The following is a 109734-nucleotide window of genomic DNA, read 5'->3' as shown; positions in this document are numbered from 1 at the left end:
ACGAGCAGGAACAGACTGATCATGTTACGCCCTCCTGTTCATAAAGCAGGGCGCCGACCCCGGCGGCGACGATTGTCGCGATGATGATACTCAAACCCGATGATAGCGGAATGAACGGGGCGACACCCCAATAGAGCACGACTTGGGTCACGACGGCAAGCGCCGCGACGACGATGACCGGTTTTCGCGTAAGCGATGGGACGAGCAATCCGATGAACATGGCGTACAAGGCGATGCCCATGCTCGCCTGGACTGACTGGGGGAGGCCGAAAGCGAGAAATACGCCGATCCATGTCCCGACGTTCCAAGCGAAAAAGGCGATCAAGTTCAAACCGAGGACAAAATGGCCACGTGTCGCTTCGTTCCGAGTCGAGGCGACACTGAACGTCTCATCGGTCACCCCGAACGCGATGGCAGCCAGGAAACGGTTCGAGGTTGTCTCGATCCGTTGCGACAGCGAGGCCGACATGAGGAAATGGCGCAAGTTCAAAATGAACGTCGTCAAGACGATCTCCCAATACATCGAACCGGCCATGATCAATTGAATACCGATGAATTGGCTCGCACCGGCAAAGATGAATAACGACATGGCCAACGTGATGACGTTTGGCATGTCGAACGATTTGGCGAGGAGACCAAACGCGATCGCGATCGGAATATAACCGACCGCGACCGGGATACCGGCGCGCATCCCGGAGCGGAACGCGTCTTGGTTGGATAAGGGAGTAGCTTGCTGGATCGGAGTCGCCATCGGCTCTCCTCCTTTCAAAGTAGGTGATGTCCATTCATTCGAGACGAAGGAATGGTTTCCTGCTCACATGATTAAAAAATAGGGTATAGATAGGCGATAAGGAGAGTGAACATATGAGTCGAGCCGAAGAATTTATCGCATCGTACCATCGGATTGAAGATTATTTGAGCCGTGAGATGGGGGACGGACAACATTTCAGCTTCAGCAACATGGTCAACCGTCTCGCCAAGCATAATCCGATCATCGAACGGTATAAAGAAGATTTGCACCAAATGAGCCAGTTGCGCAACGCGATCGTCCACGAGCGGCGAGAGCCTGATTTCATTATCGCCGAACCACACGACTCGATCGTCGAGTTGATGCTCGAAGTGGAACGGGAGCTGTTGCATCCGCGTCAAGTCATCCCGCTGTTTCGTAAACTCGTGACGACGTTTGATGCCGATGACGCGTTAGTCGAGGTGCTCGGTGAGATTCGGGATAAAAACTATTCCCAGTTCCCGGTCTATAACACTGACGGCTCGTGGCGCGGTTTATTGACAAAAAAAGGAGTGACCAGCTGGCTCGCCGAGACAATCGACGGCCCGCACGTGTCACTCGAGGGCGTTCAAGTTAAAGACGTACTTCATCATGATCCGCATCTTCGTCGTTACCGTTTCGTTGCGAAGGAGACGTCTGTCATCGAGGCGCATCAACATTTCATCAACATGAAAGACGGTGTGCGCCTCGACGCGCTCTTGATCACCGAGACCGGGGAAGAGAGTGAACCGCTTCTCGGTATCATCCGACCGCAAGATATTTTATACGTGATCGGTTGAGGCCATGTGCTCGATCGCGACCTCGTATTGGGTGACGGTATTTCCGAGGACGACGGGCTTCACTTCAGACGTGCCGTCGTCCCGTTTTTTATGGGCGTGTTTATAGGCACCGCTGTCGCGCCAATTTTCAAAGCTCGCAGCGTCGCGCCACGTCGTCATGATCACGACTTGATCTTTCGTTTCGTCAGACGTATCGGTCAACACTTGCATGCGGATAAATCCGTCCATCGTCTCGATTCCTTTTGTCGTTTGGAACCGGGCTTTGACCGCATCGACTTTCCCTTTTTCAACATCTAGTTTGTTCATCACAATCCACATCGAGATGTCCTCCTCTGCAAATTCGTACACGTCTAGTATACATGGGGCACCTCGCTTCCTAGCGACTAGATGCTCGGACTTAGCGTTTGGCCCACCAGTCTTCGAACGTCCAGTTGTTTTGCTTCATCGTCGTCGCTTCCTTCACACCGACGTAGCGGAGATGCCACGGCTCATAGTTGTAGCCGGTGATCTTTTCTTTCCCTTTTGGATAGCGAACGATGTAACCATAGCGGTGCGCGTTCTGGATCATCCATTTGCCTTCAGGTGTCTGATCGAACGAGGCGTATAGTCCCATCCGCATCTGTTGACTCGTCATATCGACGGCAAGCCCGGTTTGGTGCTCACTGTGGCCGGGACGAGCGACATACATCGAGGCATAGGCCGTGCCGCGAGCGTTGACCCAATAATTGTAGAGTGATTTTTGCGTGGCGTAGGACCGGTACGCGCTCAATGCGTAAAGCGTGTGTCCTTGTTTTCGGCCGTCATAGTAGAGACGAGCGAGCGCGTGCGCCGCCTCGGCAGCCATGAGCGTCCGTTCGCTTCCTTTCGCATAGACGGTCGGGATGGTGAGCGTGACGAGTTGACGGGACCGATAGGACGCGGACAGGCCATGTTGCTTGTTGACGAGCCGCAACCGCTCCGTTGACGTGAGTTTCGGGATACCGGCCTTTAGATTGCTCGATGGTGTGAAGTAGCGGGTGCTCCCGATGTAGACGTTCGACCAGCTTCGATTGTACGTTGTGTAACGGACGGGTGTGTTGGTGAGGAGTGTCTTGGCGACCGGGGACGATTGCATGGCCCGCCAGTATAGTTTCGTCGTCTTGATCGTGTAGCCGGGCTGAGGTGACGGGGTGGCGGCATAAGTAGACGAGGCGGTGAAGACGAGTACGAGGATGAGCAGCAGGCGGATGAGTTTCATTAGGACGACCCCCTTATGCATGGATAGTTTTCCTTTCCCTTTTTTTGAAATGATGAAAAGACGAGTGATTAGGGAATACTCAAACGACAGTCTCCGTCTCGTGACCCGATAGATGTACAGCCCAAGCCCGATGTGCCGGGGGCGAAGACAAAGTAAACTGATTATATAGGGAAGAACTGTGAACTAGAAGAGAGGAGTGGACGCATATGGAACTTGTTTTTGGCTTACCGTTGTTATTGCTCGTCCTATTCTTTGCCTTTTTGTATTTCAACATCAAAGGGTTATCGAATATGTGGAAAGACTACAACCGGACGAAATCGATGATCCCGCTCGGTTTTTTCATCATCGCGATCCTCGGAATCTTTACCGGGGTTTGGACATGGCTCGTCATTTTGATCTACTACGCTGTTCGTCCGAAAGAGTGACTTGACACCTTGTGCGAAAGCGCATGGTGTTTTTGGTATACTGGGGACGAGGTGTTGTCATGGAGAAATTGATCAAGGCGTGGTTCATCATCACGCTCATCACATTTATGTTATTCAAGCTCGGTGAGACGATGACGTCCGCCTATACGGAGCCAGCGGGCGAAGGAAACCCGTACGTACTCGTCTTGCTCTCCGGCTGGCCGTTCGTCTTGTTGTTCATTTGGATCACCGTCCGGCTCGCCAGACGAACGGTCGCGTCGGTGAATGGTCTCGCGCGGGTCGGTCTCTTCGCCGGGAGCATATTGATGGCGTGGATCGGGCTATACGTGAACTTCGGGCAGGCAAGTTCGTTGCGGGACGGGATACGAGCTTCTGAAAATGCGGCGTACGCGTCGGGTTGGAACCAGTTCACGAACATTATTTACGCGAATCAACTGACGTTTTTCGTGCTGACAGTCAGCTGTATGGCGCTCGGCATCGTCGTCTCATTCGTAACTTCAACTAAAGACGAGGAACAGCTCAAGTAGCCGTTCCTCGTCTTTTTAGGTCAGTTTGCTTTGGTAGAGGCGGGCGTAACGGTCGGCGGCGATGATGGCGTCGGCCACATCTTCAGGCGACACGTCGAAACCGCTATGAATCGTTTCCCCTTCAGCGGTCGCTGCTTGACCGACTTTCAAGATATCTTCTCGTGACGCGTCTTTTAGTTTCACGTCTTCGAGTGTGACCGGCAAATCGAGCGCCATGTAAAGGGCGACGTACCGTTCGAACTCGGCTTGCGTCCGTCCTTCAAGCGCGAGCTGGACGAGTGTCCCGAACGCGACTTTCTCACCGTGCGTCAAATGATGGATCTCCCCGTCTAAGGCGGTGAAGCCATTATGGATGGCGTGGGCTGCCGCTAATCCACCGCTCTCGAAACCGAGACCGCTCAATAGCGTGTTCGCTTCAACGACATCTTCAAGCGCTGGCGTGACGACTTTTGCTTTTACCGATTCATAGGCCGGAATCCCATAATCGAACAACACTTCTTCACAGCGTTTGGCGATCGCTTCGGCGGCGATCGTCGGGACGCCGCCTGCCATCGTCTTGCCACCGAACGCGAGGACACTCCGGACCTCGACCCACGTCGCGAGCGCGTCGGCGATCCCTGAGGCGAGGAAGCGGGCCGGGGCCTCGGCGATCAGTTTCGTGTCAACGAGGACCAAATCGGGATTCTTCTTATAAAACCGGTAACTCTCAAAATTACCTTCATCCGTATAGATGACCGAGAGGGCACTCGTCGGGGCGTCAGTCGAGGCGATGGTCGGCACGATGACGATGCGGGCATTAAGCGCATCGGCGACGGCTTTGGCCGTGTCGAGCGTTTTCCCGCCGCCCATACCGATGACGAACGACGTCTCGTTCGCTTCTGCCGCCTTGGTGATCCGCTCGATTTCGTGGCGCGACGCTTCCCCGACAAAGTCGGCTTTCTCGGCGTTCACACCGCTCGACGTCAACGAGGCGGTCACCCGTTCCCCGATCAAGCGCCAGACGATATCGTCGGCGATGAGAAGTGCCTGTGAGCCGAAATGCCCGACATAATCCCCGATCCGGTCAATTGTATTCTTGCCTTGCACATACTTTGCGGGACTGATGAAAACGCGTTCTGACATATTCAACATCCTTTCTCAAATGAATGTGGCGATAGGACAACATGTGTCTGTTCCCGATTTAAGGCGTGTTTCAAACGAACAATCATGTGACATCTCAGCGAAGCGAGGTCACATGTTCGTCCACATTCCGCCGAGCAATACGAGGACGACAATTAAAGCGGCAACGGCAAGAAATCCCCATTCAAGTATCGATTTGGTCACGATGGTTCCCTCCTGATGACTGATAATCCGAGTATAACGAGTTCAGGCGCCGTTCCTGTTTCAAAAAAATGACCAGGTCAAAAAAAGAATGACGTCTCGTCGTGTCGAGCGTTCGATGGTTTGAATCGAACCACAACGGGAACATTTAATTCGTATGCTTATTTCAGAAGGAGGAAATCACATGTCTAAACACGTACTGATCGTCACGACATCTGCCAATAAACTAGAGAACGGCCACGAAACAGGGTTATGGCTCGGGGAGTTCGCTGAACCGTACCTTTTGTTCGAGAAGAAAGGCTACAAAGTAACGATTGCTAGTATCGAAGGTGGAGACGTGCCAATCGATGCGAACAGCCTAGAAGACGGATTACCGGAAGAAATCTTAAATACGAAAACCTTGTTGAAAGATACGGTCCGCCTTGATCAAGTAGCGGATGAGACATATGATGCTGTCTTCCTTCCAGGCGGACACGGGACAGTCGTCGACTTCCCAGGAAGCGAGACGTTACAGCGTGTCGTTCGAGACGTGTACGAGAGCGGCAATATCGTTGCAGCTGTCTGTCACGGCCCGATCGGCCTCGTCAACGTCAAGTTGAGCAACGGCGAACCACTCGTGAAAGGTAAGCGCGTGACTGGATTCACGGATGCTGAAGAAGTCGAGATGCAACTCGATTCAGCTGTACCGTTCTTGTTAGAGACGGCCCTTCGTGAGAAGGGCGGAGATTTTGACAAAGCAGACAATTGGGCTGTCAACGTCGCCGTCGATGATCGCCTTGTCACGGGACAAAACCCGCAGTCTTCTGAGCAAGTCGCGGAAGAAATCGTGAAAATTTTAGGATAATGATGCGAACGACCTAGGGCTTGACCTAGGTTGTTCTTTTTTTTGGACATATGTCCTTTTCAAGCATTTTATTCTCGCGTACAGTCAGACGAGGAGAATAGGAGGTAAGTATGGGAATCATTTTTGCAGTACTCTCGGGCACGTTCATCGCGCTACAAGGCATCTTTAACGCAAAGCTTGGTTACGCGGTCGGGGCCTGGTTGTCCGTCACGATCGTCCACTTTGTCGGACTCATACTCGCTTTGGGCATTTATGCGTTCAAACGTGATGCAGACATGACGGCGTTCCGGCGTGTGCCATGGTATTACAGTTTAGGTGGGTTATTTGGCGTCTTCGTCGAGAGCTGACGGCCATCCAGCGACTCGGTGTGACGTGGGCAATCTGCGTGTTGCTCGTCGCCCAATTGATCGGGGCGTTCCTTATCGATTTGAACGGTTGGTTCGGGGTGAAGAAGAAGCCTGTCAATCAAGGTCAGATCATGGGACTCGCCTTGATGGTTGTCGGTATCGGGATTTATACATTCACGTGAGGAGGGGTGACATGGGAGTTGAAGCTGCGTTAACACGCCTTAACTGGCACCATCTTTTTTCGACGGAGACACTCGCGGCGTCGTCGATCGTGACATTTCCCACCGGTGCGATGTTGTGTGCGAACGATCAAACGATTGAGTCGTTGTTCGTCGTTTTAGAGGGACGCGTCAAAATTTATACGTTGAGCGAGGAAGGGAAACTGAGACTCTTGCGGTTGAAGACGGCGCCGTCTTTGATTGGCGATATTGAGTACGCCAGCGGCCGGGACGTCCTGCATACGGTCGAAGCGGTCGGGGCGGTCACGTGTCTGCGCATCCCGTTTGAAGCGCTGCGGACGCATAACCGGACGATTGAGTTTACGGAACATCTGCTCCGCGGGGTGTCGGAAAAGTTATTTATTGAGGCGAACGCCTCCTCGAATCATCTGATGTCGACGCTTGAAGAGCGGTTAGCAGGCTATCTCGTCTCACTCAGTGCGTCAGGAAATGAGTTGTTCCAACAAGAGATGAGTCAGTTGAAACGGAAAGAAGTCGCCGAATGGCTCGGGACGAGCTATCGCCACTTGAATCGGACGCTGCAGGCGTTCGCGGACGAGGGACTCGTCGAACGGAGTCGGACGAAAGTGACAATTCTCGATGCGAAACGATTAAACGAACGTGCCAATGGCATGGTGTATGAATAAGGAGGCAGTTCATGTTAGTAGGAATCATTTGTTCAGCGGTGGCTGGCGCGTTCATCAGTGTACAAGCGGCGGTCAATGCCAAAATGAACGTGTATTTAGGAGCTTGGGCGACGACCGTGCTCGTCTTTATCGTCGGATTCGTCGGGTCGCTCGTCCCGCTCGCACTTTTCGGCGGAAACATCCGCGGCGTGTTCGACATTTCACCGATTTATGCGCTCGGTGGTTTGCTCGGTGTCGGGGTTGTATTTTGTGTGATGCGAAGCATTCAACTGCTCGGTCCGACATTATCTGTCTCGATCATTCTCGTGTCTCAGTTGATTTGGGCACTCGGCGTCGACCTCTTCGGAGTGTTCGGAATGCCGCGGTTATCACTGTCACCAGGCCAAATCATCGGGTTGATGATCTTGCTACTAGGCGTGATTGTATTCAAACAAGCTCAGGCGGCAGCCATCGAACATCAAGCGACGGAACAGGCTACTTCACAATGAAGTGGCTTTTTTCGTGAGCAAAACGGGTACAGGTGGATAATGGATGTCTGATATGATGAGATGGAGTAGTACGAAATATACGTAGAGGTGATGAAACAAGTGGATTCTTCCATAGTAATTGATTTAATGATCGTCATATTTTTGATCGTGTTGAACGGGGTGTTCGCGATGACTGAAATCGCGCTCATCTCGTCGAAACCGGCAAAACTTGAAGTCGAGGCGAATCGAGGCAAACGCAGCGCCAAGATCGCGCTCAGACATTCAAAAGACCCGACCGACCTGTTGTCGACCGTCCAAGTCGGGATCACATTGATCGGGATCATCAACGGGGCTTACGGGGGCGCGCGTTTTTCAACACCGCTCGCTGACTTATTCGCACAGCTCGGAATGAGCGCGCAGTATGCGCCGACGGTCGGTTACGTCGTCGTCGTCACGATCATCACGTATTTGTCGCTCATCATCGGAGAGCTTGTCCCGAAACGGATTGCGCTCGTGTCACCTGAACGGGTGACGATGTCGATCATTCCGGCGCTTGACCTGTTCAGCAAAGTCATGCGCCCGTTCATTTGGATCTTATCGAAATCGACACTGTTCTTGTTCAAATTGCTCGGCTTGAAAGCAGAACAGTCGAGTGGGGAGACCGAGCTCGAAATTAAACAGTTGTTGTTCGAAGGGGCGCAGCAAGGGGCGTTCGCCCATGAAGAAGTGCAACAAGTCGAGCGCGTCTTCGCTTTCCACGACCAGTTGATTTATGAACTGATGCAGCCGCGGACGATGCTCGAATGGGTCGACCTCGAGGATGACATGGACGATATTAAAAAATCGATTTATGAGAGTAAACACAACAAACTTCCAGTCGGACGCGATTCGCTCGACGAGTTCGTCGGCTACATCGATGTCCGTGATATTTTAACGCTCGCGACGTTGCGTGAGCCGTCACAAATTTTAAAACGCATTAAGCAGCCGCTCATCGTGCCAAAGCAACGCGAGGCCAGCCAAGTGCTGCAGATGATGCAAAAGAACGGTGTCGAGATTGCGTTCGTGCTCGATGAATACGGTGGCTTCCTCGGTATGGTCACGTTGTTCGACATACTAGAAGAGATTGTCGGAGAAGTGATGATTGAAGAAGAGACACCGGAAGTGGTCCGCCGCGCGGACGGGACGTACTTGGCGGATGGCTTGCTCGGGATTGAAGATTTAAAACGAACGTTCGGGATTCGAGATAATCGTTTCGATGAGGGCCGTAATTTGTACCACACGCTAGCAGGGCTCGTCATTTACTCGCTCGGTGACTTCCCGAAACGCGGAGACATCGTCGAGGCGTACGGGTTACGTTTCGAAGTCGTCGATATGGACGGGAAACGCGTCGACCAAGTTCTCGTGTCGATGTTGCCAGAAACGCCAAACGAAGACTGATGCCTCAGGGCGTCAGTCTTCGTTTTTGTGTGTGTTCCATGTCTCGAACGCCGCGCGCATGAGGACACGGGCGGTGTGGAGCATGGCCCGTTCGTCCACATCGAAGCGAGGATGGTGATGAGGGAAGAGGGCGCCGACTTCAGGATTGCCGGCCCCGGCGAAAAAGAAGCTGCCGGGAACGTGTTGCATGTAGTAGGCGAAATCTTCTCCGACCATGAGCGGAGACATCTCGATGACGCCGGCTTCACCGACGACGTGAGCTGCACTTTGGCGAACATGCTCTGTCTCGGCGTAATGATTGATGACTGGAGGGTAGCCGCGGATATATTCGAGCTCATACGTCGCCTCGCTCGCCGCGCAGACGTGGGAGATGGCGCGCTCCATCTCTGTGATGATCCGTTCTTGTGTTTCTAGCGTGAACGTTCGGACTGTCCCCGATAACTTCGCTTCGTCAGCAATCACGTTGAACGCCTGGCCCGCGGTAAACGTGCCGACGCTTAAGACGGCCGGTTCGAGCGGATCGGTGCGACGGCTGATGACTTGTTGCAACTGACCGACGACGTTCGCCCCGACCATGACGGCATCGACCGTATGTTGCGGAATCGCGCCGTGACCGCCTTTCCCTTTGATCGTCAGCTCGAAGCGGTCGGCTGCGGCCATGATCGGACCGGATTTTACCCCGATCGTGCCGTACGGGAGCGGCGTCCAGATGTGAGCGCCGAAGATGTAGTCGACACCGTCCAAGCAGCCGTCTTCGATCATCGGTTTGGCTCCTCCGGGCGCGAGTTCTTCCGCAAACTGATGGATGAGAACGACGTCTCCCGGCAGGTCGGTCTCACTCAAAGCTTTGGCGAGCACGAGCAGTGTCGCCGTATGGGCGTCATGGCCGCACGCATGCATCGAACCGTTCACTTTTGAGCGGTACGGCACGTCTTTCAAGTCTTGGATCGGCAAAGCGTCAAAGTCGGCCCGGAAAGCGATGGTTGGTCCGTTGCCGCCTCGGATGCGTCCGACGACGCCGTTGCCGCCGACGCCTTCGCGGACTTCGAGGCCGAGCTTGCGCAAATAAGTGGCGATCGTTTTTGGTGTCTCCTGTTCTTCAAACGACAGTTCGGGATATTGGTGAAAATGGCGTCGGAGCGACACCATCTCGTCGTACAGTTCCGTCAATCGTGAATCGAGGTCAGTCACAAGCATGATTTGCACTCCTGTCAGTTAATCATTTTTGTTTGAAACCAGCTCCATAGATTATACGTATCTAAGAGGTAAGAGTTTCTAATCGTCTAAGCGGTGTTTCCCACGATCACCATGAGTCATTGGTTACATTTTTCTAAGTTATGCTTATGGTATACGACGAAAGGGAATTAATACAGAAGTAAATCATGAAATGAGGTGTTGAAATGGGTTGGATTATCGCAATTGGTATCATCGCCGTCTTGGCGGTCATCTATTTTTCGATGTACAACGGGCTCATCAAATATCGAAACTGGGTCGACGAGTCGTGGGCGCAGATCGATGTTCAGCTGAAACGCCGTTACGACTTGATCCCGAACTTGGTCGAGACGGTGAAAGGATACGCGAAGCATGAACAAGAGACGCTCACGAAAGTCGTCGAGCTACGAAACCAGCTTGGCTCGAAGACGAGCCGTCAAGAACAGATGGAAGTGAACGATCAACTGAGCGGTGCGCTCAAAAACTTGTTCGCGCTGCGCGAGGCGTATCCGGACTTGAAAGCGAACGAGAACTTTATGATGCTTCAAGAAGAGCTGACGCAGACAGAGAACAAAGTCGCTTACTCGCGACAGCTGTATAACAATACGGTCATGAAATACAATACGAAAATCGAATCGGTCCCGACGAACATCATCGCTTCCGTCCATAAGTTCGAAAAACGCGACATGCTCGAGGCGCGAGAAGAAGAACGCGAGAACGTTCGCGTCTCATTCTAATGGATTGGAGTGGCGACGATGATTCTGTATGAACAAATCCGCAAGAATAAGATTAAAACCGTGTTCATCGTGGCCGGATTCGTCCTCCTCGTCTTAGCCGTCGGGGTTGTCATCTCGTATTTGAACTATGGCGATCCGCTCCCAGGGCTCATCTTTACTCCGGTGTTCTCGTTGTTTTACATCGGGATCGTCATCATGTCGAGCACGAATATCGTCATGAAGATGAATCACGCCCAAGAGATCACATCGGTTGAACAACATCGTTTCTTATGGCACACGGTCGAGAACATGGCGATGGTCGCCCGTGTCCCGATGCCACGGATCTTCATCATCAATGACGCGTCACCGAACGCGTTCGCGACCGGGCTCAAACCCGAGAAGGCCGCGGTCGCCGTGACAACCGGTTTAATGGACCAGTTGACCCGTGAAGAACTCGAAGGTGTCATCGCCCACGAAGTTGCGCATATTAAAAATTATGACGTCCGCCTGGCGACGGTGACGCTCGCCCTCGTCTCCGTCATCGCCATCATGAGTGACATCGGCTCACGGATGCTGTTTTTCCGAAGTATCGGTGGACGGCGCGACAACAACCAAAATCCGATCTTTATGATCGTCGGGCTCGTCCTGTTGATTTTAGCCCCGATCATCGCGACGCTCGTCAACCTTGCTATCTCGCGAAATCGTGAGTTTTTGGCTGATGCGAGCGGGGCCGAGTTGACGCGGAACCCGGACGCACTCGCTTCGGCGCTCGAGAAAATCGCTAACGTCAAAACGCCAGTGAAAGAGGCGTCACGGGCGTCGGCATCACTTTATTTTTCGGACCCTATGAAGAAAAAGCTGAGTGGGCTGTTCTCGACACACCCGAATCCGGCTGAACGGATTGCCAGACTGCGAAGCATGTAAAAAAAGCCACCTCGCTATGGAGGTGGCTTTCGTTCGTCATCCGGCGCGGTTGCTCCGGAGTTTTTCAATCTCTTCGAGGACGAATTGAACGTTCGTCCCGACGATGACTTGAATATGGTTCGGGCTGACGACTTTAATTCCTGGGATGCCCGCTTTCTTAATTTGCGTTTGATCGACCGTATCCATGTCTTTGACGTCGACACGGAGACGTGTGACACACGATTCGATACCGGTGACGTTTTGGTCACCACCGAGACCGTCATAAATCATGGCTGCCATCGCAGAGTACTGACCACCTGCTGCGACTGGTGCCGTTTTCGTGTCACCTTCAGGCGCTGTTTCTGTCGCGACCGCATCAACTGCTTCGTCCGACTCGCGACCTGGCGTTGCCAAGTTAAGTTTGACGATCATGAAGCGGAAGATCGTGTAGTAGATGGCACCGAAGACGAGGCCTTGGACGAGCAACATGTACGGCTGGTTCGCAAGTGGTAGCCGTGAGCTGAGGACAAAGTCGACGAGACCGGCACTGAAGCCGAACCCGGCCGTCCATTGGAACGTGGCAGCGATAAAGAGTGACACGCCTGTCAACACAGCATGGACAAGGTAAAGAACTGGTGCGAGGAACATGAACGAGAACTCGAGCGGTTCCGTGACACCTGTGAAGAATGAAGCGAACGCTGCGGCGAGAAGGAGCGAGGCTGCTTGTTTTTTACGTTTCGTTTTCGCAGTGTGATACATCGCGAGTGCTGCTGCCGGGAGACCGAACATCATGATCGGGAAGAATCCAGCTTGATAGCGTCCAGTGATCCCTTTCTCACCTTCACCGGACCAGAAGTTACCGATATCGTTGATGCCGGCAACGTCAAACCAAAATACCGAGTTGAGGGCGTGGTGAAGACCTGTCGGGATCAATAGACGGTTGAAGAATCCGTAAAGTCCGGCCCCGATCGCCCCCATTTTCGAAATCGTTTCACCGAATCCGACGAGTCCTGTGTAGACGACCGGCCAGACGAAGTAAAGTGCGACCGAGACGACAATCATGGCGAACGCCGTCATGATCGGCACGAGACGTTTGCCGCTGAAGAAGGCGAGCGCGTCCGGGAGCTTCACATGGCTGAAGCGGTTATACATTTGAGCAGCGACGATACCTGACAAGATACCGACGAACGCGTTGGCGATCCGACCGAATGCTGGGTTGACTTCAGTGACGTCGATTCCTTGGAACAGGGCGACTGTCGCGGAAGACAACAATGTCGTGACCGTGAGGAAAGCGACGAGACCACTGAGAGCGGCCGAGCCGTCACGGTTTTTCGCCATACCGAGGGCGACCCCGACAGCGAAGAGAATTGGAATGTTATCGATGATGGCTGCACCGGCTTTAATGAGGAAGGCGGCGGCGATGTTTTCAGAACCCCAGCCGACCGGGTCGATCCAGTAACCGATGCCCATGAGGATGGCCGCTGCAGGAAGTACCGCAACCGGCAACATGAGCGAACGTCCGAGACGTTGTAAAAAGTTCATCATTGTAAATGTCCTCCTTTTTGATGGTGTTGATCTTGCAGGCGTTGAATGTGGAGCGTGATGTAACCAAGCTCTGACTCGGGCAAGACGATGCCGTATAAGTTTTCCATTTCAGTTGCGACGTCAGACGCACACGCGTAAGCGGACGAGAATTTTGTTTGAATCATCCGAAGCATGTCCTCGTCGATCGTGTGATGATCGTAATGGTTGACCCGATCCATGACGAATCGTAAATGGGTTAATAAGCGTTGATAGGATAAGTCATCTTCTTCGATAGATAGGTCGAGTCGTCGTGAAATCGATTGAATCATGTCTCTTACGATCGTCGTCTGTTTGACCGTCTTGCGCAAATCACCTCCTTTCACTTTGAGTGTATGGATATGGAGCGCGATGAAAGCCGCTTCGTCTTTCGGCATCTTCAATCCGATTTTGTCCTCGATTAGTTGCAGCGCCCACAGTCCGATTTCATATTCGTTGCGATACAAGATTTTGATCTCATTCAACAGCTTGTTCCGAAGTGAGATTCCTTCTTCTTCACGCTCGATGGCGAATGAGATATGATCGGTCAAAACGACGTGGATATGCTCATTGAACGTCGTCTCGAGCCGCTTCTCCGCATGCGTGATAATTTCTTCGGAAATCGTGAAGTGCTCGACCGGGATACGGCTGAGGAGTTGTTGAAACTTATCGTTTTCCGACATGACGAATAGTTTTTCGATTTTGTGCGGGTTGACGATGTCGTTGCGCCCTTTTTTAAACGCGACGCCGGGTCCGATGGCGATCTTTTCTTCACCTTCGTCCGAGACGATGACCGCGTTGTTGTTTAAAATCTTTTTAATTTTTAACATGTGTCCTCCTATCGAGGAGTCATTGTTCCGCTTGAGCGACGACAGTCTTTCCGGAAAGCGAGGGGCCACCTGCGTGGAACGAGTAAGGATTTGGCAGCTCGCTTCCGTTCGTGACAATCATCGGGGTGACCGTGTCCTTCCCGGCTTGATGAATCTGCTTCAAGTCCGCTGTCAACAAAGGATGTCCGACGTCAACATGGTCACCGACAGTGACGTGGACTGTGAACGGGTCTCCTGAAAGTTCGACCGTGTCTAACCCGACGTGAATCAAAATCTCAGCTCCGTCTTCCGTCCGGATGCCGATGGCGTGCTTCGTCGGTGCGATTTGGACGATCGTTCCATTAGCCGGTGCGACGACTGTCCCGTTTGTCGGCTTAATGGCGATTCCGTCGCCCATCATCTTCTCGCTGAAGACGGGGTCGGCCACTTGCTCAAGTGGAATGATGTCTCCTTCCATGGGTGCATAAAGTGTCAGTGTATGTCGCTTCATCCACTTATTCAATAACATGTTCACTTCATCCTTTCCCTACGAAAATGATTGTGAAAAAACAAAACAGGCATGGAGTATAGACGGGTGGCGTGAGCCTTTCGTCTTACCCCATGCCTGATCGAATCAGTCACATGTGATCAATATTTGTTTCTTCTGTCTCAACATAGCACGCTATCTAAAAGAAGACAAGACCTAATTTGTAAGCGCTCTCTAAAAAATGTACTTATTCTGAAATTTGTTGTATAGTGAAAACGAATCTTAAGTGAAAGGTGTTGCATGTTGATGAGTGAGGTCGTATCTGCCTAACGAACTGAAAAATGTAGGATGACGCGTGTTTTTGTCATGCCTTCATGTTCTGTTACGGATACCGCCCATCATAAACTGCCAGACACCGGTCTGTCTTTTTGCGTTGGTCGTCATCGACCGACGCTTTTTGTTTGCGCGGTATCTCCACCCTATTTTAAGGAGAGATCACCATGAACGAACAAACGTTAGAAAAACTACAATATACTGAACTCATCCAACGAGTCGAACGCTACTGCATCAGCGGGTTCGGTCGCAAGTTGCTCAGAAATCAACAACCGACGAGCCATCTACAGACGGTGAAGAAACGACTGCAAGAGACGTCGGAGGCACGAGCGATCCTAGACGCCTCGTCGCACGTCCCGTTCATCGGGGTGTCCGACATGGAACCGCTCATCGGGAAAATCAGTCGTGGCATCCAGCTCGAAGCGGGTGAACTTGAAGCCGTCGCTGAATTTTTCCGCGGAGCCCGCAAACTGAAACGATTCATGGCCGAGCAGACGTTCTTTGCACCGTTGTTATCTCTGTACGCGGACGAGATGAGTGAAAGGCGCTCGATCGAAGAAGAAATCGTTCGGTCGATCCGGGCCGGACGCGTCGTCGATGAGGCGTCAAAAGAACTGAAACGGACTCGGAAGCAAATCGATATTCTCGAAGGACGGATCGAGGAGCGGTTGACTAAATTTTTGAAGAGCGCGGCCAACCGTGAAGCGATTCAAGACGCGTTTGTGACGAAGAAGCAGGACCGATTCACGATCCCAATCAAGGCGTCGTACAAACATAAAGTCGCCGGGACGATCATCGATACGTCGAACCGGGGGACGACCGTGTTCATCGAGCCGGAAGCGATCAGCAAGCTGAACGCGGAACTCGCCGTCAAACGGACCGAGGAAGCGGTTGAAATCTATCAAGTGCTCGCGACACTGACCGGTATGGTGGCCGAAGCGTTACCGGCGATTGAGACGACGCTCGACGTCATCGCCCAGTACGACATGGTATTCGCCAAAGGGAAGTATAGCCAGACGATCGAAGGAATTTCGCCACGCGTAAACGGGACCGGGAAAATTCGTTTGCGACAAGTCCGGCACCCGTTGCTTGATGGGGCGGTCCCGCTCGACTTCTCGCTCGGCGAGACGTACCGCGGACTCATCATCACCGGACCGAACGCCGGCGGGAAAACGGTCGTCTTGAAAACGATCGGCTTGCTCAGCTTGATGACGATGAGCGGACTGCACATCCCGGCTCATCCCGATACGGACATCTCGACGTTCGACGACGTGTTCGTCGATATCGGTGACAATCAAGACATGGGGTCCGCCCTCAGCACGTTCTCGGCCCATATGAACAACGTGGCAAATATCATGCAACGGGCCGGCAAGCGATCGTTGCTCTTATTTGACGAAATTGGGAGTGGGACCGAACCGAACGAAGGGGCGGCGCTCGCCATCGCGATTTTAGAAGAGGCGTACAAGCGCGGCTGTCTCGTCGTCGCCTCGACCCATTACGGGGAAATCAAAGCGTATTCCGAGGCGCATCCGGACTTCATGAACGCGGCGATGCAGTTCGACCCGGACACGCTCGAGCCGAAGTATCGGTTGTTGATCGGTCAGTCCGGTGACAGCAACGCGTTGTTCATTGCCCGGAAAATGAAGCTGCCTGAAGCGATTTTGAAACAGGCGTCACGTTATATGAAAGAAAAAGTATATGACCAGACACTCGTCGACACTTCGAAGCTGACACAAGAAGTGGTGAATGCGAAACCGGAACTGATCCAGCAATTTGAAAAAGGAGATCGCGTCCGGTTACTCGAGACGAATCAAGTCGGGCTCGTCTATGCGACGGACGATTCTGGGCGACATGTCACGGTTTATGCAGAAGGGACGTTCAGCGACCATCCGTTGCGACGCGTCCGGCTTGAAGCGCAGGCGGTTGATCTCTATCCGGCGGGTTATGACTTAGAGACGTTGTTCGTAGACTATCGAGAGCGCAAAGAGGCGCATGATTTTGAGCGTGGCTCGAAGAAAGCGTTGCGTCGTGTTGAAAAAGAGATTCGGGCACGGCAACGCGCCGAACGTGGAGACTAAAAAGTGTATGACCGCCAGCGCTCGGGTAAGGACCAAGGACTGAGAGTCATGACGAAACGTCCGGCTGTCGGGTAATGTGTCGGAGGTGGACTAGATGTTTTGGTTAAGTTTGTTGTTTGCCATCGGATTTGCCTTGATCCACTACTTTTCAGGTCAACTGATTCACGTGCGCGAGACGCCACGGAGCCGCTTCTTGTCGCTCGCCGGTGGCGTCGCTGTCGCTTACGTGTTCTTGCATCTCTTGCCTGAACTGAATGAATACCAACGCGAACTCGAAGGACATCTCGGGAGCGGCCTGTTCGCCTCGATCGAGAACCATATCCTCATCGTTAGTATGTTCGGTTTGGCCGTTTTTTACGGATTAGAGCGGCTGGCATCCCAAATGAAAAAACGAGATGAAGGAAGCGTGTTTTGGATTCATATGGCGCTGTTCATCTTTTACAACTTTAGCATCGGGTATGTGCTCGCAGAGAGTGAGTTCGACACGATATGGGCGATGACGCTCTACTTTCTCGCGTTAGGGATTCATTTCATCACGGTCGATCAAGGGTTGAGACACCACCATCAACAGTTATATGACGAGCGGGGACGGTTGTTGCTTTCACTCGCGGTGCTCGTCGGCTGGAGTGTTGGGGCGTTTTCAGCGCTTCATGAAGTCACGCTGTCGATGATTGTCGCCTTTTTGGCCGGTGGCATCATCTTGAACGTTATGAAAGAAGAGTTACCCGAAGAGCGTGACAGCAGTTTTCGTGCCTTTGCCGTCGGGCTCATCGGATACGCGTTACTTTTATTGGCCATATGAAAAGGCAACCGAGATTTGGTTGCCTTTTTGCTTACAGTGAATTTGTACTCTGATTTTCTACATTGTCATCTGTTGAAGGTGTATTGTCGTCTTGGTTTGGACCACCGAATTGGCCACCGTGATGCGACCCGTGACCGTGTCGACCTCTCCCTCCCGGTCCTTGCATGTCTAGGTCGTCATAGCTTGTCACGTCGGCGAATCGCTCCTCATGTTCAGCTAAAATCGCGTCGGCTTCCGCTTGCGTCAAATTACCGTTCTCGACCGCTGCATCAAGTTTCACTTCGTGTGAGGCGATGATCGCGTCAATGAATGCGTCGACCGTGATGCCTTTCTCTTCCGCGAGCTCAGGAAGCGACTGTCCTTCTTCACGTGCCGCTTCGACCTCGGCTTCGGTCAAACCGAGCGCCTCAAGCAACGCCGCTTGTCCGGCTGCCCGGTCTCCGAACATGCCGCGTTCACCACGTTCACCGCGTTCGCATTGCGTCGAAGCTTCCGTCGATTCTGTCGTTTCAGTTGTCGTCGTCTCGTTTGTGGCTGCGTAGACGCCTGTGCCCGAGACGGCAAGCAGACCGGCCAAAGCGAGTGCTAATTTTGATGATTTCATGTGTATCTCCTCCTTTTACTACCTCAAGTGTAAATCTTGCCCGCCGGCAAGTTGTGAGGGAGTTGCAAGGTTTTTGCAAATTGTATTTGGGAAACGATGGGATGCTTTCTTGATGCGATATAATGGGAGTGGAGGCGATACAGATGAACGTGCTCGTAGTGGAAGATGAACAGAAGCTAGCGGACGGGATGGCCCGTTTTTTGACGTACGCGGGCTTTACTGTCAGCGTGGCGGGGACACTCGCCGAGGCGAAACGACTGCTTGATCAGCCGTTCGATGCGGTCCTGCTCGACGTTCGCCTGCCGGACGGAGAAGGATGGACGCTCATTCCGAGATTACAGACACTTCAGCCGCGGCCGGCCATCGTGTTGACGACGGCACGCGGGGAAGCCGATGACCGAGTGTTCGGTCTTGAGCTCGGTGCTGACGACTATTTGGTCAAACCGATCGTCTTGAAAGAGCTCGAGATTCGATTGAAGCGTCTCGTCAAGCAGACGGATGGCATCGTGTTCGGCGATCTGAAAGTTGATGAAAAATCACGGACGGTGACGGAAGACGGGAAATCGATTCGATTGGCCAATAAGGAGTACGAACTGCTGCTCTATTTCATGAAGCATATCGGGGAAGCGCTTGACCGGAACCGATTGCTCGACGACGTGTGGGACTATACGTTCGTCGGTGACACGAGGACGGTCGACACGCACGTTAAACAGCTCCGCGACAAGTCCAAGACGATCAAACGGCAGTTGAAGACGGTGCATCGGGTCGGTTATCGATTGGAGGACGTGTGATGAACCGGTTGATGAAAAAGTTGTTGTGGACCGCCATTCTCCCGCTCGTGGTCATGGCCGTGCTCACGTTCGGACTCACGTCGCTCTTGATCGGCCGCTTTGCCGAGACGGAAAGCTACGCCCAGCTCGAGCGTGAAGCGGACATCGTCTATGACGCGTTAGCTGAAGGGCGAGGCATACCGGGACAGCTCAACGTCCTCGTGTTTCAAGACGGCGAACCGATCGATCTTGACCGAGGTGGACGGATGCGGCGACAGATGACACCGACGCTGAACCCGGACGCATTGGCGGAACGCGATCAAGTCAGCGTAAACGGGACGCGTCTCTTGACGTTTTTACGAGAAGAAGGAGACATTCAAATCGTGACGTATACGAATGCGCCGCTAGCGAATCCCCAGTTCCGTCAAATCTATATGATTCTCGGGAGTGGCTTCCTGCTCGCCCTCGTCGCGGCGATAGGCGTGACGTATTGGATGGGGCGGCGCTTGACGTCACCGCTCGTCCAATTGAAACAAGCGGCAACGGCGATCATGGCAGGAACACACACGATCAGCTTGCCGCCGGTCACAGACGATGAAATCGGTGATTTGACGGAAGCGGTCGATCAGATGAATCGTGCGCTTCAAGAACAAGAGACGCTGCAAAAGACGTTCATCTCTGGGGTCACACATGACGTGCGGACACCGCTCGCTATCGTTCGCAACGAGGCAGAGATGCTCGAGCTCGGCGTCGTCAAGCCAGAAGACGTCTCGTCGACGGGACGGAGCATGACCGAAGAAGTTGACCGGATCGATCGTCTCGTCACGCAGATGCTCGAGTACTCGAAGTTATCGTCACGAAGTCTGCCGCTTCAAATCGAGCCGATCCGATTGGACGGACTCGTTCGTGAGACGGTGGCACGAATGGAAGACTGGTTCCGGCATAAACAAGTCACCGTCCAACTCGAACTCGAAGCAGTCACGCTACAAGCCGACCAAACGGCGATGGAACGGGTGTTGTCCAACTTTCTTCATAACGCCTACCAGGTGAGTCCCGACGGTGGCGTCATCACAATCAGAATTGTCGGAAACCGACTCGAGATCGAGGATCAAGGTCCGGGGCTCGATGATAGGATGCGTGCGAGCGTATGGGATATGTACGTCAAAGGTGATCGGTCGAACGGACACGGTCTTGGACTCGCCATCAACAAGTTGTTGCTTGAAGCGCAGCAACTCAATTACGGGGTCGAATCAAACGAGGGGGCGATTTTTTGGATCGAATGGGATTGAACTTATTTTTACGAGGTGTCCGCTTAGAACGAGATCGGATCGAAACGCCAGGGTATCCGTTTTCGCTCCCGATTTTTGAAGCGTTTGACGAATTGACGTTGACGAAGCCGGTTACGTTTTTAGTCGGGGAAAACGGCAGCGGCAAGTCGACGTTGATCGAAGGGATGGCGATTGCCGCCGGATTCAATCCGGAAGGCGGGGCGACGACGTTCCGCTTTGAGACCGAGTCGACGCATAGCCCGCTGTTCGAGGCGTTGCGCCCGATTCGTAGTGCGTATCGCCCGAAGGACGGTTTTTTCCTCCGGGCCGAGACGGCGTATCAGCTATCAAGTTACGTGGACGAAATAGCGCGCTTGAGTCCAGACCCTGAGCGGTTTTATGAATCGTATGGTGGTCGCTCGCTCCATGAGCAGTCACACGGGGAAGCGTTCTTGTCGCTCATGCTTCACCGTTTCCGGGGCGCGGGCCTCTATATTTTAGACGAGCCGGAGGCCGCGTTGTCGCCGATGCGTCAATTGACGATGCTCGCCCGGATGCATGAGCTCGTGCAGGCCGGGAGTCAATTCATCATCGCGAGCCATTCACCGATTCTCATGTCGTACCCTGACGCGGCGATTTTGGAAGTCGAGGCGGGGCTCGCGCCGACGACGTTCGATGAACTCGAACACGTCCGGGTCATGCGCGACTTTTTAGCGGCACCGGAGCGGATGCAACGGATTTTATTTGAATAACAAAAGGCGGCCCCGGCCGCCTTTTGTTATGACTTCGTGATTTTCCGCAACAAAATGATCGCGACGCTGACACCGGCAGCGATCAGCATGTACGTCCCGATCGATGAGAGCGTGTCTATCCAAAAATCCATTAGGTTTCCACCTCACTTGATTCGGTTAATTGCTTCCATCATTTCACGTTACTGTGCTGAAGTACACGAAATAATGATGTAAAACAAACGTTGAAGTCTATTGGAAAATCTTTCAAGAAACTTAAAAGTTTGGTCAGTGATTGGGCGGAAACTGTCCCACGTTTGAATAATCGCTCTATAATAGACGTGTAGAGATGATTATTGACGAAATGAGGGGTAGCGATGGTATACGGTTTATTGATTGTTGGCATCGTCCTGATCACACTCGTCATCAACGTACTGCGCTTGATGACGACCCCATCTTTGAACCGTTGGCTACTCGTTGGGGCGAGTAGCCTTGTCGTGATTTGGCATGGGATTCTGTTCGACTTTTATGATTTACATTGGTCAGTGCTGCTGCTCATCGCGACCGGCCTCATCTGTTTTCAATGGACGGGCATGGTGACCGCGACTCTTGTCGGTTGGTTGCTCGTCTATAGCCAATCAGGAAACTTATCGTTTCCATTGTTGCTCAGTTATATCTTTTTCGGACTCGGTGCCGCGCTCTTGTTCGGTTATATTAAACAATTGAAACGGGAACGATCGGATCGGTTACGGATGTTGACGACAAGCTCTCGTCAATTGAACGTGTTTCGTGAAGTCAGCTTCACGATGCAAGATACGCTCGACCCGGACCGTCTCCTACAGACGATTTTGACATCGGTGACGGCAGGTCATGGGCTCGGCTTCAACCGCTCAATCATCTTTTTTGCCGACCCGGAAAAAGACAGCATTTACGGCGTCATGGGGACGGGACCGATGAATCCCGAGGAAGGGTACCAAATTTGGGAAGAAATCACACGGCAACATTATGACCTTCAAGATTTAATTGACGAGAAAGAGACGGACTCGACACAAGACGAACAATTGAACGAGCGGATTCGCAAAATGACGTTCCCATTTAATTCCAATCATGTGTTTAAACAGACACTCGACTCGGGCCGACCCCAACACGTCTATGCGAGCATCACCGATGATGCGGTCCTACGACTATTACATACAGAGTTACAGATGGATGAGTGCACGATCTTCCCGTTACATCATCAAGGTATTCCGTACGGATTGCTCGTCATCGATAACGTCGTCAACAAGAAGCCGATCACCCCTCAAAAAATCGATGGGGTTCGGCCCATCGCGGAACAAGCATCGCTTGCGTTGCATCAGACGACGCTTTATCAACGGATTGAGACGCTCGCGCTCCGTGACGGACTGACTCGTTTGAAGAACCATCGCTCGTTCGAGCAAGATTTGGCTGTATTGTTCCGCGAGTGTGATGAAGACGAACTGTCGCTCATCGTCATGGACATCGACCACTTCAAACATTATAACGATACGAACGGCCATTTGGCGGGGAACGAACTGTTGACGCGACTCGCGAGCGTCATTCGCCGAAGTGTACCCGATGAACAGATGGCGTATCGGTTCGGCGGCGAAGAGTTTGTCGTTTTGCTTCCGCAATTCGATGAGATCGGAGCGACGCACGTGGCCGAAACGATTCGTTCAGCCGTGCTCGGTACAACATTCACGCACGGGAATCAACAACCGGGCGGGCAGTTGACGCTCAGTTTTGGCGTCGCCTCGAAGCATACGCTTCGTGATCAGACGGTCGAACAGTTGATTGAATGTGCGGACCAGGCGCTTTATGCGGCCAAGTCACGCGGGAAAAATCAAGTCTGTCGCTGGGAAGGGGTGGCGCTATGAGTGAGTTTAGCGTCATGATGATGGCGGTCGCCTTTGTTGGGACCATACTGCTGTCGAGCCGGTACTGCTATCTATTCATCTTACGTCACATCGCGAAGCGTGAGGCGACTGCGTTGCACGTTTCGTTACAAGACGTCTCGTTCTCGTTTGATCAGATGGTTTATTTTATTGCCTTGCCGACGACAATCCCCGAAGTAAAGGACGCGATGAAAGACGAGCTCATCATTGAGCCGTATTACGAGTCGCACTTCTTTCCTGACGTGAACGGGATACAAGTCTCTGTTAAATCGGGACAGGAAGTGATCCCGATTACGTATTTGCCAGTCGATGATTTCAGTTTACCGATCTTAGATCGCTATCTAGAGACGCGGAAGATCGATGAGCGAACGAACCGCATCATTCGCGCCCACGTGATTGTTCATGATCGGACGCTCCAAGCCATCCGGGACGAGGTGTATCACCACCTTCATGAGGACCGCATCAGACAATAGAAAACAGGGTTTCCGTCACCAAGCAGTGATGGAAACCCTGTTTTTAGTTCGTTAAAAGGTGGAACCGGACAGCGCCGATCAAGTTGGCCTCATTGAAGTGGGCGCACGTCTCGACGTCGATCCGGAACGTGCCGAACGAATCCGTGAGCACATCGAGGTGACGCTTGATGCCGTCACGGACTTCAGGCCGCCGGCTGATGCCGCCACCGATCAAAATCCGTTCCGGGTCGAGCCCGAACTGGAGATTGTAGAGTCCAATCGCATTCCAACGATAGAAGTTTTCGAGTTCCTCATGGATACGTGAGTCCGATTGAAGGTCGAACACGTCTTTGCCGGTGAGGGGCAGTCCGAGGCGATCACTGCACCGCTTCACGAGAACGGCCGTCGCACCGACTTTACTCCACGTGCCGTCCGGGTGGGGGGCATTCGGGTCAAGAATCCAATAGCCGTACTCGCCGCCATGGAAGTGTGAACCGACCATGACTTCGTTCGAGTCGATAAAAGCACCACCGACACCCGTGCCGATGACGACTGTCGCATAACGTTTCAAAGAAGCGGCGGCCCCGGTCCATCCTTCGGCGAGCGCTGCCGCGTTCGCGTCGTTTAGGACGGTGACGGGTAAGTCGTACTGGTCTTGAAACGGCTCGAGGAAAGGCTGTTCGTGAATGTAGGGGAGGGCGGTAACGCCGTGAATCACCCCGGTCGACGAATCGACGGCGCCGGGAGCGCTAAAGGCGATTCCTTGGATCGGTCCCGCGGCTTGCGTGTTGTTCACGATTGCATCGATCTGTTCGAGAAATGCTTTCCACGTCTTAGGGGTCGGGACGTGGTCGTTCGACAGAAGTGTCCCATCAGTTTGGACGACTCCGTATTTGATACTCGTTCCACCGATATCGATGGCTAGATAATGTTGCATAGTACTTACTCCTTTACGGGGGATTTTGTTGTCAAGGCTATGTTTGGGGCATGGTATGATAGATAGACAAGAACACATGCTTATCCACATTAGCGCACCATGCCAAATGATGCAAATCGGTCGCGAGGAGGTTCACATGGATGTTCATATCGGGAACGCCGGTTTTGAGACGGAAGCGGCGAAACGACAGCTGCGCGAATCGCTTCAATCGGTAAGCAGGACGTTGTTTGAAATGGTTGAACATGTGGCCGTGCGATGACAGCTCGGTATTTATTGAAGCGACGCGTCATGGACCATGCGGCCAAGCATTGGAAAACGTGGCGGCTCAGATTGTACGTCGTGTTTCCGCTCTTTTTCTTTCTCGGTTATCAGTATATCTTGTTCTGGCAAGGTGGTCTTGATTGGGTCGGCGACGTTTCGGCGTTCGTTTGGGCGGTGCTCTTCCTGCTCCTTGTCGTCAGCGATACGTTTTTCATTTGGGTCGAACGAGCAGATGTCAGGCGAAGCACCGGCGATGCGCTCATCAAGGTGTTGAAGCGCTATTCGCTGTCCTATCATATCGTTAAGCTGCTCATTAAATATGGTGTGGTCGTTTCGTTGTTTAGGCCGGTGCTCGTCGATTGGGGATGGACACATGCTTCAATTTTGTCATTCTTCTTGTCGGTTCTCCTAATCGCTTGGCTCCATATGTGGACTCAGTATCAGTTACAGATTAGGCGAAGCCATTGGATGTTGCGGGTTAGCGTCACGATCGTCGCCATGATTTGCCTATATGCGTTCCTTGACGGCCGTCCGCTCGCGGCAGTCGTCTTCGGCAGTGGTTTCGTCGCACTGGCACTTTATGCCGGGGAAGGTTGGATGTCGCGTCAGCCGTACCTTGATCGCGAAATCGACTTGGCCGAGGCGTTGCATGATTCATTCTTCCAAAAAATCAAGAAGGGACACTTTCATGACTGAACAACAATATGAACGACTGCTACAAATCGAGACGGTGAAGCCTCAGCAAGGCTTCCCGACCTCGGTCGAATACCATCGTTATGAGCCGACCCCATATGCTGCGCTCGACTTGTTGCGCGACGCCTATCCGCTCGAGCCGACGGACACGGTCGTCGACTTTGGATCCGGGAAAGGGAGGTTGCCGTTTTATCTCGCCTACACGTTCCGTGTCCGCGCCATCGGGGTCGAGATGGATGGGGGCTATCACGAGGAGGCGCTTCAAAACTGGGTCAACTATACGAAGAAGCATCGGTCGCGTGGGAGCATCCAGTTCGAGTGCGCGTATGCCGAACGGTTTATGATCCCACCTGAGGCGAACCGATTTTATTTCTTCAACCCGTTTTCGGTTCAAGTATTCCGCAAAGTCGTTGCCAATATTCTCGACTCGGTTGAGCTCTCGCCGCGTTCGGTCGATATCATCCTCTACTATCCGTCCGACGATTATTTACACTTTTTGAATGATGAGACACCGTTCCGTTACGTCCAAGACGTCCGATTGCCGTTGAAGAATCTTCATGAACGGTTTCTCATTTATCGATTTGATATGATGGAGTCATCTTGGTAATGGGGAGTGGATTTGAGTGAAGAAAAAAGATATTTTAGAAGCGTACCGTTGGCGTCAAGCGACGAAAGAGTTCGACGCGGACCGCAAGATTGATGAAAGCGACTTTGAATTTATCCTGGAGACGGGACGATTGTCACCGAGCTCATTCGGCTTCGAGCCGTGGCAGTTCGTCGTCGTTCGCCGCGAAGATTTACTTCAAAAAATTAAAGACAACACGTGGGGCGCTCAAGGACAAGCGTTGACGGCAAGCCATTTCGTCTTGATTTTGGCCCGGACTCCTGAGGCGATGCGCTATGATTCGGACTATCTGCGCCACATCATCACTGGCGTCCAAGGACGGACCGAGGACGAATATGCGCTCCGAATCAAACGAGTGCAGGAGTTCCAAGAACAAGATTATCGTCTGTTAGACGATGAGCGAGTGTTCCAAGAGTGGATCAAGCGCCAGACGTACATCCCGCTCGGCAACATGATGACGGCAGCAGCCCAAATCGGGATCGACTCATGTCCGATCGAAGGGTTCAACCAACAACAGATTGACGAACTGTTGATTTCAGAAGGTGTCATGGAACGCGGGGCGTGGTCGCTCTCGGCCATGATCGCGTTCGGTTACCGGGCTCGCGATTTCGCGCCGAAGACGCGCCGCGACTTCAACGAGGTCGTCAAATACATCGGATGAAAAAAAGCTCAATCGCCTCGACGCGATTGAGCTTTTGCTTACTTCCAGTCTGTGATGCGGTCGATTGGGAAGCGGACCGACGGGTAACCTTCTTCTGCGGCTTTACCGATCGAGAGGAGCATGACCGGGAGGTAGCGTTCTTTCTCGAGACCGAACGCTTCGGCGATATTCTTCTTATCGTAGCCGCCGATCGGGTTCGTGTCATAGCCGTGGGCACGGGCGACGAGCATGAGCTGCATCGCGACGAGGCCTGAGTCGAGCAAGATGCTGTCTTTGATCATTTCGTTCGGTGCGTCTTTGAAGATGCCTTTGATCATGTCGACTTGGCGGTCGCGGACTTCAGGAGGCATCAGGCCGCGCTCGACGGCAGAATTGAAGATCTCTTCCGTGTAGTCGGCCATTTGGTAGTCGGCGAAGATGGCGATGACAGCCGATGACGTCTCGACTTGACGCTTATTGAAGCTCGAGAGCGGGAGGAGTGTCTCTTTTCCGGTGGCGCTGTCGATGACGACGAAGCGCCATGGCTGAAGGTTGAGCGAAGACGGTGCTGTCGTCGCTTCCTCGAGGATTTGTGTCATTTCGTCTTTCGAGATTTTGACGTTCTCGTCATAGACGCGAATCGAACGGCGTCCTTTTACAATCTCCATAAAGTCTTTCTGTGTTGTCGTGTTCATGTTAGGGTCTTCCTTTCGTGTTGAATATTGTGTTGTAACGTATTTAACAGGTCGAGCAAATGTTGTTGCTCCTCTACCTTCATGTTTACAAAAAGTCGGTCCGATAAGCACTTCTTTTGCTCGGTCCAATGTGCAATTTTGTCGCGACCGAGCTCGGTCAAGTCGACGTAGATGACACGATTGTCTTGAAGACATCGTTCACGAGCGATCAGCCCTTGCGTCTCGAGTTGTTTCAAGTGACGGGTGATGGCCGCGTGATCGACATCGACGCGCTGTTGCAGCTCGCGTTGGCGAAGCGGACCGACGTGATTCAAGTTGCTCAAAATATCGTATCGGGTCAGGCTCAGTCCATCCATTTCGGTATCGAACAGCTGGCTGAGTTCTTTTTGTACAGTGATGACGTTGTAGAGAATTTGGTCGCTAGGCGAACAAGATTCGCGCATCCATAACCCTCCTTAACTAATTGATGACTCAATCATTGATGGGTCATGTAATCTATCGTAACGCGTTTTTCGTTTGTGGGCAAATAAAAAGTTTAAAAAAACTGTTGCCAAACTGTTATATAATAGTCTATATTAAAGTCAACTGATATATAACAACAAATACGGGAGGATGTGAAGGCTTGGAACAGTATACACAAGTAGGTACTTATCGCGTACATCGGGAGCTCCTCGACTTCGTCTCGGCTCATGTATTGCCAGGAGCCGAGACGGGCCATCAGTTTTGGCAAGGAGTCGAGCGCATACTAGACGAGTTCATTCCTCGAAATGAGGCGTTGCTTCACGAACGGAAGTCGTTTGAGCGACTGTTACAGAAGTGGTACAGCGAACAGAAACCAAATTTCGACATTGTCGGCTACGAGCGCTTCCTCCAATCAATCGGCTACATCGAACCGGTCGTCCCTGATTTTAGTATCGATGTCTCGGGTGTCGATTCGGAGATCACACAGCAAGCGGGACCGCAGCTCGTCGTCCCGCTCGACAACGCACGCTATGCGCTGAACGCGGCGAACGCACGCTGGGGAAGTCTTTATGACGCGCTGTATGGAACGGACGTCATCGATGAAGCGGACGGAAAAACGAAGTCGGCCGGCTACAATCCGGTCCGGGGTAAAGCGGTCATCGCTTACGCCAAACAATACCTCGACGACACGTTCCCGCTTCTAACGGGTTCGCACCGGGACGCGGAAGGATACGCGGTTCGCGCCGATGAACCATACGTCATCATCAACGGACAAGACGTCCCGTTCAGCAATGACTGTTTCGTCGGTTACGTCGGGAATCCGGACAGTCCGACGAGCTTAGTGCTCGTCCATAACGGCCTCCATGCCGAACTGAAATTTGACCGGAACCATCCGATCGGCCGCACGGATGGGGCAGGGCTCACCGATATCGAACTCGAGTCTGCCTTATCGGCCATCGTCGACTGTGAGGACTCGGTCGCAGCCGTCAACGCTCGGGACAAGGTCCACCTGTACAAAAACTGGCTCGGGCTGATGGACGGCACGCTCGAAGCGACGTTCACGAAAGGCGGTAAGCCCCTCAAGCGCCAGCTGAATGAAGACCGCCGCTACACAGGCAGAAACGGACGAGACGTCGTGCTACCGGGACGTTCCTTACTGTTCATTCGGAACGTCGGTCACTTGATGACGACAGATTTGATGCTCGACAATCAAGGAAGGGAAGTACCGGAAGGAATCCTCGACGGCATCTTCACGTCACTGATCGCGAGCCGTCACCTCGACTCAAAACGGAACTCGCGGGAACGGTCGATCTACATCGTCAAACCGAAAATGCACGGTTCAAAAGAAGTCACGTTCACGAACGACTTGTTCGACGCGATCGAAGACGTGCTCGACTTGCCGCGCCATACGCTCAAAGTCGGTGTGATGGACGAGGAGAGACGGACGTCGCTCAACTTGAAAAACTGCATCGAACGCGTGAAGGGGCGAATCGTCTTCATCAACACCGGTTTTCTTGACCGGACCGGTGACGAGATCCATACGTCGCTCACGTTCGGGCCGATGCGCAAAAAAGGCGAGATGAAGACGTCGGCTTGGCTCGATGCCTACGAACGCTTGAACGTCTTGACCGGACTCGCGGCCGACTTCTATCAACAAGCCCAAATCGGCAAAGGGATGTGGGCGATGCCTGATAAGATGCGCGACATGATGCGGGAGAAAGTCGCCCATGCTGAGTCCGGCGCGACGACCGCCTGGGTCCCATCGCCGACGGCCGCGACGCTCCACGCGCTCCATTACCATCAAGTGGATGCGTTCCGTGTCCAACGTGAGTTGGTGCAACGGTCGTTCGATATCGACAGCGAACGGAAACGCCTGCTCGAGATTCCGCTCGCGACACGCGTCTATACAGACGATGAAGTGAGGGAGGAGCTCGAGAACAACCTGCAAGGGCTGCTCGGTTATGTCGTCCGCTGGATCGAGCAAGGCGTCGGCTGCTCGAAAGTGCCGGACATCCACCATATCGGGTTGATGGAGGACCGGGCGACGCTCCGCATCTCGAGCCAACACGTGGCCAACTGGCTCTATCATGGTGTCTGTACGCGTGAGCAAGTCGAAGCGACGATGTACCGGATGGCTGAAGTCGTCGACAAGCAGAACGCGGCCGACCCGAACTACCGGCCAATGACGCCGGACGTGACCGACTCGATCGCGTATCAAGCAGCAAAAGACTTAGTGTTCGAAGGAACGGATTCGCCAAGCGGGTACACGGAACCGATCTTGCATCGCCGCCGCCGTCAGTTTTTGACACAGTCGACACTTGAATTGAACTTAAAAGGAGGAGCATCATCATGACAACGAAAAAAATCGAAAGCGAACAGTTAATCGAACGTTGGGTCATCCGCCGCATCGTCTCTGGAGAGTCGACAGCGACGCTCGCCAATACCGCATTCGTATACGGCAACGACTTGATGCGCCTCGTGCTCGACCGGACGGACGGTTCGCTCCAAATCATGAAAGAACCGGTCGAGGAAGTCGTCGTGTTCCGCAAACCGGAAGAGCGGGACGAGGAAAACGTCTGCCGCAGTTGTGGGATGGAACATTCGACGTTCAAGTCGGCACTCGAATGCTGCGCCTACTTGGATTAAGTGCGCAACATCTGTTATATAACAAATTCATTAAAATAAAACTAATATAATACAGGAGGAATAACAATGAATGAACAACGCATGCAACTCGAGAAGATTTTTCAGTCGGAACGGTTTGACGGGGTCGAGCGTCCGTACGGAGTCGACGACGTCATGAAGCTTCGTGGATCGGTCTTGATCGAACATACACTCGCGACGAAAGGGTCGGAACGTCTGTGGGACCTGCTCCACAAACGGGATTACGTCCACGCGCTCGGGGCGCTCACCGGAAATCAGGCGATCCAACAAGTGAAGGCGGGGCTTGAGGCCATCTACTTGAGCGGCTGGCAAGTCGCTGCTGATGCGAACTTATCAGGGCATATGTATCCGGACCAAAGCCTGTACCCGGCCAACTCGGTACCGAGCGTCGTCAAGCGAATCAATCAGGCGCTGCAACGGGCCGATCAGATTCAAACGGCGGAAGGGAAAGGGGATACGCACTGGTTCGCGCCGATCGTCGCCGATATGGAAGCTGGGTTCGGCGGTGTGCTCAACGTCTTCGAGCTGACGAAAGCGATGATCGAGGCCGGCGCGGCCGGTGTCCACTTAGAAGACCAGCTGTCTTCGGAGAAAAAGTGTGGTCACCTCGGCGGTAAAGTATTGCTCCCGACGCAAACGGCTGTGAAAAACTTGATCGCGGCGCGCCTCGCAGCAGACGTCATGGGCGTATCGACGATCATCGTCGCCCGGACGGACGCGCATGCGGCCAACTTGATCACAAGTGACATCGACCCGATCGACCATCCGTTCATCGTCGGCGACCGGACGCCGGAAGGCTTCTACCGGACCGAGGCCGGCATCGAGCAGGCGATCGCCCGCGGTCTCGCCTATGCGCCTTACGCCGATCTCGTCTGGTGTGAGACGTCGGAACCGGACTTGGACGAGGCACGCCAGTTCGCGGACGCAATCCATACGAAGTATCCTGGAAAAATGCTCGCCTACAACTGTTCACCTTCGTTCAACTGGAAGAAGAAGCTGTCTGACGACGAGATCGCGACGTTCCAACAAGAGATCGGGGCGATGGGCTACAAGTTCCAATTCGTCACACTCGCCGGGTTTCATTCGCTCAACTTCGGCATGTTCGAGCTCGCCCGCGGCTATAAAGAGCGTGGGATGGCAGCATATTCTGAGTTACAACAAGCCGAATTTGCGGCCGAACAACACGGCTACACGGCGACGCGCCATCAGCGTGAAGTCGGCACCGGCTACTTCGATGAAGTCTCACTCGTCATCTCGAGCGGACAGTCGTCGACGACAGCGCTGGCTGGATCGACCGAGGCGGAACAGTTTGAAGTGAAATGAAGCAAACAAAAAAGATGATGCCGCGGCATCATCTTTTTTGTGGTTAACGAGGAATTGTGAGTACTTGACCGATGCTGATCAAATTGATGTTCGTGATGTTGTTGGCAGCAGCGATTTTGGCGACGGTCGTATTATATGTCGTCGCAATCTTATAGAGCGTGTCGCCTGACTTGACGGTATACTTCACGGTCGTCGCTGGCGGAGGAGTGACGGTTGTGCCTGGGATGATCAGTACTTGACCGACGCTGATCAGGTTGATGTTCGTGATGTTATTGGCGGCAGCGATTTTGGCGACGGTCGTTTTGTACAGTGTCGCAATCTTGTAGAGTGTATCGCCTGCTTTTACCGTATATTTGACAGTCGTCGCTGGGGGTGGTGTGACGCTTGTTCCTGGGATGACGAGCACTTGACCGACACTAATTAGGTTGATGTTCGTAATCTTGTTAGCGGCAGCGAGTGCAGCGACGGTGACGTTGTAAGCCCGGGCGATGCTATAGAGCGTGTCGCCTGATTTGACAGTATACGTTTTAGCGGTTGAAGTAGATTGGTAAGCGAGCAATTGGGAAACTGTCACGAACTTGTAGCCTTTCGCTTTCAGTTGCGAGATCATCGTCGGCAAGGCGAGCGGTGTGCCCGGTGCGCCAGCGCCAGTGTGCATGAGAACGATCGATCCTGGTTTGATGTTTGTTTGGACTTTCGTATTGATTTGGCTAGCAGTGAGCCCTTTCCAGTCAATCGTGTCGATGTTCCATTGGATCGTATAAGCGTAGCCGGCAGCGCCGACACCGCTCAAGACGGCGCTGTTCACGGCGCCAAACGGAGCCCGGAAGATCGGTTTTGTCGTTTTACCGGTCAGTGATTTAACAATTGCTTCGGTACGGTCGAGTTCGGTCTTCATTTGAGTGGCGGTCAACTGGGTGAAGTATGGGTGGCTGTACGAGTGGTTACCTAGTTGGTGACCTTTAGCTGCGATGTTTTTAATGTATTGAGGATGGTGGTTGGCGCCGGTTCCAGTCAAAAAGAAAGTGGCTTTGACGTTGTTCTTGGCAAGTATGTCCAAAATCTTGTTCGTATTCGCACCATCCGCTCCGTCATCGAACGTCAATGCCACGACTTTACTCGTCGTGTTCACGCTCGTTATGAACTTCGAAGCAGCGGCATCAGCTGATTTTGGATAGGCGACTAACGGTGCCAGCACGATCAACAAAGCCATCAATAACCGTACAAATTTGCTCTTCATTTTTCCTTTCGCCTCCATTCTTGGTGTATGTATCTTGGTGTCAAGGCTTTCCATATATTGAGCTGTGTATATATTTTATATACCCCGTTTTGGTGATAAACACGTGATAAACCTAAAAATAGGCAAAGGGATTTTTGGATAATGACTCTCAAATTTTGTGTTTAATTTATGAGCAGGAGGCGTGGTAAATATCACAAAATCCTCACACACTTCCTGAAAAAGGATGATATCATGAACAAAGTGTGAAACGTGTAAGCGATTAACTAGGGGGGTCATGATGAGACAAACAGTGAAACGAATCGGGATGGCCACAGGGTTAGCCGGTCTGTTCGTCCTCGGGGCATGCGGGACAGAAGAGGCGGACAATGCGACGGAGATGGTGCAGTCGATGGAGCCCGTCGAAGCAGAATTGAACGTACCGGCGACAGCGGAAATAGATGAAGCGGTCACGTTATCGGTTCGCGTCACGCAAGACGGCGCAGGGGTCGATGACGCGGACGAGATCAAGTTCGAAGTGTGGAAGAACGGTGCCAAGGAAGAGAGCGAGATGCTGAAAGCTTCGCTCACGGAAGACGGGGTCTATGAGACGGAAGCAACGTTTGCGGATGAAGCGGTCTATACGGTCCAAGTCCATGTGACGGCGCGGGCGATGCACACGATGCCGACGGCGAACGTGACGGTCGGCCATCCAGAAACGGATGCTGAGGCTGAATCAGACCATCACCAACACGCCGGGGCCGATATCATGCTCGATCCAAAGCAAGTGACGGCGAATGAAGCGAGCCCGTTCACAGTCAACGTTGAAATTGACCATGAGGCGCTGACAGGTGCGGACGTTCAACTTGAAGTATTCAAAGACGGTGCGGATAAGCACGATTGGGTGAAGCTTGAGGAAACGGAAAACGGGAGCTATGCGGGTGAGCATACGTTCCCGGAGACCGGTACGTACAACGTCCAAGTCCATGTGACGAAAGGACACGACATCCATGAACACGTCATGGAGACAGTCGAAGTCAAATAAAAAAATCGATCGGCGCACGCGCCGATCGATTTTTATTATGCGTTTTGGTAAAGTGATTCGACTTGTTGTTGAAGCGATTCGTTCTCGAGGAACTGGTCGTACGTCGCTTCTTTGTCGACAATCCCATTCGGCGTCACTTCGATGATGCGTGTCGCAATCGTCGAGATGAGCTGATGGTCATGTGAGCTGAAGAGGAGTACGCCTTTGAACGTCTCGAGTCCGTTGTTGAGCGCTGTGATCGATTCGAGGTCCAAGTGGTTCGTCGGATCGTCAAGGACGAGCACGTTCGAGTTCGAGAGCATCATCTTCGAGAGCATGCAACGAACTTTCTCTCCCCCTGAGAGGACAGACGCTTTCTTCATGACTTCTTCGCCAGAGAAGAGCATACGGCCGAGGAAACCACGGAGGAACGTATCTGACTCGTCAGCTGGTGAGAACTGGCGTAACCAGTCCAAGATGCTCTTATCTGAGCCTTCGAAGTATTCCGAGTTGTCTTTCGGGAAGTACGACTGGATCGTCGTCACGCCCCATTTGACCGTACCCGCGTCTGGCTCCATCTCACCCATGAGGATCTTGAAGAGCGTCGTGATGGCGACGTCGTTGCGACCGACGAAAGCGACTTTGTCCATCTTGTTCAATGAGAACGTGACGTTGTCGAGTACTTTGACACCGTCGATCGTCTTCGAGACGTTGTCGACGTACAAGACGTCATTTCCGATTTCACGTTCCATCGAGAAACCGACGAACGGATAACGGCGTGATGACGGACGGATGTCGTCCAGTGTGATCTTATCGAGCAACTTTTTACGCGACGTCGCTTGACGCGCCTTCGAGGCGTTCGAGCTGAAACGGGCGATAAAGTTTTGGAGCTCTTTGATCTTCTCTTCTTTTTTCTTGTTCTGGTCGTTGGCCATGCGCGATGCGAGTTGGCTCGACTCGTACCAGAAGTCGTAGTTCCCGACGTACAGTTGAATCTTACCGAAGTCGAGGTCAGCCATGTGCGTACAAACTTTGTTCAAGAAGTGACGGTCGTGGGAAACGACGATGACAGTGTTCTCAAAGTTGATCAAGAACTCTTCGAGCCATTGAATCGCTTTGATGTCAAGTCCGTTCGTCGGCTCATCGAGGAGCAAGATGTCTGGCTTACCGAACAACGCTTGGGCAAGGAGTACCTTGACCTTCTCGCCACCCGTGAGCTCGCTCATGAGTTTATGGTGCGACGCGTCAGTGATGCCGAGACCTTGAAGCACCGTTGCGGCTTCCGACTCGGCTTCCCAACCGTTCATCTCAGCGAATTCACCTTCGAGTTCAGCGGCACGCATGCCGTCTTCGTCAGAGAAATCTTCTTTCATATAGATTGCATCTTTTTCTTTCATGACTTGATACAAGCGCTCATGACCTTTGATGACTGTTTCAAGCACAGCCTGGTCTTCGTACGCATAATGGTCCTGTTTGAGGACGGCGAGACGTTCGCCAGGTGAGAAGCTGACGTCACCCGTTGACGTCTCTTGCTCACCGGAAAGAATTTTCAAGAATGTTGATTTACCGGCACCGTTCGCGCCGATCAAGCCGTAACAGTTGCCTGGTGTGAACTTGATGTTCACGTCTTCGAACAACTTACGGCCACCGAATTGAAGACTTACGTTATTTACTGTAATCATGTATAGAATACCTCGTTTTTCTGATTTGTTTACGACGTGTATTGTATCACGTTTTTTAAAAACGCGCAGTCGCGGGTAAATATGAAACAAATGTGGAACGGATTCGTATGAATGGATAAGGGGGAATCGTTCATGAAAACATCACTATCGATCCGCGAGGCGTGGAACGACTACTACCGCAAGGATTTCGTCCGACTGTTGCTCGTGTTCTTCGTGACAGGCGTCATCTCGTATTGGTTATTCCGCACGTTCGTCGCGGCCGAACAAGTCGACGAGATTTTAGCCCAACTCGGCGAATCGTTTGAAGCGAGCGGGCTGACGTTCGACTCGAGTCCACGTGACATGATGATTGCCTTGTTCGTGAACAATACACGTGTCACGTTGCTCGCCTTCTTGCTCGGGATGATCCCGCTCTTCATCCCATATGTGTTCGTCGTCATCAACGCTGCCGTCATCGGCCTCGTCGCCATGCTCGTCGGTTTCACGGGCGAGTCGGTCGTCAAAGTGCTCGTTCTCGGGATTTTACCGCATGGCGTCACCGAGATCTCGGCAATCCTGCTCGGGGCGGCGATGGGTCTGTCGCTCAACCGTCATGTATGGAAGAAGTTACGAGGAAAAGAAACGGACGTCACGTTCAAAGCGCTATTGCTCGTAGGGGTCAAGACGTTCTTATTTATCGCGGTCCCGCTCCTCGCTGTCTCTGCTGTCATCGAGGCGTACGTCACGCCGCTCTTGCTACAGTAAAAGTCATCGCAGGATGGCTTTTTTTTATTTTAAGTGATGTGTCGTCTCGAGACAGCGCAGCGGGGTAATGCCTTCTATGGTGACTTCGCAGTTCAACTGCCAGACTTCGAACCCGTCCGCGATCGCGTCACGGATCAGCCGGCGGATGGCCTCGTCATGTCTCCGCTTCGGATTGCCGGTGAAGACAGGCGCATCATATAAAAAGACATACAATAAAACGGCCCGGCCTGCTTGTGGCAACGTCGTGATCAGCGTTTCAAGATGACGGATGAACCGTTTCGTCTCGACAGGGGTTTGCCTTGCGTTTCCTTCAAAGCGAGGGAGCGGCGTCACGAACAGTTCCGTCAGCGGTGTTTTAACTTCCATGTAGACTGCATCGACTTTGAAATCGAGGCGTGAACCGCCTGACACGATTTCACGTTCGACACGTTCTGGAGACGGAAAGACCGGCAAAGCGTCCGCTTTCAAGAGATGTTCGACGTAGTCGTTGGCCCGCCCTTGATGGATGCCGATCCAGCGCTTGTCCCGGTCAATCGAGATGGCTTCCACCGTGAAAGAAGTGTGGCGTCGCGGATCGTTTGCCGCCGAGACGAGGCAAGGCACACCTTCGAAGATGATATCACCAATCCGTCCCGTGACCGGACAGTGGCACGCGACGATTTCGTCATCGAGCAACACGTCCATGACGAAGCGGTTGCGCCGCTTGACGATAACACCTTCTTTTAACGGTCGTTCAAACCGATACATCGTCAGTCGACGCGAGTGACCGTCGTGTCGAGCTCGAACGTCACGTTGCCGGCCAAGGCGCGTGAAATCATACAGCCGTCTTTCGCTTTCTTGGCGATCCGTTCGACGAGCGTGATATCCCGGTCGGTCGCGTCGGCCTTTACGTTGATCACCGTTTTATAGCGGATCGTCTCGTATGTGAACACGCCGTTCGTCACGTCGACGATGCCTTCGGCGTCGATCGTGATGCCTTGATGGGAAAGGTCGCTCCGTCCGAGCATGGCCGCGAGCGTGATGATATAGCACGTCGCCGCAGCTCCGAGGAGCATCTCATCGGGATTCGTCCCGATACCAGGTCCGTCCATTTCCGGGGGAATCGAAATTTGCGTCTTCAACCGTTCGGCCTCGAGCGTGCCGACGTCGTTACGTCCGCCGGTCCAGTCAAGGTTCATTTGAAACGTATGCTTCATAAAAATCGCCTCCAATGTCTCTAGTGTAGAAGAGAATGATTGGAGGCGCATGTGTTATGCTCGCGCGCGTTCGGCGAACGTGCGGAGCGTCTGGATAATGACGTGTGTCGCTTTTTCCATATTGTTGACGGAGACGTACTCGAACTTGCCGTGATAGTTCTCGCCGCCAGTGAAGATGTTTGGCGTCGGGAGACCCATATACGACAGTTGCGAGCCATCGGTCCCGCCGCGGATCGGTTCGATCACCGGTTCGATCCCGAGCTCGCGCATGACGTCGGCGACGGTGTCGACGATGTGTTTGACCGGCTCGATCTTCTCGGCCATGTTGTAGTACTGGTCGTCCATCTTCAAGTCGACGCGTGCCTCGCCGTATTTTTGTTTCCATTCGGCGACAAGTTTCTCGAGCAAGACTTTCCGGGCTTCGAACTTCGTCCGGTCGTGGTCGCGGATGATGTATTGGAGAACTGTCGTCTCGACATCACCCGAGAATCCGTTCAAGTGGAAGAATCCTTCATAATGGCTCGTATGTTCCGGTGCCTCGTCGGCCGGAAGGCGGTTATGGAACGCCATCGCCAGTTTCATCGAGTTGACCATCTTGTTCTTGGCGCTACCCGGGTGGACGTTCGTGCCGTGGAACGTGACGGTCGCTCCGGCAGCGTTGAAACTTTCATACTGAAGTTCGCCAAGCGGACCGCCGTCCATCGTGTAGGCAAAGTCGGCGTTGAAGCGGGCGACGTCGAACTTGTGGGGTCCGCGCCCGATTTCTTCGTCCGGTGTGAACGCAATCCGGACCGGTCCGTGTGGGATTTCCGGATGCGCCAGTAAGTATTCGACCGCCGTGACGATTTCCGCCATGCCGGCCTTATCATCGGCACCGAGCAGCGTCGTTCCGTCCGTCGTCATGAGCGTATGGCCGACGTAATCATCAAGTTCGGGGAAGTCACGCGGTGACAAGATAACATTGAGTGCCTCGTTCAAGACGATATCGCCACCCGCATAATGTTCAACGAGTTGCGGATTGACGTTTGTGCCGGTAAAATCGGTCGCCGTATCGACGTGAGCGAGCAGCCCGATCGTCGGCACGTCATGGTCGACGTTACTCGGCAACGTCGCGAACAAGTAGCCGTATTCGTCGGTCTCGACGTCTTCGAGCCCAATCGCCTTCAGTTCGGCCTCGAGATGGCGGATCAAATCCCATTGTTTCGCCGTCGACGGCGTCGTCTCACTCGTAAAGTCAGATTGCGTGTCAATCTTGGCATACGTCATCAAGCGTTCAATCAATTTTGCTTGCATAAAAATACCTCCCCATATCGTTTCTCATCCGTTTTAGTGTAGCACGGGAACCGTTTGGAGAAGTATCAAAATTGTTTGAAAAATGGACAGGCGACCGAAGCGCCTGTCCATCGTTTACTGGATGATGACCTCGCCGTTGATGACGAACTCGGCGCCCGTGAAGTAACTCGACTCATCTGAGGCGAGGAACAAGACGAGGTTCGAGACGTCGGCCGGCTTTCCGATGCGTTTAAGCGGCACCGCCCGTCACAAGCGCGACTCCACCTTGTACACGTTTCATTGTCCTTCCTCCTTTTCAAAAAAGAAAGCAACCGTCTTCTTTAACATCATTAAGCGAGAATTCTCCCACCTCTAAGCGTCTGGGGCGAGGCCCAACGTAGGTGGGAGATGAATCGCCCGTACATAAACCTCTTGGGCACCCCTGTGACATAATTACGAACATAAGTTCTTGATTCCGTCAGATTTCCCTTCCCCCGCCGCGGGTATCGGAATGGGAAGAGAATCATCCTGACGCCGGGTGTGAAGGAGGGACAGACATGCTGAAGGTCGGATTCATCCGCTTCACACAGCACCGAATCTTCGACGGCGAGATCCGGTCGGCGACCGTGTCGATGACGAAGACGGGCAAGTTCTTCGTGTCGCTCCTCGTCGAGCAGCCCGACGAGCCGTGGGTCCCGGCCGAGCACAAGATCGGGATCGACCTCGGCCTCGGGCACTTCGCCGTCATGACGAACGACGCGCTCGTGACGGAGAAGATCCCGAACCCGCGCAACCTGCGCGAGGCCGAGGCGCGGCTCAAACGGGCGCAGCGCGCTCTCTCCCGCAAGAAGCCCGGCAGCCGGAACCGCGAGAAGGCGCGGCTCCTGTTGGCCAAAAAGCATGAAAAGGTACGGAACCGCCGACATGACTTCCTCCACAAGCTGTCACGACGCATCGTCGACGAGAACCAAGTCGTCGTCGTCGAGACGCTGAAACCGAGGGAGATGATGCAGGACCGCCGCCTGGCAAAGTCGATCGGGGACGCCGGGTGGGGCGAGTTCGTCCGCCAGCTCGCCTACAAATGCAGGTTCCACGGCCGCACACTGATCCAGGCCGACCCGTGGTTCGCCTCGACCCAGGTCTGTTCGGCCTGTGGCGAGAACGGCGGCAAGAAGGACCTGCACGTCCGCGAGTGGACATGCGCCGTATGCGGCACGCACCATGACCGCGACGTCAACGCGAGCCTCAACCTGTTGGGTCTCGCCGACTGAAACACTCCAGGGCAGGGACTGCCCGACGAGCTTGGTCCACAACCGTGGCTAGTCAAAGCACGGTCTTCCCAAGAAGCTCCCACTTCAAGTTGCGAAGCAAATAAGTGGTGAGTAGTTCACTTATAATATGAGATGTCACATATTATGAAATATTTTGAACGATTGGCATTAGAAAAGGATAGGGAGCAACAACGGCAACAAAAACGACGTGAAGATGGCGGTCAGTCCCATTGCGGCACCACCGGTCGCGCCTGAGAGCGGATGTTCGGTCGCGGCTTGGGCTGTCCCGATGCCGTGGCTGATCGTCCCGAGGGCGAGTCCGCGCGTGAACGGGTCGGTCACGTTGAACATAGATAGAATCACTGGGCCGAGCATGGCGCCAAGGATGCCGCAGGCGACGGCGACCGAAGCGGCGAGCGCGGCGTCACCTTGTAACTGTCGTGCCAGCTCGAGCGCAATCGGCGAGGTCACCGATTTGACGGACAAGGCGAGCAAGACGTGATCCGTCAACTTGAGTGCGGTCCCGAGACCGACAGCGACGAAAATCGTTGATAACGTCCCGAACACGATGGCACCGAGTGCTCGTTTAGCCCGAGCGAGCAGGATCGGCAAGTTGCGATAGAGCGGCAAGCCGAGCGCCACTGTCGCCGGCCCGAGCAGTGTCGTGATCGCATCTTTCGCCGGCGCATACGTGTCGTACGTCTGTCCAGAGCCGAGCAATAACAAGATGAGCGTGAGCGTGCTCAAAAAGACGACGTTCGTGAACGGGGACGCCCATTTGAATGACAGCTTCCGGCTCAACATATAGACGGCAATGGTAATCAATATCCAGAAGACGGTCATGACGCCTCACCGTGTTTTCCGGAAACGAGTGCCGTCACGACGAGGCCGATCGTCATGCTAATGATCAAGGCGAGGAAGAGCGGAACGCCTTCCGCCTTTAAAAGCGAGCTATACGACATGAGCCCGACCGCGATCGGGATGAAGAAAAAGGCGAGGTGCTTCGTCAAGAAGCCGGCGCTATCTTCGATCCATTCGACGTGGATGATCCTGGTCATCAATAAGAGCAGTAACAGGACCATGCCGATGACGCTCCCTGGCACTTTTAAAGCGAGCACGGCGACGATCCAATTCCCGAGCGCGCTCAAGCCAAATAAGAGCGAAAGGCCGATAATCCATTTGATAAGACGTTGCATGTGATTCATCCTTTCGCATATACATTCAAAACGTATGAATTCTCTCAGACTTTCTTATGTCAGTCAAGATAGAGGCTGGGACAAAAAAGATAATGGGTACATACGTTCGGTGTGATAAACTACATGTATTCTAGACAAATGGGGTGTAAAGATGGAACTACACGTAGTAGAGCAGTTTATTCAAACGTATGGCCTTGAACACCGAGATGATATTTTGGCGGCGTTTTCGAAGCGTGTCAATTTAAAGCTTGTACCCCGAACGATGCGTGAAGAGGTTGCGATCGGCCACTCGAAATTTGGTGGGTATCCAGATTTACCGAGCGGGTCGGACCATCCTGGAGACAACTTGACATTTTTGGCGCAATTTCGCTTAAGCGACTTTGCCGGCTGTGAGTCGGTCGAGGCGCTTCCGAAAGAAGGGCTGCTGTCTTTCTTTTACGATCTTGAAGAACAACCGTGGGGTGACAAGGACGAACGTCATCTTTGGCGCGTCATTTATACGGAAGAGACGAGATTAGAGCGCATTCGAGTCGGTGAGGCACTCAATGAGCGGGCCGTCGCGTTCGAGGAATCCTACGCCCCGAACGTTGATCTACTATTCAATCTCATGACGGAAGACGAGTACACCGCCCTTGAAGCGTTGTTCGATGAAGGCGAGGTGCACGCGATTGGCGGACATCCGGACGAAATACAAAACGATGTGTTCGAAGAAATTGAAGACACGTACGGTGACCGCTTCAAGCGGCCGTTCCTGCTCTTCCAAATGGATTCGTCAGAAGAGCTCGATATCATGTTCGGCGATGTCGGGATTCTTTACTTTTTGATTCCGACAGAGGCGCTTCAGGCCCAACGATTCGAGGAGACCGAAATGATCATGCAATGTTACTGAACACAACAAAAAGAGATTTGACCGGCTCTCGGTCAAATCTCTTTTTGAATTATGCTTGTTGTTTCTTGCGGAATCGAGCGAAGAACTCATAGACGATTGGGACGATGAGCAACGTCAGTAACGTCGAACTTGTGAGTCCGCCGATGACGGTGACACCGAGACCTTTCGAGATGAGTGCGCCGCCTTCGAGTCCGAGGGCGAGTGGTGATAAGGCACCGATTGTCGCGAGCGCCGTCATGAGGATCGGACGGAGTCGCGTACCGGCTGCTTCAAGCAACGCTTCACGCGTCGATAGACCGGCTTCTTCTTTATGAATGACGCGGTCGATCAAGACGATCGCGTTTGTGACGACGATCCCGATCAACATGAGCGCACCGATCAAAGCAGATACGGAAATCGTTTCTCCCGTGATCAAGAGGGCGACGAGTCCGCCGATGATCGCGTAAGGGAGCGAGAACAATACGACGAACGGGGTGATGGCACCGCCGAACGTGACGACGAGCACCAAGTAGACGATGGCGATGGCTGCGAGCATCGCGAGGCCGAGCTGCGTGAACGATTCTTGAATCTGTTCTGTCACACCGCCGACGTCATACGAGACGCCAGTCGGGAGATCGATGTCAGAGACACGTTCTTCGATGGCGGCCGACGCTTCCGTCGCCTTGTCCGTGCTAAGTTCGACGCTGACGGTAGCAAGGAGCTTGCCGTCGCGCTGGACGAGTGTGTCCGGCGTCGTGCCTTCTTCGACTTCGATGAAGTCTGAGATTGGGCGCGGTCCGAACGGCGTCGTCACTTCTTGCGCTTGCAAGTCTTCAATGCTGTCATACGTGACTTGTTCCGTCGGGATGATGACGTCGAGCTGTTTGTCATCGATCGTCACACTGGCGAGCGGACTCGCTTGTGCTTGGAACTGACCGATCGTTTGAGCGAGTTGAGCGGCCGAGACGCCAGCTTCAGCTGCTGCTTGTTGATCGACGTTGAACGTGTACTGGACGTATGACTCACGAAGATCAGACGTCGCTTGGCGGACGTAGTCCGTCTCTTCTTCGATCGTCTCGATGAATGTCGGGACAATCGCTTCAAGATCTTCGAGCGAGTTAGCGTAGACGTTATACGTCACACCGCTCGTTCCGGCACCGCCGGCGAAGTTTTGTTCTTTCCATTCTCCGCCTGAGGCAAGTTCGTTCAATTGTTCGATGTCTGCCAATTTGACGTCGGCAAAGTCTTCTGTGTCCGGGTCGTACTGGACGATGAAGATCCCTTGCTTGTTATTCCCCGGGTTGAGCGGGTTTTCGCCACCGACCGTGAACTGGACGTCGGTCGCGTTCGGCTGGTCTTCCATAAAGTATGTCTCGGCGATCTCAGCAGCCGCGATCGAGTCGTCAAGCGTCTGTCCCGGTTCCGGGTCGAACGTGACGAACAGCGTCTTATCCGAACCTTGGTTCAAGAAGTTGACCCCGATGGCTGGGACGAGGGCGAAACTGCCGATCAAGAGAAGTGTCGCGAGTCCGAAGACGACGAGCTTATGGTTGAGTGACCAGTTGAGCACACCGCGGTACCATTCGGCAAGTTTACCGGGTCCTTCTTCCGGCTTCAGCTTGTCACGGTTTTTAAAGAACGAATCGGCCATCATCGGTACGACCGTGATCGCGACGAGGAGCGAAGCGAGCAAGGCGAAGACGACGGTCAAGGCGAACGGCAAGAACAGTTCGCCGACGAAGCCGGTCACGAAACCGAGCGGCAAGAAGACGGCGATCGTCACGATTGTTGATGACGCGATCGGGACGAACACTTCTTTCGTCGCGGCGATGATCAACGCTTTGCCGCGTAACGGTTCGTTCGGACGAGTGAGTCGACGATAAATGTTTTCGATGACGACAATCGAGTCATCGACGACGCGTCCAATCGCGACGGTCATCGCCCCGAGCGTCATGATGTTGAGCGTGATATCGAGTTGCTTCAAGACGATGAGCGCCATCAAGAGCGATAGCGGAATCGAGATGACAGCAATAATCGTCGAACGGAAGTTACGAAGGAACACTAAGATGATCAAAATGGCGAATAGTCCGCCGAGTAACGCCTTCGATACCATCGTCTCGACCGATGCTTCAATCGGCTGACCTTGGTCGAGTGTGATTGAGACGTTCGCCGTATCATATTCGGCCTCAAAGTCGTCTAAAATCGTTTTGACGGCGTTGACGACGTCGACGGTGTTCGCGTCTTGTGTCTTCGTCACTTGAATCCCGATCGAACGTTCTCCGTTCGACCGCGAGATCGATTCTTCGATGCCGCGGTCTTCGATTGTCGCGAGTTCGCTTAAAGCGACGGTCGGGACTGTTGTCGGCACATTCGCAGGTGGGACTGTGCCTGGGACTTCGCTTGGCAATTCAGGTGTCTCGCCAGCCGGGAATCCGCTTGGCGCCCCTGGGACAGTCGGTTCAGCAGCTGGAGCTGGTGAGTAGGGGATTTGCAGGTCACGGAACGCTTCGAGCGTCTCCGACTTCCCGTCGATGACGACGGCCTGTTCCGTATCCCCGAGCTCGTACAAGCCGAGCGCGATGCGGGCATCGTTTGCTTGAATCAACTGTTTGACCGCATCTTCTGTCAAGTTGTATTCAGCAAGTGCGGCCTCGTCGAAGCGAAGCTCGACGCGACGGACTTCTTGACCGGCGATTTGGACGAGCTGGGCACCTTCGACACCTTCAAGGGCCGGTTGGAGCTCGTCTTCGACAAGTTTTGTCAACTCAGCCAAATCGAGGCTTTCATCTGAAACGGCTGCCCCGACGACCGGGAAAGCGTCGAAGCTGAGGCGTGACACTTGCGGGTCTTGGACGGACTCTGGCAGCTCGACGTTGCTGAGTGCATCTTTGACCTGTTGTTCAGCCGCTTCCATATCCGTGCTGAAATCATAATCGATTTGAATGTTCGAAGCGTTTTGGAACGAAGACGAACGGACTTGTTCGACACCGTTCAAACTCTTCAAGCGATCTTCGAGCACGGAGCTCACTTCGTCGAGCACTTGTTCAGGGGAAGCACCGGGATAAATCGTCGTCACCGAGACGGTCGGTGTCGTGATGTCAGGCAGTGTCTCTAGTTTCATCGTCAGGCCGGCAAAGATTCCGGCGGCCGTTAAGATGATCGTCATCAACCAAACGGCAAACTTGTTGTTGACGGAGAAGGTCGTGATCTTTTGCATGGGGTTCATTTCTCCTCTAATAATTAGTCTAGTTTCCCGAATCGATGTGTCGGGCGCGCTCGATGAGTCGAGCGATAATGTCTTGTTTTAAAGCGGTAGGGGGGACGCCGACATTGAAGTGTTCGGACATCATCATCCCTTCAAGGGCGTAGCGGATGATCATCGTCTCGACGGGATCGCTCGTCTGTTGAAATCCGGCGAAGAACGTGTCGATATCGTGCTTCCAACGGTCGGCGTACGCTTGATCGACGGCGAATAACGTCAAGAAGGCGATCATCTTCTCGGCATCGATATGAATCGGTGAGCGTTCCGGATAGAGTTTCGTCTCATCGAATAAGCGGACGAACGCCTCGACCGGACCGTGGCCGTCAGCCTGAAGTGATTCGTATAAATCGTTTTGTTCGGTTTGAAGCCGTTCGACGATGGCGGTCAAAAGCGCTTCTTTCGACGGATAATGATATAACAGGCCACCTTTTGAGACACCAGCGGTCTTCGCGACTTCATCTAATGTCAATTGGTGCACACCGTGCTCCATGATGATCTCGGTTGCGGCATCTAACAGTTTTTGTTTCGTGATAGTTGATCGGTTTGTCATTGCGTCACTCCTTTCTGTACCGACCAGACGGTCTTTTCATTTCAACTATAGGCGCCCCATCATTTTGAAGTCAAGAAATGATATCGTCAAAACTGTTAAGTTATAAATACATAAGCAATGTCAACATTTTCAAAAAAAGGTTGACATGAGAATGATTATCATTGATTATAGTGATTGAGAGTAATTATCATTACCAACAAAGAGACTAAAACGTGGGGGAATTACAAATGAACAAAAAGTACATGGCACTTGGACTTTCAGCAGCACTTACGACATCACTGCTTGCGGCTTGCGCGAGCACTGAAGAGACGACTACTACGGGGGACAATGAGACGGCAGAAGAATCAAAAGTCGTCAACGTCTACTCGAGCCGTCATTACGATGTCGACAAAGAGCTCTACAAACAGTTCGAAGAAGAGACGGGCGTGAAAGTCAACGTCGTCGAAGGAAAAGGTGATGAACTTCTCGAACGTTTGAACACAGAAGGTGAGAACACGGAAGCGGATCTCTTCATTACTGCTGACGCCGGGAACTTGCACCAGGCAAAAGAAGCAGGGCATCTTCAAGCGGTCGATAGCGATGTGCTTGAGTCGAACATCCCAGAAAAATACCGTGACACGGACAAGGAATGGTTCGGTCTCACGAAGCGTGCACGTGTCATTGTCTACGCGAAAGATCGTGTGAAGCCGGAAGACTTGTCGACGTACGAAGCGCTCACGGAAGAACAGTGGAATGGGAAAGTGCTCGTTCGTCCATCTGAAAACATGTACAACATCTCGCTCCTCGCGTCATTCATCGAAGTGAACGGTGTCGACCAAGCGAAAGAATGGGCAGAAGGTCTTGTCAACAACATGGCACGTGACCCACAAGGGAACGATCGTGATCAAGCGAAAGCCGTCGTCGCCGGTGAAGGTGATGTGGCCATCATGAACACATACTACATGGGTCTCATGTTGAACTCAGAAGACGCGGAAGAGAAGAAAGTCGCTGAAGCGCTCGGTATCTTCTTCCCGAACCAAGACACGACAGGTACGCACGTCAACATCTCTGGAATCGCGATGACGAAAGCGGCAAAGAACTCTGACAACGCGAAGAAACTCATGGAGTTCATGTCTGACCCGTCAGCGCAAGAGCAGTTCGCAAGCGCCAACTACGAGTACCCGGTCAACGAATCAGTCGAGCCGAACGAGCTCCTCAAATCATGGGGTGAGTTCAAAGAACAAGATATCAACCTATCTGTTCTTGGTGAAAATCAGCAAGAAGCCATCCGCATCTTCAACGAAGCTGGTTGGAAATAAGACGACTTCGGCTTGAACGCATGTTCAGGCCGAAGGTTTTTGCGTTTCCTGACAGTCTAAAGGTATGACCGGGACGATGAAACTGATATGATGGGACAGGAAGTAAATGAAAGAAACGGGAGCTGTAAGACATGAACTGGTATGCAATCAAACGACAACTGAATGGATGGTCCATCCTGAGCTTTATCGCGTTGTCGTTTATCGTCCTGCCAGGAATCGTTGTCTTAGTAGAACTGTTCGCACCGGTCAATGACAATTGGCAACACATCCGCGAATATCTGCTGCCGACGTACGTGAGGAACACGTTGTTCATCATGCTCGTGACCGGTTTCTTGACGACCATCATCGGAACGAGCCTCGCTTGGTTCGTCACGGTGTATGACTTCCCGTTACGGCGATTCTTCAAATGGGCGCTCATCTTGCCGCTCGCAATCCCGCCGTATATCGGTGCTTACACGTATCATGGCATCTTGAACTACACCGGCGTCATCCAGACGACGCTGCGCAACGAGTTTGGCATCACCGTGGATCAGACGTACTTCAATATCATGACGATCCAAGGGACGATCTTCATCTTCACGTTGTTCTTGTATCCGTACATTTATACGATCACACGCGCGTTCCTACACAACCAGTCATCGTCGATGATCGAGAACGCCCGCATCCTCGGACGCGGGTCGTGGGATATCTTTTTCACCGTCGTCATCCCGATCTCGCGCGTCGCCATCATCGGTGGCGTCAGTCTCGTCTTGATGGAAGTGTTGAACGACTACGGCGTCGTCAAATACTTCGGGATCCAGACGTTCAGTACGGCCATCTTCAGCACGTGGTTCGGTATGAAAGACACGTCTTCAGCGTTAAAACTTGCCGGCACGCTCATGATCATCGTCATCGCCATCTTGATGGCGGAACGACTCGTCCGAGGCCGCAAGCAGTTCAGCTATGCGACGACAAAAGTGAAGCCGCTCAAGCCAAGACCGTTGAACGGCTGGCACCGCTACGCCGTGTTCGGTTACGTGGCGACGATCTTCGGTATCGCTTTTGCGATCCCGTTCATCCAACTCGTCGCTTGGACGTTCTTGACGTTCGAGCAAGTGTTCACGGCTGAATTTTTCCGCCTCGTCTGGAACACGGTGAGCGTCGCCTTTATCGCGACAATCATCATTCTCGTATTCGCACTCATCATCGCCAACTATACGCGGCTGTTCCCATCGAACATGACGCGCGTCATCTCGAAAGTGACGACGCTCGGCTACTCGATCCCGGGAGCGGCCATCGCCATCGCTGTCATCACGTTGTTCTTACTATTAGACGAATGGGTGCTAAAAGCAGCGCTCGCGCTCGATGTCGGACAGACGTTCGTGTTCCGGACGACGCTCATCATGCTCATCTTCGCCTACGTCATCCGTTTCCTCGCCATCGGTTACAACTCGATCGAGAGCGGATTCGAGAAAGTCGGGAAGTCGTTCACGGAAGCGTCACGTATGCTCGGTTGGGGCACGGTGCAGACGTTCTTCCGGGTCGATATCCCGATGATCAAAGGGGCGATCATGAGCGCGTTCATCCTCGTCTTCATCGATATTATGAAAGAGTTGCCGCTCACGCTGTTCTTGCAGCCGTTCAACTTCTCGACGCTTGCGACGCAGGCGTTCAAATATGTCAGTGATGAGAAGATTCACGAAGCGGCGCTCGCGTCGATCGTCATCGTTCTCATGAGCGGATTGTTAATCTTTGTGTTCCATAAGGTGCTTGATAAGGAGGCCGACTAATGTTTGTTCAAATCAACGATTTACACTTCAGCTATAAAGGTGCGCAAGCAGAGACGATCAAAGGGTTCTCGCTCTCGATCACGAAAGGCGAAATCGTATCCCTCCTCGGCGACAGCGGTTCGGGGAAAAGTACGATCTTGCGCCTGATCGCCGGTCTCGAGATGCCAAATCAAGGCGTCGTCGTCGTCAACGATTGCGTCTGTTGTGACGACTGCCAGTTTATGCCGCCCGAACAACGCGGCGTCGGCATGGTGTTTCAAGACTATGCGCTCTTCCCGCACATGACCGTTGAGAAGAACATCCGCTTCGGCCTCCATAAGCTCAGCCGGAAGGAGCGGAACGAACGGGTCGAGGAGATGCTCACGCTCGTGAACTTATCTGAGTTCCGACATCGCTATCCGTATGAGCTGAGCGGCGGTCAGCAGCAGCGTGTCGCGCTCGCGCGTGCGCTCGCACCGAAGCCGTCTCTCTTGATCTTAGACGAGCCGTTCAGTAACTTGGACACGTCGCTCCAACACCGGATCCGCGACGACTTGCGCCGTCTCCTCAAACAGACGGGCACGACGACGATCTTTGTCACGCACGACGAGGAAGACGCGGAAGCGCTCGCCGACCGTATCGTCTATCTCGGAGAAGGCAAAATTAAAAAGCAGGTCATGACGGAGAACAACAAGACGTTCAACCCGCAGATTCCTTGCTTTGTGTAAGTACGGCGCACTCATTGATCAAAAATGGGTGCGTCTTTTTTTGTGAAGTTCATTACTCAAAAAATCGATTGTCTAAAACGGACAGATGCTCCTGCCAATCCGACCAGTAGGACTGGAGTGATGTGATCAATCCATGCCCACCAAAGCTAATTGTACTTTCGTGGGACGCATAAATGATCCAGTTCATTTTTTGGTCAAACCAATAGCGTTCTAAATAACGACCTTCATAACAAGGATCTAATGAAGCGGTGTCGATTTGCCATAGTGTACGGTCCTCATGCAGTTCAAATATAAGCTCCGTCCCTTGGTCCCATACCCATTGGCGGATTTCTTCGATTTTTTGATCAACATCTTCAATATAATCGCTGTCGAATGCAATCACATCGAGTCGAGGAGAAGTGGAAAGAGGGTACCAATAATACGAATCGTTCACACCCCAAATGGTGCGAATTCTTCTCTTTAACTGATTTGCGAATGGTTGTGAAAGTCGAGTCCTCATGACTTGAAACTCCTTATCCTAAATCTATGTATTTTTTGCTACATTCACTATATATGGAAAACAGAAAAAATGCCCTTAGATTTTTTATCCAAGGGCGTTTCGTGTCTACTTCGCTGTCTGAGACGGCTTCGACTCATTTCCAAGCCGGTCGATCGCCGTCACGTAATACGTTGCCTGCCCGTTCGTGACTTCAACGCTCTTCCGGGCGTGTGACGGGACGCTCTCGATACGTGTCGCGTTCCCGTCGTTGACTTCATAGACACGGTAGCCGATGACGGCATCGTCACGGACCGCGTGCCATGTGAGCAAGTTACCGCTTAACGTGACGTTCGTCGGGGCGTCGAGTTCGACTGTCGACTTGATCTCGCTATCGACAAGCTCCGTGTAAACGACGAAACGTTGGTCATAACCGCCGTCCCCGAACGTACCGGAACACGTGATCAAGTTCAAGTTGCGATTCGACGTGGCGCCGAAGATCTCGTCGATCGGGGCATTTTTCGTGTCATAATTCTCTGTTTTTGTGACACGAAATAGCAGCGTGTTGCCGTTCTCGTCGATAATCGTCACGTCATCACCTGTCTTCAGTTGATCGAGTTCATAAAAGACGGCGGGCCCCGTCTTACTATCAACGTGTCCGGCGACGACGGCGTTGCCTTTACTGCCTGGTTTGACACCGGGTTCGAACCAGCCGACTTGATTCTCGTCAACGGGTACGCCCATCTGTCCGTTATCGAGCACGCCGACCTGTTCGATCGCGGTGTCGACATTGATGCTCGGGATTTGAATCTGGACAGGTGTCACGGCTTTAGTGCTTTCCTCTTCCTCGGCTAAACGAAGTTTCTTCACCTCTTCCTGTAGAAGTGAGAATTCAGCCGATAAATCTGGGCTCTCCTCTATTTGTTTTTCTTCTACAGGTGGTGATGACGATTCTTGAGCGCTCGTCCACGACCAGAAGCCAAAACAAAATAGAGAGAGCGCCAAAAACAAATGGCGCTTGTTCATTGGGCTCTCTCCTTTAGTTTATTGTTCTGATACTTTACGGTTGCGAAGCGTGACAAAGGCGAGCATGATTCCGCCAAGTATAGCAAGGCCAGCGTAAAGAGTATTCATTGATTGTGCTTGTGCACCACCGAGACCTGTTTCAGGCATCGCTTCCGGCATTGCTGTTTCAGCGAACTTGTCAGGCATTTGTGTCACGATCGCGTTACCAAGTGTTTCACCAACACCGAACATGAACGCGTATCCTTCACGGAATGACATCCAAGCTGCATCTGCGTCACCGGCTACATATTGATCAAACGTTTGGAGCACGAGTGCCTCATGTTGCATGATCGCTTCTTGACCGGCCGCTTGTGGCAAGTTGCCTTCTGTCGCTGCATCGAGGAACGTGCTGAAGTCGACAGCGAACTGATCGAGTTTCATGCGTGCTTCTTCGATTTTAGCTTCGTCGCCTTCAAGTGTTGCTGCGACGATGTCACCTTGTGCTGTGATGTGGTTCCCGTTCCATACTTTTTCAAACTGAGCCGCACCTTCGTCACCGTAGACCGAACCGATGGCTGCTTTAAAGTCGAGCGTGTTTTGATCTTCAGCCCAGCTGACGTAGTCGAAATCTTCCGCTTTGTCGTAGCCTTTTTGCATGCCGATCGCAGCGAGGGCAAAGTGTTCACCGGCGAGGCTGTTCAATGTCGAACGAAGCTCTACAGCTGGCGTGTCAGCAGGTGTCGGGAACTTGTCAGGCATTTGCGTGACGATTGCTCCTGAGAGGGCTTTACTGATGTCGAACATGAGCTTGTAGCCTTCACGGTATGTCATGTAAGCCGACTCGTAGTCACCGGCGACGTAGTTATCAAACACCGAGAGAACTTGGTCTTCGTGAAGTTCAAGGACGTCAGCGGCTGCTTCTTTCGGTAAGTTGCCTTCTGTCGCAGCATCGAGGAATGTCGAGAACTCTTCGACGAACTCATCGACTTCGGCTTCAGCCTCGGCACGAAGTTCTTTGTCGTCTGACTTGGCAGCTTCGACGAAGTCAGGCGAGTAGTCGTTATGGCCGGCGAAGATGTCTTCGAACTGAGCCGCGCCTGCATCACCGTAGATTGAGGCGATGGCTGGCGTCATGTCAAGCGCGTTTTGATCGAGTGCTTTCACTACGACTTCGGCATCAGGTGCCCCGTCGTAAGCTTTCATCATCGATGTGACGGCTAAGACATAATGCTCAGATAGTAATTGGTCGAGCGTGGCACGAAGGTCTCCAGCTGGTGTGCTCGCTGTTGGAGAGTGGTCAGCTGCCTGTGCGTTCAATGGTACGAGTAACCCCAGTGCCAGTGCCGGTGCAACAAATTTGTTCATTGTTTTTTTCTTCATGTTCAATCGCTCCTTTTTTGTGAGTGGTTGTCGTTGTTTACACCCATCTAACGGAGCGATTCAAAAAATGGATCACTTTTTGATTATTTTTTTTCGTTTTTTTGTTGAAGTGTGCGGTACACCCCTGGTGCGACGCCATATTTCCGTTTAAAAATTCGGTGGAAATAGGGATACGTTCGAAACCCGGACAGCTCGGCGATCCGTTCGAGCGAGTGTTGTGTATACCGCATTTGCTCTTCGGCGAGCTGAAGCCGGATCGTGTGCGCGTACTCGATGATCGTCATCCCGGTCACTTCCTTAAAGAGGTGCACGGTCCGCGACACGCTCAAGCCGACGGCAGCGGCGACGTCGTCAATTTTGAAGTCGGCGGTGACGTTTCCTTCTATATAACGCATCATGCGAGACACGACCGGGGGACGTACATTCGTCCGGACGTCTCGCATCGACCGATCGAGCATGAGCAGAAGCGCCTCGGTCAACTTCTCGATCAACGCTGTGCTCTGTTCATCGGTCGGTCGTCGTGCCTCTTCCGTGACGTGTTGCCAAAGCGACAGGAGGCGAGGGTCAATCGAGATCGTGGTGAGCTGTGAGCGGGTAGTCGTCGACCACCAGGCGTCGAGCGTCGGACCAGCGCAGAACAAATGATAGTCGCCACTCGCCGGGGTATCGATATTCAACTCATAGTAGTCACCCGGTTTGACGAGCAACAGATCGCCGGGGTGCGCGACGTATGTCTCCCCGTTGACGAGGATTCGGGCCGACCCTTCAGTCTGCAAGCGGATCAAGTACGTGTCCAACCGGTTGGCGAACGGAAAAGTATATGCTGCTGTGTGATACGAATAGCCACAAAAGCCGATTTCCATCGAATTACTCCTTTATAATAGCAAGATTGTGCATATCTTAATCATATCATGGATAGGCACAGGCGGCGGGACAAGGTACGATGATGACGTCAGATTTGAACCGATGATGAGGAGGAGACTTTTATGAAACAATGGTGGAAAGAAGCGGTCGTCTATCAGATTTATCCGCGCAGCTTTAACGACTCGAACGGGGACGGAATCGGGGACATCCCGGGCATCACGGAAAAGATGTCCTATTTGGCTGAACTCGGGATCGACGTCATCTGGTTGTCACCGGTGTACGATTCGCCGAACGATGACAACGGCTATGACATCCGCGACTACCGTGCGATTATGGATGAGTTCGGGACGATGGACGATTTCGATGCGATGCTCGAAGAGGCGCACCGTCACGGCATCAAGATCATGATGGACCTCGTCGTCAACCATTCTTCCGATGAGCACCAATGGTTCATGGAGTCTCGGTCTTCGAAAGACAGCCCGTACCGCGACTACTACATTTGGAAAAAAGGCGAGAACGGTCAGCCGCCGACGAACTGGGGGGCTTTCTTTGGCGGCAGCGCGTGGGCGTACGATGAAGCGAGCGACGAATATTATCTGCACTTGTTCAGTAAGAAACAGCCCGACTTGAACTGGGAGTCGGAGACGCTGCGCCGCGAAGTGTACGATTTGATGGCTTACTGGCTCGACAAAGGCGTCGACGGTTTCCGGATGGACGTCATCAATATGATCTCGAAAGACCAAAGCTATCCGGACGGGAAGACGCGCGGGACGGGCTACGGAGACGGAACGCCGTTCTTCTTCAACGGGCCGCGCATCCATGAGTTCATGCAAGAGATGAATCGTGAAGTGTTGTCGAAGTACGATACAATCACGGTCGGGGAGATGCCGGGTGTCAGCGTCGACGAGGCGAAGCTCTACACTGGTGAAGACCGTGACGAGCTCAACATGGTGTTCCATTTCGAGCACGTCGACGTCGGCAACGGTAGCTTTGGGAAGTGGAATCCGACCGACTGGAAGCTGACGGAGCTGAAGACGATCTTCTCGCGTTGGCAAGAAGGACTCGAGGAAGAGGGGTGGAACAGCCTGTATTGGAGCAACCACGACCAACCGCGGGCGATTTCGCGATTCGGCAACGATTCGGATGAGTACCGGGTCGTCTCTGGCAAGATGCTTGCGACACTCCTGCACATGTTGAAAGGGACGCCGTACATTTATCAGGGCGAAGAGTTCGGCATGACGAACGTCGCGTTCGACTCGATCGACAAGTACCGTGACATCGAGACGCTCAACGCGTATCGCGATTACACATCGAACGATTTGTTGACGCACGAGGAGATCTTCCGCGGCATCCACGCCCGCGGACGCGACAATTCGCGGACGCCGGTCCAATGGTCGGCTGACGCGCAAGGTGGGTTCACGACCGGTACGCCGTGGATCGATGTCAATCCGAACTACGTTGACGTGAACGCGGAAGCGGCACGTCTTGATCCGAATTCACTCTTCCATTACTACCGTCAGTTGATCGCGCTGCGGAAACAGAATCCGGTCGTCGTCTACGGGAAGTATGAGCTGTTGCTCCCTGAAGACGAAGCCGTCTACGCGTTCACGCGGGCGCTCGAAGGAGAGACGTGGCTCGTGCTGTGCAACTTCTCTGCTGAAACACAAGAACGGACATTGCCGTATGACGTCAAAGACCGTGTCATCGGCAACATGGAGCCAATCGAACCGTTCACGCTTCGTCCGTACGAGGCACAAGTGTATAAACTATGACAAAAAACTCGCCCAAGCGGCGAGTTTTTTTCGGGCGTATAGTATTCTCCAAGGCATTCGGGAATAGGAAGAGTAGATTCCGACTTAAAAGGGGGAAACGAGATGAAGACGTTGATTGCGTATACGTCACGATATGGTACGAGCGAGAAAGTCGCCCATCTTTTGGCCGCACGGTTGTCCGGAAACGTCCACGTTCAAAACTTGGTCGATGAGCCAGACGTCGATTGGGCAACGGTCGACCACGTCATCGTCGGGGGATCGATCCGGATGGGGAAAGTCCAAGACGAGCTGACCGACTGGTTGAAGCAAAATGAAGTCCAATTGCTTGAACGTCCGCTCGGATTGTACTTGTGCGCCGGCACGCCGACCGCGGCGGAGCGGCAACGTGAGCTCGAAGGCGCGTACGGGGAACATTTACGAGCACACGCCTACTTCGTCGAAGTCGTCGGTAGCGGCTATGACTTTGAGCGGATGGGCTTCCTCGACAAAGCCATCGTCCGGATGATGGCCAAACAGACGGTCAGTTCGCTCAATTTGGACGAAGCACGGTTGAATGAGCTCGTCGAGTCGGCTCAAGCGTCACTTCGCACCCGATCTGAGAAACCATAAGCGAATAAGTCGTGCGCTTCGACCGGGCTACTCGTGGAGATGAGGACATCTCCACTTTTTTGTTCGCCTTCGATGTGTTTTAGCACGACGTTAGCGAGCTGTCCGCCGATCTTTACAGAGATCGGGGCCGAATTCCGGCACGTGACATCTTCGATTGTGACGTGATCGGTCCGGTTGTCGCCGCCGAACAGTTCGATGTCGGCGCGGCTGGAAACGAACCCGCTTGTGGCAATTCGTTTTAATTGAACGTTCCGAGACTTATACTGGACGGCGAGCGCTGGATGTCCTGTATAATCATAGGACGGGTCACCGATGGCCGTAAAGCCATGGATCAATACGTCTTGATACGCCGATACGACGAGGCTACGGGGCGATGACTTGGCGTATAGCTTCGAGCGTACCGGTTCAATCGATAGTAAATTCGTTCCCGAGATGAATCGCGCCGTCTTCGACTCGGGGTCGTCGGCCAAGTGGTGTCCGATGTGGCGAAAATTGAAGGACCGATTATCACGATACGAGACGTGCCCAAAAATATGGACGTCATGGGCGGCCGAGGACGTACCGTGGGCTTTCACCTCGACTCCTCCAAAACAACCTTCCGTCATATTGTTGACGAGCACGACGTGACGCGAACCGTCATCGACCTCGATGCCGTTTGAATTGGAGAAGCCGTGGGCGTGCGTACGTCCGTGCGGGTGATGACAGTAGCAGTTCGTGATGTAGATGGCGTCGCTATGATGCGTCGTGATGCCGTCGTCCCCATAGTTCGTCGCCTCGCAGCGATCGAGCCAGATGTAGCGGCTGCCTTTTTTGGCACGCAACCCGTCCCCGAGGTAATGGTAGTGAGGGGCGGTGATATCGAACGCGTGCAGTCCGGCACCTTTGGCGGTGACGTGATGGACCCAGGCGAATTTGACGTAGGCGAACGTCAACGCGCTCGAAGCCGTGTCTCCACTCGACGTCCGATCGACGTCGCCAAGGCGCTCGACGTTCCAGTCGAGCGTCAGATGGGCGACCTCGATGTGATGGTTCCCATAAAACGGTGTCGCATTTCGCAGCAGCCGGCGATGCTTCGGTGTGCCGTCGGCCAAGCGTAATACCGTGTTCTGCTGTCCCGCACCTTCGAGCACGCAGTTCGAGGGGATCCGGACGCCACGGACGATATAGACACCGGCCGGCACGTGGACGTGGCGGTTCGACCGAAGCGCGAGCCGGAATGCGAGCGTGCAGTCCGTCTTGCCGTCCCCGACGGCCCCGTAATCGGTCACGTCGACGTGATGGCGTGTCATCTGCAGTAAATTCAAATGTTCCGCGTCGAGACGACGCATCCAGACGGGCCGGACGAGATCGTCGACGACCTCGAGCGGGAGTGCACTCGTCACCGGTGTGATTCGTTCCGTCATCGGCAAGTGGGAGCGGTACGACTTCGATTGGTCAGGATAATGGTCGTGTCGCGTCGCCTGATGCCAAGCGAGCGTCTCCGTCAATAGCTCATCTGTCGACCAGGCCGCGTGACGGGCGATGGTGGCAGCGATATGCGTGCGGTCAATTTGATTCATCATATGAGTCGTCCTCCTAACGTTCACTACATGTGATGTACCCGTTTTGAAATTATTTTTAGCAAACCGAAGTATTTAGTAGACAGAAGCATTTATCCATGGTATATTACATATGTGCTTAATTAAGAATAGCTGGAAACATAATTCACAATCGCTTGGGATTATTTTTCATGAAAGATAATCCAACAAGTTTTGTGCTTTTTTTTGGTCAGTTTTTTCTAGTAAGGCACTACTAGAACGCACAGCGTTTATTTCAGGAGGGTTCATTATGAACACAGGTAAAGTAAAATGGTTTAACTCAGAAAAAGGTTACGGCTTCATCGAAATGGAAGGCGGAGACGACGTATTCGTACACTTCTCAGCAATCCAAGGCGACGGCTTCAAGACACTTGAAGAAGGCCAAGCAGTAACTTTCGAAATCACTGACGGAGCTCGTGGCCCACAAGCTTCTAACGTTGAAAAAATCTAATCTTCCTTTCTAAGGAATTTTATAACCTGCTCGCTTCGGCGAGCAGGTTTTTTCGTGTCTTCGTGTTTAATCAAATGCCGCAAGGGAATGATTATACGAGTGACTATGATAAGGGGGCTTTTTAAATGGATGCTAAAACAACGGCACAACAAATTCTAGATGCAAGCAACGTCGGAACGATGGCCACGGTATATAAAGGGAAGCCGCACAGCCGATACATGACGTTTTTCCATGACGGTCTGACACTCTATACGGCAACCTCGAAAGATACGGATAAAGTCGATGAGTTGAAGAACAATCCGTACACGCACGTCTTGATCGGCTACGACGGGGACGGGGTCGGCGACACGTATCTCGAGATTTTAGGAGAGACGTCGGTGTCTGATGACGAGTCGATGAAAGAAAAAGTGTGGAACGAAAAACTTGAGGGCTGGTTCGACGGCCCGGATGATCCAAAACTCGTCATTTTAAAAATCTCACCGCAATCGATGCGTGTGATGAATAAAAAAGGCCAACCGCCACAACAAGTTGATCTTTAACATAATTAAGCGAGAATTCTCCCACCTCTAAGCGTCTGGGGCGAGGCCCAGCGTAGGTGGGAGATGAATCGCCCGTACATAAACCTCTTGGCCACCCCTGTGACAGATATGACGAACAGAAGTTCGTGATTCCGTCAGATTTCCCTTCCCCCGCTGCGGGTATCGGATGAGGAAGACGTTCATCACGATCATCGGCCGAGAGGAGGTGGAGACATGCTGAAGGGCTACAAATACAGGCTCTACCCGACGACGGCACAGGCCGATTTCCTGGTCAAGACGATCGGATGCGCCCGCTTCATCTACAACAAGCTGCTCGAGGACCGCATCACCATCCACGAGGAGGCGAAGGCGAGCGGCGGGCCGAAGCGGAAGCCGCCGACACCGGCCTCGTACAAGCCGCTGTTCCCGTTCCTGTGTGAGGCGGACAGCCTCGCGCTCGCCAACGCGAAGCTTCACTTCGCCGTCATGACGAACGACGCGCTCGTGACGGAGAAGATCCCGAACCCGCGCAACCTGCGCGAGGCCGAGGAACGGCTGAGACGGGCGCAGCGCGCGCTCTCCCGCAAGAAGCCCGGCAGCCGGAACCGCGAGAAGGCGCGGCTCTTATTGGCCAAAAAGCATGAAAAGGTACGGAACCGCCGACATGACTTCCTCCACAAGCTGTCACGACGCATCGTCGACGAGAACCAAGTCGTCGTCGTCGAGACGCTGAAACCGAGGGAGATGATGCAGGACCGCCGCCTGGCAAAGTCGATCGGGGACGCCGGATGGGGCGAGTTCGTCCGCCAGCTCGCCTACAAATGCAGGTTCCACGGCCGCACACTGATCAAGGCCGACCCGTGGTTCGCCTCGACCCAGGTTTGTTCGGCCTGTGGCGAGAACGGCGGCAAGAAGGACCTGCACGTCCGCGAGTGGACATGCGCCGCATGCGGCACGCACCATGACCGCGACGTCAACGCGAGCCTCAACCTGTTGGGTCTCGCCGACTGAAACACTCCAGGGCAGGGACTGCCCGACGAGCTTGGTCCACAACCGTGGCTGGTCAAAGCACGGTCTTCCCAAGAAGCTCCCACTTCAAGTTGCGAAGCAAATAAGTGGTGAGTAGTTCACAGCAGTGGAAGCGATGTCTCGAGTAGACATTGCTTTTTTTGGTACAATTTCCAAAAAGTGACTAACATGTGACCCGCATATGACCGAAACGTGAACTATTATCTCAAGCTATGTGAAAACATGAACATGGGTGGTATATTGTGAATGTAATCATATATAAGCCATCATTCAACCATTCAAAAGGAGGAATTATCATGTTCACAAAGTTTTGGCAAAACCACAACATCGCAACCGGCATCTTGACGGTGTTACGGATCTGGCTCGGCTATCAATGGCTCACAGCCGGATGGGGTAAAATCACGGGCGGCTTCGGGTCAGGCGGTTACCTTCAAAACGCAGCTTCACTCGCGACGGGAGATCACCCGGCGGTCGCCGGATGGTGGGCAGCTTTCCTTGAAAACTTCGCAATCCCAAACGCAGCACTTTTCGATATCTTAATTCCGTATGGTGAGTTCTTGGTCGGTCTCGGTCTCTTGCTTGGCGCCCTCACACGCAGCGCGGCTTTCTTCGGACTCGTCATGAACATGGCGTTCTTATTGTCAGGAACGGTCAGCACGAACCCGACGATGTTGATCGTGTCGGTCTTGATTCTCGTCGCGGGCTACAACGCAGGCAAAATCGGCGTCGACGGCTTGTTCCTTCGCCGCTTCGTCGAAACGAAAATTGCGCATCGTTCACCAAATCGTCAAATAGCCTAACGACTTTCTAACGTTCTCCTGTGACAAACTTCACCTCTATCGGCTACGATGAACGTAGCATCGATTAAAAAGGAGAACGGATATGAACGCAACTCGATTCAAATGGCTCGGTTATACAGAGGGGATGTCATTCCTGCTCTTATTGTTGATCGCAATGCCGCTCAAGTATTTGGCTGGCATGCCGCTAGCCGTCAGCATCGTCGGTGCGGCCCATGGTTTCCTGTTCGTCGCTTACGTGGCGGCAGCGGTTTACATGGCGTGGCGCTTCAACTGGGGCTTCAAAGTGTTAGTCCTCGCGGTCATGGCTTCGGTCATCCCGTTCGGACCGTTCTTGTTAGAGAAACGAGTCCTTCCATCAACAGAGAAGACATCGAACTGAAAAACGTTCGATGTCTTTTTTTCGTTCATTGACGCGTCGGCGCGCTTTCGACTTCAGCCAGTACCGTCGCTTTTTCAGCCGCGATATCGTGACGGATGCGATGCATCGCGAACAGCGTGATTGAAAGCAGGCATACCATGCAAATCGCATAAAGTGACGTGACCGACATCCATTCGCTCAATAACCCGAACGACACGAAACCGAGCGGGGTGATCCCCATCGCGAGCGATTCGAGGACGCCCATGACACGACCGAGGTAGCTTGGTTCCGTGTTCGTCTGCAAAAACAGTTGGATGGGAATATTGACGCGGATGATGAAGAAACCGCTCAACAAAGCGAATCCGGTGAGGAAGACGATGGCGGGTGTGACCGAGAAGTCGAAATAGAGCGGGACGGCCGGGCCGATTTTGCTTTATGTTGTGTCCAAACAGACGGTTCAAATTGAAGCGTGAAGCCGTGGCGTGCGAACGTCGTCTCGGCGTCGTGAAGTAAACTATGACGCGCGGCTGGTACTCCGGACGACGGGGCGGTTACGCCGACGTGGCGACCGGTCAACTGTGGATAACGAATCATGAGATCCTCCTGTGGATAAGTGATGGGCAGTGATACGGAAATGAGTTATCCACATGTGGACAATTTATTTTTGTTGCATGCGCGCAGCGTGCTTCATGCCCCAAGCGTTCATCGTCTCGAGTACCGGGATAAGCGTCTTGCCGTACTCGCTCAACTGATAGTCGACGCGCGGCGGGACTTCCGGATAGACGGTACGGATGATGATATCTTGCTCTTCTAAGTCACGCAACTGGGCTGTCAAAATCTTTTGGCTAATGTTCGGGAGCGAGCGTTTCAGTTCACTGAACCGGAGCGTCCCCCCGTTGATGAGCGCGAGTAAAATCGATGGTTTCCATTTACCGGTGATCAGTTCGAGTGCGGTATCGACTTCACAGCTTGAGATCATCGTCATGAGTCTCGCTCCTCTCTAAGTATCCTTTCGGTAACTATACCACCTTTTTGTGCCGTCTTCTGCAAACGGGACACGGCATGTATAGTAAAGAGAGAGGTGAGAAAACATGAAATTAACCAATATCCAACTCGGATCGGTCACGCTCCGGGTCAGTGAATTAGAAAACATGAAACAGTTTTACGAACACGTCATTGGAATGGACGTACTCGAAGTCGGTAGCGACCGCGTCACGCTCGGTGCGCCGAATACGCCGCTCGTCGTCTTGCATGAAGTCAAAGGTGTCCGTCCGAACCGGAAGGCGGCCGGCTTGTTCCACATGGCAATCTTGCTGCCGGACCGCGTCGAACTCGGACGCATTCTCCGTCATTTGATCGAGCGACGGATTGAAGTCGGTCAAGGCGACCATTTGGTCAGTGAGGCGTTTTATTTGAACGATCCGGAAGGGAACGGCATCGAGCTGTATGCCGATCGGCCACGTGAGCAGTGGGAATATGAAGCGAACGGTCACGTGAAGATGTCGACCGATCCGGTTGAGTACGAATCGATGCTCGAGGCGGCAGCGGACCGTCCGTTCACAGGTCTTCCTGTCGGGACGACGATGGGACACGTTCACTTTAAAGTACGTTCCCTCGAAGCGGCCAAGTTATTCTATCAACATCGACTCGGGTTTACCGTCACGACCGATTCATACCCGGGCGCACTGTTCCTCGCGGCCGACGGGTATCATCATCACATCGGTGCGAACGCCTGGGCCCGTCCGACTGAACCGATGAACGACGAGGCGGGACTAGAAGCTTGGACGCTTTTTGTCGACGCTTCGACGAACCACGAACTCGGAGGGACGACGTCGGAATGGTCGCTCACCGACGCCGATGGGATTACGGTCAATATAAAAAGCGTGGACTAATGTCCGCGCTTTTTAACGTGCTGAAATTTTCTTTTGACTCGAATCAAACGAGAGGCGAATGCCGCGTTTTTGATACGCTTGTTCGACCCGTTTTGAATTGATGCTGAGCTCAAGATGAGCCAGTTTCAAATGTTCAAGTTCTGGCACCGTGACATCGAGACGGACGAGCTCCATGTTGCGCTCGGCTTTTTTGCGTGTACGTCTCAAGTTACGGGGCACTTCCTCTGACGTCAGTGCCGCGATCGTTTCATTGATCAGTTGTCGTTTATCGCCTTTGACGCTAAGCGCCGTGTAAAGCTTATCGAGCGAACCGAAGCGTTTGATCAACTGTACCGATTGACTTTCGTCAAGGCCGGCTACAGGTGGGATGCCGTCTGAACGGTCTCCCGTCAACGCTTTGACCGCTGAGAGCTGTTTCGGCTTCAATCCTTCGTACAACGCTGCAATCTCCTCAGGACGAATCTCGAGATGTCGCTTGAGTGGGAGCGGACGGTTGTCTTGGATATCACAACGAGCTTGCATTTGCTGAAGCTCCTGTGTTTGAAGCCATACTGTGATACGTGGGCTCACGAGCTGAAGCAAGTCTTTATCCTTCGTCATGATAACGACAGGCGCGCTGCAGCTGAACTTCCGAGCGATGTGGGCAATCAAATCTTCTCCCTCATAGCCTTCGACTTGATATTGCGGGATTCCGCTCTCTTCAAGCAATTGGCGCATGAGTTCCATTTGAGCCTTCAACTCGGGTGGTGTCTGGCGACGGCGGCGTTTATAGCCGGGATAAAGTTCGCGACGCCACAATGTTTCACGTGAGACGTCCCATACGACGACAAAATGAGACGGACGATGTCTGCGTAGAATCGTCCGGATGAGGCCGGTCATACCGATGACGGCACTCCGATCGTTTTTAGATACCTCGCGTCCTTTTTTCGTTCGGCTCGCGGCGGCACCGTAGTAGGCACTGGCCAGCATGGAGTTTCCGTCAATTAAAAATAGTTTACGTTCCATGCGTAACCTTCTTTCTGTAGTTGTTGGACCGAACATTAATGAACTGTTCGGTGATGTTGTGTCAATGAGTGGCACGCACTCAAATTAGCAACATATGTGCAGTATATCACGACAAGCCTTGAAAATATAGCGACAGTTCGAGCGGCAATCGAAAAGCCCTCCCTAATGTTCAAGGGAGGGCGGTCAAAGACACTTAGTCCATTTCGGCTCGAAGCTGGTCTTTATGCGCAAGAATCAAGTCGACGAAGACGATGCGGTGATTGTCGATCTCGCGGACGATCAGTTCGTGCTCACCTGGCAGGACGAAACGTTCGCCGGTGCGTGCATTCGCTTTTTGCGAGAGGACGAAACCACCAATTGTGTCGACGTCATCCTCGATCTCAATGCCGAAGCGCTCTTCGATCTCTTGCGTGAGCACGAGACCAGACAAGCGATAATGTCCTGGATTGACTTCAGTGATCTCGGCTTGTTCGTCCCGGTCGAACTCGTCGCGAATCTCACCGACGATCTCTTCAAGGATGTCTTCGATCGTGAGCAGGCCGGCGGTGCCGCCGTACTCATCGATGACGAGACACATCATCGTCCGTGCGTTCTGCATTTTCACCATCGCTTCTTGGAGCGGTGTGAACTCCGTGACGAGAGGTAACTGATGGATAAACGATTCAAGCGGGGCGTCACTCTTGACGAGTTGGGCCGTGAACACTTGTTTGGCGTTAATAAAACCGAGTACGTCATCGCGGTCACCGTCTCGTGTGACCGGATAGCGCGTATATTGATGCTCTTGGACGGTCGCGATAATCGTCTCGATCGAGTCTTCTTCATCGATCGTCACCATATTCATCCGCGGCACCATCGCATCTTTTGCAACACGTTCATCAAACGAGAAGATATTTTGAACGTAAGCGAGTTCGTTCTCGTTGATTTCGCCACTTCGAAAACTCTCCGTCATGATAATTTTGAGTTCTTCCTCCGAGTGCGCCGTCTCTTGCGCCGTCGTCTTGACACCGAACAAGCGGAGCGTGAGCCGGGCCATACTGTTGAGCACCCGGATGAACGGGTACAACAGCTTCGTGAAGAAATAGAGCGGCCGGGCGACGAGCAGCGTCAATTTCTCGGCTTCATGTACGGCGAGCGTCTTCGGGACAAGTTCGCCGATGACGACGTGTAAAAAGGCGATTAGCAAAAAGGCGATTAAGAACGACAGGAATGTGGAAACCGACGGCGAGACGCTTAAGCGGTCGACGAGCGGTTGAATCATTCCTTCGATTTGATCGGCACCGATCCAACCAAGGCCGAGCGCGGCGAGCGTGATGCCGAACTGCGAGGCGGATAGCGAGTCATCGAGGTTCTCGATGACTTTTTTAGCGACGGACGCTCGTGAGTTTCCTTCGAGCACGAGTTGGTCGAGCCGTGCGCTCCGGACTTTGACGATTGAAAATTCGGCCGCCACGAAAAAGGCGGTCATGAAGATGAGAAAGGCGACGATCAATAAACTGAGTAACATGGGACTGTCCAAAAATTCCCCAAAAAATCGGGGATTCACCTCCATAAGAATAAGTTTGTACGTTTTTCAGGCAAATCCTGAAAACGAATAGTTTGTTTCAGTATAGTAGATTTCCCATAAATATTCAAAAGACAGCCCGAAAGGTTTCATGAAGAGGGGGAATGCGGGAACTACAAACCGAGAAGACGAAAGGGGAACCGACATGGCAAATTATCCAGAACTTCAAGGGAAAGTCGCAGTAATCACAGGCAGTTCAAAAGGAATCGGACGAGCGGTGGCCGAACGCTATGCGAAAGAAGGCGTCAGCGTCGTCTTAAATTATAGAAGCAGTGAAGACGAGATGAAGGAAGTCATCCGCGGCATCGAGGCGGCCGGAGGCAAAGCCGTCGCTGTCCAAGGTGACGTCGCCGAAGAAGGGCTCGCCGAGAAGATGATCGAAAAAGCAGTGTCTGAATTTGGACAGATGGACATTTTCGTCAACAACGCCGGTGTCCAAGTCGAAGCGAAAACGCACGAAATGGAGCTCGACAACTGGCAGAAAATTATCGATACGAACCTGACTGGGACGTTCCTAGGGGTGCGGGCCGCACTCAAGTACTTCGTCAAACATGATCTGAAAGGAAACATCATCAACATGTCTTCGGTGCACGAGGTGATCCCACGCCCAGGCTATACGCATTATGCGGCGAGTAAAGGCGGGGTCAAGATGTTCACGAAGTCGGTCGCGCTCGAATATGCGGCGAATCAAATTCGGGTCAACGCCATCGCGCCTGGTGCGATCGACACACCAATCAACAAAGAGACGATGCGAGACCCAGAAGAGAAGACAGGGCTCGAAGCGCTCATCCCGACCCATAAGATCGGGCGGCCGGAACAGATTGCTGCGGTGGCAGCGTGGCTCGCGTCAGACGAATCGTCTTACGTCACGGGCACGACCATCTTTGCTGACGGTGGCTTGTCGCTCTATCCGGCATTCGGTCCAGAAAGCAAAGTTCAATAACATAAGGGATGGCTCGCCCGAGGCGAGTCATCCCTTATTGTTTAGCCGCTCATTTGATCTTCCTCGATATATTTCGGCAAGACGATCGTGAACGTCGATCCGAGACCGACACGTGAGTCGACCCGGATCGTCCCGTCATGCCCTTCGACAATCTCTTTACAGATGGCAAGACCGAGACCGGTGCCACCGATCTTCCGGCTGGCCGAATTGTCGACGCGATAAAACTTGTCGAACAGTTTCGGGAGCGCTGAAGTCGGAATTCCGATGCCAGAGTCCGTGACGGAAATTTCGACGCCGTCCGACTGGTCATTCGTGACGGACACCGCAACTTTTCCGCCGTTCGGTGAATATTTGATCGCGTTATGGAGCAGGTTCGTGAACAGCTGGCTGAGCCGGTTCCGGTCCCCGTACACGAGGACGTCGGTGTCACATTCAAACGATAAGTCGTGGTGTTGACTCGCGCCTTGATGGACGGCAATCGTTTCTGCCAAAATATCATACAAGCTTTCGGGCTCGTTTTGATACGTCTGTTTACCTGACTCCATCCGCTGAACGTCGAGTAAGTTGGAGATTAAATCCTCGAGACGGAGCGTCTCTTGATGAATCATCCCTAAATATTGATCGGTCCGTTCAGCCGGCATCGTCCGATAGCGCATAAGTTCGGTAAACCCGATGATGCTCGTTAAGGGGGTGCGCAGTTCATGAGACACCGTCGAGACAAGTTCTGTCTTCAAGCGGTCGACCTCGGTTTCTTGCGTCACGTCCCGGAAGACGAGCATCGTGCCGTGGCGTGTGCCACGCAAATGAATCTTTTCAGCGTACATTTGGATGAACCGTTCTTCTTGATTCATCGAGAACGTCACGCTCTCTTCCATCGCTTCGCCGTCAAACGCTCGGCGCATGAACGAGAAGAACGAGTCTTTTTGATCGACTTGGAGACCGAGTTCTTCAAGGTCGGCATCAAGCCGATACAGGTCCGTCTCGTTTTGCTTTGTGATGGCCTGATTGAACATGACGAAGAGCGCCTGGTTGGCGAGTTTCTCATGCGTCGTATGTTCAACGTAAATGACGGCATCACGGATCGAGTGCAAGAGTCGCGCGGTCTTCTCACGCTCTTCTTCGACTTGATAACGTTGCGACGACAGTGACGACGCCATTTGACGGAACGAGTCGGTCAGTTGGCCGACCTCGTTCCGGGTCGATACCAAAACAGGGACGGGTATGACCCGATCGTCGGTGAGCCGCTTGCTATTCGTGATCAACTCTTGCAGTTGACCGGTCAACCGTTGTACGTAAGGCCGAGCCGCAATGAAGAGGACGAGTAGTACGGTGAGTAGCGACAGGAGCCAGAGCACTTGCGCCCATTTCGTATGGGTGGCGAGCTGTTCACGGAGTTGGTTTTCTTCCGCGTTCAAGGCGTTGCGGTATTCGGTGAACACCGTCTCCATGTCGACGATACTCGCGCTCATGTCAGCCGCGCTCTTCGAGTTGATCTTGAATTTCCGATCGGCCTGTGCTTCGGTTTGAGGCGTCACTTTCCCGAGCGTCGGCATTTGCAGGAACGGCTCGGTGACCGTGCCTTCCCGCTTCGCGACGACGTAGCGCTCGAGGCTAGGCATGACGCGTTGTTGATAGGCTGAGAATAACGCTCGGGCATCCCCCGCATACGTCTGTTCTTTTTCTGTGACCGCGTTCGTTTCGAACCAGGCGGTCTGTGTCTCGATCAAGACTTGTTTCTCTTTGACGCGGACGAGCAACTCCTCGTCACCGAGGAGGACGTAACCGCGCATCTCATATTGCATCGACTGCCATGTCTCGAATAGCTCGGTCGCATTCGTGCGACGTTCACTGACGTTCTCGAGCGATGAAGTCGTCTCTTCGATTCGATTTTCCGTATATACGTATACGGCGAGTGAGGTGAGGAGGATCAGTCCAATGAATAAATAGAAGACGAATAAAAACTGCCTTCCGATCCGCTCGTCAATCCAAGCTTTCATAGGGACCGTTCCTTCCTGGAACTACATACATTCCGGCTGTGACAATTATTTTCTACGAGTGTCGTTCCCCTATTGTACAGATTTCGGCAGCGATATACCACTTATCGAGATGTAGTAAACATGCTAGCTAACGTCTATTGAACAATTGCGAACGATGTGTTGTTACCTAATAGATAGTGGAGGGGGTGAGAGGGATGCTAAGTTTAAAAAAGTGACATCTCAGAAGATGTGGTCTATCCGCTCCTGAGGCGGCTCACGTCGGAAGGCTACTTCACGACGTATTTGAAGGAGTCGGCAGAAAAACCGCCACGGAAATACTACGCAATCACGGAGCAAGGAAAGGCCCAGTTAGACGAATTGCGAGCGGGCGACTCGATGGGGAAAATTGACGAAGCGATGAGTGCGGGACAAGACTTTGACGTTCAAACATCGAACATTCACTTCGCTTGAAGACGACGAACGGCAGCATCACCGTCGAATAAAGAATAAACGAAAAGACTCGCCACGACGGCGAGTCTTTTCGTTAGAGATCATGTACGAGAACGTAGGCGACACGGACCGGTCCGTGGACACCGACAATCAAGTTCATCTCAATATCGGCCGAGTTTGACGGGCCCGAGATGAAGTTGACGCCTTGCGGTGAGGCGAGCTCGCCGTTGCGATCGAGTTCGGCCAGCTGTTTCGCCGCTTGCGTCATGCGGGGCACGAGCACCGATTTCGGGATGATGGCGATGTGATCTTGCGGCAACAAGCTGATCGTCCGCGATTTTCCAGGGGCCGCGTATTGGACGATGGTCGCACTTTCAGCGAGTGCTTGATCGGCAATCGTGATCCCAATGTCAGCTTTCACGGCAAGAGCGCGGCTGTCATCCGGACGCGCGGCATCCCACCAGTCGAACGCCCGGCTCGTTTCGGGTGCCCATTCCTTAATGCGTGCATCGTCCTCGGCGATAATCGTCTTGCCGTCGTATCGTTCGAGGAGAAGACGGAGCGTGTCATCGAGATGAGTCGACTCACATTCGACGACGTCGGTATGAATGCGCGTCGCGACCATACGGAACGTCTCGAGGAGTTCCTCTGTTGAAGCGTCTTTCAACACCTCGTCTTGCGGACGGTGCTTGTATACTCGTTTCGGAGGCGTCAAATCGACGTCGCGTCCGAGTTGTCCCGCGATCCGCTTTAAAAAGTCTTCACGGTTGGTGATCGTTCCTGGATTCATTGTGCATTCCCCCGTTTCTTAAACCAGTCGCGGACCGTCTGTTTGGCCGGCTGCGGCAAGTCTTTCGAGTCGGTCCAAGCTGGTAAGCCTTTGTCGATTTGCCCTGCTGTCGCAAACGGGGACGACGCGAACGGCGCGATCTGTTCGGCCGCCTCGAACAAGAACGGGCTCGATGACGTGACGGCGAAGCCTTTCATGGCGATGCGTTCGACGAACGGTGATTTTTTCTTGTCTTCGACGATGACGCGGCGATGCTCGATCAACAGTTCATGGAGCGGAATTTTGACCGGACACGCTTCCGTACAGGCACCACAAAGGCTTGACGCATACGGCAGTTCTTTATAGTTCTCGTAACCGTCGAGCAGCGGGGCGAGCACGGCGCCGATCGGTCCCGGATAAATCGAGCCGTAGGCGTGGCCGCCGATATGGCGATAGACCGGGCAGACGTTGATACATGCCGCGCAACGGATACATTGGAGCACGGACTGGAACTGAGTCCCGAGAATGCCTGACCGCTTGTTGTCGACGATGACGAGATGGAATTCGTCCGGGCCGTCGACTTCGCCGACGCTTTTCGTGCCGGCGAACGTCGTGATGTATGACGTGAGCCGTTGACCGACCGCGCTCCGGCACAACATATTGACGAGTACTTCGAACTCTTCGTAAGACGGGACGACCCGCTCCATCCCCATGACCGAGATGACGGTGTTCGGGAGTGACGTGACCATCCGGCCGTTACCTTCGTTCGTGACGAGACCAACGGCGCCGCTCTCGGCGATGGCGAAGTTACAACCGGTGATGCCGACCTCTGCTTTCAAGAAGTCTTTGCGCAGTTCACGGCGCGCGTAGCGGCCGAGCTCGGTCGGGTCGTTCGTTCCGTCGTAGCCATGGGTCGTGAACGTCTTGTGGACATCGTTCCGGTCTTTGTGGAGCGCCGGTGCGACGATGTGCGACGGTGGGTCGTTGTCGAGCTGAAGGATCCATTCCCCGAGATCCGACTCGACGACCGTACACCCTTCTTCGTGAAGCGCCTCGTTCAACCCGATCTCCTCGGTCACCATCGACTTCGATTTGACGACGTGTTTGGCGTCTTTTGCGCGCACGACTTCGCGGATATAGCGGTTCGCTTCTTCCGGCGTCTCGGCGAAGAAGACGTTGCCGCCCCGCTTCGAGATATTCTCACTCAACTGGTGTAAGTAGTAATCGAGATGCTCGAGCACGTGCTGACGAATCTCTTCCGAATGGTCGCGGAACGCTTCCCAATCCCCGAGTTCCCCGGCCGCGTTCAAACGTCCGTCGCGCAGGCGATTTTGCGCCGAGCTGACGGCTTGGCGCATGAACGGGTTATCGATCCCGTCTTTCCGCCGATCTTGAAACTTCTCGTCTAACCGAATCCCCATGCTCATGCTTGTTTCACCCCTTCGTTCAACACTTCCGCGATATGCATCACTTTGATCGGATGCCCTTGTTTATGCAGGCGTCCCCCGATGTTCATCAAACAAGACGCATCAGCGCCGATCAACACGTCGGCCCCTGATTTTAAAATTGACTCGACTTTCTCGTCGACCATCTGCACCGATACGTCCGGCATCTTGACCGAGAACGTCCCGCCGAAGCCGCAACAGTTATGTACCCCTTCGAGTGGGACCATCGTCAACCCATTAACGTTTTTCAACAACTGTCCCGGTGCCGCCTCGATCCCGAGCAAGCGCGTCATATGACACGAGGCGTGATACGTCGCTTTCGCCGGGAATTTCGCCCCGACGTCTGTCACTTCGAGCACATCGACGATGAACTGCGTCAGTTCGAACGTCTTCGCCGCATGGGCTTCGGCCCGCTCTTTCCAGACGGGATCGTCTTTGAACAAGTGCGGATAGTCGCGCATCATCATGACACACGAGCCGGACGGTCCGACGATATAGTCGGCGTCCGCTTTCTCGAACGTCTCAATCATGTGTTTGGCAATCTTTTTCGTCTCTTCATGGTAGCCGCTGTTATAGGCCGGTTGACCGCAGCACGTCTGCTCGAACGGGAAGCTGACGTCACAACCGAGATGTTCTAATAGTTCGACCGTCGCTTGTCCTACCGATGGGAATAACGTATCGGAGAGACAAGTGACGAACAACGCCACGTTTGGCATGTCCATTCCTTCTTTCCTGTTAAATGATACTTTCGAAAACGATTTCATCGCCATTATTCCATATCTTTGAGTCGGAAAACAGAAAAATGGAACGGATTTCTCAAATAATTGTAAAATAATGCCTAATTGAGAACCGGATGATAATGAACGAATATTCAGTAACCGACTGCTATACGACAGTGATTCCCTGATTAATAACAGAAAAACCCTCGTCGGGGACGAGGGTTAAAGTCAAGTATTATAGGAAAAACATTTCCAAAATAAACAATCCGGCGAACAAGTAGATGAGCGGGTGGACCGTCTCTTTGTTCATCGCCTTGAAGATCGGGTAGAGGATGAACCCGAAGGCGATCCCGCGTTCGATACTGCCTGAGAGTGGCATGATGAGGATCGTCATGAACGCCGGGAAGTATTCACTGAAATCTGTCCAATCGATATAGCGGACGTTCGTCAGCATGAGTGCGCCGACGATGATGAGGGCCGGCGCCGTAATGGCGGCGACACCTGAAATCGCACCGATGAGCGGGCTGAAGAACAATGTGAGACCGAACAAGCCGGCGACGACGGCTGTCGTCAGTCCGGTCCGTCCGCCTTGGGCGACACCTGCGGCCGACTCGATGTAGGCCGTCGATGGACTCGTTCCGACGAGTGAGCCCCCCATCGTTGCGAGCGAATCAGCGAACAAAGCCCGGTGCCCGTTCTCGATCGTCCCGTCTTCTTTCAACAAGCCGGCTTGCTTGCCGACACCGACGAGCGTTCCGGTCGTGTCGAACAACGTGACGAGGAAGAACGACAACACGGCCCCGAACAAGCCATATTGGATGACGTCAGAGAAAGCGGTGAGCGGGTTGACCATCAACCCTTCCGGTAGCGTCGGCATCGCCGTCACGCCTTCGATTTTCAATAGCCCCATGAAGTAGGCGGCAATCCCAGTGACGACCATCCCGATGAGCAGCGAGCCCGGGACGTTACGTGAGAAGAGGAGGGCCGAGACGATCAGTCCACCGAGGACGAGCAAGACGCTCGGTGACGACAACTCCCCGAGACGGACGAGGTTCGCCTCATCCGCGACGATGAGTCCAGACAGCTTCAAGCCGAGCGAGGCGATGAACAACCCGATGCCGGTCGTGATGGCGTGCTTCAATGAAGCCGGGATCGCTTGAATCAGTTTCGTCCGGATCGGTGACAGCGATAAGATCAGGAAGAAGACCGACGACACGAAGACGACGCCGAGCGCGGCTTCTGGTGCGATCTGTTGTTGCGCGACGAGTGTATAGGCGAAGAAGGCGTTCAAGCCCATCCCAGGTGCGACCGCGATCGGCAGGTTGGCATAGAACGCCATTAACCCTGTTCCGATCAAGATGGCGATGATCGTCGCCGTGAACGCCTGGGCGAACGGGATGCCTGCGTCCGACAAAATCGCCGGGTTGACGACCGAGATGTAGGCCATCGTGACGAACGTTGTGATGCCGGCCATCACTTCTTGTTTAACGTTCGTCCCGTGTTGCTGTAAACGGAATAAGTTCATTAGGAAGACTCCTTATAAGTAGTAATTTCCGAACATTAATTGTCTAGTAAAGTGGAATACACGTTATCAACCTGTTGACTATACGAAATCGAATCGACATCGTCAATGATTTTGAGTTAAAAAACTAAAAAAGTTCTCATTTAAGTATTTAATGTTCGGAATTAGAGTTTTTTACTAAAGTGCTTGCTCTGAAACGCGTTTCAGAATGTACGGTAGAGTCAAAGGAGGGAAGCCTGATGAATCCGACGACGTGGAAGACTTGGTGTAGCGGGATTGTCTATGAACTGGTCATCAATCAATTGTACACACCGTTCGGACGCATGTTGTGCGCCCAGTTTCAAGATGAGTTTCTGCACTTACCTGTCGAAGAACGGTTTCGTCTCGCCCAAGCGATTCGGCGACAAGTGATGGCAAGAGATGACAGTCGGTCAGTAGAATGGGTACACTATATGGAAAGACTGACGGATTGAGGTGAGGCGGGATGGCGAACATTCGAGATATCGCGAAACAAGCGGACGTGTCGGTGACGACGGTCTCGCGGGTGATTAACGAACATCCATACGTTTCAAAAGAGAAGCGACAGCGCGTCCATGCAGCGATGGCAGAGCTTGGCTATTTACGGAATCAGCAGGCGTTGACGCTGTCGACTGGGCGCACGCAGCGATTCGTCGTCGTGTTGCCGTATATGGACCATCCGTACTACGGACTGTTCGTCAACGGACTCGCGAAAGCGGCGCTCGTGAAAGGGTATCGTCTCGTCATGTGGCAGACCGAGTACAAGCTTGATCAAGAGCGGCAAGCACTCGACTTACTGAAGCATCGTGAAGTCGACGGGGCGATTCTGTTGTCGCATGCGATGTCGTTCGAAGAATTGGAGACGTACCGTGGCTTCGGCCCGATCTCGGTCGCGACGGTCGGTGCGCCTGAGACGATCTCCTCGGTCCATGTCGACCATTACGCGGCGTTCGTCGCCGGATTGCATGTGTTAACGCAAGCTGGCTATGAAGATATCGGCATCGTCTTATCGCGGCAGTCTAGTCCGAGCTCAATCGCGCGTCAGCGGGCCTACTTCGATGAAGTGGCGTCCGCGCGTGAGCGATGGGTATGGACCGGTTACTTGACGAGTGAAGACGGGATCCGCTTAGCGGCAGAGTTCCTTCAACGAACAGAGCGTCCCCGCGCGCTCTTTTTGTCGTCCGATTACGTCGCGCTCGGTTTTTTAGGGGAGATGCGCCGGCGTGACGTCCGCATACCGGAAGACGTCGCCATCCTCGGGTTTGACGGCCACCCGATCAGCCAGGCGTTCGGCTTAGCGACGATGCACGCGCCGCATGAAGAAATCGGTCGCGCCTTGTTCGATGTGACGTTCGATGAGATGAACGGCGGTGCGGTTAGGACGCAAAGTCTGACCGTTGCGTATCTTTCGGGCACGACACTCTAGGCAACTTCCTCGCTCGCTTTTTGAGAAACGATTAGAATGAAGACAGAAGTCGAGAGGAGGATGTTACATGAAGATCAACGTGACGGAAGAAGCACTCCAATTTTTTAAAGACGAAATGGAAGTCGAGGCGGGACAGACGGTTCGTCTGTTCGCCAAATACGGGGGTTCGACTGATTTGACGCACGGGTTCTCGGTCGGTGTCATCACAGAAGAGATCGATAACGCCGTCGTCGAAACGAACGCAGATGGAATTCGTTTCGTCGTCGCCGAGCAGGACGAATGGTTGTTCCAAGGACAAGACGTCAACGTCGAGATCCGCGGGGATGAAGTCGTGTTCGTTCAGGCTGACTGACATGACAGTTTGTTTACGGATGTGAGACATCCGTTTGACCGCGTCAACCTCGGGGAACAGTCTACGACAAGACTCAGTACCGAAAGGATGAGACAGATGTCAGACCAAGACAAACGTGAACAAGAAGAACAAGAGAAGTTGAACCGGGACCAACCGGATATCTCGCACGAAGAAGATTCAAAAGGGGATCATTCGGACCTCGAAGAGACAGACGAAGACGAACAATCGTGAAGAGCCGAGTCTAGGCTCTTTTTGTTTTGGAATTGAAAGAATGGGGATTGACGGTATAATGGATAAGGGAAAACTATAACAGTGAGGAGAATGCATCATGAGTACAGTACTTGTCTTCGGACATAAAAATCCAGATACGGATACAATCTGTTCGGCGCTCGCTTACGCTGAACTGAAAAAGAAATTAGGGATGGACGCCGAGGCGGTCCGTCTCGGTGACGTGAACGGGGAGACGCAATACGCGCTCGACCACTTCCGTGTCAAGGCGCCGCGCCTCGTCGAACGTGTATCGGACGAAACGAGCTCGGTCATCTTAGTCGACCATAACGAGTTCCAACAAAGTGCGGCCGACATTGCTGACGTGCGAATCCTTGAAGTCGTCGACCACCACCGCATCGCTAACTTCCAAACGGCAGACGCACTCTACTACCGGGCGGAGCCGGTTGGCTGCACGGCGACAATCTTGCTCAAGTTGTACAAAGAACACGGTGTTGAAATCGCGTCTGACATGGCCGGCTTGATGCTATCGGCGATCATCTCGGACTCGCTCTTGTTCAAGTCACCGACGTGCACGGACGAGGACGTCAAAGCAGCGAAAGAACTTGCAGACATCGCCGGAACTGACGTCGAGGCGTACGGTCTCGAAATGTTGAAAGCCGGAGCCGACCTGAGCCAGAAGACGGTGCCTGAACTCATCTCGCTCGACGCGAAAGAGTTCGCGATGGGCGACTACCGCATCGAGATCGCGCAAGTGAACACGGTTGACGCGCACGACGTGTTGAGCCGTAAAGCTGAAGTTGAAGCGGCGATGGCGAAGACGATTGCTGACAAACAGCTTGACTTGTTCGTCTTCGCAATCACGAACATCTTGACGAATGATTCAGAAGCACTCGTTGTCGGTGCGAAGCATGATTTGTTCGAACAAGCGTTCAACGTCGAACTGTTAGACGGCCTGGCGACACTTCCTGGCGTCGTATCACGTAAAAAACAAATCGTTCCTGTGTTGACAGCAGCGGCGACGAACTAAGAAATGAGAAAGGCTCGAAGCGAGATGCTTCGAGCCTTTCTGCATGCTATGATACTTTCTTCTGAATCCCATACGTCCCGATCCGCCATAACTTCTCGAACGGTCCGTAGCGATGAGACTTGAGCCACCACATTGAGAAGAACGTTTGGGCAATCAAAATCGCGATACTCAAGAACAATCCTTCAGTGAGCGACAGACGTCCGTAATACCCGAGGGCGATGACGGGAAGGACGACGACGAGCGTGTGCGTCAAGTAGTTCGTCAGCGCCATCCGGCCGAGCGCCTGGAGCGGACGGAACGTGAGTCCTTTTCGGACGGCGACGGTGAACAGACAGACGTACGTCGTCGCGAGCAGTTTTCCTGAGATGAGGACGGCTGCTAGGTTCGTCCAGTAGTAAGCATCACCACCGCCGTAACGATGCCAGAGGATGACCCCGAAAAACGGCAAGGCGAGAACACTGCAAATAATGGCCGTTCGTGTCAATCCTTGAAGCGTCCATGTGAGCAGCTTCCGCTCACGCCCGATATAGAGACCGAATAAAAATAGGCAAAAGATTTCGATCCCGACAAGCAGAGAGTTTGAGATTGCGCTAAAGATCTCGACGTCGAGCCGGTAATCGAACCAAGCGCCAAAGCCGGCGTTATACGCGGTCGGGAACGGATAGCCGGGATTGAAATACCCCGTCGTCCACTCCATCAAGACAGATGAGCCATAGAACAAGAGAAAACTCCCGATCAACAAACTCCACGCCCACGTCAAAATCGCGCGGTTGCTCAATCCATAAAACAAGGGGAGCAACAACCCCCACATCGCATACGTATGTAAGATGTCACCCGACCAGATGGCCAGGTGAGCAAGTCCGAACAGGAAAAGAATGATGATGCGTCGGACATAGCGGCTCGCCGAGTCCCCACGCGCGTACGAGCGTTCGAGGAAAATCGAGAAGCCGATGCCGAACAGTAAAGAGAAAATTGTATAGAACTTCGTCTGGATGAACAAGTCGAACAGTGTCCTTACGACGAGGTCACTACCTTCATACATAGGTTTACCGAAGATCCAGTCGCTCCCGAGCATGCTCGGGATGTTGACGAGGAAGATGCCGCACAGGGCAAATCCTCGAATAATATCATAGAGAACGATGCGTTCGTTCAATTGGATGGGGCCTGTCATGCGACACTTCCTCTACACGTTTTAGAATACTTTCGTCGTCCACGATTCACAGTTCCAGACGTCGGTGACGATGTCTTGATAGAACTCCGGTTCGTGACTGATGAGTAGGATACTACCTTTATACTCTTTCAATGCGCGCTTCAACTCTTCCTTCGCGTCGACGTCCAAGTGGTTCGTCGGCTCATCGAGGAGGAGCAAGTTTGATTCGTTGTTTTGGAGCTTACAGAGGCGGACTTTCGCTTTTTCCCCACCACTGAGGACGGCGATTTTACTCTCGATATGCTTCGTCATGAGACCACACTTCGCGAGCATGGCCCGGACTTGTTGCTGGTTGAGTGACGGGAACTCGCTCCAAATCTCTTCGATACACGTGTTGTTGCTGACGGCCGCTTCTTGTTCGAAGTACCCGATCTCTAGGAACTCGCCGCGTTCGACCGTTCCTTCGAGCGGATTGATCATGCCGAGCAGACTCTTCAAGAGCGTCGTCTTCCCGATCCCGTTCGCACCGACGAGGGCGATCTTCTGACCGCGCTCCATCTGCAGGTCGAGTGGACGTGAGAGCGGCTCATCGTAACCGATGACGAGATCTTTCGCGTCAAAGATGAGACGGCCTGACGTGCGCGCCTGCAAGAAACGGAACTCTGGCTTCGGACGTTCCGCGCTCAGCTCGATGACGTCCATCTTGTCGAGTTTCTTTTGACGTGACATCGCCATGTTTCGTGTCGAGACGCGGGCCTTGTTACGGGCGACGAAGTCTTTCAAATCAGCGATTTCCGCTTGTTGGCGTTTATAAGCCGACTCAAGCTGCGACCGTTTCATCTCGTACACTTCCATAAATTTGTTGTAATCGCCGACGTAACGCGACAAATCTTGGTTCTCCATATGGTAGACCAAGTTGATGACGCTGTTTAAGAACGGGATATCGTGCGAGATCAAGATGAACGCATTGTCGTAGTTCTGAAGATAACGCTTCAACCACTCGATATGGATCTCATCCAAATAGTTGGTCGGCTCATCGAGGAGGAGGATGTCCGGCTTCTCAAGGAGCAGCTTCGCGAGCAACACTTTTGTCCGTTGTCCACCTGATAGGTCAGCGACGTCACGGTCGAGACCGACGTCTAAAATACCGAGTCCGCGGGCGACTTCTTCGACTTTCGCATCGATGATATAAAAGTCGTTCGAATCGAGCGTCTCTTGCAGTTCGCCGACTTCAGCGAGCATGTCGTCCATCTGCTCAGGTGACGCGTCGCCCATCTCCATGTAGAGTTCGCCGATGCGTGTCTCCATGTCGATCAAGTATTGGAATGCGCTTTTCAACACGTCACGAATCGTCATCCCGCGTGCGAGGACGGCGTGCTGGTCGAGGTAACCGACGCGGACGTTTTTCGCCCACTCGATTTTCCCTTCATCCGGTTGCAGTTTGCGCGTGATGATGTTCATGAACGTCGATTTTCCTTCACCGTTTGCTCCGATGAGGCCGATGTGTTCACCTTTTAATAGACGGAAAGACACGTCATTTAAAATGGCGCGGTCACCGAAACCGTGGCTCAAGTTTTGTACTGTTAATATACTCATAATTCGTATTCGTTCCCTTCAAAGTTGACTATCCGATATTGTAGCATGGATTCAAAAAAATTAGTACGCCAGTCCGACCGACTGCCGGACGAAACTGTTCTCTTCGACCGTGTTCAACATGAACTGGGCGACGTCGGCACGTGAAATCTGTTTACCGTCGGCAGGGATCCCGTCGATGTCCGTCCGGTACACTGATGTCCGCGGACCATCCGTCAGTTGCATCGGCCGCACGATCGTGTAGTCGAACGACGAGTTGCGCCACAGGTCGACCGCGGCCCGGTGGTCGCGAAGCGGCTTCCGGAGCATGAACGTCACGACCGTTCCGGCGATCCCGGGAATCTCTTTGTCAATCCCGGCAGACGCGAGGTACAGAATGCGCGTCACATCGTTCGCTTTCATGGCGGGGACGAGCGCATCGGTCACGCTGGCCAAGAAATCGGGGTCGCTCAAATCGGTCCCGAGACAGCTGATGACGGCGTCGTGCCCGGCAAGCGCGTCGGTCAACGCCGCACTGTCCGTCACGGCGCCTTCGATGATTTCAAGTTGCGGGGTCGGGATGAGTTTTTTCTGTTCGCGCACGAAGGCGGTCACATGATGGCCGTGCTCGATCGCTTGATCGACAAACTGATGACCGGTCCGTCCGGTGGCACCAAGAACGAATAGCTTCATACACAACTAGCTCCTCTCGTTTTTCCAGTACCTTCAGTATACAGCAGTTTCAGAAAAATCGAACTTTTTGCCGTCTTTTCATAAACGGGTTGCAATTGCCGCAATCTCGTCTTCGATTGATTGTGTCTGGTCTCAGTCGTTGCCGATGAACGGCAAGTCAGCTAGACTGAAAGAAGTACGTAACAAGGGGGAACTAGAATGGGAAAAACAGCACTCGTTGTCGGCGCGACCGGTTTGATCGGACGCGAGCTCGTCGAGCAGTTGCTCGAACAAGAACGGTATGACGCGGTATGGATCGTCGTCCGCCGCTCGAAACGTTGGAGTCACCCGAAATTACATGAAGTTGTCGGCTTTGAGAAGATGGATGAGACGTTGCCGCACATTGACGATGTGTACTGTGCACTCGGTACGACGATTGCCGTCGCCGGATCACGTCAGGCGTTCAAACATGTCGACCTCGAGTTACCGCTCGAAGTCGCGCGTGTCGCGAAACAGCACGGCGCCACACGTTACGCCGTTGTCTCGGCACAAGGTGCGTCATTGCGCTCGCCGTTCTTCTACAACCGAGTGAAAGGTGAACTCGAGAACGGGCTCAAAGTGTTCGGGTTCGAGCACTTGATTATCGCCCGCCCGTCGCTCTTGCTCGGCGACCGCGAGTCGTTCCGGCTCGGTGAGAAAGCGGCTGAAGTCGTAAGCCGTCCGTTCCAACCGCTGTTGCTCGAAAAAGTTCCAAATGCGGCCCCAATCCAAGCGTTACACGTGGCCCGGGCTTTGATCATGGCCGGAGAAGAAGGACAAGGCACGGAAGTGTTGACGTCCGGAATGATGCAGCGAATGAGCCAATGAAGCGAGTGACGAGCAAACGCACGAAAGCCGTCTTGATCGACGGTGTCATTGCCGGGCTCCTTAGTTTCGGTGTCGAACAGCTCGTTCGGAAGAAAGTGAAGAGCGAGTTCGTCCACGCGGTCATCACACCAACACTCGTCTCTTATGCGATCGAGGCGTGCCAGATGAGCCGTGGTGGTCAAACGATCGGCTACAAGCTGATGGGTCTCGAACTGAAGAACGATGACGGAACACCGGTCACGGCCGAGCAAGCGTTCAAGCGTGCCCTTCATCGGGACACGTTGACGGTTGCGGCTTACTTCAAGGACCGCGAACACTTCGAGGCGGAAGACGGTGCCGTCTTGCCGCACGACAAAGCTTTCCATATGCACGTGACCGAAAAGAACTGACCTCAGACGCGAGGTCAGTTCTTTTTTAGTCGTGGATTCGGCTCAGGATGGCGGTCGTCAAAGAGACGACCGTCCCGAGGACGAGACCGTTCGAGAACACGGTCGCAAGAAGCGGCGGTAAATCGTTCATCGCTCCAGGCGGGAGCAACATCGCCCCGGCCCCGATGACGAGCGGGAGGCCGACCGTGAGCGACGCCGTCTTTTGGTTCAACTCGAACGCAGCCTCGTTAATCCCGATGATGATCATCGTCGCGATGAGCGGGGTGACGATGGCGTACCCGACCGCGGCCGGGATGCTTGCGATGAGCGACACGAACGGTCCGATCAAAGCGAGCACCATCATCAAGCCGTGAGCGACGAGGTGAGGGGCACGGTGCACGCTCTCCGTTGACGACAAGAAACCGGCTGTCCCAGAAATCGCGACCGGTCCAGGCGTTCCAAACAGACCAGCGACCATCTGACTGACACCGCTGACGACGCCAGACGCGGCGACGTGGCCTTCGACTTGTTGTTTCGTCCGTGAACTGACGATGCGCTCAATCAATTTGATGTTCGCGAGCACGTTCGTCATGAGTAGAAGTGTGATGACGAACGCGGTCGGAAGTAAGTTCCAATCCCATACCCAAGCGCCGAACGGGAACAGCTCAGGTACGAGGAAGAACGACTCAGAACGAACGATCGGGTTGCCGAGACCGAGCAGATTGAACAACCCGAACCCGACGAAAAGCGTCATGACGAGACCGTATTGTTTGAAGCGGCTCCGCTCGAGCGTGAGCGCGAACAAGACGAGCCCGGCTGTCGCGACGGCTTGGACGATATTGATGCCGTCCTCGCTCACACCGAAACCGCCTTTAATGACGGCACCGGATAGTTGCAGGACGAGCAGGATCATATAGACGCCGAGCACTTGAGGCGTGAACAGCGACAGCATGCGCCGTAACAGTCCGGTCACGGTCATGACCACGCCGAGCACACCGCTCAAGAACAGCATGAAGCCGAGCGCTTGGAGCGTCTCTTGCCCGCTGCCGTAGAGGGCAGGACCGATCGAGGCGTACAGCGTGAACACGCCCCACCAAATACCGGCCGGTCCTTCTAAGATCGGCAGACGGTGGCCGAACAGCGTCTGGATGATGCTGAACAGTGCGAAGATGAACAGCGAGCGCGAGATGAACGTCATCGTCTCGGCCGGCGACAGTTCAAATAGGGCGGCGATGGCGAGCGGTGGTACAATGTTGGTAGCTAAAATAAAAATAAACCACTGAATCGTCGTGGTTACAGAACTTTTCGTCATGGTGTCCCCCTGATATTTCCCTTTTTTACTATTAGTGTACCGTGACGACGAAGTGGATGCAAATGGAGGTATATAATGAAGAGAAAACTGAAGTGGATCGGACTGTCGTTGCTTGCCGTCATCCTTGTCGCCGTGATCGGCTTCGTCGTTTGGACGCAAATGACATACGGACCGACGGATGAAGCGCTTGGCTATGCGGCTGAAGCTGAACAGGTCGACAACCGACTAGAGTTCGGAGACCGGAGGCGTGAGGTCGGGATTATCTTGTATCCGGGTGCAAAAGTCGATAAAGAGGCGTACGCCTATTACGGGACCCGATTGGCGGAAGCAGGGCACTTTGTCGCCATCCCGTCGCTTCGCTTGAACCTCGGCATCCTAGATATCGATGCGGCGGAAACAATCATCGAGGCACATCCCGATATCGAGCGTTGGTACGTCGCCGGTCACTCGCTTGGCGGTTCGGCCGCCTCGGGCTATGCGCTCGAAAACGAAGATAAAGTCGACGGGGTCATCTTCCTCGCCTCGTATCCGATCAGCGCGATGACGGATAGCGACTTGCGCGTCTTGTCGATCTCGGGTGAATTGGATGGTCTGGCGACACCGAGCGATATCGAGACGAGCCGTGACAGCGTGCCGAGTGACGCCACGTTCCATCAGATCGAAGGTGGCAATCATGCCAACTTTGGGATGTACGGGCCGCAAGACGGGGATAACGACAGCCCGCTCAGCGCAAGAGAACAACTTGATGAGACGATTGATCAAATCGTAGATTGGCTTTAAAAAAACAGCGTGCCCGGGTTCGGGCACGCTGTTTAGCGTTGGTCGAGACGATGACTAAGCGACGTCAAGGCAGCGGTCAGTAAGGCGACGGCGCCACCGACGAGGGCGAGCATCATGACCGGTGCGTTCGCATAGACGAGACCACCAAGAGCAGACCCCATACCGATGCCGACGTTGCTCGCGACCGGCATGAGTGACGAGGCGAGTCCTTTCGCATCTGGGTTGAACTTCTCGGCCAAGTCGATCAAATAAATTTGCGTCGACGTCGTGAGCAGAATCGCCATGAACGACATGAGGGCGATGTTGATGAGACCGAGCGTCACGTTCGACGTCGTCACATAAAGCGCCGCGAGCACGACCGCTTGGATGAGAAAGACGAACCGGAGCCGACCGATCGGGTTATGGCTCGCGATTTTCCCGGCCGTCATGTTGCTGAAGATCGAGATGAAACCGTAGGCGAGCAGGATCGGACTGACCCATGCGACCGGGACGCCAAGTACGCCTTTTAAGATCGGGACGAGATACGTATAGACGACGTACGTCGCACCGAATCCGAAAGCCGGGATGAAGAAGGCGATCAAAATACGCGGATTCGTCAAGAGCCGGAGCTGGTCAGAGATCGACGTCTTCGCGCTCGATAACTGGTTGGGGACGACGCGGTAGACCGCGAATAAGGCGACGATACCGAGTGCGGTCGTCATGAAGAACGTCGCTTCCCAGCCCGCGCGTTGCCCGATGAACGTCCCGAGTGGAACACCGAACACGTTCGCCATCGTGAAGCCGCCGAAGATGAGCGAGACGGCGATGCCGCGCTTCGTCGGCGGTACCGATTCACTGGCGACGAGCATGGCGAGCGAGATGAGCACACCGGTCACGACCGCGGTCACCATGCGTGTCGACAGCAGAAGACCGTAGTTCGGTGCTTGGCTGCTCAAGAAATTGAGCACGATGAAGCCGAGCGTGAGTCCGAGCATAAGTCTTCGTTTCGGCAAATGGCTCGTGAACGACATCATGAGCGGGGTGCCGATAGCAAAGCTGATGGCGAAGGCGGACACGAGCGTCCCGGCGGTGGCAATCGAGATGGTCAGTCCATCCGCGATATCGGGTAAAATTCCGACAATGACGAACTCACTCGTGCCGAGCACGAACGTGAGCAGCGCCAGTGATAAGATGAGCGTCCAGTCGTTGCGACTGAGCGATGGGGTGGTCGTCAAGATGCAATCACTTCTTTCGTTCAAAGGTTGTTAGACATCAGTCGTTTCCAACATACAGGATTTTTTGACAAAGCAAAACCCCTTTCTCTCCAGTTCGGAAAGAAAGGGGTTGTCTCATCGCCAAAACGCGGTCGCTTCGACACCGGCATGGTCTGACACGATTGGTCCGTTGTCGCCGTCAAAGACGACGGCGTGGCGCGAAACGTGGATCGGGGCGTTCGTCAACATCAAGTCGATGCGAAGCGCCTGCTTGTTCTCGTCCCAACCGGCGATTTTGCCTTGGACGGTCGCATCGCCTTCGCGCTCGGCTGCGAGAAAGAACAAGTCTTGAAGACCGTGGTCGATCAAATAGTCGTAGCCTTCACCGCGCAGAAACGCGTCGTTGTTGAAGTCGCCGAGCAGGAGAGCCCGGTCGTCATCTTCGACGCGGCGAAGCAGTTCATCGAGCTGGTGACGAGCCGGTTCGTCTGCATCATGCCACCAACCGAGATGGCACGAGTAGACGGCTGTCGGTTCGTCCGTTCCGCTGACGACGGCTTTGACGATTTTTCTAGACTTGTAATCGTTCGGGTCGGTCGTTTGGGAGACAAAGAACGATTCGGTCGAGACGAACGGTGTCCGCGATAAGATCGCGACGCCTTCTTCGTAGATATCATAGCCGTAATGGGCGAAATCCCATGTCATGTAATAGGCGACCCCTTGCTCACGGAGTTTTTCAACGAGGACGTGGGCAAAGTTGTTTTCACGGATGAGACCGTCAATCAGCGGCGCTTCTTTATGTTGGTTCACTTCTTGGAGCGCGATGATGTCATACTCCTCGCTCGCGATCCGTTCCACGATCGAGTCGATTTTCTCTTGTTGTCGATCTTCTAACCAGGCGTGACAGTTGAGTGTCAAAATATTCACAGTAGTCCTCCTTTAGAAAAAACAGGCAAACTCGCACGAGCTGGCCTGTTGATTATGCACCGATGACGTCTTGAATGTCAGACTTCAATACGTCGGCTTTCGGGCCGTAGATTGCTTGGACACCACGGTCTTTCAAGATGAGACCCATGGCGCCATTCTTTTTCCATTCGCGCTCTTCTGAGACGAGCGACATATCTTTCACTGTGACACGAAGACGTGTCATGCAGGCATCGACGTCCTCGATGTTATCTTCCCCACCGAGTAGCGCGATAATCCCCATGACCTGCTCGTTGCCGGTCACCGTCGATTGCTCTGTCGCTTCTTCCATATAGTTGCCGTTGCGTCCAGGCGTCGGCAAGTTCATCTTCTTGATGAAGAAGTTGAACACTCCGAAGTTGATGAAGAAGAACGCAGCCGAGACGAGGAAGAAGTTGATCAAGTCTTGCAGGAGTCCGGCTTTGATGATCATCGGGATCCGCGTCAATAGCTCGATCGCACCGAACGCGTGGACACGAAGGTCGATAATGTCCGCCAAGGCGAAGGCGGCACCGGCCATGAGTGCATACATGACGTAAAGGACTGGAGCGACGAACATGAACATGAACTCGATCGGCTCAGTGACACCCGTCAAGAAGACGGCGAGACCGGCCGAGAGGAACATCGGTTTGTACTGGGCTTTCTTGTCCTCGTCGACGTTACGGTACATCGCATAAGCGGCACCGATGAGCGCGGCGAACGACAAGATGACTTGACCGACTTTGAAACGGGCCGGTACGACGTCAGCGAGCAGCGTGTTGTAAGCAGCTGTATCGCCAGCGGCGCGAAGGTTGACGAGGTCCGTCACCCAAGCTAACCAAAGCGGATCTTGACCGGCGACGACTGAACCAGCTGTCGCGCCCGTTAAAATCGTGTACGTGCCCCCGAGCTCCGTGTAGTTCATCGGGACGGTGAGCATGTGGTGAAGACCGAACGGTAACAACAGACGTTCGAGCGCACCGTAGATGAACGGCGCAAGGATCGGTGCCGTGTCACGTGACGTGGCGATCCATTGGCCGAAGCTGTTGAGTGCCCCTTGAATCGTTGGCCAGATGATCGACAGCGCGATCGCCGCGACGACCGAACCGAGGATGACGACGAACGGGACGAACCGCTTCCCGTTGAAGAACGACAAGGCGTTCGGTAATTTACTGAAATTGTAGAATCGGTTATAAAGTGCACCACCAAGGAAACCGGCGATGATCCCGACGAACACACCCATGTTCAGGGCAGGTGAACCGAGGACAGATGTAAAGTAGTCAGCGACGACGAGGTCGGCCCCAAAGAGGGATTGGACTGTCGCTTCCGGGTCTTGGAGCATGGCGCCGTTGACGTTAAAGATGGCGCCTGTGACACGGTTGATCAAAATGAAGGCGATCAGTGCGGCGAACGCACCACCGGCCTTGTCTTTCGCCCACGAGCCACCGATGGCGACCGCGAACAAGATATGTAAGTTGACGATGATGCCCCAACCTAAGTCTTCGATGATGCGTGCCGTCGTCAGGAGGATCCCGACGTCTCCGGCTGACATGCCGATCAATTTACCGATCGAGATCATGAGTCCTGCTGCCGGCATAACGGCGATAACGACCATCAAGGCCTTACCGAGCTTTTGCCAAAAATCAAATGAGATGAGCTGTTTCATGCTATCCGCTTCCTTCCTGTTCGGAACTTTTTCTCTGTTAAGAACGGCTGCTGATGCAACCGCTTGCATTAATGATTGTAATCGATTGCATAAATTTGTGCAACCGGTTTCCTAAAATTCATAAATTTTCATGGAAGGATGAAAATACGCTGTTTTACGACGTCGCTTGTCAGTCGAAACGAATCCCGCTAAAATACTAGAGGTTGAAAGGGGCGAGAAGAATGGGATGGAGACAGACGACATCAGCATTGTCACAAGAAGAGCAGGCCACGTTGCTTGAAGAGTTGTTACGAACGGGCGTGATGAAAGAAGAGGATCGGCTCTTGTTCTCGATGCTCATGCCAGACCGCGTCAAGCGGATGCAAGACGTATTGAACACGCGGACGAATCACATCACGGTATTGACCGAGGGCGTTGACGATCCGCACAATCAGTCGGCCGTATTGCGTTCGGCGGACGCGTTCGGTGTGCAGACGCTGCACGTCGTCGAGGGACGGGCCAAGTTCAAACCGAACTCGATTATCGCCAAGAGTGCCGATCGCTGGGTCGACGTCGTCGAACACGCTTCAATTGAGGAAGCGATCGATCAGTTGAAAGCGGACGGCTATCAAATACTCGCGACGGCGCTCAGCGAAGAGGCGATCCCGCTCGAAGACGTCGACGTGTCAAAACCGACCGTGCTCTTGTTCGGGAACGAGCATCACGGTGTGTCGGAGCAGGCACTCGCGAAAGCGGACGGGAATTACGTCATCCCGATGCAAGGTTATGTCCAAAGTTTAAATATCTCGGTCGCTGCCACCATCTCGCTCTATGACGTGACGACGCGGGCCCGTCATATCGTGACGGAAGGATACGGACTATCGATCGAGGACAAACAACGTGTGTTCAAAAACTGGATGGTACGGAGCCTCCCGAAACGTTCGCTCGGGGTGTACAAACAAAAAGGTTTGAACGCATTTGAGCGAGAAACAGGAAAATCCGAGTAGATGGCGAAATAAACAGGCGTACGAGTAACTTGTCCATATTTCGAAAGGGGATGGAAAGATGAGTACGACCAGTTCATTTATCGTGAAAGATGTGACGACGAACTTTAACGAGTTTGAAGAGGAATTCTTCAACCTGTATCGCCATCTGTACGGCGACATCGACCAACTTCGTTTTAAAGAACGACTGTACCGCCATGCCAACCCGCTCGTGTTACTCGCATTTTCTGACGACCGGCCCGTCGGATTCAAGATCGGCTATGAGGCTGAGCCATATCGCTTCTATAGCTGGGCCGGCGGCGTGCATCCTGAGTTTCAAAAGTACGGGATCGGCCGCAAGTTGATGGATACGCAACTCGAATGGGTGAAAGCGCAAGGGTTCCACTCGATTCGGACGAAAGCGCGCAACACGAACAAAGGCGTTATCATTTTGAACCTGTTGTGCGGCTACGACATCATGGGGGCGTACACGGAAGATGGCGCACCGCGCATCATGATGGAGAAACAATTGAACTGACCGATGAGCCGTGGCGCATGCCACGGCTTTTTCGTGAAGATGAAACCAAATGGAATCACGTTCGTATTATAGAAAAAAGGGGGAGACATCATGGTCCATACGTTTGCATTCGGGGAAGAAATATACATCGATTCGACAGGGATGGGAGATTCGTTTTTTAGTGGGATGTTCAGTATTTTCCCGATTTTTATTATCGGCATTCTAACCGTGATTATAATCGCTATTATAAGCATGATTCGCCAAGTGACGAAGACGAAGGGTCTATTGAAAGATATGCAACGCTTCGCGACGGAGCTCGCCGACCATCCGGACGACGAGGCGGCGAACCGGCTCGCGGATTATTTGCGGGACGTGGCGTCGTTCCCGGTCGATCGGACATACATGGAGCCGTTCCGGGTCGCACTCGGCAGCTATCAGTTGGTTATGGAGTCGCCGCATGTGAACGATGGGACGAAGGAGCGGGTCGACCGCCAATACAAGCGGCTCGGCATTTTAGACGGGGAGAAGTTCGCCGATGAGCCGGCGCCGAGACGTCGTTCTGGTTCGCACCATCATGACCACCACAATCATCATAACGACCATCATCACATGTAAAACGCGCCGGGAAGGTCCCGGCGCGTTTTACAACTTACATATATCGGCTCGCATCAAAATCGATTTCGGTCCGGTGATTGGCCGCATCGATAGCGCTTGAGATACGGTTGGCCCGTTTCTCGACGTCGAGCGCCTTCAGACGGTACAGTTCCGGATCATAAAGCGCGTGCTTGATGACAGAAGTGCCTTCACCGTGACCCGATTGAAATTCGCGTTTCGGACGTTCGGCCAAGTCTTGATACATCCGAGCCTGAGCTCGCAACTGAACGGCGAACTCAATCGCCTCGACGAGCGGGAGCGGTCCATCGTTCGTCTCGATGACGGTATGCAAGTGCGCTTCACAGACAAGGCGGTCGAGACGACGCATGTCGGTCCGAATCGATTGGAGCTCGACCTCGATATCCTCGAGCGAGCGGGATTGGATCGTCGGGAGCGGCTCATCCTTCTCGAGCTCGATGAACGCGACCCGTTCGACTTCTTGTAACAACTTATCAATCTGCTTCAAGAGCAGGTGTTTCAATTTGATGGCATCTGCCAGGTACATTGGGATTCCTCCTTCTGCTTTTTCTAACCGTACCACACTGTGATTCCTAAAAAAAGGAAGGCGTTACTTTTTCGAGGTGAGGCGATATGATGAAAGAAAGAGGGGAGGTCGACCGATGAACAAGTGGAAAACACAATGGGTCATTGCCGTCGTTTTGCTCGTATTCGGGACAGCGACGTTTCTCTATCAGTGGATCGACTTGCGACCGGGGGAGATCCGAGATTATATCGTTCAATTCGGTTGGCTCGCCCCGCTCATTTATATTTTATTGTTCACCGTTCGCCCGTTGATTTTATTTCCGACGTCCGTCTTGTCGGTTGCGGGCGGGTTGGCGTTCGGGACGCTGCCCGGTGTCGTCTATACGGTCATCGGCGCCACGCTCAGCGCACTCGTCGCTTATTATGTAGCGGTTCGCTTCGGGGACCGGTTTCTGCGCCATTTCGAATCGAGCGATTATGAGAAGATTCAGCACAAAATCGAAGAAGACGGATTCTTTTACGTCTTGATCTTACGATTGATCCCGCTCGTCAACTTTGATTTGGTCAGTTATGCCTCAGGTTTGGCGAAAGTGCGACTCCCGGCTTATGTCTTCGCGACCTCGGTCGGTATGATTCCAGGGGCGTTCGCTAATAATTTTCTCGGTAGTAGCCTCGCGAGCGGGGATATGAAGCTGGTCATCCTCGCACTCTTCGTCTTTGTCGTGTTGACACTCGTCGCGACCGTGTTCCGCGAACCGATCAAGCAACAAATCAATCGTTACAAAAAGAAGTAGGCGCTCAATTGGATGAGCGCCTACTTTTTGCTTAACGGTTGTCGACCGTCTCAGGGTACAAGTCGTGGTTGAACAGGCGATGTTCGGCCATTTGCTCGTACTTCGTGCCCGGCTTGCCGTAGTTGTAGTACGGGTCGATCGAGATGCCGCCGCGGGGCGTGAACTTGCCCCACACTTCAAGGTAGCGCGGTTCCATCAGCTTGACGAGATCTTTCCCGATGACGTTGATGCAGTTTTCGTGGAAGTCGCCGTGGTTACGGAAGCTGAATAAATAAAGCTTGAGTGACTTCGACTCGACGAGTTTCTCGTCCGGGATGTACGAGATGTAGATCGTCGCAAAGTCCGGCTGATTCGTGATCGGACAGAGCGATGTGAATTCCGGTGCGTTGAACTTCACGAAATAATCGTTTTCCGGATGCCGGTTCGGGAACGCCTCGAGCACGTCTGGGGCGTATTCAAAAATGTATGGGACGCTCTTCTGGCCGAGGAGCGACAAGTCTTGTAAGTCTTCTGGTCTCATAGATATCTTCTCCTTAGACGCCACGTTCGTTGGCGTACAGTAATGTGTGTAGCTGCGGCAAGACACGGACGCTTTGCCATGACGGGTCACGCGCGACGTCTTCCCACAACTCTTTCAAACGTCTGAGCTGCGCGTCGGTGATGTCACCGTCCGCCCCGGGCTCAGGGTTGCCGGCCGACAAGTACATGACGTCCGGGGTGTAGCGGGTTTGGACGTCTTTCGCATAGGCGAGATCGACTTCGTCGAACACGGCGATTTTGAACGTCGTCTGTTCGGGACGCAGCCGTTCGACGATGGCGTCGAGTTTTTCCCAATCGGTCGTCATGCCGGACGACGGTGGTTTCGGGCTGAGCGTCACGTCGTCGATGTCTTGGAGCCAGTCTTGATACCGGCTACCTTGTGTCTCGACGGCGAGCTTGACGCCGCGCGCCTTCAACTTTTCGACCAAATCTTTCATACCGGCGATGAGGAGCGGGTTGCCGCCTGAGATCGTGACGTAATCGTACATTCCGAGCACGTCGAGACGCACGATGATGTCATCAGCCGTCAGCATGTCGGGTTTTTCCGAACCGTCCCAGGTGAAGGCGGAGTCGCACCAGGCGCAGCGATAATCGCAACCGGCGGTCCGGACGAACATCGTCTTCTGTCCGATGGCACGGCCTTCACCTTGAAACGTCGGTCCGAACACTTCGAGGACAGGGATCTTCATTCGTCCACCAGCCATTCACGTCGGAACTCGGCGTATGACGTCGGTGTCTCATAAAGGCGGACGAATTCGACGCGGACGTCGCGTTCGTCAGGCAAGTGCTTAGCGAGCTGATCGAAAATCCAATAGCACATGTTTTCTGCTGTCGTATTCATATATGGAAGGGACTCATTTAAATAGCGGTGGTCGAGATACGGTTCGAGCTCTTCTTTAAAGATGGCTTTCAAGTCACCGAAGTCGAGCGTCATCCCGCGATTATCGAGGAAACCGCTGATCCCCATTTGAAGTTTGTACGTATGTCCGTGGAGCGCTCGGCACTTCCCATCGTAATCAAACAAGTGATGGGCCGCATCGAACGTCACTTCTTTGACGATTTGGACGCGGTGCGGGCAGTAGATGAGCGAGCCGTCTTGTTTGGCCTCGACGCTCGTCGGGGCGAGGAATGGGGCGTGTTTCATACGCGTACCTCCTCGTATGCAGCGAGCCCGTTTTGACGGAGCACACACGCCGGACATTCGCCGCAGCCTGAACCGAGCACACCGTTATAGCAGGTAAGGGTCCGCTCTTTGATGAAGTCGAACGCACCGAGCCGGTCCGCGAGTTCCCACGTCTGCTTTTTATCGAGCCACATGAGCGGCGTATCGATGACGAACGGGTAGTCCATCGCCAAGTTGAGCGTCACGTTCAATGATTTGACGAATTGGTCGCGACAGTCCGGGTAGCCCGAGAAGTCGGTTTCACAGACGCCGGTGATGATGTGATGCATACCGAGTTGTTTGGCCATGACGGCCGCAAAGGATAAGAATAAATGGTTGCGTCCATCGACGAACGTATTTGGGACGTCCGCATTGTCGATGTCGAGATCATGTCTCGTCAACGCGTTTGAGGTGAGTTGTCCGAGTAAGGACAAATCGAGGATGTGGTGCGGGACATCGAGTTCGGCCGCAATCTCTTTCGCGACCTCGATTTCCGCGTCATGGCGCTGCCCGTAGGCGAACGTCACGGCTTCCACATGAGAGAATTGTTGTTTTGCCCAAAACAGGCAAGTGGTTGAATCTTGACCGCCACTGAAGACGACCAATGCTTTTTCGTGTTGCAACGTGCACACTTCCTTTTTCGCTAGTTTTGATGTCGGAGGAGGTTACGAACTCCGGAGGTCACCCTCGAGCGTTTACTTTACCATAAAAAGACGTTTGACAGGGAAAAGAGAAGTAGGTATAGTAAAGAACATCACTGACATACTTTCATGCATAAAAGCGTTTAAGCGGTTAGGTAGAAAATAATGGAACTGAAAGGAGGGGACGTCGATGCAGATGAAAGGGAAAGAGGCTGTATTCGTCGTGCTGATGAGCGGGATTTCCTTGCTCGCACTGATGTTTTTGGCCAAAGCGACGCCACATATGGCGATCTTTGGCACAATGGTACTAATAGGGGGTTACGCGTATTATCGTACGCGCGACTTTAAACGCATCGAGACCGCGATGATCAACGGGATTCGTGAAGCGATTATGCCGATCATGATTTTATTGTTGATCGGGATGCTGATCGGAGTATGGCAAATGTCCGGTACGGTGGCGACGATCCTCTCCATCGGTTTAAATACAATCTCAGCCCAGTGGTTCTTACCGAGCGTGTTGCTCATCACGATGATCGTCTCGACGTTCACAGGGAGTGCCTTCACGACGGTCGGTACCGTCGGGGTCGCCTTGTTCGGGATCGGGATGGCACTCGGGATTTCCCCGGCGCTCGCCGCCGGAGCCATCGTGTCAGGTGCGCTCTTCGGTGATAAGATGAGCCCGCTATCGGATACGACGAATTTTGCGCCAGCTGTCGCCGGTGTCAAACTGTTCGATCATATCCGCTTCATGATGGGGACGACCGTTCCCGCATTTTTGATCACACTCATCCTGTTCACAGTTCTCGGACGGAGCGGTCAAGCGGCTGACACGACGCAAATTGCGGAAGCACAGACGGCACTCGCCGGACGGTTCAACTTGTCATGGTTGACACTGCTCGCACCGGTCCTCGTCGCCGTGCTCGCCTTCCGTCGGATGCCGGTATTGCCGACGATGCTCGTCGGGATGTTTGCCGGTGTATTGACGGCCGGTTTCGTCCAAGGTAACTGGAACGTCTCGAACTGGTTCGGTGTCATGCAGGCCGGATTCAAGTCGGGCGTCGAGAACGAGACGATCGCGGCCGTGCTCGACCGCGGTGGCCTCGAATCGATGCTTTGGTCGGTCAGCCTCGTGTTGATTGCCCTCGCCTTCGGTGGACTGCTCCGTGAACTCGGTGTGTTCCAAGCAATCGTCGATGCGTTACTAGAGCGTCTGAAGTCGCCAGGCAGCTCGGTGCTGTCGGTCGTGCTCAGCTCGATCGGCGTCAACTTGCTCGCCGGCGAGCAGTACTTGTCGATCTTGCTCCCGGGACAAGCGTTCAAACAAGGGTTTATCGACCGCGGCATCGACCCGCGTTACTTGTCGCGTGCGCTTGAAGACGGCGGGACGGTCATCAACCCGCTCATTCCTTGGGGTGTGTCCGGTGCCTTCTTCGCCGCCACGCTCGGCGTGCCGGTGCTCGAGTACGCACCGTTCGCGTTCTTCCTTTGGCTCAGCCCGATCTTCTCAATCGTGCTCGGTTACGTGAAGTTGGGGAAGCAGCGTGATGCGATCAAGCTCGCATCGTAATGAAAGTGATGTCCTGAACGCGTTCAGGGCATCTTTTTTGTGTCGCCAAGCCTCGTTTGAGAAAATAAGGACGAGGAGGGATGACGATGAAACGGCTCGACCCATCATTTTATGAACAACCGACGCTCGAACTGGCCCGGTCGTTGCTCGGGCACTATCTCGTCCATGATCATCTCGACGGACAGATCATTGGCAAAATTGTCGAGACGGAGGCGTATCTCGGGGCGGTCGATCAGGCAGCCCACAGTTTTGGCGGCAGACGGACGAATCGGACCGAAATCATGTTCGGGCAGTCTGGACATGTGTACACGTATCAAATGCACACGCATACGCTCTTGAACGTCGTCAGCGGTCCGATTGGCTCACCGGAAGCCGTGTTGATCCGGGCGATCGAACCCGTCGCCGGGCAGGAGTTGATCGAATTCAATCGTCCTGGCATCAAACGGTTCGACCGGACGAACGGACCCGGTAAACTGACGAAGGCGCTCGGGATCACGATGGACTTATACGGACACTCGCTCCAACACGAACCGCTCTACATTGTCGAAGGGGACGGCGTGAACACAATCGAGGCCGGTCCGCGCATCGGCATCCCGAACAGCGGCGAGGCGCGTGACTATGCGTACCGCTTCTTCGAGCGGGACAATCCGTACGTCTCGAAATTCCGCTGAATGTTTAATGGCCGGTGACGGGTGGAACAGTCCCTATGTGCGTAAAACAAAAAATAGGGAGTGTTTCCGATATGGCAAAAGTAGCAACGCTCATCACGGATATGTTTGAAGACGTAGAGTTCACAGGTCCACGCGACGCATTGGTGGAAGCGGGGCACGAAGTTGTCACGATCGAAAAGGCAGCCGGTCACACCGTCGAAGGCAAACAAGGCGAGGCGAAAGTCACGATCGACAAAAGTGTCGACGATGTGTCGCCAGAAGACTTTGACGCTCTGCTCTTACCAGGCGGATTCTCACCTGACTTGTTGCGCGAAGACGAACGTTTCGTCCAGTTCGCGAAAGCGTTCATGGATGCGAACAAACCCGTATTCGCCATCTGTCACGGGCCGCAACTGTTGATCACGGCGAAGACGCTCGAAGGCCGCGACGCGACCGGCTATAAGTCGATCAAAGTCGACATGGAGTATGCCGGTGCGAAGTATGCCGACAAAGAAGTCGTCGTCTGCCAAGATCAGCTCGTCACGAGCCGTCAACCGGACGACATTCCGGCGTTTAACCGTGAGATGCTCAACCTATTAAAATAATCTATCGGCCACGGACATGTTCCGTGGCTTTTTTATGTACATGAGGGGAAAGGGGGCATTTCACTGCGCCCTCTTTTTTACGTCTCAAGACCGAGAGAGAACGTCGTCCCGTCCGTGTATGATAAAAAGCAATACTGGAGTAGGGGACAATGCAATGGAATGGTATGAATTATTCATCGGTTTTTTATTAGGCGTCGTCGAAGGATTGACGGAATTCGCGCCTGTCTCTTCAACCGGACATATGATCTTGGTCGACGATATTTGGCTCAACTCGAGTCGTTTTCTAGGTCAAGAAGTAGCCAACACGTTCAAGATCGTGATTCAGCTCGGTTCGATCTTAGCGGTCATCGTCGTTTTCAGGAGTCGGTTCAAAGCGTTATTGAATCCGAAAGAATTGCTCGCGATTCGACACGAAGGGCCGACGAAAAAGTTGAACCTGCTACATATCTTTATCGGTCTGCTCCCGGCGGCCGTGCTCGGACTCATGTTTGAGGACTACATCGACACGCATCTGTTTTCGATTAAGACGGTATTGATCGGACTCGTCATCGGTGCGTTCTTCATGATTGCCGCCGACTTGTCCGGCGTGAAACGACAGACGACGCCGACACTCGACGACATCACATACAAACAAGCGCTTGGAGTCGGCTTGATTCAATGTTTCTCGCTTTGGCCAGGCTTTTCACGTTCGGGCTCGACCATTTCGGGCGGAGTGTTGCTCGGGATGAGTCACCGGGCTGCGGCCGACTTCACGTTCATCATGGCCGTCCCGATCATGTTCGGGGCGAGCGCGCTCTCGCTTTACAGCAAGTGGAGCTATTTCACGGTCGACACGCTGCCTGTTTTCCTGATCGGTTTCGTCAGCGCGTTCTTGTTCGCGTTGCTGTCGATCAAATTCTTTTTGAAGTTGATCAACAAAGTGAAACTGACGCCGTTCGCGATTTACCGGCTCGTCTTGGCTGCCGTTATCTACGTCTTGTACTTTTAATAAAAATAACGCGTGTTCGCACACGCGTTATTGAAACTTATTACTCATTCAGTTCGTAAAACCAAGTAGAGGTGAGAACATGGGACATATCGTCGTCGTGCTAGGAACGTTGATCGGGTTAGGGACTGTAGGTTTGTTGCTGTATATGACGCGTTACGCGTTTGAATCATGAGAACGGATAATGATAGAAGCGCTCACGTTGGAGTAACTCCATGACGTGGGCGTTTTCTGCGTTGTCGATTGCACGGAGCAACCCTTCCGTCTGTGAACGGTGGGCGAGCAACGCCTCACGTTTGGCGGCACTCTCCTGACCGACTTCGATGAGGACGTGAGGTTTGCCGAGCTCATCTTCCGTCCGGTGATCGAAAGCGACACCTAAAAATTCGGGACGCTTCGCTTCGTCCATCTCTTGGAGCGCCCGGACGACCGCTCGTGCCGTCGCCTCATGATCGGGATGGACGGCATAGCCTGGATAAAATGAGATGACGCGGGTCGGTTTCACTTCGGCGATCAACTTGCTGAAGCGATTCGTCAGTTCGGTCTCGTCTTCGAATTCGACGGTCTTGTCGCGCAGTCCCCACATCCGGAGATCGTCGATGCCCATGACGGCACAGGCGTCCTCGAGCTCGCGTTTACGGATTCTTGGCAGTTCTTCACGTGTCGTGAAGATTGGCGAGCCCATATTACGGCCCATCTCACCAAGTGTCAGACAGACGTATGTGACGGGGAAGCCGTTCTTCTGATGTTGAAGGATCGTTCCGGCCGAGCTGAACGCCTCGTCGTCCGGGTGTGGGAAAATAACAAGTAACGGTCCGTTCATTGGCTGTCCACCTCCGATGCTCCTTGCGGGAGCGGTTTGACGTCTAGATGCAGCGCGCAGGCGAGGCGTCCGAGACGGTCGTGCCCGGCGAGCAGCAACTGTTCACCGTGTTGTTCGAAATCGGTCAATCCTTCGACGTAGAGCCAACCGTGATCGAGCTTTAGTCCGACTCGATACGGTCCGTCTCCTTTGATTTGACCGATGCTGTACTCGATCACGACGTTACGGATAAACATCCCGGCGTTATGGAAATCGGGATCGTTATGCGTGGCGTAAGCGCCGTTCGTCGTCTCGACGTGAGCGTATAACGGCGTCGACACGTGTGCGTTTAAATACGTTTGAATCGTTTCAGGTTGAATCGGTTTCACGCTAGTCTCCTCCAATGGCAATAATGACCCAGGACGTTCGCCCCGGGCCACCTTGTTTATGATTGTGTTGCTAGTTTTTGACGATAACCGGTATGGTTCGTCGGCCCAACGTATTGGTTGAGGCGGAACGAGTGACGGACCGCTTCGGTGATGAACTCTTTCCCGATGCGAATCGACTCGTCGACGGAATGTCCGTTCGCGAGTGATGCGGCGATGGCTGAAGAGAACGTGCAACCGCCACCGTGCGTGAAAGCAGGTTCGATCTTTTCACTTTCGAGCAGACGGTACTCGTTACCGTCATAGAGGACGTCGAACGCCGTGTCGAACCCAAGTTTTCCGCCGACTTTAACGATGACGATTTCAGCCCCGAGCTCATGGATCAAGCGTGCGGCTTCTTTGATTTCTTCCATCGTCGACGGTGTCTTGTCGAGGCCAGCGAGCATACGCGCTTCGAACAAGTTCGGCGTGATGATTTTGGCGACAGGGACGAGATATTTGCGCATCGCGACGGCGACGTCCGGGTTGAGGATCTCGTCGGCGCCCTTACAAGCCATGACCGGGTCGACGACTGCGTTTTGAATGCCGTACTCTTTAATTTTACGAGCCGCGAGCTCGATGATTTCTGGCGTCGGGAGCATCCCTGTCTTGACGGCATCGACGCCGATTCCGGCGAGGACGGTGTCAATCTGCTTCTCGATCAACGTCGTATCGATCGGGAAGACTTCATGGTGCCAAGCGTTATGCGGGTTTTGGGCCACGATGACCGTGAGTGCGGTCATGCCATACACACCGAGCTCTTCCATCGTCTTCAAGTCAGCTTGAATGCCTGCACCGCCACTCGTATCTGAACCAGCGATCGTTAATGCTTTTTTCATCGTCATAGTCGTTCAATCCCCTTTGTCTGTTTGGATAGTTTCACTATAACGACTTTTAGGCGTTACGACAAATCCCATGACCGCCAAAGGTTGAATCGAAGTTTTGAAAAAGATGGCAGGATTTCAATCATATTTGGGGAATAGTAATGAATAGGGTGTAGACCACTTTCAATTTGCTAGGAGGAAAACCGCATGTTAGTGCATAGCTTATGCATTCCAAAAAAAGACGTCGTCACAATCAGTGAAAAGGCGACGTTACGTGAAGCGCTCGATACGCTTGAAAAGACAGGATACCGCTGTGTCCCTGTCCTCGATGAGACGGGAATATTTTTCCGCGGTAACATTTATAAGATGCATATTTACCGTCACGGAATGAGTGGCGCGAGCCTTGACGACAACGTCATGGAATTGATTAAAAATACGCAGAAATACGTCCACGAGTCGGACGGATTCTTCAAAGTCTTCTTCTCGATCAAAGAGTTACCGTATATCGCGGTCCTAAAAGACGAGAGCAATGAATTTTACGGCATTTTGCCACACGGGAAGATGCTCGGCATGCTCGAAGAGGCGTGGAGCCGTGACACAGGCAGCTACGTCGTCACGATCGCACTCAGCGAGCAGGTAGGTGCGCTCGAGAAAATCACGAAAGTCGTCAGCAAATACTCGTCAATCGCGAGTTTGATGACGCTCGACGCGAAGAGTAAAGTCCTTCGCCGTGTCTTGATCACGTTGCCGCCTGACTGTGATGAGCCGAAGAAAGACAAGATCGTCGCCAAACTCGAACAAAAAGGGTTCCGCGTCGTCGAAGTCGAAAACTTGAACAACTGACGAAAGACCTTCCTCGCTTGAGGAAGGTCTTTGTCATGTCAGTCGCTTTTCCATGCGGATATCAGGCCAAAATTGTTCGTTCCAGTACGTGAACGCATCGATGCGCGCAATTTCTTCATAGCCGAGCTTCTTATAAAGATGGTGTGCCGCCTCGTTGAACCCGAACACGCCGAGCTCGATGCGCGGCGTGCCTTGGTGACGAAGCCGTTCCTCCAAAAGTCGGAGTGCCTCGCTGCCCGCACCCTTGCCGCGACCCGCCGCTTCCCCGATGACGAGTCCGAGCCAGGCACTCCCTGGTTCTTGAACGTATAGATGGTTTGCGTCATACATCACGTTCACCTCGCCGACGAGCCTGTCGTCAGCGTAAATGAGAAAGATATCGTGTGTCTGAAGTCGATCCGTCAAGTCGGCGACGGTCATCCGTTGCTCGGCCGCAAGTTCTTCTTCCGAGCGAGCAGGGCGGATCAAATGAACGATTTCAGGATCGTTGTTCCACCGGTTGAACGTCTGGACGATGTCGTCTGACGCTTCGAGCAGCGGAACGAGTGTGATGTTCATCGAACGATCTCTCCTTTCTCGATCAAGCCTTCTGTGCCGAGGCGAGAGATTAGACTGGTTTCAGCACTTGGAGATGGCTTGGGAGCACTTCAAACGTAAGCGGGAGTTTCCCGCCCGTGTCCCCATCGGCGTTGACCGGAAGCGAATCAGGCGAATCGATATACACCCGCTTCGTCTGGAATGCGGTCACACTGTCTGTTTCTTTAAGCTTGCCGGTAAATAAGGCCGGGGCGAGCTGGAAGGCGTCTGTGAAACCGAGATTCTCAAACAAGTAGACGTGAAGCAGACCATCGTTCAACTTCGCATCAGGCTCGAAGTTTTCAAAGCCGCCGACCGAGTTCGTCAGCGCGATGACGGCGAGAAAAGCGTCCCCGTCGAACGTATGCTCTTCGGCCTGAACTGATAACGAGTAAGGACTGTGTTCCCGGAACGCTTTGATACCTTCGATCAAGTAGGCGAACGGGCCCCATTTCGTCTTCTCTTCGACGCTGACTTCATCGACCGCCTCAGCGATGAGGCCGATGGCGATGACGTTCATGAAGTAGCCGTGTTCATACTTCCCAATGTCCATCGGTGTCGGTTTTGCCGTTCGCAGCGCTTCAATCGCTTCTTTCGGGTCGCTCGGTACGCCGAGAGCCCGTGCCAAATCGTTCACCGTTCCGAGCGGGATGATTCCAAAGTCAGGACGATGATCGGCTTCGGCGAGACCGGCCACCGTCTCGTTCAACGTGCCGTCGCCGCCCATGGCGACGACGGCTTTATATTGTTTCGACGCCGCTTCTCGTGCGAAGTGTGTGGCGTCGTCGGCTTTTTCAGTAAAACGGATGTCGACGTTTCCGTAACGTTCGCGCAGCACTTCTTCAGCGAACGGCGCGTGCTCTTTCCCTAATTCTTTCCCAGACGATGGGTTGACGATCAACATAGCTGTATCCATTCAAGACATTCCCCTTTATCAGTCAGATATTGTCCTATATTCCCGTCCGTACTCGAACCTAGTCATCAAAAAAACAACGCGCGTGCGTTGTTTAGTAATGGCGGAACGCCGACATATCGAGATGGCTCGCATCGGATTCGTCGACGGCGAGTTCGATTTTCAAATATTCGTGGAAAGGCGAATCATACGCTCCCATGCAGGCGACCGGTTCATGGCCGGGTACGGGCGATTTTCGTTTCGTCTTGACGAACAGGTAGTCTTCGCGCGCCAACGTCAACAAGAAACGCTCGACTGCGTGCGGTTCGCGCGTGACGTTCGGCCATGGCAAGTGGTTGAACAGTAAAAAGACCGCGCCTTCTTTTTCAAGGGCATAGTCAGGGGCGATGCCTTCCCGGTTCAACAACTCGATGACCGAACTCAAATAGCCTGCTTTAATCGTCAATGAAATCTCATAATACTCACGCATACCGTCCACCCTTTCTAAAAATCACAATAGTTCTATTCTAAACGTTTCAAGGAGACGCGACAACGGAGAAGTTTCTTGACGAAGTGTTTTTAGCGACGTATACTGCTCATGTCCTGCTATACTAAAGGTAAATGATGAACGAATTGAGGTGAAACCGACATGATTGAATCACTCGAATTGAAGGCATGGGTCGTCTTAGCAAGAGCGATGGACGCAATCAGTGATCGTGTCAAAGACGATCTTAGACGCCACCAATTGAATTCAACAGAGTTCGGTGTTCTATCCGTATTGTATAAACGAGGAGATACGCCGCTGCAACAAATCGGTGATCAAATTTTGATCACGAGTGGCAGCGTCACGTATGTGATCGACAAGCTTGAGAAGCGAGGGCTCATCGAGCGCGTCGCCTGTCCGTCAGACCGTCGTGTCACGTATGCATCGTTGACAGGCGAAGGCAAGCAATTGATGGACGTCGTCTATCCTGAGCATATTGAAATCTTCAAAGATATTTATGGACCGCTCAGCGAACAAGAGACCGAGACGTTGATCGATTTATTGAAACGCGTCGGCTACAACGCGGCAGGCAAATAACGCCTGCCTGTTTTTTTGTCAATTATCTTGAAGTTGAAATAATTGACGGTGAGATATACAGATGATATAGTTTTAACTGTTGTTATCAAAATAGAGATTACCAGTGGAGGAACCCATTATGAATAAAGTATTATACGTATCAGCTAACCCAAAACCGACAGAATTGTCATACAGCAAACAAGTTGCCGAGGCGTTCATGACGAAACTTCAACAAGAGAACGCATCGTTTGAAGTCGAAGCAATCGAGCTTTACGATGTCGACGTCCAAGAAATCGATGGCGACGTGTTAAGCGCTTGGGGAAAATTCGCGTCTGGTGAAGCACTCACAGACGTCGAAGCTTCAAAAGTCGCGACGATGAACGGCATGCTCGAGAAGTTCATGGAAGCAGACCTTTACGTGTTCGCGACGCCGATGTGGAACTTCTTCTTCCCAGCACGCATGAAGATGTTCCTCGATAGCGTCCTCTCAGCTGGCAAGACGTTCCGTTACACAGAGCAAGGGCCAGTCGGTCTCCTTGAGAACAAACAAGCGATTCACATTCAAGGCACAGGCGGCATCTACACAGGTACAGACCTCAACTTTGCAGACGCGTACCTCCGTCAAGCGCTTGCGTTCGTCGGCGTGAACGAAGTAACGACACTTGCGGTTGAAGGAATGAACCAGTTCCCAGACAAGATCGAAGACATCGTTGCTGACGCGACAGCGAAAGCAGAAGCACTTGCGAAAGAAGTAGCAGGCACAGTCATAGTATAATCATCGGACGAGTCCACTGGGCTCGTCTTTTTGTGTGCCATCGATTCGGGTATGATAAGACGGAAAGGGGCGAATCGAATGGAAGAACAGTTATCAGACCGCTTGCTCGGCGACTGGAGCGACATCATTGAAGCGGAGATGGAGCAGCCGTACTTCGTTGACTTGAAAGCGTTCGTCGATGAGGCGTACACGACGACGACCGTCTATCCGCCACGGGAAGACATTTGGAACGCGTTCGTCTACACGAAGTTTAAAGACGTCAAATGTGTCATCCTCGGCCAAGACCCGTATCACGGTCCGAATCAGGCGCACGGACTCAGCTTCTCGGTCCAAGACGGTGTCCGTTTTCCACCATCGCTGCGCAACATCTTTCAAGAGTTGCATGAAGACTTGGGTTGTAGCGTGCCGAAGAGCGGGAATTTAGAGAACTGGGCCCGCCAAGGCGTATTGTTGCTCAACACGGCGCTCACGGTCGAAGCGAGTAAGGCCGGATCACACCGCGGACAAGGATGGGTTCAGTTCACGGACTCGATCATCGAGCAACTCGGGAAGCGTGAGCAACCGATCGTGTTTATTCTTTGGGGAAACGATGCCAAAAAGAAACAAAAGCTGATCGGGCCGCAGCACGCGATCTTGACATCGGTCCACCCGAGTCCGCTGTCGGCACACCGCGGCTTCTTCGGATCCCGTCCGTTCTCGCAAGTGAACGATTTGCTGAAACAGTGGGGACAGCCTGAAATTGATTGGTGTTTGTGACAGTTCGCAGTTGCGGACTGTTTTTTTGTTGACGTCGACAAAACGATTTGGTAAAGTTACAACCAACAAGATACTTTAACGCTTAAAAGCAAGTTCGCATAGAAGCATAACTGCATAACAGTAACAAAAGCGATGATCAAACCGAAGTAGAGACATCTTCCCTGGCCCAGAGAGCGTGTGGTGCTGCGAACACGCCCAAAAGATGAATCGAATTACAGTTTGTGAGCTCTCACATGTGAGCGGTCCCCCGTTATCGGATTAGAGTGACTAGACAACGTCTAGTAATCAGGGTGGTACCGCGGCTAAGTCGTCCCTATCGAGTGAATCGATAGGGACTTTTTGACGTCCAGTAGACAAAAGGAGGAAATATCATGCTCACACAATCAATCCCACGCCACTTGGCGCCTCATATCTCGCCCCAGTTTTACAACGAGTACACACCGACCGATCACGCGGTGTGGCGCTTCGTATTACGGCTCAATTTGCATACGCTCGAAGGCAAGGCCCATCCGTTCTACATCGAAGGGTTGAAAAAGACAGGCATGGGACCAGAACGCCTCCCGGACGTCGAAAAAATGACCGCCGAGATGCGAGCGGCCGGTTGGTCGACGGTCGCGGTCGACGGATTGATTCCTGGCGTCGCGTTCTTTGACTTCCAAGGGAACGGGATGTTACCGGTCGCGACCGACATCCGGAAAGTCGAGAACATCTTGTACAGCCCGGCACCAGACATTATCCATGAGGCGGCCGGTCACGCGCCGATGCTGATGGACCCTGAGTTTTCTAAAATCGTGAAACGGTTCGGTCAACTTGGCGCGAAAGCGTTCATGAATCGTGAGGAACACGCCTCGTTCGCGGCACTCAAACGACTGACGATCGTGAAAGAGAATGCCAACTCGACGGAAGCGGATGTCAAAGCCGCCTTAGAAGCGCTGCATGAAGCGAAAGCGCAAGTGACGGGCTTCTCCGAAGCGCAGCAAGTGGCACGTATCTTTTGGTGGACGGTCGAGTTCGGACTGATCGGCGACATCGAGCGCCCGCTCATTTACGGGGCCGGACTGTTGTCTTCGGTCGGCGAGAGCCGTCACTGCCTGACCGACGCCGTCACGAAACATCCGTTCAACCTCGAGCATGCGCTAGAGACGAAACAGGATGTGACGAATATGCAAAGTGAACTGTTCGTCATCCCTGACTTCGAGGCGTTGACGGATGCGCTCGATGAACTCGAATCACGGATGGCCGTCCACACGGGCGGAATCGCATCGCTTGAGAAGGCGCTCGCCTCAGGAAGTCAATCGACGATCCGACTCGAAGATGGGACCGACCGTGTCGGAACGGTTCGACACGTGACGAACACGGGCCGAGTTGCCCTCGTTCAATGGGGGGACTGCGTGAAAGTTGACCACGGCCAGCTTCGCAATTGGAGCAATCACGGACTACTCGTTTTAGATGGACCAATCCAAGAAGCGCTCGCGGAAGCGGACGTTCGCCTCGATGGTCGCATCGTCAGCGAGACGACAGACGCGATCACGCTAGAAGACGTGAGCGTGCACATCGACGGCAAACAAATCGAGCTCGCGACGCTTGAAGTGAGACACGATTCGTTACCGTCGATCTTCCCGGGCACGGACGTCGAAGAGCTCGTCGTCCTAGAGAAACCGGTTCAAATCGAACGGGACGCCCGGACGTGGACGGAAGACGACCCGCTCTTCAATCGCATCCGGCTCATGCGTGAACAAGGGGAGTCGATCGACGCTCTCGTCCCGATGGTCCTCTCGGAGCATGCGGACGCCTGGTTGGCTCAGATTGAATGCTTGGAACTCGTTCAGTCAGACGAGCTTCGTCAAGCACTCATCGACCGGCTACAAGCGTTACGGAAAACTTCAGACTCTCGCAACGAGCTGATTGGCCGCGCAATGGATTTGCTCAAATAACGCAAACAACCCCGACTTTTTTCAAAGTCGGGGTTGTTTTTATTTGGTCGTTTCGCGCAAGAACGTGATCAAGCGACGATACGTTGAGCTGGCTGCTGGTTGATCCATCTCGAAGTGATAGCTGTTTCCGAGTTCGTATTCGTCTCGATTATAGAAGACGCTCGTCACATCAGTCCGTCCGGAGAGAATTGTCGCGAACTCTTTCGCTTGCGTCTCGAACGACCCCGTGTTCCCGTCGGTGATGAACGTCGGGACGAACGTGGCCGGGATGTTGACGAGAGGGGACGCTTCGGTGACGACGGGGAGGTTCTCCCAATTGTACGTCCCGAAGTAGGCCCAACCGATCCGCTTGAACAAGAAACGGTTGACGGCTTTCGAAGACTCGAGAATCGTCCGTTTCAAATCATACGGGCCAGACAAGAGAACCGCGCCGAGGATCGAGTCTTGCGGGACGACTTGATTCACTTCGGCTGACGGTGCATAGTCATCGTTCAGTTGAATCCCGATGAATTGGGCGACGAGCTGCGCTCCGTTCGAGTCTCCGGCGAAGAAGACGCGGTCGAGATCGAGTCGGAAGCGATCGTTGTTGTCGGTAATATACGTGTACGCCTCTTCGATTTGCTGGAGCGGCACCGGATACGTGACGTCCGGGGCGAGGGCGTAGTTGATGCTGACGACGTTGTAGCCGTTGCTTGCAATCGACGTCGCATACTTGAACACATCAGCCTTATCACCGCCAACGAACGAGCCACCGTGCACCCAAAAAATCGTCGGGACGACATGCTTATCGCCTTCATAGCGAATCAAATCGAACGTCCCGTTCTCGTAGGCAGAATAGTAATCGATGTCTTTACGGACCGACGTCTTTTGAACGACTTCGTCGAATCCTTTGATCGCGACTTCCTTGCCTCCAGTAAATGAAGTTTTGACGAGACGGGACGCAGGCTTCGGTGACAAGAAGACGTAGGCGGCACCGGCGACGGCCGTTCCGACTAGTCCGAGTCCAGCTCGTTTCAATCCTTTATTCATCGTGATTCCTCCTTGGTTCAAACACAGTTTGTCACTTAACGAGTCGTAACGACACTGCTCATGTACGTCTCGATGACGTGGGCGATCCCATCTTCATTGTTTGACTTCGTGATGAAGTCAGCTTTCCCTTTGACTGTGGCGTTGGCGTTGCCCATGGCGACACCGAGTCCGGCCCATTCGATCATCGTCAAGTCGTTGTTGCCGTCTCCGCAAGCGATGACGTGTGCTTGGTCGATTCCGACGTGGTCAGCCAAAAAGGCGAGACTCGTCCCTTTCGTCACACCGGCTTCCGTGAACTCGAGGAAGAACGGTTTCGAACGGGCGACGGCGAGCTTGCCTTCGAGCTCGAGTTGCAGCTTCGTCTCGATTGGAGCGAGCGTGTCGCCATCGCCGAGCATGAGGCATTTGACGACAGGGGTCGTGACGGTTTCTTTGAAATCGTTGACGTGGATGACCGGCATGCCCGTCAATTCGCCTTCGATATCGGTATACGGGTTCGGCTGATCGGTTACGATTTCGTTACCGATGTACGTATGAATCGCGATTTCCTCCCGGACACTGATATCATGGAGGTGGGCGACTGTGTCCGGCATTAACGTGCTCGAGAAGATTTCTTCATTTGTTTCACAATTGATGATTGAAGCACCGTTGAATGACAAGATGTAACTACCATATTTGGCGAGCTCAAGCTCACGGGCCGCTGCCCACATGGCGTACGTCGGACGTCCGCTTGCTAAAACGACTTTATGGCCGCGTTCTTGGACGTCAAGCAACGCCGCTTTCGTGACAGGGGAAATCGTGTGGTCGCTCGTGAGGAGCGTATCGTCCATATCTAAAACAATCATGTTATAACTCATAGTGGTAAGGAGTCCTCCTTTAGAATCTAATGACTCCATCCTAATACGATTTGAGGTCAATTGACAACCTTGTCGCAAAAACGTAACTATAATGTAGAGTAGTGAACTCCAGAAGAGGTGGAAATATGAATCGGATATTAGTAGCCGAAGATGAGCATGCGATTCGCAGCTTTATCATCGTAAATTTAAAACGAGCCGGATTTGATGTCTTTGAGGCGACGAACGGCCGTGAAGCGGTCACCGCATTCGATCGTGAACCGTTCGATATCGTCTTGCTAGACGTCATGATGCCTGAGATGGACGGCTTTGAAGCGTGCGCCGCGATTCGTGACTTAGACGAGAACGTCGGGATCATCATGTTGACGGCACGCACGCTTGAAGAAGATAAAATCGAAGGTCTCGGGAAAGGGGCGGACGACTATATCGCCAAGCCGTTCAGCCCGGGCGAGCTCATCGCGCGCATTCATGCGCTCCTGCGACGCGTTGAAAAAGTGAAGCGCAAAGAGAAGAAACGTCTCAAGTCAGGACCGTTCGCCATCGACTTGGCGGCGAAACAAGTGACGAAATACGGACAATCGATCGATTTGACGCCGACCGAATATGACTTGATCTGTCATCTCGTCCAAAACGAAGAAGTCGTCTTATCACGCGACGCACTTCTTGACGCGGTTTGGGGCATCAACTACTTTGGGGACCGGAAGACGGTGGACGTCAACATTCGCCGCTTACGGCAAAAGATTGAAGACGACCCGAGCCATCCGGCTTATATCGAGACGCTATGGGGGCATGGCTATAAGTGGCGGAGACATGACGGATGAGACAACAGCTCGTCATCCGCATGATGATTGTCGTGACACTCGTGCTCTTACTGCTCGTAAGCGTCCTGTCGTACGGTACGTACCGTTATTACTACGAGTATGAGTCCGATGCGTTGGTCAGCCATGCGACGACAAGCGCTTATTTGTATCCACAGGCACAAGTCGGATTTGAGACACCGAGCGCGTTCTCGGTTCTCGTCCGGACGTTCGGGTATCCGGGTACCGATTTGACGATGGTCGACCGCTCTGGCGCGATTATAAAAACAACCGGACAGCGAGCACAACAAGCGTCGTATACACCTGAGCAGCTCGAGCGTCTCGCTAGAGGCGAGTCGGTCGTCCAAGACTATGACGTGAGCGAGGAGCACTTTCTGTCGGTGACGAGCCCGATCATGACCGAGGGGACGAGCGAGTTCGCCATCAGTTTCACGCGTCCGCTCGCAGACTTAGACACGCTCATCCGCGAGATTTGGATGGCGGTCCTCATGATCGGTGTCTTGATTTGGCTCGTGGCGCTATACGCGGTCATCCGAATCGCGGACCGATTCGTCCGTCCGATCCGCGAGATTATTGAGACGGCTGACGAGATGGCGCAAGGTGATTTCGACGTCGAGGTATATTCGAACGAGAAGCACGAGCTCGGGGCGCTTGCCCGGACGCTGACTTACTTAGGCGCTAAAGTGCAACAGCACCAATCGACGCGCAACGAATTCTTGTCGAACGTCTCCCATGAGCTTAGGACACCGCTCACTTCCATCAAAGGCTGGACTGAGACGATCCGAGGCGGGGACGAACAACTGTCAGACGAGACAGAGCTCGGTCTGAGTATCATTCATTCGGAGACCGAGCGCATGATCGGTCTCGTCGAGCAATTGCTCGACTACACGAAAATCGAGGAGAGTCGTCTCGTGCTCTATCGTCAAGAACTCGATCTCGTCTCACTGTTACGTAAAGTAACGATTCAACTGAAACAATCGCTTGAAGATAAGCAGATTACGTTGATCGAGCGCTACCCGGCCAAGTCGGTCGGTCTATTCGATGAGAACCGGCTCAAGCAAGTATTCTTAAACTTACTTGAAAACGCGATCCGGTTCTCACCAGTCGGCGGGACGCTCACGGTTCGCTTCGTCCAGTCGGAGCGGGTCGCCTTCATCTCGATTATCGATCAAGGACCTGGCATCTCGAAAGAACACTTGCAGCGCATCACGGAAATGTTCTATCAAGCGCAAGTGACGAAAGGAAGCAGCGGCCTCGGCCTTGCGATCGCTAAGGAGTTGATCGAGGCGCATGAAGGGAAACTTGTCATCGAAAGTGAAGTCAGACAAGGGACGACTGTGACAGTTCTGTTACCGCTCGACCCGAGCGAACTGCAATAAAAGGGTTAAACCTTCCGAATTCAGGATACATACAATTGTATGTAGAATGAGGGAGGTTTTTTGTCTTGGCCGCAAAAACATTGAAACCGTTGAAAGGAAGTCCGAATGCCGTATCGACACAAACGTCGATCAAAGCGCTGCACATGGACCCGCTTCCGTATGGAAAAGACCGCAATCAAACGGTCGAAACCATCAAAATGGTGATGGGGCAGCTGCCTCGGACTGAACTTGCCGAAGAGACGACGGACACGCTCCATTACGTCGTCTCTTCGAAACTGATGCGTTTTAAAGATGATGTGGAATTTTTATTTGACGATGAAGCGAGACAAGTAGAATTTCGTTCTGCTTCACGACTCGGTCATTCCGACTTCGGTGTGAACCGGAAACGGATGGACGACGTAAGCAAACGATATCGGAGGTTGATGGGATGAAGGACTATCAGTTGATTGTAATCGGGGGAGGCGCGGCCGGGATGACGGTAGCAGC

At 53.3% G+C, this 109734-nt stretch carries 122 protein-coding genes, 3 pseudogenes and 1 other annotated feature (2 of these 126 only partly in view); of the genes and pseudogenes, 67 read left to right on the top strand and 58 right to left on the bottom strand.

Translation table 11 applies throughout. The features are described from left to right. Together EVJ28_RS04240 and EVJ28_RS04235 are read right to left on the bottom strand one after the other, a co-directional pair. Nucleotides 1–23 carry the beginning of an AzlD domain-containing protein gene (locus tag EVJ28_RS04240; RefSeq protein ID WP_131457853.1) on the bottom strand. Its footprint begins 280 nt before the window's first position, so only the first 23 of its 303 coding nucleotides appear in the window; its start codon is at nucleotides 21–23; the stop codon falls past the left edge of the window. Further along, nucleotides 20–751 (bottom strand): AzlC family ABC transporter permease, encoded by a 732-nt coding sequence (locus EVJ28_RS04235; RefSeq protein ID WP_131457852.1) that lies wholly within the window; start codon nucleotides 749–751, stop codon nucleotides 20–22. The genes EVJ28_RS04240 and EVJ28_RS04235 overlap by 4 nt, the downstream gene beginning before the upstream one ends. A 113-nt stretch (nucleotides 752–864) precedes the next feature. Here EVJ28_RS04235 and EVJ28_RS04230 point away from each other — a divergent pair, with 113 nt between their 5' ends. Beyond that, a complete protein-coding gene (locus EVJ28_RS04230) occupies nucleotides 865–1566 on the top strand; it encodes a CBS domain-containing protein (protein ID WP_131488063.1) in 702 nt (233 codons plus the stop codon). On the opposite strand, the gene EVJ28_RS04225 is transcribed toward EVJ28_RS04230, so the two are convergent. Both EVJ28_RS04225 and EVJ28_RS04220 read right to left on the bottom strand, forming a co-directional pair. Next, nucleotides 1549–1884 carry an antibiotic biosynthesis monooxygenase gene (locus EVJ28_RS04225; protein WP_070328061.1) on the bottom strand — a complete coding sequence of 112 codons (336 nt, stop codon included), beginning with the start codon at nucleotides 1882–1884 and terminating at the stop codon, nucleotides 1549–1551. The genes EVJ28_RS04230 and EVJ28_RS04225 overlap by 18 nt on opposite strands. Before the next feature lie 79 nt (nucleotides 1885–1963). Next, nucleotides 1964–2803: a M15 family metallopeptidase gene (locus tag EVJ28_RS04220; protein WP_070328062.1), complete on the bottom strand. Its 840-nt coding sequence runs from the start codon at nucleotides 2801–2803 to the stop codon at nucleotides 1964–1966. Between the two features lie 206 nt (nucleotides 2804–3009). Between EVJ28_RS04220 and EVJ28_RS04215 the strand changes: the two genes are divergently transcribed. Then, nucleotides 3010–3228, top strand: coding sequence for a hypothetical protein (locus EVJ28_RS04215; protein ID WP_131457850.1), 219 nt, complete (start codon nucleotides 3010–3012; stop codon nucleotides 3226–3228). Between the two features lie 59 nt (nucleotides 3229–3287). Continuing rightward, on the top strand, nucleotides 3288–3755 hold the full coding sequence (locus EVJ28_RS04210; RefSeq protein WP_131488061.1) for a hypothetical protein: 468 nt from the start codon (nucleotides 3288–3290) through the stop codon (nucleotides 3753–3755). A 15-nt stretch (nucleotides 3756–3770) separates the two neighbouring features. Here the strand turns inward: EVJ28_RS04210 and EVJ28_RS04205 are convergent, their stop codons facing one another. After that, nucleotides 3771–4877, bottom strand: a complete 1107-nt coding sequence (locus EVJ28_RS04205; RefSeq protein WP_131470226.1) for a glycerol dehydrogenase — start codon at nucleotides 4875–4877, stop codon at nucleotides 3771–3773. A 382-nt stretch (nucleotides 4878–5259) separates the two neighbouring features. On the opposite strand from EVJ28_RS04205, the gene EVJ28_RS04200 reads away from it, so the two are divergent. The 6 genes from EVJ28_RS04200 to EVJ28_RS04180 all read left to right on the top strand — a co-directional run bounded on the left by EVJ28_RS04200 (nucleotide 5260) and on the right by EVJ28_RS04180 (nucleotide 9035). Then, a complete protein-coding gene (locus tag EVJ28_RS04200) occupies nucleotides 5260–5919 on the top strand; it encodes a type 1 glutamine amidotransferase domain-containing protein (protein ID WP_070328065.1) in 660 nt (219 codons plus the stop codon). 110 nt (nucleotides 5920–6029) lie between these two features. Beyond that, the gene (locus EVJ28_RS14335; RefSeq protein WP_255417553.1) at nucleotides 6030–6266 is read left to right on the top strand and encodes a DMT family transporter; all 237 of its coding nucleotides are present in this window, start codon (nucleotides 6030–6032) and stop codon (nucleotides 6264–6266) included. Then, nucleotides 6218–6448 (top strand): DMT family transporter, encoded by a 231-nt coding sequence (locus EVJ28_RS14330; protein WP_255417552.1) that lies wholly within the window; start codon nucleotides 6218–6220, stop codon nucleotides 6446–6448. The genes EVJ28_RS14335 and EVJ28_RS14330 overlap by 49 nt, the downstream gene beginning before the upstream one ends. An 11-nt stretch (nucleotides 6449–6459) precedes the next feature. After that, the gene (locus EVJ28_RS04190; protein WP_083274036.1) at nucleotides 6460–7131 is read left to right on the top strand and encodes a Crp/Fnr family transcriptional regulator; all 672 of its coding nucleotides are present in this window, start codon (nucleotides 6460–6462) and stop codon (nucleotides 7129–7131) included. Between the two features lie 11 nt (nucleotides 7132–7142). Then, complete coding sequence (locus EVJ28_RS04185) at nucleotides 7143–7619, top strand: DMT family transporter (protein ID WP_070328067.1); 477 nt, start codon at nucleotides 7143–7145, stop codon at nucleotides 7617–7619. A gap of 126 nt (nucleotides 7620–7745) precedes the next feature. Continuing rightward, on the top strand, nucleotides 7746–9035 hold the full coding sequence (locus EVJ28_RS04180) for a hemolysin family protein (protein ID WP_236634034.1): 1290 nt from the start codon (nucleotides 7746–7748) through the stop codon (nucleotides 9033–9035). A gap of 12 nt (nucleotides 9036–9047) precedes the next feature. On the opposite strand, the gene EVJ28_RS04175 is transcribed toward EVJ28_RS04180, so the two are convergent. Then, complete coding sequence (locus EVJ28_RS04175) at nucleotides 9048–10232, bottom strand: amidohydrolase (RefSeq protein ID WP_131457845.1); 1185 nt, start codon at nucleotides 10230–10232, stop codon at nucleotides 9048–9050. A gap of 203 nt (nucleotides 10233–10435) precedes the next feature. Here EVJ28_RS04175 and EVJ28_RS04170 point away from each other — a divergent pair, with 203 nt between their 5' ends. Continuing rightward, entirely contained in the window at nucleotides 10436–10984 is a 549-nt protein-coding gene (locus EVJ28_RS04170; RefSeq protein WP_131457844.1) for a LemA family protein, read from the top strand. Between the two features lie 21 nt (nucleotides 10985–11005). Further along, entirely contained in the window at nucleotides 11006–11887 is an 882-nt protein-coding gene (gene htpX / locus EVJ28_RS04165) for a zinc metalloprotease HtpX (RefSeq protein WP_236634042.1), read from the top strand. Nucleotides 11888–11923: 36 nt separating this feature from the next. Here the strand turns inward: htpX and nagE are convergent, their stop codons facing one another. Genes nagE through EVJ28_RS04150 form a run of 3 tightly spaced genes read right to left on the bottom strand, consistent with a single transcriptional unit; the run spans nucleotide 11924 to nucleotide 14764 of the window. Next, nucleotides 11924–13411 carry an N-acetylglucosamine-specific PTS transporter subunit IIBC gene (gene nagE / locus EVJ28_RS04160; protein WP_070328071.1) on the bottom strand — a complete coding sequence of 496 codons (1488 nt, stop codon included), beginning with the start codon at nucleotides 13409–13411 and terminating at the stop codon, nucleotides 11924–11926. Then, nucleotides 13408–14256 (bottom strand): PRD domain-containing protein, encoded by an 849-nt coding sequence (locus EVJ28_RS04155; RefSeq protein WP_131457841.1) that lies wholly within the window; start codon nucleotides 14254–14256, stop codon nucleotides 13408–13410. The genes nagE and EVJ28_RS04155 overlap by 4 nt, the downstream gene beginning before the upstream one ends. A gap of 19 nt (nucleotides 14257–14275) precedes the next feature. Beyond that, entirely contained in the window at nucleotides 14276–14764 is a 489-nt protein-coding gene (locus EVJ28_RS04150) for a PTS sugar transporter subunit IIA (protein ID WP_236634033.1), read from the bottom strand. Between the two features lie 458 nt (nucleotides 14765–15222). On the opposite strand from EVJ28_RS04150, the gene EVJ28_RS04145 reads away from it, so the two are divergent. Further along, nucleotides 15223–17133, top strand: coding sequence for an endonuclease MutS2 (locus tag EVJ28_RS04145; RefSeq protein ID WP_131488059.1), 1911 nt, complete (start codon nucleotides 15223–15225; stop codon nucleotides 17131–17133). 94 nt (nucleotides 17134–17227) lie between these two features. Next, nucleotides 17228–17935: a hypothetical protein gene (locus EVJ28_RS04140; protein ID WP_131468924.1), complete on the top strand. Its 708-nt coding sequence runs from the start codon at nucleotides 17228–17230 to the stop codon at nucleotides 17933–17935. A gap of 31 nt (nucleotides 17936–17966) precedes the next feature. On the opposite strand, the gene EVJ28_RS04135 is transcribed toward EVJ28_RS04140, so the two are convergent. Further along, complete coding sequence (locus EVJ28_RS04135; RefSeq protein ID WP_131470233.1) at nucleotides 17967–18539, bottom strand: hypothetical protein; 573 nt, start codon at nucleotides 18537–18539, stop codon at nucleotides 17967–17969. Nucleotides 18540–18682: 143 nt separating this feature from the next. On the opposite strand from EVJ28_RS04135, the gene EVJ28_RS04130 reads away from it, so the two are divergent. The 5 genes from EVJ28_RS04130 to EVJ28_RS04110 all read left to right on the top strand — a co-directional run bounded on the left by EVJ28_RS04130 (nucleotide 18683) and on the right by EVJ28_RS04110 (nucleotide 23691). Beyond that, a complete protein-coding gene (locus tag EVJ28_RS04130) occupies nucleotides 18683–19330 on the top strand; it encodes a response regulator transcription factor (protein ID WP_131457837.1) in 648 nt (215 codons plus the stop codon). Further along, nucleotides 19330–20598, top strand: a complete 1269-nt coding sequence (locus tag EVJ28_RS04125) for a HAMP domain-containing sensor histidine kinase (protein WP_131457836.1) — start codon at nucleotides 19330–19332, stop codon at nucleotides 20596–20598. Before EVJ28_RS04130 ends, EVJ28_RS04125 begins: the two co-directional genes overlap by 1 nt. Then, on the top strand, nucleotides 20589–21329 hold the full coding sequence (locus EVJ28_RS04120) for an AAA family ATPase (protein ID WP_131488146.1): 741 nt from the start codon (nucleotides 20589–20591) through the stop codon (nucleotides 21327–21329). Before EVJ28_RS04125 ends, EVJ28_RS04120 begins: the two co-directional genes overlap by 10 nt. A gap of 353 nt (nucleotides 21330–21682) precedes the next feature. Further along, nucleotides 21683–23200 carry a diguanylate cyclase domain-containing protein gene (locus tag EVJ28_RS04115; protein WP_131488057.1) on the top strand — a complete coding sequence of 506 codons (1518 nt, stop codon included), beginning with the start codon at nucleotides 21683–21685 and terminating at the stop codon, nucleotides 23198–23200. Beyond that, nucleotides 23197–23691: a hypothetical protein gene (locus tag EVJ28_RS04110; RefSeq protein WP_131470237.1), complete on the top strand. Its 495-nt coding sequence runs from the start codon at nucleotides 23197–23199 to the stop codon at nucleotides 23689–23691. Before EVJ28_RS04115 ends, EVJ28_RS04110 begins: the two co-directional genes overlap by 4 nt. 43 nt (nucleotides 23692–23734) lie before the next feature. Here EVJ28_RS04110 and EVJ28_RS04105 read toward each other — a convergent pair whose 3' ends face one another. Then, complete coding sequence (locus EVJ28_RS04105; RefSeq protein ID WP_161566949.1) at nucleotides 23735–24607, bottom strand: ROK family protein; 873 nt, start codon at nucleotides 24605–24607, stop codon at nucleotides 23735–23737. Between the two features lie 136 nt (nucleotides 24608–24743). Between EVJ28_RS04105 and EVJ28_RS14325 the strand changes: the two genes are divergently transcribed. From EVJ28_RS14325 to EVJ28_RS04090, 4 genes are read left to right on the top strand one after another with little or no spacing between them, the layout of a single operon-like run. After that, the gene (locus EVJ28_RS14325; RefSeq protein WP_255417551.1) at nucleotides 24744–24866 is read left to right on the top strand and encodes a hypothetical protein; all 123 of its coding nucleotides are present in this window, start codon (nucleotides 24744–24746) and stop codon (nucleotides 24864–24866) included. After that, entirely contained in the window at nucleotides 24863–25564 is a 702-nt protein-coding gene (locus tag EVJ28_RS04100; RefSeq protein ID WP_131488055.1) for an ABC transporter permease family protein, read from the top strand. Before EVJ28_RS14325 ends, EVJ28_RS04100 begins: the two co-directional genes overlap by 4 nt. Further along, entirely contained in the window at nucleotides 25557–26168 is a 612-nt protein-coding gene (locus EVJ28_RS04095; RefSeq protein WP_131468915.1) for a class I SAM-dependent methyltransferase, read from the top strand. The genes EVJ28_RS04100 and EVJ28_RS04095 overlap by 8 nt, the downstream gene beginning before the upstream one ends. Nucleotides 26169–26184: 16 nt before the next feature. After that, the gene (locus EVJ28_RS04090) at nucleotides 26185–26847 is read left to right on the top strand and encodes an NAD(P)H-dependent oxidoreductase (protein ID WP_131457830.1); all 663 of its coding nucleotides are present in this window, start codon (nucleotides 26185–26187) and stop codon (nucleotides 26845–26847) included. Between the two features lie 38 nt (nucleotides 26848–26885). On the opposite strand, the gene EVJ28_RS04085 is transcribed toward EVJ28_RS04090, so the two are convergent. Next, entirely contained in the window at nucleotides 26886–27521 is a 636-nt protein-coding gene (locus EVJ28_RS04085; RefSeq protein ID WP_131468911.1) for a nitroreductase family protein, read from the bottom strand. Beyond that, nucleotides 27518–27964: a MarR family winged helix-turn-helix transcriptional regulator gene (locus EVJ28_RS04080; RefSeq protein ID WP_131468909.1), complete on the bottom strand. Its 447-nt coding sequence runs from the start codon at nucleotides 27962–27964 to the stop codon at nucleotides 27518–27520. The genes EVJ28_RS04085 and EVJ28_RS04080 overlap by 4 nt, the downstream gene beginning before the upstream one ends. 179 nt (nucleotides 27965–28143) lie before the next feature. Between EVJ28_RS04080 and EVJ28_RS04075 the strand changes: the two genes are divergently transcribed. The 3 genes from EVJ28_RS04075 (at nucleotide 28144) to aceA (ending at nucleotide 31970) form a co-directional block, all read left to right on the top strand. After that, nucleotides 28144–30336 (top strand): malate synthase G, encoded by a 2193-nt coding sequence (locus EVJ28_RS04075; protein WP_131470240.1) that lies wholly within the window; start codon nucleotides 28144–28146, stop codon nucleotides 30334–30336. Continuing rightward, nucleotides 30333–30629 (top strand): hypothetical protein, encoded by a 297-nt coding sequence (locus EVJ28_RS04070; RefSeq protein ID WP_131457828.1) that lies wholly within the window; start codon nucleotides 30333–30335, stop codon nucleotides 30627–30629. Before EVJ28_RS04075 ends, EVJ28_RS04070 begins: the two co-directional genes overlap by 4 nt. Nucleotides 30630–30695: 66 nt before the next feature. Continuing rightward, the gene (gene aceA / locus EVJ28_RS04065) at nucleotides 30696–31970 is read left to right on the top strand and encodes an isocitrate lyase (RefSeq protein WP_131470241.1); all 1275 of its coding nucleotides are present in this window, start codon (nucleotides 30696–30698) and stop codon (nucleotides 31968–31970) included. Between the two features lie 43 nt (nucleotides 31971–32013). Here aceA and EVJ28_RS04060 read toward each other — a convergent pair whose 3' ends face one another. Beyond that, entirely contained in the window at nucleotides 32014–33183 is a 1170-nt protein-coding gene (locus EVJ28_RS04060) for a LysM peptidoglycan-binding domain-containing protein (RefSeq protein ID WP_370250812.1), read from the bottom strand. A gap of 304 nt (nucleotides 33184–33487) precedes the next feature. Here EVJ28_RS04060 and EVJ28_RS04055 point away from each other — a divergent pair, with 304 nt between their 5' ends. Further along, on the top strand, nucleotides 33488–34231 hold the full coding sequence (locus EVJ28_RS04055; RefSeq protein ID WP_131457953.1) for a FixH family protein: 744 nt from the start codon (nucleotides 33488–33490) through the stop codon (nucleotides 34229–34231). A gap of 35 nt (nucleotides 34232–34266) precedes the next feature. Here the strand turns inward: EVJ28_RS04055 and EVJ28_RS04050 are convergent, their stop codons facing one another. Then, nucleotides 34267–35892, bottom strand: a complete 1626-nt coding sequence (locus EVJ28_RS04050) for an ABC-F family ATP-binding cassette domain-containing protein (RefSeq protein WP_131457952.1) — start codon at nucleotides 35890–35892, stop codon at nucleotides 34267–34269. A 132-nt stretch (nucleotides 35893–36024) separates the two neighbouring features. Between EVJ28_RS04050 and EVJ28_RS04045 the strand changes: the two genes are divergently transcribed. Continuing rightward, complete coding sequence (locus EVJ28_RS04045; protein ID WP_161566948.1) at nucleotides 36025–36636, top strand: stage II sporulation protein M; 612 nt, start codon at nucleotides 36025–36027, stop codon at nucleotides 36634–36636. 24 nt (nucleotides 36637–36660) lie between these two features. Here the strand turns inward: EVJ28_RS04045 and EVJ28_RS04040 are convergent, their stop codons facing one another. The 4 genes and pseudogenes from EVJ28_RS04040 to EVJ28_RS04025 form a co-directional block, all read right to left on the bottom strand. Further along, complete coding sequence (locus EVJ28_RS04040; RefSeq protein WP_131457950.1) at nucleotides 36661–37383, bottom strand: DNA/RNA nuclease SfsA; 723 nt, start codon at nucleotides 37381–37383, stop codon at nucleotides 36661–36663. Nucleotides 37384–37385: 2 nt separating this feature from the next. Beyond that, on the bottom strand, nucleotides 37386–37832 hold the full coding sequence (locus EVJ28_RS04035; protein ID WP_131457949.1) for an OsmC family protein: 447 nt from the start codon (nucleotides 37830–37832) through the stop codon (nucleotides 37386–37388). A gap of 54 nt (nucleotides 37833–37886) precedes the next feature. Next, nucleotides 37887–39125 (bottom strand): peptidase T, encoded by a 1239-nt coding sequence (pepT, locus tag EVJ28_RS04030; protein WP_131457948.1) that lies wholly within the window; start codon nucleotides 39123–39125, stop codon nucleotides 37887–37889. 114 nt (nucleotides 39126–39239) lie between these two features. Further along, nucleotides 39240–39365 (bottom strand): annotated as a pseudogene (locus EVJ28_RS04025) (SDR family oxidoreductase); the annotation flags it as partial. 302 nt (nucleotides 39366–39667) lie between these two features. Here EVJ28_RS04025 and EVJ28_RS04020 point away from each other — a divergent pair. After that, a pseudogene (locus EVJ28_RS04020) lies at nucleotides 39668–40375 on the top strand (RNA-guided endonuclease TnpB family protein); the annotation flags it as partial. 168 nt (nucleotides 40376–40543) lie between these two features. On the opposite strand, the gene EVJ28_RS04015 reads toward EVJ28_RS04020, so the two are convergent. Both EVJ28_RS04015 and EVJ28_RS04010 read right to left on the bottom strand, forming a co-directional pair. Next, nucleotides 40544–41218 carry an LrgB family protein gene (locus EVJ28_RS04015; protein WP_131457946.1) on the bottom strand — a complete coding sequence of 225 codons (675 nt, stop codon included), beginning with the start codon at nucleotides 41216–41218 and terminating at the stop codon, nucleotides 40544–40546. After that, nucleotides 41215–41571, bottom strand: coding sequence for a CidA/LrgA family protein (locus tag EVJ28_RS04010; protein ID WP_131488053.1), 357 nt, complete (start codon nucleotides 41569–41571; stop codon nucleotides 41215–41217). The genes EVJ28_RS04015 and EVJ28_RS04010 overlap by 4 nt, the downstream gene beginning before the upstream one ends. Before the next feature lie 151 nt (nucleotides 41572–41722). Here EVJ28_RS04010 and EVJ28_RS04005 point away from each other — a divergent pair, with 151 nt between their 5' ends. Further along, complete coding sequence (locus tag EVJ28_RS04005) at nucleotides 41723–42460, top strand: YwqG family protein (RefSeq protein WP_131488049.1); 738 nt, start codon at nucleotides 41723–41725, stop codon at nucleotides 42458–42460. A 49-nt stretch (nucleotides 42461–42509) separates the two neighbouring features. On the opposite strand, the gene EVJ28_RS04000 is transcribed toward EVJ28_RS04005, so the two are convergent. Next, nucleotides 42510–45656 carry an efflux RND transporter permease subunit gene (locus EVJ28_RS04000; RefSeq protein WP_131470250.1) on the bottom strand — a complete coding sequence of 1049 codons (3147 nt, stop codon included), beginning with the start codon at nucleotides 45654–45656 and terminating at the stop codon, nucleotides 42510–42512. Between the two features lie 28 nt (nucleotides 45657–45684). Continuing rightward, nucleotides 45685–46251 carry a TetR/AcrR family transcriptional regulator gene (locus EVJ28_RS03995; RefSeq protein ID WP_131457942.1) on the bottom strand — a complete coding sequence of 189 codons (567 nt, stop codon included), beginning with the start codon at nucleotides 46249–46251 and terminating at the stop codon, nucleotides 45685–45687. A 227-nt stretch (nucleotides 46252–46478) separates the two neighbouring features. Here EVJ28_RS03995 and EVJ28_RS03990 point away from each other — a divergent pair, with 227 nt between their 5' ends. The 3 genes from EVJ28_RS03990 (at nucleotide 46479) to EVJ28_RS03980 (ending at nucleotide 50025) form a co-directional block, all read left to right on the top strand. Continuing rightward, nucleotides 46479–47549: a Fe(3+) ABC transporter substrate-binding protein gene (locus tag EVJ28_RS03990; RefSeq protein WP_131457941.1), complete on the top strand. Its 1071-nt coding sequence runs from the start codon at nucleotides 46479–46481 to the stop codon at nucleotides 47547–47549. Between the two features lie 131 nt (nucleotides 47550–47680). Then, on the top strand, nucleotides 47681–49318 hold the full coding sequence (locus EVJ28_RS03985; protein ID WP_131457940.1) for an ABC transporter permease: 1638 nt from the start codon (nucleotides 47681–47683) through the stop codon (nucleotides 49316–49318). After that, nucleotides 49318–50025 carry an ABC transporter ATP-binding protein gene (locus EVJ28_RS03980; RefSeq protein WP_131457939.1) on the top strand — a complete coding sequence of 236 codons (708 nt, stop codon included), beginning with the start codon at nucleotides 49318–49320 and terminating at the stop codon, nucleotides 50023–50025. Before EVJ28_RS03985 ends, EVJ28_RS03980 begins: the two co-directional genes overlap by 1 nt. Before the next feature lie 52 nt (nucleotides 50026–50077). On the opposite strand, the gene EVJ28_RS03975 is transcribed toward EVJ28_RS03980, so the two are convergent. From EVJ28_RS03975 to EVJ28_RS03960, 4 genes are all read right to left on the bottom strand, one after another. Next, on the bottom strand, nucleotides 50078–50524 hold the full coding sequence (locus EVJ28_RS03975; RefSeq protein ID WP_131457938.1) for a hypothetical protein: 447 nt from the start codon (nucleotides 50522–50524) through the stop codon (nucleotides 50078–50080). Between the two features lie 105 nt (nucleotides 50525–50629). Further along, entirely contained in the window at nucleotides 50630–51526 is an 897-nt protein-coding gene (locus tag EVJ28_RS03970; RefSeq protein WP_131488047.1) for a class F sortase, read from the bottom strand. An 18-nt stretch (nucleotides 51527–51544) separates the two neighbouring features. Further along, nucleotides 51545–52885 (bottom strand): globin family protein, encoded by a 1341-nt coding sequence (locus EVJ28_RS03965; protein WP_131488045.1) that lies wholly within the window; start codon nucleotides 52883–52885, stop codon nucleotides 51545–51547. Nucleotides 52886–52968: 83 nt separating this feature from the next. Beyond that, nucleotides 52969–53748: a helix-turn-helix domain-containing protein gene (locus tag EVJ28_RS03960; protein ID WP_131468889.1), complete on the bottom strand. Its 780-nt coding sequence runs from the start codon at nucleotides 53746–53748 to the stop codon at nucleotides 52969–52971. 123 nt (nucleotides 53749–53871) lie between these two features. On the opposite strand from EVJ28_RS03960, the gene EVJ28_RS03955 reads away from it, so the two are divergent. After that, nucleotides 53872–55521 carry a glycoside hydrolase family 13 protein gene (locus EVJ28_RS03955; RefSeq protein WP_131457934.1) on the top strand — a complete coding sequence of 550 codons (1650 nt, stop codon included), beginning with the start codon at nucleotides 53872–53874 and terminating at the stop codon, nucleotides 55519–55521. Between the two features lie 102 nt (nucleotides 55522–55623). Beyond that, nucleotides 55624–56130 carry a flavodoxin domain-containing protein gene (locus EVJ28_RS03950; RefSeq protein WP_131457933.1) on the top strand — a complete coding sequence of 169 codons (507 nt, stop codon included), beginning with the start codon at nucleotides 55624–55626 and terminating at the stop codon, nucleotides 56128–56130. Here EVJ28_RS03950 and EVJ28_RS03945 read toward each other — a convergent pair. Further along, on the bottom strand, nucleotides 56094–57692 hold the full coding sequence (locus EVJ28_RS03945; RefSeq protein WP_131488043.1) for a glycoside hydrolase family 55 protein: 1599 nt from the start codon (nucleotides 57690–57692) through the stop codon (nucleotides 56094–56096). The two genes, EVJ28_RS03950 and EVJ28_RS03945, sit on opposite strands and share 37 nt — an antisense overlap. 265 nt (nucleotides 57693–57957) lie before the next feature. On the opposite strand from EVJ28_RS03945, the gene EVJ28_RS03940 reads away from it, so the two are divergent. The 5 genes from EVJ28_RS03940 (at nucleotide 57958) to EVJ28_RS03920 (ending at nucleotide 60884) form a co-directional block, all read left to right on the top strand. Continuing rightward, nucleotides 57958–58158, top strand: a complete 201-nt coding sequence (locus EVJ28_RS03940; protein WP_016507985.1) for a cold-shock protein — start codon at nucleotides 57958–57960, stop codon at nucleotides 58156–58158. A 125-nt stretch (nucleotides 58159–58283) separates the two neighbouring features. Continuing rightward, complete coding sequence (locus EVJ28_RS03935) at nucleotides 58284–58697, top strand: pyridoxamine 5'-phosphate oxidase family protein (protein ID WP_070328358.1); 414 nt, start codon at nucleotides 58284–58286, stop codon at nucleotides 58695–58697. Nucleotides 58698–58910: 213 nt separating this feature from the next. After that, the gene (locus tag EVJ28_RS03930; RefSeq protein WP_131488040.1) at nucleotides 58911–59687 is read left to right on the top strand and encodes an RNA-guided endonuclease TnpB family protein; all 777 of its coding nucleotides are present in this window, start codon (nucleotides 58911–58913) and stop codon (nucleotides 59685–59687) included. Between the two features lie 314 nt (nucleotides 59688–60001). After that, on the top strand, nucleotides 60002–60505 hold the full coding sequence (locus EVJ28_RS03925) for a DoxX family membrane protein (protein WP_070328356.1): 504 nt from the start codon (nucleotides 60002–60004) through the stop codon (nucleotides 60503–60505). Between the two features lie 82 nt (nucleotides 60506–60587). Beyond that, on the top strand, nucleotides 60588–60884 hold the full coding sequence (locus EVJ28_RS03920) for a DUF3817 domain-containing protein (RefSeq protein ID WP_021068057.1): 297 nt from the start codon (nucleotides 60588–60590) through the stop codon (nucleotides 60882–60884). A 25-nt stretch (nucleotides 60885–60909) separates the two neighbouring features. On the opposite strand, the gene EVJ28_RS03915 is transcribed toward EVJ28_RS03920, so the two are convergent. From EVJ28_RS03915 to EVJ28_RS03905, 3 genes are all read right to left on the bottom strand, one after another. Then, nucleotides 60910–61218, bottom strand: coding sequence for an MFS transporter (locus EVJ28_RS03915; RefSeq protein WP_201739261.1), 309 nt, complete (start codon nucleotides 61216–61218; stop codon nucleotides 60910–60912). Beyond that, the gene (locus EVJ28_RS03910; RefSeq protein ID WP_131457929.1) at nucleotides 61212–61457 is read right to left on the bottom strand and encodes a hypothetical protein; all 246 of its coding nucleotides are present in this window, start codon (nucleotides 61455–61457) and stop codon (nucleotides 61212–61214) included. Before EVJ28_RS03910 ends, EVJ28_RS03915 begins: the two co-directional genes overlap by 7 nt. A gap of 64 nt (nucleotides 61458–61521) precedes the next feature. Then, nucleotides 61522–61848, bottom strand: coding sequence for a winged helix-turn-helix transcriptional regulator (locus tag EVJ28_RS03905; RefSeq protein WP_071398828.1), 327 nt, complete (start codon nucleotides 61846–61848; stop codon nucleotides 61522–61524). Between the two features lie 106 nt (nucleotides 61849–61954). Here EVJ28_RS03905 and EVJ28_RS03900 point away from each other — a divergent pair, with 106 nt between their 5' ends. Further along, a complete protein-coding gene (locus EVJ28_RS03900) occupies nucleotides 61955–62755 on the top strand; it encodes a VOC family protein (RefSeq protein WP_131488038.1) in 801 nt (266 codons plus the stop codon). A 12-nt stretch (nucleotides 62756–62767) separates the two neighbouring features. Here the strand turns inward: EVJ28_RS03900 and EVJ28_RS03895 are convergent, their stop codons facing one another. Beyond that, nucleotides 62768–63760, bottom strand: coding sequence for a 5'-3' exonuclease (locus EVJ28_RS03895; RefSeq protein WP_070328350.1), 993 nt, complete (start codon nucleotides 63758–63760; stop codon nucleotides 62768–62770). 193 nt (nucleotides 63761–63953) lie between these two features. Beyond that, on the bottom strand, nucleotides 63954–65264 hold the full coding sequence (locus EVJ28_RS03890; RefSeq protein WP_071398830.1) for a hemolysin family protein: 1311 nt from the start codon (nucleotides 65262–65264) through the stop codon (nucleotides 63954–63956). Nucleotides 65265–65466: 202 nt separating this feature from the next. On the opposite strand from EVJ28_RS03890, the gene EVJ28_RS03885 reads away from it, so the two are divergent. Further along, nucleotides 65467–66264 (top strand): glucose 1-dehydrogenase, encoded by a 798-nt coding sequence (locus EVJ28_RS03885; protein WP_131470258.1) that lies wholly within the window; start codon nucleotides 65467–65469, stop codon nucleotides 66262–66264. A 41-nt stretch (nucleotides 66265–66305) separates the two neighbouring features. Here EVJ28_RS03885 and EVJ28_RS03880 read toward each other — a convergent pair whose 3' ends face one another. After that, entirely contained in the window at nucleotides 66306–68261 is a 1956-nt protein-coding gene (locus EVJ28_RS03880; protein WP_131488036.1) for a HAMP domain-containing sensor histidine kinase, read from the bottom strand. A 216-nt stretch (nucleotides 68262–68477) separates the two neighbouring features. Here EVJ28_RS03880 and EVJ28_RS14275 point away from each other — a divergent pair. Then, nucleotides 68478–68711 (top strand): annotated as a pseudogene (locus EVJ28_RS14275) (PadR family transcriptional regulator); the annotation flags it as partial. A gap of 73 nt (nucleotides 68712–68784) precedes the next feature. On the opposite strand, the gene EVJ28_RS03870 reads toward EVJ28_RS14275, so the two are convergent. The 4 genes from EVJ28_RS03870 to EVJ28_RS03855 all read right to left on the bottom strand — a co-directional run bounded on the left by EVJ28_RS03870 (nucleotide 68785) and on the right by EVJ28_RS03855 (nucleotide 73148). Beyond that, nucleotides 68785–69480 (bottom strand): LutC/YkgG family protein, encoded by a 696-nt coding sequence (locus EVJ28_RS03870; protein WP_131457924.1) that lies wholly within the window; start codon nucleotides 69478–69480, stop codon nucleotides 68785–68787. Then, complete coding sequence (locus EVJ28_RS03865; protein WP_131469352.1) at nucleotides 69477–70880, bottom strand: LutB/LldF family L-lactate oxidation iron-sulfur protein; 1404 nt, start codon at nucleotides 70878–70880, stop codon at nucleotides 69477–69479. Before EVJ28_RS03865 ends, EVJ28_RS03870 begins: the two co-directional genes overlap by 4 nt. Before the next feature lie 2 nt (nucleotides 70881–70882). Then, nucleotides 70883–71620, bottom strand: coding sequence for a (Fe-S)-binding protein (locus EVJ28_RS03860; protein ID WP_131457923.1), 738 nt, complete (start codon nucleotides 71618–71620; stop codon nucleotides 70883–70885). A gap of 238 nt (nucleotides 71621–71858) precedes the next feature. Continuing rightward, entirely contained in the window at nucleotides 71859–73148 is a 1290-nt protein-coding gene (locus EVJ28_RS03855) for an NCS2 family permease (RefSeq protein ID WP_016507932.1), read from the bottom strand. A gap of 236 nt (nucleotides 73149–73384) precedes the next feature. On the opposite strand from EVJ28_RS03855, the gene EVJ28_RS03850 reads away from it, so the two are divergent. The 5 genes from EVJ28_RS03850 to EVJ28_RS03835 all read left to right on the top strand — a co-directional run bounded on the left by EVJ28_RS03850 (nucleotide 73385) and on the right by EVJ28_RS03835 (nucleotide 76199). Next, nucleotides 73385–73618: a hypothetical protein gene (locus tag EVJ28_RS03850; protein WP_131457922.1), complete on the top strand. Its 234-nt coding sequence runs from the start codon at nucleotides 73385–73387 to the stop codon at nucleotides 73616–73618. Between the two features lie 11 nt (nucleotides 73619–73629). Then, the gene (locus EVJ28_RS03845; protein WP_131470262.1) at nucleotides 73630–74589 is read left to right on the top strand and encodes a LacI family DNA-binding transcriptional regulator; all 960 of its coding nucleotides are present in this window, start codon (nucleotides 73630–73632) and stop codon (nucleotides 74587–74589) included. Nucleotides 74590–74656: 67 nt separating this feature from the next. Continuing rightward, nucleotides 74657–74941 carry a HesB/YadR/YfhF family protein gene (locus EVJ28_RS03840; RefSeq protein ID WP_016507928.1) on the top strand — a complete coding sequence of 95 codons (285 nt, stop codon included), beginning with the start codon at nucleotides 74657–74659 and terminating at the stop codon, nucleotides 74939–74941. Nucleotides 74942–75037: 96 nt separating this feature from the next. Next, a complete protein-coding gene (locus tag EVJ28_RS14320) occupies nucleotides 75038–75172 on the top strand; it encodes a hypothetical protein (protein ID WP_255417550.1) in 135 nt (44 codons plus the stop codon). Nucleotides 75173–75269: 97 nt separating this feature from the next. Continuing rightward, nucleotides 75270–76199, top strand: coding sequence for a manganese-dependent inorganic pyrophosphatase (locus EVJ28_RS03835; protein WP_131488034.1), 930 nt, complete (start codon nucleotides 75270–75272; stop codon nucleotides 76197–76199). 46 nt (nucleotides 76200–76245) lie between these two features. Here the strand turns inward: EVJ28_RS03835 and EVJ28_RS03830 are convergent, their stop codons facing one another. The 3 genes from EVJ28_RS03830 to EVJ28_RS03820 are packed head-to-tail and all read right to left on the bottom strand — an operon-like array spanning nucleotide 76246 to nucleotide 79614. Then, nucleotides 76246–77370, bottom strand: a complete 1125-nt coding sequence (locus EVJ28_RS03830; protein WP_131457918.1) for a DUF418 domain-containing protein — start codon at nucleotides 77368–77370, stop codon at nucleotides 76246–76248. Nucleotides 77371–77391: 21 nt separating this feature from the next. Further along, complete coding sequence (locus tag EVJ28_RS03825; RefSeq protein ID WP_131470263.1) at nucleotides 77392–78945, bottom strand: ABC-F family ATP-binding cassette domain-containing protein; 1554 nt, start codon at nucleotides 78943–78945, stop codon at nucleotides 77392–77394. A 60-nt stretch (nucleotides 78946–79005) separates the two neighbouring features. Further along, a complete protein-coding gene (locus EVJ28_RS03820) occupies nucleotides 79006–79614 on the bottom strand; it encodes an NAD(P)-dependent oxidoreductase (RefSeq protein WP_131457916.1) in 609 nt (202 codons plus the stop codon). A 198-nt stretch (nucleotides 79615–79812) separates the two neighbouring features. On the opposite strand from EVJ28_RS03820, the gene EVJ28_RS03815 reads away from it, so the two are divergent. Both EVJ28_RS03815 and EVJ28_RS03810 read left to right on the top strand, forming a co-directional pair. Next, complete coding sequence (locus EVJ28_RS03815; protein ID WP_131457915.1) at nucleotides 79813–80460, top strand: NAD(P)H-binding protein; 648 nt, start codon at nucleotides 79813–79815, stop codon at nucleotides 80458–80460. After that, nucleotides 80457–80849, top strand: coding sequence for an RDD family protein (locus tag EVJ28_RS03810; protein ID WP_131469336.1), 393 nt, complete (start codon nucleotides 80457–80459; stop codon nucleotides 80847–80849). Before EVJ28_RS03815 ends, EVJ28_RS03810 begins: the two co-directional genes overlap by 4 nt. Nucleotides 80850–80874: 25 nt before the next feature. Here EVJ28_RS03810 and EVJ28_RS03805 read toward each other — a convergent pair whose 3' ends face one another. Then, nucleotides 80875–82140: a purine/pyrimidine permease gene (locus tag EVJ28_RS03805; protein ID WP_131457913.1), complete on the bottom strand. Its 1266-nt coding sequence runs from the start codon at nucleotides 82138–82140 to the stop codon at nucleotides 80875–80877. 75 nt (nucleotides 82141–82215) lie between these two features. Between EVJ28_RS03805 and EVJ28_RS03800 the strand changes: the two genes are divergently transcribed. After that, entirely contained in the window at nucleotides 82216–82920 is a 705-nt protein-coding gene (locus tag EVJ28_RS03800) for an alpha/beta hydrolase (RefSeq protein ID WP_131470264.1), read from the top strand. 32 nt (nucleotides 82921–82952) lie between these two features. Here the strand turns inward: EVJ28_RS03800 and EVJ28_RS03795 are convergent, their stop codons facing one another. The 3 genes from EVJ28_RS03795 to EVJ28_RS03785 all read right to left on the bottom strand — a co-directional run bounded on the left by EVJ28_RS03795 (nucleotide 82953) and on the right by EVJ28_RS03785 (nucleotide 86721). Further along, nucleotides 82953–84134, bottom strand: coding sequence for an MFS transporter (locus EVJ28_RS03795; RefSeq protein WP_236634031.1), 1182 nt, complete (start codon nucleotides 84132–84134; stop codon nucleotides 82953–82955). A gap of 114 nt (nucleotides 84135–84248) precedes the next feature. Then, the gene (locus EVJ28_RS03790) at nucleotides 84249–85040 is read right to left on the bottom strand and encodes an endonuclease/exonuclease/phosphatase family protein (protein WP_070328331.1); all 792 of its coding nucleotides are present in this window, start codon (nucleotides 85038–85040) and stop codon (nucleotides 84249–84251) included. Nucleotides 85041–85092: 52 nt separating this feature from the next. Continuing rightward, entirely contained in the window at nucleotides 85093–86721 is a 1629-nt protein-coding gene (locus tag EVJ28_RS03785) for a PTS transporter subunit IIBC (RefSeq protein WP_131457910.1), read from the bottom strand. 221 nt (nucleotides 86722–86942) lie between these two features. On the opposite strand from EVJ28_RS03785, the gene EVJ28_RS03780 reads away from it, so the two are divergent. From EVJ28_RS03780 to EVJ28_RS03770, 3 genes are all read left to right on the top strand, one after another. Further along, the gene (locus EVJ28_RS03780) at nucleotides 86943–87707 is read left to right on the top strand and encodes a TrmH family RNA methyltransferase (RefSeq protein ID WP_131488030.1); all 765 of its coding nucleotides are present in this window, start codon (nucleotides 86943–86945) and stop codon (nucleotides 87705–87707) included. Nucleotides 87708–87765: 58 nt separating this feature from the next. After that, entirely contained in the window at nucleotides 87766–88221 is a 456-nt protein-coding gene (locus tag EVJ28_RS03775; protein WP_236634030.1) for a GNAT family N-acetyltransferase, read from the top strand. A gap of 90 nt (nucleotides 88222–88311) precedes the next feature. Then, nucleotides 88312–88815: a hypothetical protein gene (locus EVJ28_RS03770; RefSeq protein ID WP_131457908.1), complete on the top strand. Its 504-nt coding sequence runs from the start codon at nucleotides 88312–88314 to the stop codon at nucleotides 88813–88815. A gap of 34 nt (nucleotides 88816–88849) precedes the next feature. On the opposite strand, the gene EVJ28_RS03765 is transcribed toward EVJ28_RS03770, so the two are convergent. After that, nucleotides 88850–89359 (bottom strand): hypothetical protein, encoded by a 510-nt coding sequence (locus EVJ28_RS03765; protein ID WP_131457907.1) that lies wholly within the window; start codon nucleotides 89357–89359, stop codon nucleotides 88850–88852. A 115-nt stretch (nucleotides 89360–89474) separates the two neighbouring features. Between EVJ28_RS03765 and EVJ28_RS03760 the strand changes: the two genes are divergently transcribed. Then, nucleotides 89475–90131 (top strand): TVP38/TMEM64 family protein, encoded by a 657-nt coding sequence (locus EVJ28_RS03760; RefSeq protein ID WP_131457906.1) that lies wholly within the window; start codon nucleotides 89475–89477, stop codon nucleotides 90129–90131. Nucleotides 90132–90162: 31 nt separating this feature from the next. On the opposite strand, the gene queF is transcribed toward EVJ28_RS03760, so the two are convergent. The 4 genes from queF to queC are packed head-to-tail and all read right to left on the bottom strand — an operon-like array spanning nucleotide 90163 to nucleotide 92456. Then, nucleotides 90163–90651, bottom strand: coding sequence for a preQ(1) synthase (gene queF / locus EVJ28_RS03755; RefSeq protein ID WP_070328325.1), 489 nt, complete (start codon nucleotides 90649–90651; stop codon nucleotides 90163–90165). 13 nt (nucleotides 90652–90664) lie between these two features. Continuing rightward, nucleotides 90665–91375, bottom strand: a complete 711-nt coding sequence (queE, locus tag EVJ28_RS03750) for a 7-carboxy-7-deazaguanine synthase QueE (RefSeq protein WP_131457905.1) — start codon at nucleotides 91373–91375, stop codon at nucleotides 90665–90667. Further along, complete coding sequence (gene queD, locus EVJ28_RS03745) at nucleotides 91357–91815, bottom strand: 6-carboxytetrahydropterin synthase QueD (protein ID WP_131457904.1); 459 nt, start codon at nucleotides 91813–91815, stop codon at nucleotides 91357–91359. Before queD ends, queE begins: the two co-directional genes overlap by 19 nt. Beyond that, entirely contained in the window at nucleotides 91812–92456 is a 645-nt protein-coding gene (gene queC / locus EVJ28_RS03740; RefSeq protein WP_035386372.1) for a 7-cyano-7-deazaguanine synthase QueC, read from the bottom strand. The genes queD and queC overlap by 4 nt, the downstream gene beginning before the upstream one ends. A gap of 208 nt (nucleotides 92457–92664) precedes the next feature. Between queC and nhaC the strand changes: the two genes are divergently transcribed. The 4 genes from nhaC to EVJ28_RS03720 all read left to right on the top strand — a co-directional run bounded on the left by nhaC (nucleotide 92665) and on the right by EVJ28_RS03720 (nucleotide 96284). Continuing rightward, the gene (gene nhaC, locus EVJ28_RS03735; RefSeq protein WP_131457903.1) at nucleotides 92665–94041 is read left to right on the top strand and encodes a Na+/H+ antiporter NhaC; all 1377 of its coding nucleotides are present in this window, start codon (nucleotides 92665–92667) and stop codon (nucleotides 94039–94041) included. Between the two features lie 80 nt (nucleotides 94042–94121). After that, nucleotides 94122–94712, top strand: coding sequence for a DNA-3-methyladenine glycosylase (locus EVJ28_RS03730; protein WP_131469332.1), 591 nt, complete (start codon nucleotides 94122–94124; stop codon nucleotides 94710–94712). 71 nt (nucleotides 94713–94783) lie between these two features. Then, nucleotides 94784–95296 (top strand): type 1 glutamine amidotransferase domain-containing protein, encoded by a 513-nt coding sequence (locus tag EVJ28_RS03725; protein WP_131457901.1) that lies wholly within the window; start codon nucleotides 94784–94786, stop codon nucleotides 95294–95296. Nucleotides 95297–95450: 154 nt separating this feature from the next. Further along, nucleotides 95451–96284: an undecaprenyl-diphosphate phosphatase gene (locus tag EVJ28_RS03720; RefSeq protein ID WP_070328320.1), complete on the top strand. Its 834-nt coding sequence runs from the start codon at nucleotides 95451–95453 to the stop codon at nucleotides 96282–96284. Nucleotides 96285–96450: 166 nt separating this feature from the next. On the opposite strand, the gene bshB2 is transcribed toward EVJ28_RS03720, so the two are convergent. Genes bshB2 through pdxK form a run of 3 tightly spaced genes read right to left on the bottom strand, consistent with a single transcriptional unit; the run spans nucleotide 96451 to nucleotide 98353 of the window. After that, nucleotides 96451–97104, bottom strand: coding sequence for a bacillithiol biosynthesis deacetylase BshB2 (gene bshB2, locus EVJ28_RS03715; RefSeq protein ID WP_131457900.1), 654 nt, complete (start codon nucleotides 97102–97104; stop codon nucleotides 96451–96453). Continuing rightward, nucleotides 97101–97472, bottom strand: coding sequence for a YojF family protein (locus EVJ28_RS03710; RefSeq protein WP_016509734.1), 372 nt, complete (start codon nucleotides 97470–97472; stop codon nucleotides 97101–97103). Before EVJ28_RS03710 ends, bshB2 begins: the two co-directional genes overlap by 4 nt. Before the next feature lie 56 nt (nucleotides 97473–97528). Continuing rightward, a complete protein-coding gene (gene pdxK / locus EVJ28_RS03705; RefSeq protein WP_071398865.1) occupies nucleotides 97529–98353 on the bottom strand; it encodes a pyridoxine/pyridoxal/pyridoxamine kinase in 825 nt (274 codons plus the stop codon). A gap of 186 nt (nucleotides 98354–98539) precedes the next feature. On the opposite strand from pdxK, the gene cbpA reads away from it, so the two are divergent. Then, complete coding sequence (gene cbpA / locus EVJ28_RS03700) at nucleotides 98540–99175, top strand: cyclic di-AMP binding protein CbpA (RefSeq protein ID WP_070328318.1); 636 nt, start codon at nucleotides 98540–98542, stop codon at nucleotides 99173–99175. Between the two features lie 33 nt (nucleotides 99176–99208). Here cbpA and EVJ28_RS03695 read toward each other — a convergent pair whose 3' ends face one another. The 3 genes from EVJ28_RS03695 to EVJ28_RS03685 form a co-directional block, all read right to left on the bottom strand. Then, a complete protein-coding gene (locus tag EVJ28_RS03695; protein WP_131469330.1) occupies nucleotides 99209–99733 on the bottom strand; it encodes a GNAT family N-acetyltransferase in 525 nt (174 codons plus the stop codon). Between the two features lie 49 nt (nucleotides 99734–99782). Beyond that, the gene (locus EVJ28_RS03690; protein WP_201738353.1) at nucleotides 99783–100667 is read right to left on the bottom strand and encodes a diacylglycerol/lipid kinase family protein; all 885 of its coding nucleotides are present in this window, start codon (nucleotides 100665–100667) and stop codon (nucleotides 99783–99785) included. A gap of 91 nt (nucleotides 100668–100758) precedes the next feature. Continuing rightward, nucleotides 100759–101133, bottom strand: coding sequence for a hypothetical protein (locus EVJ28_RS03685; protein WP_131457899.1), 375 nt, complete (start codon nucleotides 101131–101133; stop codon nucleotides 100759–100761). A 159-nt stretch (nucleotides 101134–101292) separates the two neighbouring features. Here EVJ28_RS03685 and EVJ28_RS03680 point away from each other — a divergent pair, with 159 nt between their 5' ends. The 4 genes from EVJ28_RS03680 (at nucleotide 101293) to EVJ28_RS03665 (ending at nucleotide 105168) form a co-directional block, all read left to right on the top strand. Beyond that, nucleotides 101293–101724, top strand: a complete 432-nt coding sequence (locus tag EVJ28_RS03680) for a MarR family winged helix-turn-helix transcriptional regulator (protein WP_016509745.1) — start codon at nucleotides 101293–101295, stop codon at nucleotides 101722–101724. 118 nt (nucleotides 101725–101842) lie between these two features. Beyond that, nucleotides 101843–102478, top strand: coding sequence for an FMN-dependent NADH-azoreductase (locus tag EVJ28_RS03675; RefSeq protein ID WP_131457898.1), 636 nt, complete (start codon nucleotides 101843–101845; stop codon nucleotides 102476–102478). Between the two features lie 78 nt (nucleotides 102479–102556). Continuing rightward, on the top strand, nucleotides 102557–103234 hold the full coding sequence (locus tag EVJ28_RS03670; RefSeq protein ID WP_201738354.1) for a uracil-DNA glycosylase: 678 nt from the start codon (nucleotides 102557–102559) through the stop codon (nucleotides 103232–103234). A 123-nt stretch (nucleotides 103235–103357) separates the two neighbouring features. Beyond that, nucleotides 103358–103552 (top strand) — a binding site (T-box leader). Between the two features lie 53 nt (nucleotides 103553–103605). Next, complete coding sequence (locus EVJ28_RS03665) at nucleotides 103606–105168, top strand: aromatic amino acid hydroxylase (protein WP_131457896.1); 1563 nt, start codon at nucleotides 103606–103608, stop codon at nucleotides 105166–105168. A gap of 39 nt (nucleotides 105169–105207) precedes the next feature. On the opposite strand, the gene EVJ28_RS03660 is transcribed toward EVJ28_RS03665, so the two are convergent. Both EVJ28_RS03660 and EVJ28_RS03655 read right to left on the bottom strand, forming a co-directional pair. Next, on the bottom strand, nucleotides 105208–106197 hold the full coding sequence (locus EVJ28_RS03660; RefSeq protein ID WP_131469029.1) for an alpha/beta hydrolase: 990 nt from the start codon (nucleotides 106195–106197) through the stop codon (nucleotides 105208–105210). Between the two features lie 35 nt (nucleotides 106198–106232). Then, nucleotides 106233–107054: a Cof-type HAD-IIB family hydrolase gene (locus tag EVJ28_RS03655; RefSeq protein ID WP_131469031.1), complete on the bottom strand. Its 822-nt coding sequence runs from the start codon at nucleotides 107052–107054 to the stop codon at nucleotides 106233–106235. Nucleotides 107055–107179: 125 nt separating this feature from the next. Here EVJ28_RS03655 and EVJ28_RS03650 point away from each other — a divergent pair, with 125 nt between their 5' ends. The 4 genes from EVJ28_RS03650 to EVJ28_RS03635 all read left to right on the top strand — a co-directional run. Then, entirely contained in the window at nucleotides 107180–107872 is a 693-nt protein-coding gene (locus EVJ28_RS03650; RefSeq protein ID WP_131457893.1) for a response regulator transcription factor, read from the top strand. After that, nucleotides 107869–109248 carry a sensor histidine kinase gene (locus EVJ28_RS03645; RefSeq protein ID WP_131457892.1) on the top strand — a complete coding sequence of 460 codons (1380 nt, stop codon included), beginning with the start codon at nucleotides 107869–107871 and terminating at the stop codon, nucleotides 109246–109248. The genes EVJ28_RS03650 and EVJ28_RS03645 overlap by 4 nt, the downstream gene beginning before the upstream one ends. Nucleotides 109249–109313: 65 nt before the next feature. Beyond that, nucleotides 109314–109679, top strand: coding sequence for a DUF1499 domain-containing protein (locus tag EVJ28_RS03640; RefSeq protein ID WP_131457891.1), 366 nt, complete (start codon nucleotides 109314–109316; stop codon nucleotides 109677–109679). Further along, nucleotides 109676–109734 carry the start of a dihydrolipoyl dehydrogenase family protein gene (locus EVJ28_RS03635; protein WP_131488028.1) on the top strand. It continues 1366 nt past the right edge of the window, so the window shows 59 of its 1425 coding nt (coding positions 1–59); the start codon lies at nucleotides 109676–109678; its stop codon lies off the right edge, out of view. The genes EVJ28_RS03640 and EVJ28_RS03635 overlap by 4 nt, the downstream gene beginning before the upstream one ends.

Source organism: Exiguobacterium sp. SH3S3 (genome assembly GCF_004337115.1).
Taxonomy (GTDB): domain Bacteria; phylum Bacillota; class Bacilli; order Exiguobacteriales; family Exiguobacteriaceae; genus Exiguobacterium; species Exiguobacterium aurantiacum_A.
Note: the sequence above shows the minus strand (reverse complement) of the source record. Positions and strands in the feature narration are given on the sequence as shown.

Excerpts from the sequence above, each read along its gene's own strand:
- EVJ28_RS04155 (WP_131457841.1), bottom strand. The coding sequence starts at position 14,256 with ATGTTAAAAATTAAAAAGATTTTAAACAACAACGCGGTCATCGTCTCG.
- EVJ28_RS04215 (WP_131457850.1), top strand. The coding sequence starts at position 3,010 with ATGGAACTTGTTTTTGGCTTACCGTTGTTATTGCTCGTCCTATTCTTT.
- EVJ28_RS04145 (WP_131488059.1), top strand. The coding sequence starts at position 15,223 with ATGAACGAACAAACGTTAGAAAAACTACAATATACTGAACTCATCCAA.
- EVJ28_RS03940 (WP_016507985.1), top strand. The coding sequence starts at position 57,958 with ATGAACACAGGTAAAGTAAAATGGTTTAACTCAGAAAAAGGTTACGGC.
- pdxK (WP_071398865.1), bottom strand. The coding sequence starts at position 98,353 with ATGACGATGAAAAAAGCATTAACGATCGCTGGTTCAGATACGAGTGGC.
- EVJ28_RS14320 (WP_255417550.1), top strand. The coding sequence starts at position 75,038 with ATGTCAGACCAAGACAAACGTGAACAAGAAGAACAAGAGAAGTTGAAC.
- EVJ28_RS03695 (WP_131469330.1), bottom strand. The coding sequence starts at position 99,733 with ATGAACATCACACTCGTTCCGCTGCTCGAAGCGTCAGACGACATCGTC.
- EVJ28_RS03880 (WP_131488036.1), bottom strand. The coding sequence starts at position 68,261 with ATGAAAGCTTGGATTGACGAGCGGATCGGAAGGCAGTTTTTATTCGTC.
- EVJ28_RS04085 (WP_131468911.1), bottom strand. The coding sequence starts at position 27,521 with ATGAACACGACAACACAGAAAGACTTTATGGAGATTGTAAAAGGACGC.
- EVJ28_RS03975 (WP_131457938.1), bottom strand. The coding sequence starts at position 50,524 with ATGAGGACTCGACTTTCACAACCATTCGCAAATCAGTTAAAGAGAAGA.
- pepT (WP_131457948.1), bottom strand. The coding sequence starts at position 39,125 with ATGCAAGCAAAATTGATTGAACGCTTGATGACGTATGCCAAGATTGAC.
- EVJ28_RS03665 (WP_131457896.1), top strand. The coding sequence starts at position 103,606 with ATGCTCACACAATCAATCCCACGCCACTTGGCGCCTCATATCTCGCCC.
- EVJ28_RS03785 (WP_131457910.1), bottom strand. The coding sequence starts at position 86,721 with ATGAAACAGCTCATCTCATTTGATTTTTGGCAAAAGCTCGGTAAGGCC.
- EVJ28_RS04140 (WP_131468924.1), top strand. The coding sequence starts at position 17,228 with ATGTTTTGGTTAAGTTTGTTGTTTGCCATCGGATTTGCCTTGATCCAC.
- EVJ28_RS03655 (WP_131469031.1), bottom strand. The coding sequence starts at position 107,054 with ATGAGTTATAACATGATTGTTTTAGATATGGACGATACGCTCCTCACG.
- EVJ28_RS04045 (WP_161566948.1), top strand. The coding sequence starts at position 36,025 with ATGAAAACATCACTATCGATCCGCGAGGCGTGGAACGACTACTACCGC.
- EVJ28_RS03660 (WP_131469029.1), bottom strand. The coding sequence starts at position 106,197 with ATGAATAAAGGATTGAAACGAGCTGGACTCGGACTAGTCGGAACGGCC.
- EVJ28_RS03980 (WP_131457939.1), top strand. The coding sequence starts at position 49,318 with ATGTTTGTTCAAATCAACGATTTACACTTCAGCTATAAAGGTGCGCAA.
- queE (WP_131457905.1), bottom strand. The coding sequence starts at position 91,375 with ATGGCTGGTGGACGAATGAAGATCCCTGTCCTCGAAGTGTTCGGACCG.
- EVJ28_RS03950 (WP_131457933.1), top strand. The coding sequence starts at position 55,624 with ATGAAGACGTTGATTGCGTATACGTCACGATATGGTACGAGCGAGAAA.
- EVJ28_RS03895 (WP_070328350.1), bottom strand. The coding sequence starts at position 63,760 with ATGGAACGTAAACTATTTTTAATTGACGGAAACTCCATGCTGGCCAGT.
- EVJ28_RS03840 (WP_016507928.1), top strand. The coding sequence starts at position 74,657 with ATGAAGATCAACGTGACGGAAGAAGCACTCCAATTTTTTAAAGACGAA.
- EVJ28_RS03900 (WP_131488038.1), top strand. The coding sequence starts at position 61,955 with ATGAAATTAACCAATATCCAACTCGGATCGGTCACGCTCCGGGTCAGT.
- EVJ28_RS03800 (WP_131470264.1), top strand. The coding sequence starts at position 82,216 with ATGAAGAGAAAACTGAAGTGGATCGGACTGTCGTTGCTTGCCGTCATC.
- EVJ28_RS04080 (WP_131468909.1), bottom strand. The coding sequence starts at position 27,964 with ATGCGCGAATCTTGTTCGCCTAGCGACCAAATTCTCTACAACGTCATC.
- EVJ28_RS04135 (WP_131470233.1), bottom strand. The coding sequence starts at position 18,539 with ATGAAATCATCAAAATTAGCACTCGCTTTGGCCGGTCTGCTTGCCGTC.
- EVJ28_RS04010 (WP_131488053.1), bottom strand. The coding sequence starts at position 41,571 with ATGCAACGTCTTATCAAATGGATTATCGGCCTTTCGCTCTTATTTGGC.
- EVJ28_RS03970 (WP_131488047.1), bottom strand. The coding sequence starts at position 51,526 with ATGAACAAGCGCCATTTGTTTTTGGCGCTCTCTCTATTTTGTTTTGGC.
- EVJ28_RS04105 (WP_161566949.1), bottom strand. The coding sequence starts at position 24,607 with ATGCAACATTATCTAGCCATCGATATCGGTGGAACGAGTATCAAATAC.
- EVJ28_RS03730 (WP_131469332.1), top strand. The coding sequence starts at position 94,122 with ATGACGATGAAACGGCTCGACCCATCATTTTATGAACAACCGACGCTC.
- EVJ28_RS03995 (WP_131457942.1), bottom strand. The coding sequence starts at position 46,251 with ATGACAAACCGATCAACTATCACGAAACAAAAACTGTTAGATGCCGCA.
- EVJ28_RS04110 (WP_131470237.1), top strand. The coding sequence starts at position 23,197 with ATGAGTGAGTTTAGCGTCATGATGATGGCGGTCGCCTTTGTTGGGACC.
- EVJ28_RS04000 (WP_131470250.1), bottom strand. The coding sequence starts at position 45,656 with ATGCAAAAGATCACGACCTTCTCCGTCAACAACAAGTTTGCCGTTTGG.
- EVJ28_RS04235 (WP_131457852.1), bottom strand. The coding sequence starts at position 751 with ATGGCGACTCCGATCCAGCAAGCTACTCCCTTATCCAACCAAGACGCG.
- EVJ28_RS03820 (WP_131457916.1), bottom strand. The coding sequence starts at position 79,614 with ATGAAGCTATTCGTTCTTGGTGCCACCGGACGGACCGGTCATCAGTTT.
- queF (WP_070328325.1), bottom strand. The coding sequence starts at position 90,651 with ATGAGACCAGAAGACTTACAAGACTTGTCGCTCCTCGGCCAGAAGAGC.
- EVJ28_RS03960 (WP_131468889.1), bottom strand. The coding sequence starts at position 53,748 with ATGGAAATCGGCTTTTGTGGCTATTCGTATCACACAGCAGCATATACT.
- EVJ28_RS04015 (WP_131457946.1), bottom strand. The coding sequence starts at position 41,218 with ATGACCGTCTTCTGGATATTGATTACCATTGCCGTCTATATGTTGAGC.
- EVJ28_RS04070 (WP_131457828.1), top strand. The coding sequence starts at position 30,333 with ATGACAACGAAAAAAATCGAAAGCGAACAGTTAATCGAACGTTGGGTC.
- EVJ28_RS03725 (WP_131457901.1), top strand. The coding sequence starts at position 94,784 with ATGGCAAAAGTAGCAACGCTCATCACGGATATGTTTGAAGACGTAGAG.
- EVJ28_RS03890 (WP_071398830.1), bottom strand. The coding sequence starts at position 65,264 with ATGTTACTCAGTTTATTGATCGTCGCCTTTCTCATCTTCATGACCGCC.
- EVJ28_RS03955 (WP_131457934.1), top strand. The coding sequence starts at position 53,872 with ATGAAACAATGGTGGAAAGAAGCGGTCGTCTATCAGATTTATCCGCGC.
- EVJ28_RS03690 (WP_201738353.1), bottom strand. The coding sequence starts at position 100,667 with ATGGATACAGCTATGTTGATCGTCAACCCATCGTCTGGGAAAGAATTA.
- EVJ28_RS03805 (WP_131457913.1), bottom strand. The coding sequence starts at position 82,140 with ATGACGAAAAGTTCTGTAACCACGACGATTCAGTGGTTTATTTTTATT.
- EVJ28_RS04050 (WP_131457952.1), bottom strand. The coding sequence starts at position 35,892 with ATGATTACAGTAAATAACGTAAGTCTTCAATTCGGTGGCCGTAAGTTG.
- EVJ28_RS14330 (WP_255417552.1), top strand. The coding sequence starts at position 6,218 with ATGGTATTACAGTTTAGGTGGGTTATTTGGCGTCTTCGTCGAGAGCTG.
- EVJ28_RS03775 (WP_236634030.1), top strand. The coding sequence starts at position 87,766 with ATGAGTACGACCAGTTCATTTATCGTGAAAGATGTGACGACGAACTTT.
- EVJ28_RS03935 (WP_070328358.1), top strand. The coding sequence starts at position 58,284 with ATGGATGCTAAAACAACGGCACAACAAATTCTAGATGCAAGCAACGTC.
- EVJ28_RS03830 (WP_131457918.1), bottom strand. The coding sequence starts at position 77,370 with ATGACAGGCCCCATCCAATTGAACGAACGCATCGTTCTCTATGATATT.
- EVJ28_RS03765 (WP_131457907.1), bottom strand. The coding sequence starts at position 89,359 with ATGTACCTGGCAGATGCCATCAAATTGAAACACCTGCTCTTGAAGCAG.
- EVJ28_RS04125 (WP_131457836.1), top strand. The coding sequence starts at position 19,330 with ATGAACCGGTTGATGAAAAAGTTGTTGTGGACCGCCATTCTCCCGCTC.
- EVJ28_RS03810 (WP_131469336.1), top strand. The coding sequence starts at position 80,457 with ATGAAGCGAGTGACGAGCAAACGCACGAAAGCCGTCTTGATCGACGGT.
- EVJ28_RS03770 (WP_131457908.1), top strand. The coding sequence starts at position 88,312 with ATGGTCCATACGTTTGCATTCGGGGAAGAAATATACATCGATTCGACA.
- EVJ28_RS04100 (WP_131488055.1), top strand. The coding sequence starts at position 24,863 with ATGACAGCTCGGTATTTATTGAAGCGACGCGTCATGGACCATGCGGCC.
- EVJ28_RS03870 (WP_131457924.1), bottom strand. The coding sequence starts at position 69,480 with ATGAATCCAGGAACGATCACCAACCGTGAAGACTTTTTAAAGCGGATC.
- EVJ28_RS04130 (WP_131457837.1), top strand. The coding sequence starts at position 18,683 with ATGAACGTGCTCGTAGTGGAAGATGAACAGAAGCTAGCGGACGGGATG.
- EVJ28_RS14325 (WP_255417551.1), top strand. The coding sequence starts at position 24,744 with ATGGATGTTCATATCGGGAACGCCGGTTTTGAGACGGAAGCGGCGAAA.
- EVJ28_RS04220 (WP_070328062.1), bottom strand. The coding sequence starts at position 2,803 with ATGAAACTCATCCGCCTGCTGCTCATCCTCGTACTCGTCTTCACCGCC.
- nhaC (WP_131457903.1), top strand. The coding sequence starts at position 92,665 with ATGCAGATGAAAGGGAAAGAGGCTGTATTCGTCGTGCTGATGAGCGGG.
- EVJ28_RS14335 (WP_255417553.1), top strand. The coding sequence starts at position 6,030 with ATGGGAATCATTTTTGCAGTACTCTCGGGCACGTTCATCGCGCTACAA.
- bshB2 (WP_131457900.1), bottom strand. The coding sequence starts at position 97,104 with ATGAACGGACCGTTACTTGTTATTTTCCCACACCCGGACGACGAGGCG.
- EVJ28_RS03650 (WP_131457893.1), top strand. The coding sequence starts at position 107,180 with ATGAATCGGATATTAGTAGCCGAAGATGAGCATGCGATTCGCAGCTTT.
- EVJ28_RS03910 (WP_131457929.1), bottom strand. The coding sequence starts at position 61,457 with ATGATTCGTTATCCACAGTTGACCGGTCGCCACGTCGGCGTAACCGCC.
- EVJ28_RS03885 (WP_131470258.1), top strand. The coding sequence starts at position 65,467 with ATGGCAAATTATCCAGAACTTCAAGGGAAAGTCGCAGTAATCACAGGC.
- EVJ28_RS04205 (WP_131470226.1), bottom strand. The coding sequence starts at position 4,877 with ATGTCAGAACGCGTTTTCATCAGTCCCGCAAAGTATGTGCAAGGCAAG.
- EVJ28_RS04185 (WP_070328067.1), top strand. The coding sequence starts at position 7,143 with ATGTTAGTAGGAATCATTTGTTCAGCGGTGGCTGGCGCGTTCATCAGT.
- EVJ28_RS03965 (WP_131488045.1), bottom strand. The coding sequence starts at position 52,885 with ATGAAGAAAAAAACAATGAACAAATTTGTTGCACCGGCACTGGCACTG.
- EVJ28_RS04170 (WP_131457844.1), top strand. The coding sequence starts at position 10,436 with ATGGGTTGGATTATCGCAATTGGTATCATCGCCGTCTTGGCGGTCATC.
- EVJ28_RS04225 (WP_070328061.1), bottom strand. The coding sequence starts at position 1,884 with ATGTGGATTGTGATGAACAAACTAGATGTTGAAAAAGGGAAAGTCGAT.
- EVJ28_RS04115 (WP_131488057.1), top strand. The coding sequence starts at position 21,683 with ATGGTATACGGTTTATTGATTGTTGGCATCGTCCTGATCACACTCGTC.
- EVJ28_RS04055 (WP_131457953.1), top strand. The coding sequence starts at position 33,488 with ATGAGACAAACAGTGAAACGAATCGGGATGGCCACAGGGTTAGCCGGT.
- nagE (WP_070328071.1), bottom strand. The coding sequence starts at position 13,411 with ATGATGAACTTTTTACAACGTCTCGGACGTTCGCTCATGTTGCCGGTT.
- EVJ28_RS03825 (WP_131470263.1), bottom strand. The coding sequence starts at position 78,945 with ATGAGTATATTAACAGTACAAAACTTGAGCCACGGTTTCGGTGACCGC.
- EVJ28_RS04035 (WP_131457949.1), bottom strand. The coding sequence starts at position 37,832 with ATGAAGCATACGTTTCAAATGAACCTTGACTGGACCGGCGGACGTAAC.
- EVJ28_RS03835 (WP_131488034.1), top strand. The coding sequence starts at position 75,270 with ATGAGTACAGTACTTGTCTTCGGACATAAAAATCCAGATACGGATACA.
- EVJ28_RS03920 (WP_021068057.1), top strand. The coding sequence starts at position 60,588 with ATGAACGCAACTCGATTCAAATGGCTCGGTTATACAGAGGGGATGTCA.
- EVJ28_RS03680 (WP_016509745.1), top strand. The coding sequence starts at position 101,293 with ATGATTGAATCACTCGAATTGAAGGCATGGGTCGTCTTAGCAAGAGCG.
- EVJ28_RS03945 (WP_131488043.1), bottom strand. The coding sequence starts at position 57,692 with ATGATGAATCAAATTGACCGCACGCATATCGCTGCCACCATCGCCCGT.
- EVJ28_RS03925 (WP_070328356.1), top strand. The coding sequence starts at position 60,002 with ATGTTCACAAAGTTTTGGCAAAACCACAACATCGCAACCGGCATCTTG.
- EVJ28_RS04150 (WP_236634033.1), bottom strand. The coding sequence starts at position 14,764 with ATGTTATTGAATAAGTGGATGAAGCGACATACACTGACACTTTATGCA.
- EVJ28_RS04190 (WP_083274036.1), top strand. The coding sequence starts at position 6,460 with ATGGGAGTTGAAGCTGCGTTAACACGCCTTAACTGGCACCATCTTTTT.
- EVJ28_RS03990 (WP_131457941.1), top strand. The coding sequence starts at position 46,479 with ATGAACAAAAAGTACATGGCACTTGGACTTTCAGCAGCACTTACGACA.
- EVJ28_RS03850 (WP_131457922.1), top strand. The coding sequence starts at position 73,385 with ATGAATCCGACGACGTGGAAGACTTGGTGTAGCGGGATTGTCTATGAA.
- EVJ28_RS03675 (WP_131457898.1), top strand. The coding sequence starts at position 101,843 with ATGAATAAAGTATTATACGTATCAGCTAACCCAAAACCGACAGAATTG.
- EVJ28_RS03855 (WP_016507932.1), bottom strand. The coding sequence starts at position 73,148 with ATGAACTTATTCCGTTTACAGCAACACGGGACGAACGTTAAACAAGAA.
- EVJ28_RS03720 (WP_070328320.1), top strand. The coding sequence starts at position 95,451 with ATGGAATGGTATGAATTATTCATCGGTTTTTTATTAGGCGTCGTCGAA.
- queD (WP_131457904.1), bottom strand. The coding sequence starts at position 91,815 with ATGAAACACGCCCCATTCCTCGCCCCGACGAGCGTCGAGGCCAAACAA.
- EVJ28_RS03645 (WP_131457892.1), top strand. The coding sequence starts at position 107,869 with ATGAGACAACAGCTCGTCATCCGCATGATGATTGTCGTGACACTCGTG.
- EVJ28_RS04005 (WP_131488049.1), top strand. The coding sequence starts at position 41,723 with ATGGAACTACACGTAGTAGAGCAGTTTATTCAAACGTATGGCCTTGAA.
- EVJ28_RS03930 (WP_131488040.1), top strand. The coding sequence starts at position 58,911 with ATGCTGAAGGGCTACAAATACAGGCTCTACCCGACGACGGCACAGGCC.
- EVJ28_RS03670 (WP_201738354.1), top strand. The coding sequence starts at position 102,557 with ATGGAAGAACAGTTATCAGACCGCTTGCTCGGCGACTGGAGCGACATC.
- aceA (WP_131470241.1), top strand. The coding sequence starts at position 30,696 with ATGAATGAACAACGCATGCAACTCGAGAAGATTTTTCAGTCGGAACGG.
- EVJ28_RS03815 (WP_131457915.1), top strand. The coding sequence starts at position 79,813 with ATGGGAAAAACAGCACTCGTTGTCGGCGCGACCGGTTTGATCGGACGC.
- EVJ28_RS03985 (WP_131457940.1), top strand. The coding sequence starts at position 47,681 with ATGAACTGGTATGCAATCAAACGACAACTGAATGGATGGTCCATCCTG.
- EVJ28_RS03860 (WP_131457923.1), bottom strand. The coding sequence starts at position 71,620 with ATGCCAAACGTGGCGTTGTTCGTCACTTGTCTCTCCGATACGTTATTC.
- EVJ28_RS03685 (WP_131457899.1), bottom strand. The coding sequence starts at position 101,133 with ATGCGTGAGTATTATGAGATTTCATTGACGATTAAAGCAGGCTATTTG.
- EVJ28_RS04230 (WP_131488063.1), top strand. The coding sequence starts at position 865 with ATGAGTCGAGCCGAAGAATTTATCGCATCGTACCATCGGATTGAAGAT.
- EVJ28_RS03780 (WP_131488030.1), top strand. The coding sequence starts at position 86,943 with ATGGGATGGAGACAGACGACATCAGCATTGTCACAAGAAGAGCAGGCC.
- EVJ28_RS04180 (WP_236634034.1), top strand. The coding sequence starts at position 7,746 with ATGATCGTCATATTTTTGATCGTGTTGAACGGGGTGTTCGCGATGACT.
- cbpA (WP_070328318.1), top strand. The coding sequence starts at position 98,540 with ATGTTAGTGCATAGCTTATGCATTCCAAAAAAAGACGTCGTCACAATC.
- EVJ28_RS04060 (WP_370250812.1), bottom strand. The coding sequence starts at position 33,183 with ATGGCTTTGTTGATCGTGCTGGCACCGTTAGTCGCCTATCCAAAATCA.
- EVJ28_RS03760 (WP_131457906.1), top strand. The coding sequence starts at position 89,475 with ATGAACAAGTGGAAAACACAATGGGTCATTGCCGTCGTTTTGCTCGTA.
- EVJ28_RS03905 (WP_071398828.1), bottom strand. The coding sequence starts at position 61,848 with ATGACGATGATCTCAAGCTGTGAAGTCGATACCGCACTCGAACTGATC.
- EVJ28_RS04120 (WP_131488146.1), top strand. The coding sequence starts at position 20,589 with ATGGGATTGAACTTATTTTTACGAGGTGTCCGCTTAGAACGAGATCGG.
- EVJ28_RS03865 (WP_131469352.1), bottom strand. The coding sequence starts at position 70,880 with ATGGGGATTCGGTTAGACGAGAAGTTTCAAGATCGGCGGAAAGACGGG.
- EVJ28_RS04175 (WP_131457845.1), bottom strand. The coding sequence starts at position 10,232 with ATGCTTGTGACTGACCTCGATTCACGATTGACGGAACTGTACGACGAG.
- EVJ28_RS04200 (WP_070328065.1), top strand. The coding sequence starts at position 5,260 with ATGTCTAAACACGTACTGATCGTCACGACATCTGCCAATAAACTAGAG.
- EVJ28_RS04210 (WP_131488061.1), top strand. The coding sequence starts at position 3,288 with ATGGAGAAATTGATCAAGGCGTGGTTCATCATCACGCTCATCACATTT.
- EVJ28_RS03845 (WP_131470262.1), top strand. The coding sequence starts at position 73,630 with ATGGCGAACATTCGAGATATCGCGAAACAAGCGGACGTGTCGGTGACG.
- EVJ28_RS04095 (WP_131468915.1), top strand. The coding sequence starts at position 25,557 with ATGACTGAACAACAATATGAACGACTGCTACAAATCGAGACGGTGAAG.
- EVJ28_RS04040 (WP_131457950.1), bottom strand. The coding sequence starts at position 37,383 with ATGTATCGGTTTGAACGACCGTTAAAAGAAGGTGTTATCGTCAAGCGG.